Here is a 100,545-nt window from a genome sequence, read left to right as displayed (position 1 = left end):
GTGTGCGCACCGCGTGCAACTCGGCCACGCGGCCCTGCTGAGTATGGGCCTCCGGCGCGTCCAACGCAGCGGGCTCCGCCACCATCGACATGGCAGTCACCTTCCTGTTGGGAGGCGCGGGCCGACCGAGAAAGCCGCGCACACAACCCAACCGCATCTACGGTTTTTTTATGTGGGAGTCGGAAGCTGCTCGGTCATTGCTGTTCACCCGCCCCCGGAGCGTCATCTCCAGCTGTGCGGTGCCTGATACGACCTGGTCCGCTCCCGACGGCTCCAGCGGACGGTGCACTGCCCGCCGCTCTCCTCCCCGTCGGGCTCGCTCCGCGCTGCAGCGAGCGAAAGCAGCGTCACGGCGATGGCGGCCAGCTCTTCCTCAGTGGCGTGACCGCGCTCGATCCTCAGCAGGGCGTCCTTGCGTTTGAGGCCGTCCACGGGCTCTCCCTCCCTTGGCCTGCGGACCACGGTCAGCCTCGGCGCTCAATGCTCGCTCGGGCGCCCCTGGACTCCCAGGTGCCCGCCGGGGACACTGGCTCGCAAACGCGTCAGGTCAGCGGTGTGCAACATCGCATTCCCGAGGTTGCACACCCCGTTCCGTGAGCGCCCGCAGCGGTAAACCACCCTGCCGGGGCCGGGCTTTGACGAGTCGAACAGGTGACCCTTGTAAAGCAAACCGGTCCGTCTGTATCTTGCCGTTCACGCAACCAGTTGCTTCTTGGGGGAGAAGGATCATGAGCAGTGCGACGGCACCCCACACACACCGCGCACAGGCCAAGAGTGCTACGCAGAGATCCACACAGGAGGAGTCGACGGAACTGCCCCGGCTCACCACCACCGTGCCCAAAGAGTATGTGCACCGTGCATCACATGCCGAGGTATTCCTCACCAGCTGCAAGAAGATCGGAGAAAACACCTTCGCTCTCACCGGGCAATGGCCGCGCGCCCACACGTTTTTCAACAGCCCGGTCAGCCGGAACCACGATCACCTGCAGGCCGTCGAGACGGTCCGGCAGATCGGGATTTTCCTCGCCCACTCCGAGTTCGGGATCCCGCTCGGCCACCAATTCGTGATGCGGGACATCTCCGCAACCACTTATCCCGAGTACCTGGACATTGGGCGGACACCGAGCGAACTGGAGATCGAAACGGTCTTCAGCAAGGAACGGCGCGACACGATTCTCGGCGTCGATATCACCATCCGGCGCGACGAGCACGTCGTGGCCACTGGCGACGGACACTTCACGTGTGTCTCCCCCGCCGCCTACCGCCGGCTGCGCGGCTCCGCCCCAACGAAGGAGATCGACTACCGGCCCACGGACCAGACACCATCCGACTACGGTCGCATCCTGCCCATCGACGTGGTCCTGGCACCTACTGGACACCCCGGCGTGTGGCGGCTCAACCCGGATCCCAGCCACCCCGTGATGTTCGACCACGGCGGCGACCACATGCCCGGCATGGTCCTGCTCGAAGCGGCACGCCAGGCCGCCTGCGCCCTGCTCGGCCCTGGCGTCTCGGTGCTGCCCACCTCGACGGTCAATCGGTTCCAGCGGTACGCGGAGTTCGACGCCCCCTGCTGGATCGAGGCCGTGGAGCTGCCGGCCGAGCAACCCGGCCTGTTCAGCGTCCAGGTGACGGGGCATCAGAATGACGCCCCGGTGTTCAGCACTCAGCTCTCCGGCCACCGGGTCGCGGGCCCGAGCACCGCCCCGGTCTGCCTCGACGGCATGGCCGCACAGCTGCCGCACCAGCGCAACGGCACCGTGCCCTGGGCGGCGGCCGCGAGCTGAACGAGCCGACGCCTTGAGGTGTGTTCGCGCCGCCACACGAACACACCTCAGCCGGCCCGCAGATTACTCGGCGGCAGAAATCGGCACCCGCCGCTCTTTCGCCGCCCCGGTCGGCATCGCTCACCCCTGTTGCACTATTGGCAACGGGGCCGCCACGGTGATCGCGCCCGTGGTAGCAGCCGATCTCCTGCACGACGGGTTCGCGGCGGCTCTCCGCGGCGACGCCCCGGACGTGGACGCGTGGCTACACAACTCACCGCGTACGGACACGACTACATGAGCATGGGCGCTGCGGCCGCCCCAGAGGACAACCTGCAACACCCCCATACCGACCAGATAAATCCCCCACAAACCCAACACATCACCCATGGGGGGAGACAGCCCAACGCACAGCAACGTCTCCCCGGGTGAAAGGCCGCAGCCAGTTGAGTGACCGGGAACGTTTGCTCTGTCGTGTGGGGGTTCGAGCGACTAGACACCCTTTTGTGATCAAGGAACCGTCCACCCGGTCGCGTCGGCCCGTACGGCTGCTGGCTGCCGTGGTGGCTCTGGCCTGTGCGGGTCTGACGGGGTGTACGGAGCGTGCGCCGAAGGCCGCCGCCGATCCGGATGAGCTGATCAAGGCAGCTACGCAGCGTCTGACCGACGCTTGCCTGGCCCGCCAGGGGCTTGTCGCGCCCCGTAGCGGAAAGAGCCGGCTGTCGGGGGCCGAGGCTCGGCGGGTCGATGCGGCGATGTTCGGTACGGGGCCGACTGAGCTGTCCCTTGCCCTGCCCACCGGCTATGTCGTGCGCGCCCACACCGATGGCTGTCTTGCCGCCGCGCAGCAGCGGCTCTACGGGGACCAGTCGGGCTGGTTCCGTGCCTCCGTGGTCGTCAACAACCTGAGGCCGGAGGCCGCTCATACCCGCCGTGGCCTCGCCGAGGTCCGGGACCGGCACCGTACCGAGATCGCTCGCTGGGAGAAGCTGCGTGCCCACGCTCTCGCCGAAGCCACCACCGTACTCAACTCCCCCTCACCGAAAGGAAGTTCGCCCGCATGAAGCGCTTCACCACCCTCCTTGCCACTGCCGTGCTCTCTGCCGCCGGGATGCTCGCCACCTCGGCGGCCGCTGAGGCGGCGGACTGCAGGAGTGGCTTCTTCTGTGTCTGGACGGACACAGATTTCAACGGCATGAAGATCGAGCACAGCGGCGACGACCACTGGTGGGAGGGCGACATGTTCAAGGAGGACTCCTCCTGGGCCAACCACGGCGTCTCCGGTCCCGGTGTGGCCGACCACGTCAAGGTCTACGAGGGCCGGCAGCTCCTCGGCCGGGTCACGCTCTGTCTGGCCCCCGGGCAGGAGGTCGGCCACGACGCCGGCGCGAACGACCAGGGCGGCTCCCACACGTGGGCCAAGGGCTGCTGAGACCGCCCGCCCCGTCACTTCCGTAACTTCTGACGCCCGGCCGATGCCTCTCCTTCTCGCAGAGCAGGAGAGGCATCTTGTTGTCGCCGCGGAGGGGGGGATCTGTGGCTACGAGGCCATCTCTGTGCGTTCCCACCACTCATATACGGGGAGTCGGCCCTCGGGGGTGTCCGCCTGGCGTCGGGTGGGGCGGTAGTGCTCGTAGCCGTTGCGGAACTCGATCTTCAGGTCCGCTCCGGGGGTGGTGATCTTCACGATCCGGTCGGGCAGGTCCTGGGGGCCGCCTTCGAGGAGTGCCTTGTCTGTCTCGGTCATGACCTCACCGTTCCCGTCGGCGGAATGCGGTGTCGCGTACGGGTCGGAAGATCAGCCGTGTGGGCCACCCGTACGGAGACCACGTCCTGCGCCTGGATGCCCCCGGGTGGTCCCAACTTGCTGTATCAGCAACGGAACTTGAGATATCCGGCAAGAGAGAGCAGCCTGACTGGCGTATCGGTCGACGACATCGGGAGGCTGCACGATGACTGCTCGTGAAGAAGGCGGGAACCGTCCGGACGCGGTCGACGAAGCGCCGTCGAACAATCGCGTGCACCTGGTCCGGTCCGGGGAGCTGGATGGTTTCGCGGCGATCAGCGGCGGCACGGTCGGCTCGAAGCGGCTGTGGATGGGGAGGGTGGAGAATCCGCCGCTGAGCTCCACGGACAACCACCACCACGGTGACTCGGAGGCGGGGATCTTCGTGGTCAGCGGGCATCCCGTGTTCGTGTTCCACGACGGTACGCAGGAGGTGCGGCTGGCGGGCAACCCCGGTGACTTCTTCCTCGTACCGCCGTTCGTGCGGCACCGGGAGGAGAATCCCGATCCGGACGAGCCGGCAGTGGTCGTGATCGCGCGGACGACGCAGGAGCCGATCAAGGTGTCGGTTCCTGAGCTGCACCCGTAGTGAGGCCGGGGCGGATTCCGGCCGGGGCGCAGGCCGGAGGGGACGCCTGTTCAGCGCAACCCGAACCCCTCCGCCCAGGCGGTCACGTCGGCTGTTGTCGCGTTGCCGCCGCAGATGACCAGGCCGAGCTTGGCGTCGGAGCCGACGCGGTGCAGGACCTGGCGGGCCGCGGGGAGCACGCATCCCGCGGCGGGTTCGGTCCAGAGTTTGGCGTGCTCGGCGAGGTCGAGAACGCCTTGCACGGCCTCGGCGTCGGTGACGGTGAGGACTTCGGTGACGTGCGCCGAGACGTGTTCGTAGGTGAGGGGCGAGGCGCTGGGTGCGCTGAGCGTCGTCACGATCGAGGAGAGTTCGACGGGTACGGGGCCACCTGCGGCGAGCGCGGCGGTCATGGCCTGGGCGCCTTCCGTCTCGACTCCCCAGACGCGGATGCCGGGGCGGCGTGCCTGCAGGGCGGCGGCGACGCCGGAGATGAGCCCGCCGCCGCCGATGCTGACGACGACGTCGGTCAACTCGCCTGCGTCTTCGGCGAGTTCGAGGCCTACGGTGCCCTGTGCCGCGATCACGACGGGGTCGTCGAAGGGGTGGACCAGGGTCAGGCCTTTGCGGCGGAGTTCCTCCACGCGGGCGAAGGCGGCGTCCATGGTGTCGGCGAGGTCGACGTGCGCCCCGGCGGCCTCGGCGGTTTCCACGGCTCGGCGGGGTGCGGTGCGGGGCATGACGACGGTGGCGTCGATGCCAAGTGCGCCGGCCATGACGGCGGTGGCGATGCCGTGGTTGCCGCCGCTGACGGCCACGACTCCGGCGGCGCGTTCCGGCTCGGTGAGGCTGAGGAGTTTCGCTGTGGCGCCGCGCGACTTGAACGAGCCCGTGCGTTGGAGCAGTTCGAGTTTGGCGGTGACCGGGACGCCGAGGAGTTCGCTCAGTCCGGGGCTGGACACGGTCGGGGTGCGCAGGACGTGTCCGTCGATGTGCGCGGCCGCGGCTTCGACGTCCGCAACGGTGATGAGCACGGGGGGCCTCCGTCGCATGGTGCCGTACGGGTGACGGCTTGCGGCATTTCGATCATCGTACGCCAGGGGTCGCCGGCAGAGGGCGGGGAGGCGTACGGGACTCCTGCCCTGCCTGGCTCAACTCCCGGGTGGAATGGTGGAGTTCCGTCTCTTGCCGGATGTGGGCACACCTTGCCCATCGCCGCTGACCCGTGCCCCGCCGCTCCCCCACCCTCCCCGTCGCTCCCCGTTGCTCCCCGTCGCTCCCCGAATGCGACACCCTCACACACCCTTACGATTCCTCCGCCACTCCCCCGGACCCCCGCGAACCGTGCAAAATGGCCGCCAAAGAAGCCACGTAGGACGTAGAACGGTGCGGCCCATGACCCTGACGACCAAGGCGGCCGAGGCCGCGATCCCCCATCCGCACCGGCGTGTGACGCCCCCTCAAGTCGTAGGCGGAAGCCGCCTGTTGGCGATTCTGCTCATGGTCACAGGCGCGGCGGGCGTTCTCGCGGCGTGGGTGATCACGCTGGACAAGTTCAAGCTGCTCGAGGACCCGGACTACCAGCCGGGCTGCAGCCTCAACCCGGTGGTGTCCTGCGGTTCGATCATGGAGAGCGAGCAGGCGGCGGTGTTCGGCTTCCCGAACCCGATGCTCGGCCTGGTCACGTACGGGATGGTGCTGTGCGTGGGCGCGAGCCTCGTCGTGGGCGCACGGTTCCCGCGCTGGTTCTGGCTGACGTTGAACGCCGGGATGCTGTTCGGCGTGGGGTTCTGCACCTGGCTGATGTTCCAGTCGCTGTACGACATCAACGCCCTGTGCCTGTGGTGCTGTCTCGCCTGGACGGCGACCATCGTCATGTTCTGGTACGTCACCGCGCACAACCTGCGCCATGAACTGCTGCCGGCACCGCCCGCGCTGCGGTCGTTCGCCGACGAGTTCACCTGGGTCGTCCCGGTGCTGCACATCGGGGTCATCGGCATGCTGGTCCTGACCCGCTGGTGGGACTTCTGGACCAGCTGACCTCACCTCGGCAACGGAAGCGGCGCGGCCCCCGAACGCATCGGGGGCCGCGCCGCTTCGTACGAGGAAAGTCAGGACGTCAGCAGGTTGGTCACCGGGGCTGCCTGGTCGGTGAGCTGGCGCAGTTCGTTGAGCTTGCCGAGCTGGCCGGAGACCGACGGGACCTCGTCGCGGTGCTCGGGGCCGACCGCGCTGGTGGCGATGTCGTCGATGGTGCCGTTGACCGACAGCGGGGTGGGTCCTTCGGCGGCAGCGGCCATGGGGGCCGCGAGTCCGGTGGCTCCGGCGGCGAGGGCGACGGCGGCGAGGATGCGCTTGGCTTCGATCATGTGCTGTCCAACGAGTCGGGGCGCGGACAGGACACGAACGACGGGGCACGTCACCCGAAGAGGCCGGAGCGGCCGGAGCGGCGACCTGCGCGCACAGCAGTGAGTCCCGGCGCCGAAGCACCGGGACTCACCGAAGAGCTCAACTGGCCTGAGATCAGCCCATGTTGGCCGAGAGCACGTTCTGCAGGATGTTCGACAGCGGCTCGTCACCCTTGGCCTGCGTCGAGTTCTCGGTGCACTGCTGGTTCTGCGGGTTGGACAGGATCGGGATGTCCTGGACCGCAACCGGCACGACGCCCACGAGGGAGCCGACGTTGGCCTTGGCGGGCAGGCCGATGCACGGCTTGTTGAGCGAGCCCTGGACCAGGCCGAGCTGCGGGCTCATGTCGCCGTTCGTGGCGGAGTTGCCGTAGGTCTGCGTAGCGCCGTTGCCGCTCAGCGACGTGGTGTCGTCGTCGGCGAACGCGGAGGGGGCCATCCCAGCGCCCAGGCCCGCCACCGACAGGGTGACGGCCGCAGTGGCCATAACCTTCTTGAGCATGTTCCGTCCTTGTGTCGCATGAATGCCCGCGATCGGAGCGCTCTGCCCAACACGTGATCGTCGCGTTTGGTTCTCCCTGTTCACTCTGATGGCCCTACCGCCCCTTCCCTCGTACTGCTTCGTCGCACGTCACGGCCCGCGCCGTCGGCCGCTGCGCTCTCTACCCGAGCAGGGCCCCAAGTGCCGGGAGAATCACGGCCGTTGCTCCAAAGGGGGTCAACACGGCGACGGCCCGTGTCGTCGTAGCCACCGACACGTTTCGATCTACGTGGGCCCGAACTCGGGGCCCGTAAGTCGAATAGAAGGTGCACCCTCATGAAGACTGCCAAGAAGGCCGCCCTGGTCCTGGCCGCCGCCGGGATCGCCGCCGGTGCCTCCGCCGGAAGCGCGTTCGCCGACTCCGACGCCACGGGCGCGGCCACCGGCTCGCCCGGCGTCCTGTCCGGCAACCTGGCCCAGGTCCCGGTCCACGTGCCCGTGAACCTGACCGGCAACACCGTGAACGTGATCGGCCTGCTGAACCCGGCCTTCGGCAACACGTCGGCCAACAACTGACGTTCAGCGGTACGACAGCAGGGCGGCGACACCGGACCGGTGATCGCCGCCCTGCTTTGTGTGCGCGTACGGGGCTTCGCCGCCTGTACGAGGCGTTGTGCGCGCGTACGAGGCCATGCGCCCGTACGGAACGACAAAGGTGGCGGCCACCCGAGGTGACCGCCACCTTCCTCAACTCCCCTATGCAGGAGGCAGGTTACTGCCCCAGGGCCGTGGGGAGGCCACCCAGGAGGGGGGCCGCCTGGCGCACGGTGCCGAGGACCTGCTGCGGGGCGCCGCTCTGGCCCTGGCTCAGGCCGTCGGCGACGTCGGTGACGGGCTTGAGGGGGTCGCCGCCCTTGTGGATGCCCTGGGTGGCCTGCAGGTGCTGCGGGTCCAGGCCGCCGGCGAGGGTGTCCGCCACGGCGCCGTTCAGGCTCATCGGAGGCAGCTGCCCGGTGTGGTCGGCGGCGAGAGCCGGTGCGGCCGTGCCGAGCGCCATCACGGAACCGGCGACTGCCGCGGCGGCCTTCGAGTACTTCACGGGGTGTCCTTTCTCCGAGTGCGCTCTCCCGGTGACGCGAGCCTTCGCGTCCGGCAGGTGTCCCGTCGACACCAGGCGCCACCTCGTGTTGTCCAACGATTCCCTGGGCGGCGGGAAACCCCGATTCCGGGGGCTTTCTCGATGCCACCCGAATTCCCCAAGGGGCGTATGCGGAAAGGACTTTCGACTCGGCAAACGGGTGAAGGCCCATACGCCGACGGGGGCGGATGGTGTGTACTGGGTGAGCGGTCTTTGTTGTGCGGTGTGGGCTCCCAGCCGCCGGCGTTCGTACGCCGTCGAGCCCACCGTGCCCCTTCTTGTGCGGCACGGCGCACCGAAGACGGCAGAACCGTTGGGGGCCCTCCGGGGCCCCCAACTCGCGTTCACGGCCAGTCGGTTCGGACGGCCGCCGACATTCGCGGACACGGAACGGCCCCGGGCTCAAGGCTCCGGGGCCGTTCTCGGTACTGCTGAAGCTGCGCGAACGTCAGTTGTTGACGCAGGTGTTGCCGAAGGTGGGGTTCAGCAGACCGATGACGTCGACGGTGTTGCCGCAGGCGTTGACCGGAACGTGCACGGGGACCTGAACCACGTTGCCCGAACCCACGCCGGGGGAGTTGGCGGCAGCACCCTGGGCGCCCGCGTCGGCCATGGCCGGGGCGGCACCTCCGACGGCGAGCATGGCGCCGGCGACGACGGTCAGAACCTTCTTGTTCATTGTTCCCTTCCCGCAGTGCTGCGCTACGTATCGCGACGGTCGCGTACGGCCGCAGACGATCATCACTGCAGCAGGAACAACGATTCCGGCGAGGAGAAGAAACCGCGAATTCGGTGATCCCGCGATTCTCACCCGAATGCGTCAGGGGTTACGGCAACTCCCTTGCGAACACGTAACGTTCGGCCGCTCCGGTGCTCGCCGCGGCAGCGGTGCGGGGTCCGGACACACGACTGCCCGGACCTGTCCGTGGACGGGTCCGGGCAGCGGGGTGCTCGCCGCGATCAGTTGGCGGAGAGGACGTTCTGCAGCAGGTTCGACAGCGGCTCGTCGCCCTTCGACTGCGTCGAGTTCTCGACGCACTGCTGGTTCTGCGGGTTCGACAGGACGGGGATGTCCTGCACCGACACCGGCACGATGCCCACGAGGGAACCGGCGTTGAGCTTGGCCGGCAGGCCGACACAGGGCTTGTTCAGGGAGCCCTGGATGAGCGCCATCTGCGGGCTCATGTCGCCGTACGTGGCGGAGTTGCCGTAGGTCTGCGAAGCGTTGTTGCCGCTCAGCGACGAGGTGTCGTCGTCGGCGACAGCGGAGGGGGCCATGGCCGCACCCGTGCCGAGAACGGACGCCGTGACAGCGGCGGTCGCCAGAATCTTCTTGATCACTTGATTCCCTTTTCTGGGTGTATGCCCGTTGGTTCAGCAATCTGACCAACTCCCCGGTGGCGCCTTTGGTTCTCTTCGTTCACCCGAAAGCCGGACAAGGGCCGTCCACACAGAAGCGCCGTGCCGAACCCGTCGCACCAGCGGTACGGGGAACGGCACGGCGCGAGGTGCTCCGTGCGAAGCGGCCCAGCTAGTTGTTGACGCAGACGTTGCCGCCGGCCGGGTTGAGCGCGGAGATGAGGCCGAGGGAGTTGCCGCAGGCGTTGACACCCACGTTGATCGGCAGCTGGACGACGTTGCCGCTCAGCACGCCGGGCGAGTTCGCGGCCACGCCCGTGGCGTCGGAGTCGGCGACGGCGGCACCGGCGCCGCCGAGGAGCAGAGCCGCGCTGGCCACGGCCATTGCACCAAGCTTCACAATCTTCATTGCGTGCCTTTCTATTGGGGCGATGCGCGGCCGCACACGGGAACGGCTGCGCCCACAGACACGCATAATCACGTAGCCGCTGGTGATTTTCGTGCGACATTCCGACGAGCCTCCGGATGGCGGAACCCGGGCTGTTGTCCGGCCCGCGGGCGCAGCGAATTGTCATTCGTCACGGGGCGTGTCCGTTTCCCACGGAATCCAAGGTAATTTCCGGAGAGCGTCACTCTCGGTGTCCGTAAATGTGCACCGGGTTGTAGGTTGCGGAAACCAGGCAGATGCTCGAAGGGATGCACCCCGGACGTTCCGGCTGCGTTCCTTCACGAGGAGTCTCGATGCGCTTGATGTTCAGCGTGCTGGCCGTCGTGTTGTTCGCCTCGTTGTTTGCGGGTGTCTGCGCCTCGGCGCAGGCGAGGCCGCAGACACCCGTCGGCGACACACCTGGCTGCAGCACGGTCTTTCTGTCCATGACCGCGGCCGGCGGCAGTTGCGAGTGAGGTTGCCGCAGGCGCGGCGGGTCAGTCCTGCGGGAGCAGTTCGACCTGCTGGTCGGCGGCGGCGAGGAAGTCGGTCTTGAGGGGGATCAGGCCCGACTGCGGCTTGAGCTGCACGAGGTGGCCCTGCACCGTGGCCGCCCCGGGCTTGAGGTGGATGTCGCGGAAGCCGGTGGCCTTGAGCTGCCAGTCGTGGATTTCGCCGTCGCACACCGCTTCCTGCGAGTCGCCGGAGATGGACACGTTGTTCTGCCGCACGGACGCCGTGACGTACACCGGCGAAAGGTCGGTGGAACCCGTGCAGCGGTACGTTCCCGAAGTCGTGACCGTATGGTCGGCCGCGATGACGGCGCGGGTATTGACGGTCATCTCGTAACCGGGTGCGGAAGTGGCGGTGCCGGCTCCGAGGAGTACGGCCAGGGCGGCGATGCCCGTGGCGGTCTTTGCGTACATGGCGACCAACTCTCTTTCAGGGAGTGGGATTTCCGGTGCCGTTGTGCGTATCACGCGGATGTGGGCCGGAAACGCTTCTGGTCACCCGTCGGTACGGTCGTTCGTGGAGGATTCACTCTTCCCGTGGAGCGCGCGCAGCTCTTTCCCGCAATTCGCCGGGGCGGCCGCCGCGCGTGGGTGCGCGCCGTGTGTGCGCCGGTGGGCGGGCCTCGGCGTGCTCTCCCCTGAACGGGTGAAACGCGGGGCTCGTACCGGTATCACGCCGTTAGGGTGCCGAACCATGGTCGATACCCAAACCGCCCCCAGCGGCAACCAGTTCAGCCTCGGCACCCTGTCCATCCTGGCCTGGATCGGGGCGCCCGAGGAGGGGCACGCGACGCCCTATCTGCTGGCGTACACCCTCGGTGACGGGGCGAACGGCGCCGCCGAGAACGAGGCGGCCGTCGCCGCGCTCGCCCGGAGCCTCTCGCTGCCGCTCGACGGGAGCATGGCGGACGGGTCGCGCCCCGGGTTCCCCGTGCAGCTGCTCGTGGAGGGCGGCCAGGCGGTGCTCACCCTGCAGGGCATGAACGCGCAGTGCGTGGCGCCGCCGGAGTGGCTGGACGCGGTGGAGCAGGGCGCGGCGGTGCACTTCGTGCTCAGCACGCGGGCCTGGCCTGAGGCGGCTCCGGGGCGGCCGGTGTCGGTGGAGGCGTTCCGTGCGTACGTCGGTGACGAGGCGGTGCTGCAGTCCGCGGCGCACTGTCTGCTGCCGGTCGGCAAGCTGCGCTGACCCCGCCCCCTGTTGCTGCGCTCAGGGGACAAGCCGTGGGGTTCGCCGGGGCGGCTCGTTGTGCTGGTTCCGGGGGACGTATCCGTTGCTCTTTCGAAGGTGGACACCGTGAAGTTGACCAGCCGTGCGGGACTCGCCGTACTGATGACGTGCATGGCGTCGGCGGCCGCCGTGGCTCCGGCCGCGGCCTCGGACGCGGTGCCCGTGCCGGTTCCGCTGGAGGGCCTGGAGACCGCGCTGCCCGTGGAGGCACCGGAGTTGAAGGCCGGGGTGCCGCTGCTCAAGCCCGGCGCTCCGGTGACGGACGAGGGCGGCGAGGGTCTGGTGGGCCGGGACGTGCTGCCGCAGCTGCCGGTGCACAGCGCGCTGCCGGAGACCGTGCTCGACGTGCCGGTCACCGATCCGCTGAGCCAGGAGCGGATCGCCGGGGTCGGCGTGGAGTCGCTGGAGTCGCCGGTCGAGGCGCTGTCGCCGGGCATGGGCCTGGACGCGCCGCTGACGGAGCCGGGCGCGGGCCCGCTGGGGCTGCCCGGCCTGCACGCCCCGGAGCTGGCGGTGCTGACGCCGACGCTGCAGGCGGACCCCAGCGCGGGCACGCACCTCTCCTGAGGCGCACCGGTCCCCCGCCATGAACTCCAGCTCCGCGGACGGCACTTCGGCGGCCGCGCCCCGTAAGTCGACGGGGCGCTGGCACCGCGTGGGCAGGGTGGAGCGCGTGGAGCCCGCGCCGCCCCCTCCCCCGCTCCCGGTACCGCCGCCTCGCGGGCCGAGCGCGACGCCCGTGTACGACCAGCTGGTCGCCGAGTACCGGGCGCGCAATCTGACGGTGCCGCGGGCGGCCGAGCCCCGGCACGGGTACCCGGGGTAGCTCCGGCGGTCGGCACGGGCCGAGCAACTCCCTTCAGGCGGTCGCCAGTTCGGCGGCCGCCTGTCGTGCTTGTCGCAGCCAGGTCGCGCGCTGCCCGGCCGCGGAGCCCGTCACGGTGCGGAACACCTCCCGGCGGACCTCGGCCACGCCCACGTACGGCAGGACGCACGCCGCCCAGATCCGCTGCAGCGGGTCGCCGAACTCCTGCTCCTCGCGTACGGCGGGGGTGTCCGAGGTGTTCAGGACGAGGGCGCGGCGGGCCCTGAGGAGACCGGCCGGCTCGGCGTCGGCGCTGCCCAGCTTGTAGGCCACACCGGGGGCGAGGACCCGCTGGACCCAGCCGGTGAGGACGGCGGGCGGCATGCCCCACCAGTTCGGGTGCACGAAGACCAGGGCGTCGTGCCGGGTGACCTCGCGGCGGTGCCGGCGGACCAGCGGGTCCTGTTCGTCCTCGGCGGGCTCGACCGTGCCGGTGGCGTCGGCGGGCAGCAGCGGGTCGAAGCCCTCCGCGTACAGGTCGTACACCCGCACCAGGCAGCCGTGGGCGCGCAGTTCGGTCGCCGCCGCCTCCGCCAGGGCGTGGTTGAAGCTTCCCGGGCGCGGGTGCGCCAGGTAGATGCCGATCTGCGTGCCCGATGCCATGGGACACCCCTCCCCTGTCGTCGTTCGTCCCCGGCAGCCTGGGTCCCCCGGTCAGGACGGTGTGAGGCCGGCCGTTCCGTACTGGGAGCGGGGGGTTTTCTCGCCCACCTTGCCGGGGCTGATGGTGCGCGGGTCGACGGCCTCGCCGGGGGCGCCCTCGCGGTAGACGCCGTCGGGGGCGTAGTCGCGGTCGTGCGGCAGGAGGTAGAAGACGCGGCGCTGGTAGTAGCCGGAGTCGGCCTGTTCGGCGTCCGTGGTGAGCTCCGCGTAGCCGACGATGCGGCCCTCGCGGGCGTAGGCGGGCTTGCCGCGGCGGCGGGTGGTCTTGTCGCGGGACTGGCGCACGTAGTCGAGCCGGTCGGGGTCCTCCAGCCAGACCACGTTGTTCTCGTGACAGAGCTCTTCCTCCGTCAGCAGCGAGCTCATCGGTGCGGCCCTTCTGTCTCGTACGCGGGTGGCGTGGCGGAGCCCGGCTCGGGGAGCAGTCCGATGCGCGGGTAGTACTTGCGGCCGTTGGACTTCAGCATCTCGGCGGGTGAGGCGAGGCCGGTCTCCTGGCGGACCCGGCCGGCGAACGCGCGGGCGGTGGCGGGCCTGATGCCTTCGCCGGCCGCGCACCAGGCGACGTACGAGGTGTACAACGCGCCCTGTTCCGCGCGCAGTTCGCTCTCGCCGTCCGGGTCGCGGCAGCAGCACTCGGTGAGGAAGCGGCCGATGTGGTCCTCGGTCGCCGCGTACGCGCGGGTGGCGAGGCGGACGCGCTGGGGGCCGTCGAGGGTGTCGCGGGAGCTCAGATAGCGGCCTGCGCCCGTGATGAGCCACTGCAGGATGCCGGGGCCCTCGTCCCGTACGAGCTCGAAGGCCAGGTTGTCGATCTTGCGGGCGTCGGGCACGACCCGCTCGAAGGGGATCAGGCGGATGCGGCGCCAGAAGGCGTAGCCGCCGGTGGAGACCTCGGGGCGGTGGTTGCCGAGGAGCCAGAGGTGGTGGGTGGGCGTGAAGGAGAAGTAGTCCTGCCGCATGCGGCGGGCCTTGATCTTGTCGCCGCCGGTGAGGAGCTTGACCCGGGCCTCGTCGAAGCGGTCGTTGGGCTTGAGCTCGCTGCAGATGAGGATGCGGCGGCCGTGCAGTTCGGTGAGCTCGGTGGAGTGCTCGGAGAACGAGCCGCGGTCCATGAGGAAGCCGGGGGGCGCGGCGTCGGCGTAGTCCCCGAGCAGCTGGATCATCGTGTCGAGGAGTACCGACTTGCCGTTCTTGCCCTCGCCGTGGAGGAAGGGCAGGACCTGCGCGCCGACGTCGCCGGTGATCGAGTAGCCGAGCATCAGGTGCAGGAAGTCGATCATCTCGCGGCCCTCGTCGTCGTCGCCGAAGGTGTCGGCGAGGAAGCGGTGCCAGCGGGGCGTCGGGGTGTTCTCGGGGGCGACGGTGGTGGCCTTGGAGTGGAAGTCGCGGGTCGGGTCGGGCTTGCGCAGCGCGCCGGTGCGCAGGTCGACGACGCCGGTGGGGGTGCACAGGGCGTACGGGTCGCCGTCCAGGGCGTCCGGGTCGAGGGCCAGGCCGGGGGCGGCCTTGGCCTGGGCGAGGAGGGCCTTCATGCCGGTGGTGGAGAGCGTGCGGCGGCGGTGGACGCGCAGTTCGCGCTCGCTGTGGCGGCCGTCGGGGTCGCGCTCGGGCATGTCCTCGGCCATCTCGCCCGCGGCCCACAGGGCGGCCTTGTCGCCGCCGCTGCGCTTCCACCGGTGCCCGTTCCACTCGTGCCAGCCGAGTCCCTCGACGTGCCGGAAGCGGTCGTTGTAGAGGTGGGCGAAGAGTTTGGCGTTGCCGCGGTCGCTGAGGGTGGGGGGCAGGGTCGCCGTGTTGCCTGCGGTGGTGGTGTTCCCTCCGGTGGCCGGGGCCGCGCGGGCCTCGGGCGGTGCGGGCTGCAGCTGCTGTACGGGGACGGCCTGGGCGGGACCGCCCCGCAGGGCGGCCTGTTGCGCGAGGGCGAGCATCTGCTGCGCGACGGCAGCGGCGTCGAATCCGGGCGCGCTGGTCATGGGCGTCCTTGCGGGTGGTGGGGGTGGCTGGAGCGCGTGTGCCGGCCGTGGGGGCCGGCGTGGGAGGGGCCCGCGGGCAGGGTGAGCGGGGGCTGCGCGCTCGGTCGGCCGCCGCCCACTCGTCGGTCACCCGCAGGAAACACCCGTACCTCCCGTTCTGTCCTGATTCGTGAGGGCTCAAGGGACCGGACTCCCGCGCACGCCGCTGCCCGCCGGTCGGGTTCGGACCCTCGCACGCAGGTAACTGGAGTTGAGTCCCTTGGGTCACTGCCGGGCTCGGTGCGCTCACGGCCGGGCCCGCGAGGGACCAACGGGCAGGGGCTGGACTGTTGGGGCCCTGCTTTCGGACCCTCAGAGTCTTCGCAGGTCAGAGCCTTGCGGATGCCGAATTAGGGACTGGAGGGACTCGGAGTCCCCAGTTATGAGCTGTACTAGATATATGTCTTTACATATGTGCGTGCGCGTACGCGCGTACATGTACATCACGTAGTTACGCTCATAACTGGGAAGTTGAGTCACTTCGGTCCCTTCAAACCCTGCTCAGGACCGGGTGAAAACGCTGTGACCTGCGGCTTCTTCCAGGGACTGAAAGAAGAGGGACCGAAGGGTCCGTCGAGCCCTTCGGTCCCCCGTCGTGCGGCCGCGCGTCAGACGTCCAGTGCGGGCGCGGCCGGCTGCGGGAACAGGCGCGACAGCTCCTCGGCGACCGCCAGGACTGTCCGGTCCGCGAGGTAGGGACCGACGACCTGGACGGAGAGCGGGAGCCCCGTGGCGGTCCGCCCCACCGGGACCGTGGCCGCGGGCAGCCGGACGTGGCTGGTGAGGTTGGCCCAGGCGGTCTGGTCGAAGTACGGGCGCTCGACGCCGTCGACGGTGATGCGGCGCTGCGGGACCGGCACCGAGGTCAGGTCGGGCACGGCCGCGGTCGGGGCGGACGGCGTGACGAGGACGTCGTGGTCCTCGAAGTACCGGGCCCAGGTGCGGGCGAGCTTTTCCCGCTCCTCGTTCGCGCGCAGCCAGTCGCGGTGCCGCTGGGTGCGTGAGCGCAGGAAGAACGCGCCGGGGCTGTGGTCGTCGTCGGCGAGCTTCGCGGCCGCGTCGACCTCGGCCTGGAAGGCGGCGTCGCCGACCGCGGCGGTGCCCGTCGCGTACATCAGGGCCTGGAAGAGGCGGTCCGAGTCGGCCAGGTCCACCGGGCGGGTGTCGGTGTCCGTGCGGGCGCCCTCGGCCGCGGCCGACTCCGTGACGCGGGCGAGGAGTTCACGGGTCTCGGCGTCGACGCGGCAGTACGGGTCGTCCGCCCAGACGCCCACGCGCAGGCCCCCCAGCGTCCGGCTGCGGGGCGCGGGCAGGTCGAGCCGCCAGGCGGGGGCGTCGGTCGGCGAGGGGCCCGCGAGGACGTCCAGGAGCAGCGCCAGGTCGTCGGCGGTGCGGGCGAGGGGGCCCGGGGTGAGCATGTCGCCGCTCGTCAGCCAGCCGGGCGGGCGCGGGATGTGGCCGCGGGTCGCGACGATGCCGTGGCTGGGGCGCAGGGCGTGCACGCCGCAGTAGTGCGCGGGCAGCCGCAGCGAGCCCGCCAGGTCGCTGCCGACCTCCAGGGCGGTGAGTCCGGTCGCGACGGCCGCCGCGGGCCCGCCGGAGGAGCCGCCCGCGGTGCGCTCGGGGTCGTACGGGTTGCGGGTGGTGCCGAAGAGTTCGTTGGAGGTCTGGATGTCCTGGCAGTTGGCGGGGGTGTTGGTCTTGCCGAGGATGATGGCGCCGGCCGCGCGCAGTCGGGCCACGGCGTCGGCGTCGCGGTCCGGGACGTGCTCGGCGAGCTCGCGGCTGCCGCAGGTCGTACGGAGCCCTTCGGTCTCGAAGGCGTCCTTCACGGTCATCGGCAGGCCGTGCAGCGGGCCGAGGGGCTCGCCGGTGCGGGCGAGGTGGGCGTCGGCGGCGCGGGCGGCCTCGCGGGCGCGTGCGGCGTCGAGGGTGACGACCGCGTTCACGTCCGGGTTGACGCGCTCGTGGTGGGCGAGGAGCAGGTCGAGGAGTTCGCGGCTGGAGATCTTCTGCCGCCGCAGCGCGTCGAGTTGGTCGCGGGCGGGGGCGAGGTGCAGGGGGGTGCGCACGGGCTGGGTGACCTTCCGGCGTGGGTGCGGGCGAGTGTGCTGGGCGGTGGGGGCGGCGCTCGCGGCGGCCGGCGTGCTCAGGGACGCGGCGGCCAGGGTCGAGGTGAGGCCGGTGGTCAGGGCGAGGAAGGTGCGGCGGATCATGTGCGGGTTCCGGTGGGTGTGTCGGCGGGGTGCGCGGGGTGCTCGGGGGCTGCGGGTGGGCTGAAGTGGGCGGCGACGCGCAGCAGCAGCCGGGTCTCCTCGTCGGCGGTACGGCTGGGCAGGCGGGCGTCGGCCCACCCGGCGGGGTCGTCGACGCGGGCGTCCGTGCGCTGCCGTACGAGGGCGTCGCGCAGCTGGTCGGCGGTGACGGCCGCGGCGAGGTCGGGGTCGGTCAACCCCTGGGCGGTGCGCCGGAGTTCGGCGCGTTCGCGGGCGGCCGGGTCGAGGTAGGGGCGCAGTTCGATCTGGCCGTCACGGATCTCCACGGTGCGCCGGTAGACGTGGAAGCCGACCCCGCGCAGCCGCAGCACCTCGGCGAGCTGCCGGGGCGGCTCCAGGAGCGCGATCGACGGGGCGGCGCGGTGCAGTTCGGTCCAGAGCGGCCCGAGCTTCCGGTATGCGAGGTGCTCACGCACCCAGAGGCGGGCCTCGGCGGCGCGGGCGGCGACCGTCGGCAGGAAGTAGCCGACCTGCGTCACGGCGGCCCCGATGTCCCCGCAGATCCACGCGTACGGCTCCAACTCCCGTACGTCGAAGTCGAAGACCGCGCCGAGGACGGAGGCGATGCGGATCGCGGAGTAGCCGAGCGTGACGACCGCGCCGACGCTGATGGTGCGCAGGCCGCGGGCGATCCACGGGGACGCGGCATTGCGGGCCTGGCGGGCGCAGCCGACGGCGAGGCAGATCTCGGCGACGGTGTACGTGGTGATGTAGAGCGTCAAGTACGCCTGGTAGTACGGGTCGTGGGCGTAGTACAGGGTGAAGTCGGCGGGCCGCTGCTCGGCCGGGGTGAGCAGCGTGAACAGCACGCCGAGGGTCGCGACGACCGCGCCGCCCGCGAGGACGAGGAGCCGGGTGCGGCGGCGGGCCCGAGCGGCCTCCGTCTCGGGCAGCGCCCAGTGGACGAGGACGACGGCCTGCGCGACGAGGACGCCGATGACACAGGACTGCGCGAGCGGCACGGCGATGTTGGTGACCCCGAAGAACGCGTCGACGCGCACCCACACCGGGGTCAGCGAGATCGCGTAACTCAGCGCGGAGGCCAGGTAGGCGACGCTCAGGGCGACCAGGGCGCGGTCGCGGCGGTCGCGGCGCAGGTCGCGCAGGAGGAGCAGGAAGCCGGTGCCGGCGAGGGCCAGGCCGAGGGGGTGCAGCAGGTCCTTCACCGGGCGCGCCCCTCTCGGCCGGGGCCCGCGCCCCGGGGCCGCAGCAGGGTGCGGGCGACGCGGGCCGCGTCCTGGTCGGCGGGGGCGGACGGCGCGAACGGGCCCTCGTACGGGCTTGCGTACGGGCTCGTGTGGGCGCTCGCGTGGGCCTGCAGGTACGAGCCGATGAGTTCGGCTTCGCGTTCGTCGTGCTCGGCGTAGTCGGTGCGGCCGAGGACGGCGCGGACGACGGCCGGGTCGATGTGGGTGATCAGCGCGGCGGCGTCCTTGTCGCGCAGGGCGGGGCCGCCGCGGTGCTCTTTGAGTATGTGTCCGAACTCGTGGGCGATGATGTGGTCCTGGTGGGAGCGGCTGGTACGGGGGTCGTAGAACACGTAGTGGGTGTCGCGGGTGGCGAGCCACATGCCGCAGGGCACCGACTCGGACGCGGCGACCTCGGCGGGCTCCAGGCGCAGTGCGCGCCCGGTGCGCTGCTCGACGTACGGCACGAGGTCGCGGACCCCGGCGACGGCGGGCAGGCGGAGGTCGCGCACGAAGTCGCGGCAGCTGAGCCGGACCGCGTCCGGGCCCGGCTCGCCCCTGCGGGCGCGGAATCTCATGGCCCACCTCCTCGGCCGGGGTGAACTCCCCTGATCCGTACGGGAGTCGGCGAGGTCACTGGGCGGGCCCCGGTTCTGGTCCCGGTCCCGGTCCGGGCGGCAGGCCCTCCAGCTCGCGTACGCGGTCGATCATCGCGAGCACCGCGTCCATCGACTTCGGCGAGAGCCCGACCGCGCGCAGCGCCACGCTCTGCACGCCGGCCTCGCGCAGCCGCAGCAGCGTCTCCAGGTCGGAGCCGACGCGGCGGGCCACGTCCGCGTCGAAGAAGTACGCCACCGGTACGCCGAAGAAGTCGGCCAGCGCCTCGAGGTGACGTTTCGTCGGGTTGTCGCGGCGGCCGGTGCGCAGCTGCCACAGATAGGTCCCGGAGACCGTGGGGCCGCCCTGCTCCTGCAGGAGCGCGGCGACTTCGTCGTTGCTGTAGGGCCGGGTGCGGCCTGCGGGGCGGATCACCTCGAAGAGGTGGTCGAGCCGCGCGGCGAGGGTCGAATCGCCGCCCGCCCCCGGGTTCTTGTCGCTCACTGGCATCGGCTTACGTCTCCCCGTCCTGCTCCCCCACCGGCGCGATCAACGCCAGTTGACTATTTCACCGCCGAAACCATAGTTTTCCAGCACCACCGCAGCTGAGATGGATGCACGGGTGGCGGCCACTCCGTCGTACCCCGCGGAGCGGCACACATGCTCTCACTGTCCGTCGCAGCTGTTCGAAGCAGCATTCGCACACCGGCTGTTCGCTCACCGGATTTCCGACGGGACGGAGTACCACGTGTCGCTCGCCGACGCCACAGCTCAGCACCGGAATCCGCCGTCCCCGACCTTCGTACGCCAGTTGCGCTCCGCTGCTGCGCCGATGGCCGCGGACACCGCTGCGACCTGCGCCGGAGCGGTGTGAGCCCGGCCGCCGACGCGGCCCGAATGCGGGTCCTCGGCCATGTCGAAGAGCTGCGCGAGACCCTGCCCCAGCCCCAATTCGCCCTGCTTCTGCGGGTGTTGCGGAGTATCGCCGGGCAGGGCGGGTACGGGGCGCGGCTGCCGGCCCACGACCTGGATCGGGCGCATTTCACACCGTTGGTGCGCAACGAGATGCTGCGGACCTGGACCATGGTCGGGCCCACCGCCCTGGCGGACCCGGCGTGTTCGCGGCAGCTCGCCGCCGCCCTGGACGCCTTGCTCGCGGGCATAGACGAGGAGTCCGCGGCGCTCGACGGCATCGCGCAGGCGAGCGGCGTCTACGACGAGGGCGTGAGCGGTGGCTCCAGCGGCTCCGGTGGCACGGCGAGCGGTGGCTCGGCGACCGGCGGGGCCGGCGGAGCCTGAAGGACCCGTGGGTGCGGGGCGGCTGGGACGGGGGTCCGGCCGCCCCGCATCGACGGCCCCGGCCACGTGCGCGGTGCCGGGGTACGACGGGGGAGCGCACCCCGGCACCGCGCTGCGCACGAGCGTAGGGAATCCGGTGCGGCTCGGGCCATGTGTTGGGGCACAACTGGCTTGATTCGCTTGGTAGTTGAACGTTTCCGGTCCGCGGGGCTCCGCTCCCCCACCGGGCCTCCGATGATTTTCCGGGCCCCGTCCGGTCTGTATCCATGACGACATACTTCAAGGCCGTGCTCGTGTGAACGCGTTGCAGCGGCCGGTTGCGGATGGAGACGGACCGATGGCCGCTTACGCCCAGCTCGGAGACGTGAACACCTGGTACGACGAGCACGGCGAGGGCACTCCCCTGGTTCTCCTGCACGGCGGCCTGGTCGACGCCCGGTTCTTCGCCCCGAACATCGACGCCCTGGCCGAGAAGCTCCACGTCTACACACCCGAGCGCCGGGGGCACGGACACACACCCGACGTCCCCGGGCCGATCACGTACCAGCTGATGGCCGACGACACGATCGCGTTCCTGGAACGGGTGGTGTCCGAGCCGGCCGACCTGGTGGGGCACAGCGACGGGGCGTTCGTCGCGATGCTCGTCGCCATGCGGCGGCCCGAGTTGGTGAAGCGGCTCGTACTGATCAGCGGCGGCTTCAACAAGAGCGGCGAGGCCGCCCCGGACGCCGAGTGGGACGTGGACGCGATCTTCGAGTTCCTCGGCCCGACGTACGGCGAGGTCTCCCCCGACGGCATCGACCACTTCAAGGTCGTCGCCACGAAGATCGGCGAGATGGCCGCCGAGGAGCCCGACCTCAAGGCCTCCGACCTGGCCGCGGTCACCGCACGCACGCTCGTGATGTTCTCCGACGACGACCTGGTGACGATGCGGCACGTGGTCGAGATGTACGACGCGATCCCAGGCGCGGAACTCGCCGTCGTACCCGGCACTTCGCACTTCCTGACGCAGGAGAAGCCGCACCTGGTGAACGCGCTCATCCTGGATTTCCTCACCAACGAGCCGGTGCCGACGGTCGCCGGGATCAGGCGGGCGGCACCGGAAAACCATTGACACCACTGCAAGTGCACCGATACTTTCAAAGCACTTCAACTGCAGTGATCTGGAGTCAGACCCTCCGTTTTACCGCGGTAAAGTTCCGCCGCTCCCCCGGCAGCCGGCTCGCGCGCGTAGAAGGGCAGAGCTCCGCGGCAACCCTCTTCAGATGGGGCCGCACGACAGCCGTCTTCGTCCACCTTGGCTCGGTCGGCTTCCCCGACGGCTTCTCCGTTTTACCGCGGTAAAGTCCCCGCCCCCTCTCCCCCAGCCGCTGGACCGTTGCTCCCCCTCCCCCAAAGGACGTGCTGCCGACGCCAGGAAGCGGAGTTGGGGACGCTCGGCGGTAGCCGATCCCGAGCCGCCGGAGCAGCGTTCGTTTTACCGCGGTAAATCGACGCCGGACGCCGCGTGCGGTTTTACCGCGGTAAAACCGCCCCCGCTGGAACGGCCCCTGCTGGACTCGATGGGGGTGAGTCCTCAACACCCGACCCCACTCCCCCGCCCTCCCGAACCGCTCGCGTTTTACCGCGGTAAAGCGGAGTAGGTGATTCCAGGACTGCCGCCGCCAGCTGTTGGATCGGAGCCCACCGCTTGGCTCTCGGCTGCCGCATCGGCGAAGGTGCAGCGGTGCGTAGTGAAGAGAGTGCCGTCGAAGAAGAGGATCGGTGGATTCTGAGCCTTCGGGGGATGAGCATCGACAGGATCAGCGTGGACTTCCGGCTTGTGCTGGTGCTCGGCTCGGACTGGGAAGTCGTATGCGAAGCACCCGTCGGGCTCTCGCGCGGGACGGCTCACGGCACGACGTCCGTGCTTCTCGATCCGGAATCGCAGGATGTCGCTGCGGCCCTCGCGCTCTTCGGGGCGAAGGTTCTGTCGGCGGTCGCGTTCAAGTCCGGGGCCCTGCGGCTCGTCTTCGACACGGGCCACCACCTGACGTGCTCGGCCGATCCGTCCTTCGAGGCGTGGCAAGTCTCGGGCCCAGGGGCGTGGCACTTCGTATCGCTGCCGAGGTGGCCTCGCCGTCTGGGCCGGTTGAGGAACAACGGCCGAGCCCCGCCGCCTCTCCCCCACTCCGTCAGGTCGCCGTTCTCCGCTGTGTTTTACCGCGGTAAAGCGGAAGACTCCCGTCCGGGGCTGGTCGGCTCGGGCCGGTGTCGTCCTATCCGTACCCCCGTCAGAAACGCACCGCCCGCTGCGTTTTACCGCGGTAAATCGGTCCAAGGCCGGACCTGCAGCCGACCCACTCCACCCTCTTCAGGGCAAAACACCTGGTGTCCGGCCAGTGAAGGCTGTCTCGTCTGCGATGATGCTTCCGCCCGAAGTACCGGAACCCACGGGAAGCAAACGGAGCATCACATGCCAGCTTCTGTCTACGTCGTGTCCATCGACCCCCAGGCCTCCACCGTCTGGTGGGCGAACCGGATCAACGACCTGCCCTTCGACTTCTCCCAGGAGCACGAGACTCCGGAGAACCTCGCCGTCCTCAAGGACACCGGCGCCCAGGTCCATGTCGTCGCCAACCAGAAGGGCGGGGTCGGCAAGACGACCACGACCCTCAACCTCGGCGCGATCGTCTCGGACACCCTGAAGGGTCAGGACAAGGGACTGCAGCACGTCTTCATCGACACCCCGGGCAGCCTCCAGGACGAGAACCTGCTCCTCGAGGCGCTCAAGTACGCGCATGACGTGATCGTCCCCATGCCGCCGGAAGGCCTCGCCTTCGACCCGACCGCCCGCACGATCCAGAAGGTCATCGAGCCCACGGGTCTCCCCTTCAAGGTCACCGTCAACAACTGGGACCCGCGCGACGGCACAGCCGACCTCGAGGACACCAAGGCGTACATCGACGCACAGGGCTGGCCCCGCGCCGAAGCGGTGATCCGCCGCTACAAGGTCCACACCCGGGCCTCGGTGGAGGGGAAGGTCGTCACGCAGTACGCAAAGAACCGGGTCGCGATGGAAGCCCGCGAGGACTTCTTCCGCCTGGCGCTCGAACTCGGTTACGGAGGTCGCTCCTGATGGGACGAAGGACCAGTCTCGCCTCCCTCGCGGGGGCCAAGGTCGACGACGTTCCCGGCCGCACGGATCTGCTGCTGCTCTCCCTGCCGCTGGCGAAGCTGATCCCGACCCGCTTCAACCCGCGCCGTAACTTCGGTACGGAGGAGCAGCTGCGCGAGTTCGGCCTGAAGCTGAAGCAGAAGCAGCTCCAGCCGGCGGTGGTCGTCTCGCGCGCCGGATACCTGAAGCTGTGGCCCGAGGAGGCCGAGCGAATCGGTGACGTCCCGTACGTCATCGCCAACGGCGAGCGGCGCTTCCGGGCCTCCCAGCTCGTCGGACGGCCGACCCTCGACGTGGTGCACCACGAGGAAGTCGCCAACTCGCGTGCCGAGTTCCTGGACGCGGTCCTCGCGGAGAACAACGACCGTGAGGACCTGGACCCGATCGAGCGGGCCCTCGGCATCGAGACGATGGTCGTGGAGCTCGGCGGCGCCGACAAGGTCGCCAAGCACTACGGCAAGTCGGGCCCGTGGGTCAGCAACCAGCGCAAGCTGCTGCGCCTCACCCCGGAGCTGCAGCAGCTGGTGAGCTCGGGGGAGTTGTCCATCCGGATCGGCCGGGACATCGCCTCGCTCCCGCAGGAGAAGCAGGCGGCGGCCTGGCAGGACGAACTCGACCGCCGCGCCGCGGTGCTCGCCGCCCCGCGCCCGCGCCGCACCAAGGACGAGCCGGCCCCGGAGCCGGTGCAGCCTCCCGCGCCCGCGCCCGGACGGGACCCTGAGCCCGAGGTCGTACGGGAAGCCGCTCCGGCTCAACAGCCCGTCCAGGCACCGGTCCAGCCGCCGGAGCCGGAGGCCGCCCCGGTCGCCGTTGCGCCGGTCCCGGCACCCGCTCCGGTCCACGTGCCCGGCGGGTCTGCTCCCGCCACCGAGGTGGGGGAGAGGGCCCCGGCGGCGGAGTACGAGGAGTCGGAGCAGTACGAGCCTTCCGCACCCGCCCCCCGGACAGCGACCCAACGGCCCGAACCGCTGCCCGACATCGCGACGGTGGGGGCCATCCCCTGGCGGAACCCGGAGACGGTGTTCCGGACCATCAGGCACTGGATGACGCCTGAGGACCTTCAGTCGCTGCACAAGCTGATGCGGGAACACTTCCAGGACTCCTGAACCCCGTCCATCCCACGGGACCCACGGTCGGCCCGGCTTCCCCTGCGGAGGCCGGGCCGACCTGTTTGCCCGGCTCCGGGCCATCTTCCGCACCGCACAAGCGCGTTGAAAGCTCTGAGCGCCCGCTGAGGGGGCTGGCAGCGTCGCACTGGCGGTGAGGGGCACTGAAGTCCCACGAGCCCCTCAGAACGCCGCTGAGCGCTTTCATGGCGTACGACCTCAACTGCCGACCCAGCACGGGGCACCCGCGTGGGGGAGTGGGCAGCGACTGAAGCGACCGAAGCGACTCACTTTCGGAGTTGGCCCGCGGACGCGCGACGAGCGCGGAAGGTTGCCCGTGGGTGGGTCGCTTCGGTCGCTCGGGTCGCTTCAGTCGCTTCGGTAGCTGTTCTCGGTCGTTCTTCGGTCGCTCTTCAGTCGCTGAGCCAGGCCCAGAAAAGCGACTGAAGGGGGTCAGCGACTGAAGGAAAGCTACCGAGCGACTCTTCGGTCGCTCCCAGTCGCTCGGGTAAAACCGCAGGTCAGAGGGTATGTACTGAAGAGAACAGCGACTGAAGCGACTCAAGGTCCCTATATATGAAGAGCAACGCGGGTGTGCGCGCCTGCGCGTAGAGCTCATATATACAGTCGCTGAGTCGCTTCAGTCGCTGTTTTTCTGGCTGCAAGGCTGTGACCTGCGGTTTTGTAAGCGACCGAAGGCAGCGACCGAAAGGGCTTCAGTCGCTGCCCCCAACCTTCAGTCGCTGTTGGGTAGCTGAGGGCCCGCAAGGTAGACATTCAGGGACCGACATGGGGGAGCGGCACAGTGATCGACTCGGGGGTGAGACGGAGTGAACGGCGTCGTGGACGTGGTGATAGACACGCTGTTCGGGCTTTGTCCACAGCAGCCCCACCAGTCGACCGAACTTCGCTAATGTATGTCCGTCGTTGAGTCGCTTCGGTCGCTGATAGGGGAACTAAATGCCTGCTGAGCTGCGGTTTTCACGCAGCGACTCACGGCAGTCCAGCTCTGCGCGTTCGGTCGCTGCGCCTCTGGCCACGGCCCGGTGGTGTGCCGGCCGGGGCTGGCCCGTCTTCCCGTTGGCCGCCGGGCGCAAGGTGCCGGCCGCCAACTGCGAGTCCTGCCGCAGGCCCGGACACACCCACCGGGACTGCGCCTGCCGCGCCGAAGGCCGTTGGTGCCACGGGTTTCACTCGGCGACGCTCGACGCCTCCCGGATCGAGCGCTGGTGGGGGAGTGCCCCGTCGATGGGCGTGGGGGTCTCCTGCGGTCCCGCGGGCCTCGTCGTCATCGATGTCGACGCACATCAACAACCCGTGCCCAGCCGGGACCGTCTCCTGCCGGGCATTCACATCCCGGACGAGGTCGACCTGATGGGCCTCGCGAACGGCTATCACACGCTCGCCGTGCTCGCCGCGCTGCGCGGGGTCGTCTGCCCCTCCGAGGACGAGAGCACGCTGCGGGTGCGCACGCCGTCGGGCGGGATGCACGTCTGGTACCGGGTCGTCGACGGCCGCGCCTGGCAGTGCTCGACCGGAACCAGCACCCGCCGCGCCCTCGCCTGGCAGGTCGACGTCCGCGCCCACGGCGGGTACATCGTCACGCCCGGCACCACCACGCCCGACGGCGCGTACACGCCCGTGGGGTCCGTACGAGAACCCGCGCCGCTGCCGGCCTGGCTCGCCGAGGAGCTGGAGCGAACAGGGCATCTCCCGGCGGCTGTTCCCGCACCCCGGCCCGTGCCGCCGCGCGCCCGGCAGGCGGTCCTCGCGGCGGGCGGGCGCACCGGGAAGACGACCAGGACGCTGCTCACGGTCCTCACCGAGGTCGCCGAGTGCGCCAAGGTGCCCGAGGGAGCGGCGTTCACGGAGAAGCTGAACCGGGCCGCGTACACCCTCGGCGGGCTCGTCGCCGCGGGTCATCTCGACCAGGACGAGGCCGAGCACGTCCTGCTGCAGGCCGCTGAGCAGGCCAGGCCCGGACAGACCCGCCGGGCCGAACAGATCATCCGCAGTGGCATGAGCGCCGGGCTGCGTCGTCCCCTGGAACCCGGGAGCAGCTCGTGACGCCGTCTCCGCACCCGGATCAGAACAACGCCCTCTTCGACTTCGACGCGGAGGCCGTCGCTGCCCAGATCCTCGCCCGCTCCACCGCGGGCCCCGTGCCGTCCCAGGCCGGTGAGAGCCCCGCGCCGGAGAGCTCAGCCGGTTCCCTGACCACGGCCGGTGGGCTCGTCCCCGACACGCTCACCGACCGCGGCAACGCGAAGCTGTTCGTGAAGCTGTACGCGACCGACTACCGGCATGTGCCGGGGCTCGGCTGGTACCGCTGGGACAGCACCCGCTGGCAGATCGACGACGACGACACCGTGATGTGGGCGGCGGGGGACCTCGCCGAGTCCATCGCGGCCAGCGACCCGCGGGGCCTGCACACGGGCTCGGACCTGCAGAAGCACCGCAGGCGCGCGCTCAGCACCTCCGGCATGAACGCCATGCTCCTTCAGGCCAAGTCCGCGCCCGGCATGGTCCTCAACGCCTCCCGCCTGGACGCCGATCCGTACGTCCTGTGCACCCCGGCCGGCATCGTCGACCTGCGCACCGGCCTGCTGCGCACCCCCGACCCCAACAAGGACTTCCACTCGCGGTCCACCACCATCGGGCCCCGCCAGATGGCCACCCCGCGCTGGAACCGCTTCCTCCAGGACACCTTCGGCGGCGACGACGAAGGCACCGAGATGATCGGCTTCCTGCACCTGCTGCTCGGCTACTCCGTCACCGGGGACGTCGGCGGGCAGGTCATGCCGTTCCTCTTCGGCATCGGCAAGAACGGCAAGTCCGTTCTCCTCGACGTCCTGATGAAGCTCCTCGGGGACTACGCGGACGCCGCGCCGCCCGGCTTCCTGATGGCCCGCCCGTACGAGGGGCACCCCACCGATCTCGCCGAGCTGCACGGCCGCCGCGTCATCGTGTGCAGCGAGGTCAAGCCGGGGGACCGGTTCGACGAGGCGCGGGTGAAGCTGCTCACCGGCGGTGACCGGATCAAGGCCCGCCGGATGCGGCAGGACTTCTTCAGCTTCGAACCGACCCACAAGCTCTGGCTCCTGGGCAACCACCGGCCCGAGGTCGGCACGGGCGGCTTCGCGTTCTGGCGGCGTATGCGGCTCATCCCGTTCGAGCGGACCGTCTCGGACGACCGGAAGATCGACAACCTGGCCGATATCCTGGTCACCGAGGAAGGCCCCGGCATCCTCAACTGGCTGATCGAGGGCGCGCGCCGCTACCTCGGCGGCGACAAGGACCTCACCGGGCCTGAGCGGGTCCGCATCGCGACCACCGCGTACGCGGAGACGGAAGACCATACCGGCCGTTTTCTCAGCGAGGCATGCTCGATCCACCCGGACCAGCGGGCCGAGCAGGCGAGGTTGTACGCGGCCTACAAGCGCTGGTGCCAGAATGAGGGGGCGCCGGCCATGACATCCCGCTCCTTCGCAGCTCGCGTACGCGAGACGATCGGACTCGAGTCGCCCAAGCAGATGATCCTGTCGAATCAGCGCAAGTACTACCCGGGTATCGGACTGCTCGCCGATGGGGAGGATGCCTGATGGTCGGATCAAGCCAAACGCCGTGTCCGGCAGCGTGCTCGGGTGCCATGTCCGGACGCACCGATGGGTATCCGGCCCGTGGCTTCCCGCACGAGGCACCGGACCTGGCACGAGAAGGTAGGACAGCATGAGCGCCCTCATCACCGAGGACGAGATCCGTGAGGAGACGGAGATCGTCTGGCTCGAAGACGCCACGGCGCTGGACTACGTACGCCAAAGCCTCGACCGCCTGCCCACCCGCAAGGGCAAGCCGGCCTACCACCGCGACGGCCGCATGGTCGGGTACGCGCTGCTCGGGCCGGGCGCGAAGGCCTCGCGCTCGTCGGGCACGTTCCGGCGTCGGGTGTTCTGGCTGCTGCCGCACGACCGCGACACCGAGCCCAGCGGTCTGTACGCGACGGGCGCGCCCGCCGAGGCCGTGGACCCGGGCACGCTCGCGCCGGGCGTGAAGGGCTTCAAGACGGAGCGCTCCGAGGGCGGCCCGCCCTCGTCGGCCATGCAGGAGCTGGGTATAACGCTTCCGCTCTGACGGCCTGCCGTACAGCGACACCCCGCCTCGCGGGTAGTTGTGCGCGGTATGCCCCAATTGCCGTTGTGGGGCGGCGATTTACCGCGGTAAAGCGGGGGCGGCCGCCGACGGAGCCGCGGGGTCCGGCCGCGTGATTTACCGCGGTAAAACGGCGGAGATCATTCCGCTTCACCGGTCGTGTTGCCTCCCCGGGCCGCTATGCGGAATGCGCATCTCGGAGCGGTACGATGCGAAGGTCATGGACAGCTCGCACACCTCCGTACGCCTCCGCGCCAGCGTCGCCGCCCTGATGCGGGCCACCGGCCAGACGCAGTCCGACCTCGCGCTCGCCCTCGGCGTCGACCAGACGCAGGTGTCCCGCCGCCAGACCGGCCGCGCCGCCTGGACCCTCGACGACTGCGACCGGCTCGCCGCCCACTTCGGTATCGGTGTCCTCGACCTCCTCACCGGCCCCGAGCGCGCCTGTGCCCGACTCCCGCGCACCGGCCGACGCGGCCGCGGAAAGGGGGTCCCGGCATGACCGTCCCGCACTCCGACGATCCGAACTCGAACGATCTGCGTCCCAACGATCCACACCCGGACAGCCCGCGCATGAACAGCCCGCAGCAGAAGCCCGGTTACGAGGCCGTCGACGCCCTGCTCGCCTCGGCCGTCGAACCCGAGCCCCTGCCGCCCGCCGAACAGCGCCGCGCCCTGCGCGAGAGCCTCGGCCTCTCCCGCGCCCAGGTCGCCACCGCACTCGGCGTCGGCCCGTCCACGGTCGGCGGCTGGGAGAACGGCCGCGACCCGGCGGGGGAGGTGCGCGGCAAGTACGCGTACTTCCTGGACGCCGCCCGCAGCAGGCTTCAGGAGACGCAGGCCGCGCAGACCCGGCCGTGCGTCCTGTGCGGGGGACCGGCGACGGACGAGGTCGAGGGCTTTCCGCAGCACCTCGACCCGCAGGAGTGCGCACGGCACACGACCCCGCAGGACCCCGTACGGCCTGAGCCCGAGCCCCGGTCCGAACCCGAGCTTCAGCCGGAACCGGAAGCGGAAGCGGGCCCGGAACCTCAGCCGAAGCCGCAACCGAAGACGAAGCCCGCCCCGCAACCCCAGCGGCGGACGATCCAGCGCCCCACCCCCGTACGCAAGCAGCTCACCGGACAGGCCGCGCCCGAGGCCGAGTTGATCGGCCGGGCCGTGGAGAAGGCGCTCGCCGAGCACGGGGGAGACGTCGAGGCGGCGACCGCGCAGCTCGTACGGAAGGCCATCCCGGACGCGATGGCGCTGCTCGACGCCTGCCGGACCGGTGGGCGCTACGACGTGATCGCGCACCCCTGGGTGCCGGACATCCTGCGCAAGCAGAGCGCCCGCGGCAGCGACAGCATCTGGGAGGCCCGGCCCAAGTGGACCCGGCCCGAACTCCCGCCCGGCGCACACGAGGTGACCGCGCTCGACATCAACGGCGCGTATCTGTCGGCCCTCAAGACGCATCTGCCGATCGGCCAGCTGGAACACTCCAGCGGCTTCGAACACGACCGGCGGCGCGCGGGCGTCCACCTCATCACCCCGCCCGACTGGCACCACGACCCGTACCTGCCGAACCCGCTCGGCAACCGGGACGAGGCCGGGCCGCTCTGGGTCACCGAGCCGACGCTGCGGCTGCTGCTCCGCCTCTCCGGCCCCAAGTACGGGCTGTGCGCACCGCCCGAGATCCATGAGTCGTTCACGTCCGGCGCGACCGAGAACCTCCTGGAGAAGTTCCGTGCCGCCCTGCGCGACGCCCGCGAGAGGGCGATCGAGGCCGAGGACGAGACGACCGTCGAGTACGTGAAGGCCATGTACTCCAAGTTCGTCTCCACGATGGGGGAGTCCAACTACAACCGGGAGCTGTACCGCCCGGACTGGATGCACCTCATCCGCTCGCAGGCCTTCGCCAACCTCTGGATGAAGGCCCTGCGCGCCCACGAGCAGGGCCTCGCCGTCGTACGCGTCATGGGCACCGACGAGCTGCACGTCACCGGAGACTGGCGGCGGGTCTTCGACGAGGGGCGCGGCGTCCTCGAAGTGAAGGTCAAGGACGTCTACACGGTCGGGACCGATGCCGATGCCGCCGAGGCCGAGCTGAACGAGGAGCTGCCGGATGCCTGAACACACCCTGGAATTCGGCAAGTTCGGCGCACGCGGCGTCCGTGGCAGCGAAGCCGTCTTCCGCCGTCTCGACGACCTCGCCGGGTTCATCGTCTCGCCGGTCGACTCCCGCCGCGGCCTCCTCGCGCGGCTGCACTACCTGACCCGCACCGACCACGCCCGTGCCGCCGCCCGTGCCGCGGGCCTCACCGTCACCGACCGCACCCTGAAGGCCTGGCTCGACGGCAGGCGCCGGCCCACCGCGCAGAACCTGCGGCGCATCGAGGACGCGTACCGCACCGTGCGCCGCCACAACGTCGCCCAGCACCTGCTGCGCCGCCTCAACTCCCGCGGCGGCACCCGCGTCGAACTGCACCCGCTCAACCAGTCGCAGGTGCCGCGGCCGCGCCAGCGCGTCCTGGAGTACCGCAGCCTCAACATCCGCCGCTGGGACCGGATCGTCGAGGCCTGGAGCACCGGCGACACCGAGGGGCTCGACGACGCGTGGACCGATCAGATCGTCGACCTGGGCTCGCAGTGGGGGCAGTACGAGTACGTCACCAACGTGGGGTTCGCGGCCTGATCGGACGACGCCGCGAGCAGGGCCCCTGGTTTCCCGGTTTCCCGAACGGGCGTGCGGGGAGCGGTGGTTGGCGTAGTGACACCCTGTGGGGCTCCGTGAGTTCTCGACCGTGCTGCCCTACGCCTTCGGGCCGGTGTACTTCATCGAGGTGCCGAACTTCGGCCGGCTTCGTGGTGCTCCTGACGTTCGACGTCAACCGGGCCACGCGAGGCCCGCAGGACGACGACGGAGTCGCCCCGCAGGGCCCGCAGGTGTCAGCACTGCTGCAGGGTGACCCGCTCGCCGGTCGCCGCAGCCAGCTTGATCGCGTCGAGCAGCCGGTGCGTGCCCACCGCCGTGCCGAAGTCCGGCTCGGACCGCTCACCGGTGCGGATCGCGCGGGCCAGATCCGTGTAGACCTGGTGGACGTTGCTCGCGGGGGAGCCGGCGCCGGGCAGTGCCGGGCGGTACGTGTCCGGCAGCGGCACTTCGCGGGCCGGCTCGCCGCTCGCCGCCGCGTACGTGAGCACGAACTCCGGACCCACCAGCGAGTCGTCCGTGGAACGCAGCACGAGACGGCCCTGCCGCCCGTGCACCTCGATCCGGAAGCCGTCGCCGCGCGGGCCGCCCGTCATGAAGTGGACGGAGACCGCGGCGCCGGACCGGAGGAGGCCGGCCGCCACGATCTGGTCGGGTGACGTCACCTCGATGTGCTCGCCGGTCTCCTCCATCGTGACCCGGCCGATCCGCGTCGTCAGGGTCGCCGACAGCTCGGCGACGTCGCCGACCACCGAGCGGTACATGTCCAGCGAGTGCCCGCCGACGACCGCCAGGTGGTTGACGCCCTTGGTGTGGTCGAACAGCGCCGCGTACCGCTGCGACCACGTGTCGGGCGTCGACAGTGAGTAGGTCAGGGACGTCGAGAGCACCTCGCCGACCAGGTCGCCCTGGGCAAGCAGGTCCCGCAGGTGCCGGATCGCCGGGTGGTGCCTGCTCTGCAGCCCGACCGCGTGCCGCACGCCCGCGCTCTCCGCGGCCCCGCGGAACCGCTCCGCGGTCGCCGCGTCCAGCGCCAGCGGCCACTCGCTGTACACGTGCTTGCCCGCCGCGATCGCCGCGTCCACCAGCCCGTCCCGCTGCGGGAGTTGGACGGCGATGGTGACCAGGTCCACGTCGTCGTGCTCCATCAGGGCCTGCGCCGAGCCGAAGGCGTGCCGGGCGCCCCACACGCCGGCGGCGGCCCGCGCCGACTCCTCACTGGTGCCCGCGACCGCGGTGATCTCGTAGTCCTCGTGCGCCGCGAGGGCGGGCAGGTGCACACCGCGCCCCCAGCCCCGCTCCGCGTGCGCGCCGACGACGCCGACTCGGATTCTGTCCGCCATGTGAACTGCCTTTCCTCGGTGCTCCGTTGAGTGCGTACTGCGCGTACCCCCGCCGTGGACGGGGTCGTGCCGAAGCGCGGCCGGAAGCGAACTCCGGCCGCGCTCCGGCATGTTGGGACGATGTCAGGACGGGGAGACGACGGCCTCCGCCGCCTGGTCGCTCCGGCCCTGCTGCGCCGCGTCCTCCGAGGCGTTCTCGGCCGGCGCGTCCCGCAGGACGAAGAAGGTGACGAGCCAGGCCAGGAAGACGAACCCGGCCGCGTACAGGAACGCCAGGCTGTAGCCGTCCCGCAGGGCCTCGACCTGCTCCGTGCCCTTGCTGAGCAGCGTGTTGCTGTGCGAGGTGGCGACCGTCGCGAGCACCGCGAGGCCGACCGCGGCGCCCGCCTGCTGTGCCGTGTTGTTGAGGCCGGATGCCAGCCCCGCGTCCTCCGGGGCCGCACCCGACATGGCCCGCATGATGACCGACGGGACCGTGAGGCCCATGCCGAAGCCCTGGATGACGAGGGTCGGCGCGACGTCCACCCAGTAGTTCCCGTCGACCGGCGCGCGGCTCAGCAGGAGCAGGCCCGCGCCCAGGCAGAGCAGACCGGTCAGCAGGACCCGGCGGGTGCCGAAGCGGGCCGTGAGCTTCGCCGTGAAGAACAGCGACATCGTGCCGATGACCAGCGGCGCGGGCAGGAAGCCGAGGCCGGTCTGCATCGAGTCGAAGCCCAGGACCCGCTGCATGTACAGGGCGTTCAGGAACTGGAAGCCGAAGCCCGCGGAGAAGACCAGGACGACCGCGATGTTGGCACCGGAGATCTCCCGGTTGCGGAAGATCCGCAGCGCGAGCAGCGGCCGCGCCGCCTTTGCCTGCCGGACCAGGAACGCGGCGAGCAGCACCACGGCGACGGCGCCGTAGATCCTCAGCTGGGACGTGCTGAACCGGTCCTCCGAGACCTGCGAGATGGTGAACACGCCGAGCGAGAGGCCCGCCGTCACCAGGATCGCGCCGATCGCGTCGGCGCCCGCCCGGAGCCCGAGCCCGGACTGCGCGGCGAGGAGCCTGATGCCGGCGACCAACGCCACCGCGCCGATCGGCAGGTTGATCAGGAACACCCAGTGCCAGCCGAGCGTGTCGGTGATGACGCCGCCCGCGATCAGGCCGACGGAGGCGCCGCCCGCCGAGACGAAGCTGTAGATGCCCATCGCCCTGGCCTGCTCGGTCGGCTCCGGGTACAGGCCGACGATCATGCCGAGCACCACCGCGGACGCCAGGGCCGCGCCCACGCCCTGCAGGAACCGGCCGCCGATGAGCAGTTCGGGGCTGGTCGCGATGCCGCACAGCAGGGAGGCGACGGTGAAGGTCACCAGACCGCTCAGGAACACCTTCTTGGTGCCGATCAGGTCGCCGAGCCGCCCGGAGAGCAGCAGCAGTCCGGCGAACGCGATCAGGTAGGAGCTGACCACCCAGGACAGCCCGCCCTGGGTGAAGCCGAGGTCTTTCTGAATGGTGGGCAGCGCGACGGTGACGATCGTCCCGTCGAGGATGATCATCAACTGCATCGCGCAGAGAGTTGCGAGCGCCGGCCCGCGCGAGCTGGCTCTACCGGTCTGGCCGGTCTGAGAAGTCACGACAAGCTTCTTCCTCTTCTGTGGCTTGGTGTGCACGGACGGGACGCGGCGGCTGGTGCGGTCTGGCGCTGATCCAGACGACCAGTACGACACGCGCGAGGGAACTGCCCGCCCATCGCGCGGTAACCGCTCAGGTCAGGGCGGGTGCGCCGCCCTTCGTCCGGGGGCGGCACGGGCGGCGGCGGCGTGGTCCTGGACGGCAGGATCTGCCCCGGCACGGCGCGCGGCTCCTGCGAGGTGGGCCACCTGATCGTCGACCACCGCGCGGGGGAGTGGTGCGACTGTGGCCGGCGCGGCTGTGTGCAGTCGCTGGCGTCGGGCCGCGCGGTGCTGCGCAGGCCGGCCGGGCTGCTCGGCGCGGAGGTCGGCTTCGACCGGCTGCGGCAGGCCTGGGCGGCGGGGGAGTGGTGGGCGACCCAGACGGTGCACGACAGCGCTGACGCACTCGCGGCGGCGGTGGGCCTGGGCGAGCTGGTGCATCCCGAAGTCGTCGCGGTGGGCGGCGGATTCGCGGCGGGCCTGCCCGGATACGTGGACGCGGTCGCCCGGCGCGCCGCCGAGCCGGCTCGCCCCGGAAGGCCCGCCCGTCCAGATCAGGCCGGCCCGACTCGGTGGCACGTCCTCCCTGGACGGTGCGGTCCTGCTCGCACACGACATCCGTGCCTGACGGCGACCCCCACGGCCTGACGCGCGCCGCCCGTGCCTGAGGCCCGACCCCGCGGTCTGACGCCTGACGCCTGACGCCGACGCCCGCGGCCTGACGGTGGCGCGGCGGCACCGAGCTCCGGCCTGACGTCCCCTACCCGGCACCCGGCACCCGGCACCCGGAGCCCGCCACGCCGCACTCGGCACCCCGCACCCGCCACCCGGAGCCCCGCACCCCGCACCCCGCGCCCCCGCCCGCCGGGCCCCGGTGTCAGCCGTGGAGTCGGCGTCCGGTCGGTCGGGCGCCGCGGGCCGCGCTGAGCCTGCTGCAGCGCCGCACGACCGTGGGGGTGGGAATGGTGTGCAGGCGGTTCGGGCTGTGCGTGAGGTTCAGCGACGGGTCCTGGTTGAGGACGGCAAGCTCCAACTCCCGCAGCTCCCGCCCCGGGTCGAGCCCGAACTCGTCCCGCAGCACGGTCCGGGTGCGCTGGTACGCGGAGAGGGCGTCGCGCTGTCGCCCGCAGCGGTAGAGCGCCAGCATCAGCAGCCCGCAGATCCGCTCGCCCGTCGGTTCCGCGGCGGCCATCTCCTCCAGCTCTCCCAGGATTTCGTAGTGCTTGCCCTGGTCGAGCGATTCCTTCGCGCAGTCCTCGAAGACGGCGCGCCGGGTGCCGGCGATCGCGGTCAGCTCCGGCCAGGAGATGCCGGACTCGGTGAGGTCGACCAGGGCGGGGCCGCGCCACAGCGTGAGCGCCTCGCGCAGCCGGCTGAGTCCCGACTGCCGGTGTCCCGCGGCGAGTTCGGCGCGCCCTCGGTCGACGAGGCGGTGGAACCGTCCGAGGTCGGTGCCGTCCGGGGCGACCGTGAGCCGGTATCCCGGTGCGCAGGTCGTCAGGGCGACGGGTCCCTCGGGGCCCGCGTGCCGGTCGAGGATCCGGCGCAGCCCCGAGATGGAGTTCTGCACCATTTTCCGAGAGGTGACGGGGGAGTCGTAGCCCCAGAGCGCATGCATCAGTTTGCTGGTCGGGACGACTTCATTGGCGTGCAGCAGCAGAAAACCGGCAGTGGCCCGCTGATTGAATCCACCGAGTCCGACTGGGGTGTCGTTCGAGAATGCTTCCAATGGGCCGAGCAAATTGAATCGCACGCTGGCTCACTCCAGTCGAAGTCGAGATTCGTGCCGCTTCCGCAGTGTCACCCCCAGAGTAAACAAACCAATCGACCCGTTTGTCAATCGTGTAAGGGTCGATCCGCCGGACGGGTGGCCGGATCGCTGAAAACTGCAGGTCAAACGCGATTCACAGAGAGGGGCTCGTGGGGCGGTGAGGGGGGCGATCGCCACCAAGATCGCCCCGAACTGCCTCTGAGGCGATCTTGAAGCCCTCTGTCGGACGCGATGGACGGACAGTTCCCGGCCAGTGGGCGGAGAGAATAGGACCCGATCGGCACTCGGTAAGCCTGGTGCGCGATGACGAGGACCGCCTGGCGTATGGATTCGCTGAGCAGCATGGGGTCGTGCCGGCGGTCGGCGATCCGGCCGTAGTAGCTGTGGTTGCGCGGCTACTGGGCGCCGACGGGGAAGTGGTCCTCGGACACCTTCCGGATGCCGGTCACCAGAACCTCGGAGACGGCGGCGCGGTGGACGAGCGTGCGCGGCACGGTCTGAGAGAACAGTTCAGGTGTGTCGCACGTGGTGGGTTCCACCAGGTCGAGAACGGGGGCAACGCACATCAGGGCCACCTGAAGTCCAGTCGAGCAGGGCGACCGCCGAGCTTGTGCAGCTTGAGGCGCGGCCTGGCGCAACGATGAGGCGCAGTGGCGCTGAGGCAAAACAATACCAGTTAGTTGGTTTTTTACGAGGGCTCGGAGAGAATGCCTTCAGCGATCGGCCGCTCGGTGTTCACTTGGCGACACGGCGCCCATCGCACAGAAAAGAGAGGCGCAGGAAATGGGCAGGCAGGAGCGAGCGGAAGTCACGCGCAAGGCCATTCTCGACGGAGCGGCGCGCGCCTTCGATGCCGAAGGCTTCCACGGGACGAGTCTCAGCGACATCGTCAGAGAAGCCGGCGTCACGAAGGGGGCGTTGTACTTCCACTTCGCGTCCAAGGACGAGCTGGCGCAGGCGCTGGCCGACGAGCAGTTCTCCGTCTGGACGCCGATCACCGAGATCGACGACGCCGGCGTGCAGGCCCTCATCGACATCACGCACCTGCTGGCCAGAGAACTCGTCGACAACGTCCGGGTGCGCGCAGGTATCCGCCTGGTCATCGACCAGAGCGCCAAGTCCGGAATCGTCGCAGGGCCCTATGAACGGTGGATCGATGTCTTCCGCGAGTGCCTGGCCCAGGGGCAGGAGCGCGGGGATGTCCGGGCGGACCTCGATCCCGGCGGCGCCGCCAATGTGATCGTCGGCAGCTGGACCGGACTCCAGCTCAGCTCCCAGGTCCTCACCGGACGGCGGGACCTGGGGGAGCGGACGACCCTCATGTGGCGGATGCTGCTCCCCGGCATCGTCCCGCCGCGCAGGCTGCGCCGCTTCCACCCCGAGGGCGGCCGGCAGGTGCGGGAGCTGCAGGAGGCGTCGGCGTAGGACGTCCGCCCCGGGTCGGGTCCGGTACTGCGGCGACAGCTCCCTACGGCTCAGCGCCTCCGGCGCCCACCTGACGCTCTTCCCTCGCGTCCTGGAACTCCTGCGCGAGCGCGACGCGGCGGACATCGCCCTGTTCGGCGGCGGCATCATGCCCGCGGCGGACATCGACGTGCTCAAGGAACACGGCGTGGCGGAGCTCTTCACCCCCGGCACGACCACGGCCGAGGTCGTGCGCTGGACGCAGCAGACCCTGGGCGCCCCGGCGTCCACGTCCCGCGTCTGAAGCACGCCCGCTCCCGGGCCGCCGTCGAGGACGCGGCGGCCCGGGAGCCCGGCCCGGGTGGGAAGCTACGCCTCCCGGCCGCCGCCCAGCACCTCGAACAGGCTGGAGAACCCCTGGTCGCCGTGGCCGTCGGCGATCCGGCGGTCCATCAGCGCCTTGACCTCCCGCATCCGTACGGACTCCACGCCGAGGGACTCGCGGTGTGCGATCAGGTCGTCCATCAGCGCGGCCTGTACGTCGAGGGAGCCGAGGTCGGGCCCGTACGACCGGCTCTTGACGGCCTGCCCCATCGAGCCGAGCAGCGCCGGGAAAGCGGGCAGCGAGCCGGCGAAGCGCTCGGTGAACCCGACCACGTCGACGCCCTCGGCCCGCACCAGCTTCAGCACGTGCAGATAGCCGATCAGCAACTCGTAGGCCAGCGCGACCTGGGCCATGAACTCCACGGCGGCGAGACCCGCGTCCTCGCCGTGGTACGCGACGGAGCCCAGCTCCCGCAGCGTCCGCTCGTGCGCCTCGAACGCGCCGCGCGCACCGCTGAACGGGAACAGGACGCGCTCCGTGCCGACGTACGGCGGATCGCCCATGATCTTGCCGTCGAGATACTCCGCGCCGTGCGCCCGCGCCCAGCGCTCGTTCGCCCGCGCCTGCCCGGCCGAGCCGCTGGTGACGTTCACCAACACCTTGCCCTTGACGGCCGGTTCGACGGCGGCGAGCACCTCGTCGACCGCGGCGCTGTCGAGCAGGCAGATCACGACGAGGGGGCTCGCCGCCACGGCCTCGGCGGCGGTCGCGGTCGCGGTGGCCCCGGCCTCGACGAGGGATTCGGCCCTGCTCGCGGTGCGGTTCCAGACCGTGGTGCGGTAGCCGCGCTCCAGGTAGTTCCGCGCGATCGCCGAGCCCATGGCGCCGAGGCCGAGCACGGTCACGTCGCGGGAGGCGAGGTCAGCTGTGTCTTTCGGCATGAGGATGCCCTTCCGTTTTTGGGGTGTGTCAGACGAAGAAGCTGTCGTGGCGTACGAAGAACTCGGCCCGTTCCTGCTCGGACAGCCCGGCGAGTTCGGTGACGCCCTCGAAGTACTCCTCGCGGGGCGCGCCGGGCGCGAACAGCATGAGCATGGAGGCGGGTTCGCCGGACTCGTTGCGGAAGGCGTGCAGCCCGCCCACCGGCACGTAGAGGTAGTCGCCGGAGGTCGCGTCGATCCAGCGCTCCCCGTCGAAGAGCCGCATGGTGCCGGACAGGATGAAGAACGACTCCGACATCGCCTTGTGGAAGTGCGTGCTCGGGCCGACGGTCTCGGGGCCCATGTCCACCCGGTACAGCCCGTACTCCCCGCCCGTGGACAGCGTCGTCGAGAGGTAGTGGTAGGCGGAGCCGGTCGCGCCGGGCGTGCTGCCGGGCTTGGTCACGAAGTCGGGCTCGGCGCTCGCGGGCCGGAACGAGGCGCTGATCTCGCCGTGTTCGCCGAAGTATCGGGGGTCGGGGTAGGACATGGACGCTCCTTGTACGGCCGAACGGGTGCCAGGTAAAAAGGGAGTTGGGGTCGGTCCGTGGCGCGGACGCCGCGCGTCTCAGTGCTGTCGGTCGTCCAGGAACTCGCGGGTGAGCTCGACGACGCCGGACGGGTCGGCGAACCAGTCCATGTGCCCCTCGCCGGGGACCTCCACGAGGCGGCTGCCGGCGATGGCGGCGTGCAGCTGCCGAGAGCCCTCGACGGGGATCATGGCGTCCTCGCCGAAGCCGATGACCAGGGTGGGGGCGGTGATCGAGGGCAGCAGAGGCCTGATGTCGACCTGCCCGCAGAGCTCGATCTGGCGGCCGATGCCGGGCGGTGGCCAGGCGTCGGCGAGGGACTGGGCGAGCCCTTCGTGGCCGAAGCGGTCCAGGGCGCCCGCGCTGAACCCGGTCAGGGCGGAGAAGCGTTTGAGCGACTCCCGGTCGGTGGCGAGGAGCCGGCGCCAGGTCTCGAAGTAGTAGCGGTCGCGCGGCCCGCTGGAGTGCGCCCAGCCGGCGACGAGGACGAGTCGGCGTACGAGCTCGGGGTGGGCGGCCGCGACGGCGGCGGCGCCGACCGCGCCGAGGGAGAAGCCGAGCAGGTCGACCGGCCCGTCGAGCGCCGCGTCGCGGATCGCGGCGGTGATCTGCTCGGCGATGAGGTCGACGCTCAGCTCTTCGCTCTCGCCGTCACGCTCGCCGCCACCCTCCCCGCCACCCTCGCCGTCCTCCGTACGACCGCTGCCGCTGAACTCCGGGCGGATGACGGTGTGTTCGGCGGCGAAGTGCGGCACGACGTTCCCGAAGACCTTCTCGGAGTCGCCGCCGGCGCCGTGGACGAGGACCAGGCCGGGCCCTTCGCCGTCGATGTCGTAGTGGACGCGGGTGTTGCGGGCAGGGGCGAACGGCATGCCGCACTCCTTGGGCGAGGACTGGTTAAGTGAGTACTAAGCTAAATCGTAGTTGGGTGAGTGTCAATTAAATGAGCGCTCAGCTATTTTTGGGTCGAGGATCGTCGAGGATCGTCGAGGATCGTCGAGGATCGTCGAGGATCGAGGAGGGCACATGGCGAAGAGGGTGGCCGGGCAGGGCGCTGCCGGGAAGGAAGGGGCTGGGCAGGAAGAGGCCGGGCGGGACGCGGTGCAGGGGGTGATCGAGCAGTGGCGTCAGGAGTGCCCCGAGCTCGACTTCTCGCCCATCGGAGTCGTCGGCCGTGTCATGCGCTTGTCGCGCCTGTGGGACAAGGAGATCAAGAGCTTCCTCGCCGAACACGGCCTGGAACCGGGCGAGTTCGACGTGCTCTCCACGCTGCGGCGCTCGGGGGAGCCGTACGAGCTCACCGCGAAGACCTTCCTCAAGGCCTCCCTCGTCACCACCGGGGCGATCACGCTGCGCGTCGACCGCATGGCCGCCAAGGGCCTGGTCACCCGCGTCCCCGACGCCGTCGACCGGCGCTCCGTGAAGATCCGCCTCACCCCGGAGGGCCTGGAGACCATCGACCGGCTCCTGCCCCTCCATCTGGCCAACGAGGCCCGCCTCCTGGCCGCCCTCGACGCGGCCGACCGCACCCACCTGGCCGCCACGCTCGCCACGATGCTCAACTCCCAGGGAGACACGGCCCGTTGAGCCCGGCGGGAATCCGCCCGCACGCCACACCCGAGGAGGGGATCATGACCGCAACCGCACCGGACGCCGCGCTGCTCGTCTTCCGCAACACGATGCACATCACCGACGGCCACCTGGACGCCTTTCGCGAAGCCCTCGCCGACGCGGTGGACTTCGCGCACCGGCACGGGCCCCAGCTCATGGTGGAGACCTTCGTCGACGAGGACCGGATGCTCGCCCACAGCCTCCAGATCTACCGCGACTCCGACGCGGTCCGCCTGCACTGGAAGCTCGCGGACCCCTACATCCGCGCCGTCATGGAGCACTGCCGGGTCGACCGCTTCGAAGTCTTCGGCGAACCGGACGCCGACGTCCGGGAAGGCCTCCGCTCCGGCCTCGGCGACCAGGCCCCGCCGACGTACTCACGCCGCGTCGCGGGGTTCCTCCGCTTCGGTGGGTGACCGCCCGACGTCGACGCCCGGGAACCCTGCCTCGCCTGCGTGTGTCGCGAAGCCGGGCCTGCTCGCCTCAAGCCCCCAACTGCCGATACGCCGACCCGATGGCCGTCAGGCTCTTGGCCAGTCCCGCGCAGTTCACCGTCGCGTAGCTGATCACCAGAGCGGGCGGCCTCGACGTGTCGGTGAAGGTGTAGAAGCGGCCGCCCCGGACCAGCACGGAACGGCTGCGGGCGGCTCGCACCAGGGCCGCTTCGTCCAGGTGCGGAGGAAGCTGGACGAACGCCTGAAGACCGCCGTCGCCGCTGATGAGATGAGCGCCCGGGAGCCATGCCTCGGTCTGCTCATGGACGACCTGGCGGCGGCGGTGGAATTCCGCACGGAGTTTGCGCTGGTGGCGGTCGAGGGCGCCGGTGTCGATGAAGCGGGCGAAGGCCAGCTGCTCCAGGCCGGAGCAACCGATGTCCCAGCCCGCACGGACGTGTTCGATCGAGGCCATCAGCTCCGAGGGGGCCGCGAGCCAGCCGAGGCGCAGGGCGGGAGCCAGGGTCTTGCTCGCACTTCCGGCGTAGACCACCCGGTCCGGGGCGAGGCTCTGCAGCGCGGGGAGCTGGTCGCCGCGCTGCACGAACGCGCTGTCGAAGTCGTCCTCAAGGACATAGCCGTCGACCTCGCGCGCCCACGCGATGAGGCGCTCACGGCGGGCCTGGCTGAGCCGGACGCCGGTGGGGAACTGGTTGGCGGGCGTGATCAGCACAGCCCGTACGTCGCTCTCCTCCAGGAGGTCCACCCGCAGACCGTCCTCGTCCACGGGGATGCCGACCGGACGGAGGCCCGAGCTGGTGATGAACTCGCGCTCGCCCGGGTGGCCGGGGTCCTCCACGCCGAGCGTGGTGTGGCCCCGGTCGACCAGGACCTTGCAGATCAGGGCGAGGCCCTGGGCGAAGCCGGCCGTGACCATCAGGTCCTCGGGCCGGCTGCGCACGCCGCGCACCCGGCCCAGGTAGCCGACCAGCACGCGACGCGTCAGCGGCACTCCGGCCGGCGCGGAGTAGCTGAGCTCCTGGCGCCCCGCGTCGGTGACCACGGCGGAGACGCAGCGGATCCACTCCTGGCGCGGGAAGTCCACGACGTTCGACGTTCCGGTGCGAAGGTCCCACATCGCGTCCGGGGCGAGCTCCGGGTCGGGCGGCACGAGCATCGACACGGCGCCCCCGTCGGACTGGGCGCGGGCCGAGATCGTGGTGCCGGAACCACGCCTGGTCTCCACATATCCCTCGGCTGACAGCTGTTCGTAAGCCTCCACGACGACGCTGCGGGAAACCCCTAAATCAAGGGCCAGTTGACGGCTGGAGGGAATGCGTACACCCGGCCATAAAGTTCCGTTCTCAACCAATCCTCGCAGTGAATTGCGTACCTGAACGGCCAGCGGAATGCGCGATTCACGGTCCACGGTGAGAGCCAGTTGCCGAGACAAGTGGTCTCCTCCCAGACAGTCGAAGTGGTATGGCCAGCGCATTCTCACATTTGATGGAGTCATCTCGCACACACATTCGCCGCCGGGGGGAACACCGGCGACCGGTGGTGGCTCGGGGGAGCCGGATCGATGCGGTCCGGCATGCATGGGCGCGCGGCGACGGATATCCAGTTGCGCCGCCGATGTGGTTTCCCAACTTAGCGAGCCCCACGGTCCGTTCGGATCAGAGAGGCTTTCGCTGTGTCTTTGCTGTCAGAGTTGAACCTGCCCGAAACCGGGGTGACGGAGCCGGGGCAGGAGGTCGTCCGGGGGCCCGGCCGGCCCGGGGCCGTGCGGGTGCACGTGACCTCGGAAGCTCTTCCGCCCGTCGACGCGCTGAGCCTCTACGAAGCCCTGGCCGGTACCCGGGACCAGGGTGACGTCTACCTCTTCGAGAGCCTGGACGGGCCCGACCAGGACCGGCACTTCGCCGCCGTGGGCTGCGGGCGCCTCGCGGAACTGCGTGTCTTCGCCGACCGCGTGGAACTCGTCGCCGACGGGACGCTCGGCGACTCGCTCGCCGAGGCGCTCTCGGCCGCCGTCGGTGCGCCGCGCGGCGAGCAAGGAGGCGTACGGCAATGGGCCGTGCACGATTCCGATGCCGTGTGGCGGATCCTGCGCGCGGCCCAGGGCGCGTTCACCGTCGACACCGAGGTGCCCGCAGGGACCTTCGCTTTCGGCTTCCTCACCACGCTGTCGTACGAAGCGGCCTGGGCCATGGAGGAACTCCCCGCCCAGCACGACGGGCCGGACATGCCGCGCTGCACGCTCACTCTGTTCAAGGACACGGTCTGGTACGACCTGCGAGGCGGAGGAGCCCGTCATCTGGCCGCGGACGGCCCGCAGTTGCCGGCGGACCGGGCGCAGGAGCCGCTCCGGTCGGTCGTGGACAGGGTGAACGCCCAGCGCGTGGCGGGCGACGCCGTGCCGGACGCTCCGGCGCCGCTGTCCGTACGGGACACCGTGGACGAGGAGACCTTCATCGCTCGCGCCAAGCGGTGCCTGGGCCACATCGAGATCGGGGACAGCTACCAGATCCAGATCGGCCACCGCATCGACGTGGTCACCGAGTTGACGCCGCTTCAGGTGTACCGAAGGCTGCGGCACCGCAATCCGTCCCCCTACATGTACCTGGTCCCCTGGTCGGGCCGGACGGTGATCGGGGCCAGCCCCGAACTGTTCGTGCGGATCCAGGACGACGTCATCTCGATGCGCCCGATCGCCGGAACCGCGCCCCGGTCCGCCGATCCGGACGAGGACGGCCGCCGCGTGGCGGAACTGCGGGACAGCACCAAGGAACAGGCCGAGCACGTGATGCTGGTCGATCTGTGCCGCAACGACGTCGGACGGGTCAGCGTGCCCGGCACGCTGTCCGTCGACACGATGATGGAGGTCGAACCCTTCGCGTACGTCCATCACTTGGTCTCGACCGTGTCCGGCCAGGTCAGGGATGGCACCGACGTCTGGGCCGCGATCTGCGCGACCTTCCCGGCAGGCACCATGACCGGCGCGCCGAAACTGCGCGCCATGGAGATCATCCACGACATCGAGGACCACCCGCGCGGCATCTACGCCGGGGCGCTCGGCCTCGTCGACGTCCGCGGCTTCGCCGTGCTCGCCCTGTGCATCCGGACCGCCGTGCACGACGGAGTCCGTTACAGCACCCAGGCGTCGGCGGGCGTGGTCGCCGATTCCGTGCCCGTCGACGAATGGCGGGAGACGCTGGCCAAGATGAGCGCCACCTACTGGGCGCTGACCGGCGAGGAGCTGCTGAAGTGAAGGTCCTGCTCGTCGACGCGTACGACAGTTTCAGCCACATCATCGACCAGTACCTGCGCACGCTCGGCGCCGAGACCGAAGTGGTGCGCTCGGGCACCCGCACGGTGCGGCAGCTGAGGGAGTCCGCTCCCGACGCAGTGGTCCTGGGGCCGGGCCCCGGGCACCCCGCGGACTCCGGGCATGTCGAGCTCGTGCACGCCTTCGCGGGGAAGGTGCCGCTGCTCGGTGTCTGCCTGGGCCATCAGGCGATCGGTCTCGCGTACGGGGCGCGGATCGCCGTCGCCAAGCACCTGATGCACGGCAAGACGAGCCCTGTCGAACACGACGCACAAGGCGTGTTCGCGGGCGCCGCACGGCCGCTGACGGTCACCCGCTACCACTCGCTGATCGTCACCGATCCGCCCCCGGAGCTGGAGGTGACCGCGACGTCCCTGGACGACGGCTATGTGATGGGCGTACGCCACCGGACGCTCGCCGTCGAAGGGGTGCAGTTCCATCCGGAGAGCGTGATGACCCAGGGCGGCATGCGGCTGTTCGGGAACTTCCTGGAAGGAGCGGGCGCGGTGCGGGCGCTGGGGGGCGCCGGCCGCTGAACGGGCACGCAGGGGACTGCGAGGAACACGCAGGACATGACGGGGGAAAAGATGAACGAACAAAGGACCACGGACGCCGGGACTTTGGCAGTGGTGACGGGCGGCGCGGGAGGGATCGGGCGCGCGGTGACGGCCACGCTCGCCGAGGCCGGGTACCGGGTGCTCGCCGTGGACGTCGAGGACGACGCCGATCCCGCGGCGCACGCCGCGCTCGTCGCCGACCTGGGCGCTCCGGAGGCGGTCGGGAAGCTCTTCCAGGAGATCGAGGACACGTACGGAGTGCCCGGGGTCCTGGTCAACAACGCCGGGATCTACGAGGCCAGGGATTTCCTGGACTACGACGCGGAAAGCTACCGCCGGGTCTTCGACATCAACACGGGTGCGGCCTTCTTCTGCACCCAGGAACTCGCCCGTCGGCTGATCGCCGCGGGACGCCCCGGCAGCGTGGTCAACATCGCCTCCATCAGCGGCCGGAGCGGCAGCCCCGACGCCGCGTACGGAGCCTCCAAAGGCGCGGTGATCACCCTGACCCGGAGTCTGGGGCAGGCGCTGGCGCCGCACCGTATCCGGGTCAACGCCGTCGCGCCGGGGGTGATCGACACCCCCATGGCGTCCCGGATCCCCACGGACAGGGCGGCCGGCTACCGGGAGCGGATCCCGATGGGCCGGTTCGGCGAGGCCACCGAGGTCGCCTCGGCGGTGCGCTACCTGGCCGGGCCGGACGCGAGCTACGTCAATGCGAGCGTCGTGGACGTCAACGGCGGTCTGCGCTAGCAGCTTCCGGCCGCCGGCCGCCGTACCCGCCGGTGCACTCCCACACCTGTGCCGTCTTCGCGACTCCGCGGCGCCGCCACGTCACCGATTCGCCCATCTCATGACTTCCTGCGCGCGGGCCCCGGCACGACGCCGTCCCGACAGGCCGTCGCGCGCGCTTTCCACCACGAGAGGACCCAACGCCCATGTGGCTGCCCACCCACGGCCCCGCGGCCGACTTCGCCGCGCGGTATCTCGAACTCCACCGGGCCTTCTACGACCGGTCGCTGAGCGACCCGACCCTGGCCGCCTGGCGTGCGGACCAACTGCGTACCGTGCTCGACCAGGTCAGTACCGGATCGCCGTTCTACGCGCGGCACTTGAAGGACGTCGACCTGGCCGCGGTCACCCCGGACGACCTCACGGCACTGCCCTTCACCACCAAGGCCGACCTGCGGGAGGAGATGCTCGACGTCCTCAGCAGGCCGCTCGCCGACGCCCTCTTCTTCTACGAGACGACCGGCACCACCGGCCGGGCGACGCCGTGCCCGCGAGACGGGCGCGAGATCGTGGCGAGCAACGCGCACATCACCGAGTCCTGGGCGTCGATCTTCCGCCACCACTTCGGCGAACACGCCCCGCGCATCGGCCTGATGGGCCCGACCGAGGTGCACTCGTTCGGGGACACCCTCGGTGACATCGCCCGCAACGTCGGCTCGCTCAACGCCAAGATCTGGCCGTACTCACCGGTCATCGGCTTCGAGAAGGCCCTGCAACTGATGCAGGACCTCGAACTCGAAGTGATCTGCTGCACGCCCGGAGTCGCACTGACCCTTGCCAAGGCAGCCCAGCACTTCGGCTACGACCTCCGACGTGACTTCTCCGTCAAGCTGCTGCTCGTCACCGGCGAGATGTGCACGCCGGCGCTCGCGCACAACCTGGAGAGCGTCTGGGGCGCGGACGTCTACAACATCCTCTACGGGTCGCAGGAGGCTTTCGTCATCGCGACGGCCTGCCGCAACAAGCGGATGCACCTCTCCCAGACGAATTACCTCGTCGAGGTCGTGGACCCGGAGACCGACGAGACCCACGGGCCCCGCGGCAGCGGCGAACTGACCGTCACCATGCTGGTGGACGGCGTGAAGCCACTCGTCCGCTACCGCACGGGCGACGCGGTCGTCGTCGAGGAGTCCGACTGCGACTGCGAGATGCCGGGCGATCTCGTACGCATCGTCGGGCGCACCCTGGACCGGCTCGACCTCGGCGGGCGGCAGTTCACCGCCGGGCAGATCGAGACGGCCGTGATGACCGAGGTCACCGGATCCGCCGGCTACCAGGTGGTGATCGAGCGGGACGCCGAAGGCCAGGACCGTCTGACCGTGCACCTCGAACTGCTCAACGGCCTGGTCGAGGACGCCGCAGCACTCACCGACACGGTACGGAGGCGCGCCGTGGACGCCCTCGGCGTGCCCGTCACCGTCGAACTCAGCGACGGGCTCGACCCGATCGTGAGCACAGGGGCCTTCGTCAGCTGGAAGGCCGCACGCATCGTGGACCGGCGCAGCGCGCCCGACCACGAGACCGAGGTGGCCCAGAGGATGGCGGCGAACCGTGGCTATGAGAACTGACGCCGCGGCCCCGCCGTCGCTCGGGGCGTTCGCCGAGGAGTACACCGCGCGATGGAGCAGACTGACCGGGCGGTGGGCGGCGCGGCCGGGAACCAGCCTGGGCACGCTCGGCCCGGCCGGGACCTCAAGTGATCTGGCCGCCCGCTTCCTCGCGGCGGAGCACGGACTCTCCGTCGAACTGTTCACCACCTTCGACGACGTCCTCGACCAACTCCTCGGCGGGCACGTCGAGTTCGCGCTCGTACCCAGTGCCTACCAGGGAATCACCCGCTTCCACTGGCACCGGTCCCTGCGGCTCCAGGCGTTCTTCGCGCAGGCGACGCCCGAGTACGGGGTCGCCGCCGCGTCCGACGAGGCGCCCGCACGCGGCGACGGTCCCGTGACCGTCGCGGCCATGTGGGAGGTCCGCCGGGTCTACGCCGAGGTGGTGCCGCAGGAGCTGCGCGACCGCGAGGTCACCTGGGTGGACGCCGCCTCCACCCAGCACGCCGCCGAGATCGTCGCCGCGGGCGGCGCCGAACTCGCGGTCACCAACGCACCCGGTGTGCGGGTGCAGGGTCTGCGCTGGCTGGCCAGACGGCCCGGCGCGGAGATCGTCTGGACGCTCTTCGGCCGTGCGGAGGAGGCCGAAGCACCCAGCGCCGTCGCCTAGTCGGCGCCATCGCACCGCCGGCTGGTCGGCGCCATCGCACCGCCGGCTGGTCGGCGCCATCGCACCGCCGGCTGGTCGGCGCCGTCGCACCGTCGGCGTACGACCGTCGGCGAGCGACAGCCGTACGCCATCGATCGAGCACAGGAGAGACTCGACGTGTCACGCAAAACCCTGCTTCACCGCGCCACCGTCCAGGAGGGCCTGGGACGGGCCTCCCTGCCGCGCCGCAGTGTGCTGTTGGAGGACGACCGGATCGAGGCGGTCCTGCCCGAGGACCTCGCTCCGCTGCACTCACCCGAGGTCGACGTGCTCGACCTCGACGGGCGCACCGTGATGCCCGGCATGACCCTCGGACACACGCACATCGCGTATCTGAACGTCCTCGACGGGCGGGAGATGCTCTTCAAGCACTCCGTCCCCGAGGTCACCCTGGCCGCCGCGGAGAACACGACCAACCTCCTCGGCCTCGGCTACACGGCCTTCGTCGGCGCGGGTTCGGTCTCCGGCATCGACATGGCGCTGCGCAGGGCCGTCGACTCCGGGCGCCTCCTCGGCCCCAGGATCACCCCGTGCAGCCGGGACCTGATGGTGTCCGGGCCGCCAGAGCGCCGCAACCCCGAAGTCAAGAAGCGCATCCCGTCCGACCTGATGCGCCTCGCGGACACCCCCGAGGAGATGGCGGAGTACGTCGCCGGGGAGATCGAGCAGGGCGCGGAGATCGTCAAGGTCTTCTCGTCGGGCGACGACACCTTCCCCAACGGCCGCTCCCACGAACTCCTCTTCACAGCGGAGGAGTTGGTCGTCGCGGCGCGCACGGCACACGAGCACGGAGCCAAGGTGCGGGCCCACTCGCGCGGCCTGCAGGGCATCCGCAACGCGATCGCCGCCGGTGTCGACGTCATCGACCACGCCACGTACGCCGACGACGCGGCCCTCGAAGCGATCGCCGAACGCGGCATCTTCGTGGTGCCGAGCCTCTACCAGCCGCACATGCTGCTGTCCACGGGGACCGAGCACGGCAAGACCACGGAGTATCTGGAAACCCTGGAGTTCGAGGCCGAGGTGGCCAACACGCTGCGCATCCTGCCGCTCATGGTGGACCTCGGCATCCCGGTCGTGGCAGGTGACGACTTCGGCTTCGCCTGGACCCCGCACGGCACGTACGCCAAGGAGCTGGAGCTGTACGTGACCATGGCGGGCATCCCCGCCCCGACCGTGCTGACCTGGGCCACCGCCAACGGGGCGCGGCTCGCGGGGCGTGGGGACACCGCGGGAACGGTTCAGGCGGGCCGGCTCGCCGACCTGGTCGTGACGGACGGCGATCCGGCGCAGGACATCAGCGTCCTGAGCCGGCCCGGAGCCATCGAACTGGTGCTGCTCGGCGGCGCCGCCGTCGCGGGCGACGCCGACGCGTTCCGCACCCGCGTCCAGGCAGGGGCCGCGTGATGGCCCGTACCCGATCGATCCTGCCCGTGCTTCCGGTGCTCGCTGTCGGCGCCTTCGCCATCGGGACCGACACCTTCGTGGTGGCCGGGGTGCTGCCGGAGGTGGCGCGGGACCTGACGTCGAGCCTCGCCGAAGTGGGGTGGGTGAGCACGGTGTTCGCGCTCACCTACGCCGTCCTCGCGCCGGTGCTCGGCGCCCTCACCGGGCGCCTGCGGCGGCGCACCGTTCTGGTGATCTCCCTCGTGGTCTTCGCCCTCGGCAACGCGGCCTCCGCGGTCGCGCCGGGCCTCGCCCCGCTGCTCGCCGCCCGGGTCGTGACCGCCGCGGGAGCCGCCCTCTACATCCCCGCGGCGTCCGCGTCCGCCGCCGCCCTGTCCGCCCCCGAGCGGCGCGGGCGGGCCATGGCCGTGGTACTCGGCGGGCTCTCCGCCGCGACCGTCGCGGGCGTGCCGTTCGGGACATGGCTGGCCGCCGACACGGGCTGGCGGTCGACGTTCTGGCTGCTCGCCGGGCTCGGCGCGCTGTGTGCCGGGGCCGTGGCCGTGGGGCTGCCCGAGGTGCGGCTGCCCGCCGCCCCGGGGCTCGCGGCCCGGCTCGCTCCGGTACGTGATGCGCGGGTGCTGTTCACCGTGCTCACCACGCTGTCGTTCATGACCGGCGGGTACCTCACGCTGACGTACATCGGCGCGGTCCTCACACCCGCGACCGACGGCGACGGTACGACCCTCGCGCTGCTGCTCCTCGTCTTCGGGGTGCTCGCGGTGGGCGGCACGATGCTGGGCGGGCGCGCCACCGACCGGTGGGGCCCGACTCCCGTGCTGCTCGGCTCGGTCGCGGGGCTCGCCGCGGTCCTGGCGACGCTGCCGCTGACCCGGGACAGGCTGCTGACGGCGGTGATCGCCATGGCGGCGTGGGGGTTCACCGCGATGGCCACCCAACCGCCGCAGCAGCACCGGCTGTTCACGATCGCACCCGCCTCGGGGCCGCTGCTGCTGTCCCTGAACTCGTCCGCCACCTTCGCGGGCATCTCGCTGGGCGGGTTCATCGGCGGGCTGGTGACAGCCCATGGCGGACCCGACGGCCTCGACCGACTCGGCCCGTACGGGGCGGGTCTTGCGGCCCTCGCGGTGGCGACGGCCCTCATCGGTGTACGGGCGAAGGGGCCGGCCGGGCAGGCCGAACCGGCCGCGAAGGCTCCCGAACGGTCCGAACCGGCGGAGAGAACCAGCTGAAGAACCAGCTGAAGAACCAGTTGAAGAACCAGTTGAAGAACCAGTTGAAGAACCAGCTGAAGAACCAGCTGAAGAACCAGCTGAAGAACCAGCTGAACGAGGCTTCGACCAGCGAGGCGGCCGCACCAAGTGGCCTCCCGGAATTCCCGGAGATTGGCCACAACCGGCATCCCCGACCGTCCCTACTGTCGATCAAGTCGACCGCGGATCAGCGACTCGGCCATCGACGCCGCCGACCGCCACGACACCGACAACGACACCGACACGGAAATGAAGGATCAAGCCTCCATGGACAGCCCCTCCACCGGCACCCGCACCCTGACCGTCACCATCGACGCGCGGCTGTCGGAGCGCGTTCCCGGCTATGTGCTCGGCCTGATCGCCCTGCCGGACGTCGACGTGGTCAAGGACGCCCCGGCGGTGGCCCGGCAGCTCACCGCCGCCGAGGACGCTCTGCACGCCGCGCAGCTCACCAAGGCGGACGTCTCGGCGCTGCCCGCGATCGCCGCCTGGCGGGAGGCCTACCGGGCGGTCGACGTCAACCCCAACCGCTTCCCCTGCGCCGCCGAGTCGATCCTGCGCAGAGTGGCCAAGGGCGACCGGCTGCCGCGGATCAACTCCCTGGTGGACCTGTGCAACGCCGTGTCCCTCGACAGTCAACTCCCGGTGGCGTCCTGCGACGTCGGCGACATCGAGGGCGAGCTGGACGTCCGCCTCGCCCACGGCGCTGAGACGTACCTTCCGCTCGGTGCGCCCGAGCAGCCCGAGCAGCCCGAACCGGGCGAGGTCGTCTACGCCGACCGGCACGGGCGCGCGCATTCACGCCGCTGGAACTGGCGGCAGGGCGACCTCGTCAAGACCGACCTCGGACGGCGCCGGATCCTGCTCACCGTGGAGTCGGTGCACGAGGCCGGCCGTGACGACGTCGAGCGGGTACTCGGCCAGATCACGGAAACCCTCGCCGACCTCGGAGTCGAGTCGGGACGGCCGCTGGTGCTCGACCGGTCCACGCCGGCCGGGGAGCTGTTCGGCGCCCCGTCGGCCGTGACGGCCCGCTGAGCGGCACGCCACCCGCGCAGGACCCACACCACTCGCACGAGGAGCCCCGCATGAACCGATCGATCCTGGTGGTCTACCGGCCCGCCGCAGGACGCTACGCCGCCCAGCTGCGCAGCGTCGTCGAAGCCGCCACCGACCTCGGCGTCGAAACGGTGGTACTGCTGCCCACCGGCGAAGAAGCCCCCGAAGCCCACGGGTTGCGCCAGTACCACGCCGATCTGGAGGACACGGCGTCCGTACGCGCCGCGGTCGACCAGATCGTCGCCGAGCACCGCATCGAACGGATCTTTCCGCTCTTCGAAGGCGATGTGCTCCCGGCGAGCCGCAGCCGCAGGGACCACGGGATCCCCGGCCTCACCCCGGACCAGGCGCTCAACTTCCGCGACAAGAACGTGATGCACCGCAGGGCCGAGGAACTCGGCGTGCCGGTCGCACGCTCCTGCCGCCCCGACACCGTCGGCGCCGTGGCGGAGTTCGCCGACGAGGTCGGCTATCCCGTCGTCATCAAGCCGTACGCGGGCTGGGCCTGCGGCGACACCTATCGGGTGGACAGCCGCGAGGAACTGGACCGCGTCTGGGAGGAGATGGGCGACGACCGCCACGAGTACCGGGTCGAGGAGTTCATCCGCGGAACCGAGTTCCACGTGGACTCGCTGTTCCAGGCGGGGGAGGTCGTCTTCGAGCAGCTCTCCCAGTACACGTACTCCATCCTGGAGTACCGCGACGAGCCGGGCGGCACCATCTCCCGCAAGCACGACCTGTCCCCGCACGAGCAGCGGATCCTGGAGCTGAACGCGGTGGTGCTGCGCGGCTTCGGTCTGAGCACCGGAGTCGTGCACGCCGAGTTCTTCCTGCTCGACGACGGCGAGGTCGTCTTCGGCGAGGCGGGCGCACGCGCGGGCGGCGGCTCGATCGTGCCGGCCATCGAGGCGGGACGCGGCATCAACCTCGCGGGCGAGTGGTGCAGGCTCGAACTCGACCCGCAGCACCGGCCCGCGGCGCGCCTCGGACCGGAGATCGGCACCGAGTACCTGGCCTCGGGCGAGTTCGGCCGGATCACCGCCATCACCACGCCCGCCGAGCTGACGGCACTCGAAGCGGTCCTCGACGCCGACGTGTGGAAGAACGTCGGCGACGTCCTCGCCCCGCCGACCCGCTCCAACGACGTTCTCGGCTGGTACGTGTGCGAGGGCACCGACTTCGAGGATGTGCGGGCCCGCTTCAAGACCGTACGGGACGCGTTCCGCGTCGCGACCGAGCAGGCGTAGCCATGTGGTGGACGCGATTCAAGGAACTGCCGTTCGCGCTGCGCGTGCTCTTCCTCGCCTCGTTCGTGAACCGCGCGGGAATGTTCGTCTTCCCGCTGCTCGCCGTCTACCTGGTGCGCGGCAAGGACCTCAGCCCCGGCGAGGCGGGGCTGCTCATCTCGGTCGGCAGCACCGGCCTCCTCGTCGGCAGTCTGCTCAGCGGGCCCCTCTGCGATCTGCGCGGTCGCCGCACGGCGCTGCTCACCGCGCTGCTCCTCAACGCGGCCGGCTACCTCGGTCTCGCCGTCCTCGACGGCCCTCCGTGGACCTACGCGGGGCTGCTCTTCGTGGCCCTGGTCGGTATGGGCATGTTCAGCCCGGCGTCTAACACTCTCGTCGCCGATCTGACCACGCCCGAACAGCGCCCGTTCGCCTACACGATCAGCTACGTCGGCAACAACCTGGGGATGGGCATCGGTCCGCTCCTCGGCGGAGTCGCCGCGGCGTACTCGTATCACGTCATGTTCGCGGGGAACATCGTCGCGGGCCTGGCCTGCGCGGCGATGATCGCGGTCTGGGTGCCGAAGGACCGGAGGCGCGGCGCCGACAGCCGGAAGACGAAGGGGAGTTCGGGAGCCCTCGGACACAGCCACGTGCTGCTGCTCGTCCTGGCCTCCTTCTTCTACGTCGTACCGCTGATCGGCCTCGAATACGCGCTGCCGCTCGCCGTGACGACCGTGCTGCACGCCTCGGCGGGCATGGTCGGCATCGTCTACACGATCAACAGCGTCATCGTGGTGACCTTCGGCCTCGTCCTGGAGAAACACATCCGGGAGTGCGGCACGAAGCCTCTGCTGCTCGTCGCGGGACTGCTGTGGTCGCTGGGTCTCGCCGTGATCGTCTTCGCGTTCTCGCTGCCGGCGATCCTGCTCGCCACAGCGGTGTGGACACTCGGCGAGATCATCGTGTCCGTCGTCGTGCCCACGTATGTCGCCGACCATGTCGACGAGCGCCGCGTCGGCAGCTTCATGGCGCTCAACGGCTTCGTGCTCGGCCTCGTCCGGCTCGTCGTCCCGGTCGGCCTCGGCGTCATCTGGACGTCGCACGGCCACCAGCCCGTCTTCTTCACGCTCTTCGCGGCGCCACTGGCCGGCATGGCGGTGTACGCGCTGATGCGGATCAGGCCGTCGGCCCCCGCGAAGGGCACCGAACCCGCCACTGCATCCACCGCCGACCGGGCGGCGGACGCAGTGAGCCCTCACAACTAGGGCCTGCCGTTTGGATCTTGCCGGGGTCGCGGGGTCTGGCACGCACATCTGCGGTGTTGTCGTCGGTTGCCAACGCTCCGCGTTGACGCCCTCCTCCGCCTTGCAGCTGCACGCACCAGACCCCGCTCAACTCGACCGAACGGCACCGCCGACCAGATCCGGCCTGATCCAAACGACAGGCCCTAGCCTCGTCCGACAACCTGTTGCGGTCGTCCCTTCGACCGCACCTGATCCGCTCCACTCACAGGAAAGTGCTCATGTCCCAGACGAAGTTTCTGCTGTCCGAAGACCGCATCCCCACCACTTGGTACAACGTGGCCGCGGACCTGCCCAAGCCGCTGGAGCCGATGCTGCACCCCGCGACCCGGGAACCCCTCACCGAGGCCGACCTGGAGCCGCTGTTCCCCGCAGAGCTGATAGCCCAGGAGTTCTCCACCGACGCCGAGGTGGACATCCCCGGCGCAGTCCTCGACGTGTACAAGCAGTGGCGGCCCAGCCCCCTGGTGCGAGCCCGCCGCCTGGAGAAGGCGCTTGATACCCCAGCCCGTATCTACTTCAAGAACGAGGGCGTCAGCCCGGCCGGCAGCCACAAGCCCAACACCGCCATCCCGCAGGCGTACTACAACAAGCAGGCGGGTGTGCAGCGGCTCACCACCGAGACCGGCGCGGGACAGTGGGGCAGCTCCCTCTCCCTCGCCTGCCAGTACTTCGGCCTCGTCTGCGAGGTCTACATGGTCAAGGTGAGCTACCAGCAGAAGCCTTACCGGCGTGGGCTGATGGAGACCTTCGGCGCCAGCGTCACCGCGAGCCCCAGCGAACTCACCGAGGCCGGCCGCGCGGCGCTCGCCGCCGACCCGAACTCCCCCGGAAGTCTCGGCCTCGCCATCTCCGAGGCGGTGGAGGCGGCGGTCACCAGCGGCGGCACCGCCAAGTACGCGCTCGGCTCCGTGCTCAACCACGTGCTGATGCACCAAACGATCATCGGCCAGGAGGCCCAGCTCCAGATGGAGTTGGCCGAGGACTACCCGGACATCGTGATCGGCGCGGCGGGCGGCGGCTCCAACTTCGGCGGACTCGCCCTCCCCTTCCTCGGCGAACAGCTGCGCGGCGGGCGGTCCGTGCGCGCCATCGCCGTCGAGCCGTCGTCCTGCCCGACGCTGACCGAAGGGAAGTACGACTACGACTTCGGTGACACCGCGGGCATGACTCCGCTCACCAAGATGCACACCCTCGGACATGACTTCGTGCCGCCGAGCATCCACGCGGGTGGTCTGCGCTACCACGGCATGTCCCCGATCATCAGCGCACTCAAGGACCTCGACCACCTGGAGGCCCGCGCCGTCCCGCAGACCGCCTGCTTCGAGGCGGGGGTCACCTTCGCCCGGCACGAGGGCATAGTGCCGGCGCCGGAGTCCACGCACGCCGTCCGGGCAGCCATCGACGAGGCACTCGCCTGCAAGGAGTCCGGCGAGGAGAAGAGCATCCTGTTCTCCCTCTCCGGGCACGGCCACTTCGACATGCAGGCCTACATCGACTACTTCGCCGGGAAGCTCAAGGACTGACCGGTACGGGGGAGGGGCGGGCCCGGTGGGCCCGCCCCGGCGAAAGACTTACTGGGGGGAAAGTCATGCAAGGAATTCGCAAGGAACAGCCTGTCATTCTCGGGATATCGGGGTCCGAGCGGGCCGGCGGAAACACGGATCTGGCGCTTGAACACGCGGGTGAACTGGTGCGGGCGCGAGGCGCCGTATTCCGCACGGTGCACCTGCGCGACTACCGCATCTCGCCGTGCAGCCCGTGCGGTGACTGCAACAACCGGACGATCCCGTGCGCCCTTCCCGACGATATGCCTGCCATCGTCGAGGAGATGAAAAAGGCCGACGGGATCATCTATGCCGTGCCGGTGCACGGCTTCGGTCTCGCCCATCTCATGCAGATATTCATCGAGCGGGCGGGCGTCGGATATCTGCGTTTCGAACGGCCCCTTGCGAACAAAGTCGGCGGCATCATCGTCACGTGCCGCCGCTACAGCGACGCCGCGGTGCACCACCAACTCGTCGACAATCTGCTGCTCAACCGGATGATCCTGGCGGGCAGCGGCTTTCCCGCGATGCTGCGCAACACGTCGCGGGAGCCGGGCCTGAACGACAGCGAGGGTCTGGACGCACTGGCCCGCATGACCCACAGGATGATCGACATGGCTCTGCTGCTGCGCAAGGCGCAGGCGGCCACCGGGGGCCCGGTGCTTCCCCTGCACGACCGCAACGAGCGGATGACACAGGTGCGTTCGGCGTCCTGACGCGGATGACGCACCCGGCTTTCACGCATCACACAACAACGTCTTGAGGAGAGCTCTGCCCATGACCACCACCCCCGCGCTCGTCGGCATCGACTTCGACGACATCCCCTGGGAGAAGTGGCACAAGCCCGGCGCCGACGGCCGGGTGAAGATCGCGTACACCGGAGGTCTGCGGGTGCGCCTGATGGAGCTCCCCGCCGGCTTCGACGAGAAGGAGTGGTGCGAGCGCGGCCACCAGGGATATGTCCTGCAGGGCGAGTTCACCATCCACTTCGACGACCGTTCCGTGCCGTGCCGCCCCGGCATGGGCTTCGTCATCCCGGGGGACGAGCGCCATCGCTCGCAGGGCTCCGACGCGGAGCCCACCGTCGTGTACGTCATCGACGAGGTGCCCGCGTCATGACCGGGGCGGAACGGATCGACGAACTGCGCGGCTCCATCGACGGGCTCGACCGGCAGATCGTCGCGATGCTCGCGGAACGCACCCGCGTCGTACGGGAGTTGACCGTGCACAAGCGCGACGAGGAGACGGTGCGCTCGCCCGGCCGGGTGGAGCAGGTCATCGCCAAGGTGCGTCGGCTCGCGGACGAGTCGGGCATGCCGCCCGGCATCGCCGAGGCCACCTACCGCACGCTCATCGCCGAGTTGACCGAGCTTCAGCTCGATCTGCTCGCCGAGCGGCGGGCGGCCGCCGCAGAGGGCGCCCTCCGGCCGGCTGCCACGGTTCCGGAGGGCGCGGCATGACTCGCCGCCGCCCCGCGGATCTCCGCACCGCGCTCGCCGGGCTCGATTCCCTGCCCGGTGAGCTGGTGCGCGAGCGGGAGGAGGTCCCGGCCAGGTTCGGGGTCTCCTCCCGGTACGCGAAGTGGGCCGGGACGCCCGCCCCGCCACCGACGGGTCCGGGCCCCGCGGTCCTCTTCGAGCGGGTCACCCCCGACGCCGCGGGCAGCGAAGCGCGGGCCGTGCTCATCGGCCTGTACGGCACTCGCCGCCGGGCGGCCGCGCTGCTCGGGACGGTTCCGTCGGAACTGCCGTACCGGCTGCTCGACGCGGTCGCCTCGCCCCTGCCGCCGGTGAAGGTCCGCGACGCAAAGCTCCCCGGCCGCACGGAACTTGCGCCCGATCTCACGGCGCTTCCGGTCCCGGTTCTCACCGACGCGGACGCGGGCCCGTATCTGACGCTCGGCGCGGTTCTGGCGACCGATCCGGAGACAGGGGTACGCAACCTCTCGGTCCACCGGTTGTGCGTACAGGGCCCGGACCTGCTGTCCATCTGGATGGTGCCGGGCCGGGACCTGGAGGCCGCCCACCGCGCGGCCCAGCGCCTCGGCCGGCCACTGCCCGTCGCGATCCACCTGGGCCTGGCCCCCGCCGTGCTGCTCTCCTCCTGCTGCCCGACCTCCCTGGTTCCGCGGGAAGTCGACGAACTGGCCGTGGGGGGCGCGCTGGGCGGCGCCCCGGTCGAGCTGACGTCCTGCCGGACGGTCGACGCGGAGTGCATCGCGCACGCCGAGTACGTCCTGGAGGGCGAGCTGCTGCCCGGCACGGTCCCGGAGAACCCGCAAGGCCCCGCCGCCACACCGGAGTTCCTCGGCTACCAGGGCCGGGCGCACCCCGCGCTGCCCACCGTCCGGATCACCGGGATCACGGCACGGGAGGGAGCGATCCTGCAGACGGTCTCGGGGCCGGGGCACGAGCAGTCCGTACTGCTCGGCTTCGGCATGGAGGCGGCAGTACTCGGCCGGCTGCGGAGCCAGGGCGCGCCGGCCAAGGCGGTGCACTGCCACACCGCGGGCGGCGGTCAGCTCATGGTGGTGATCCAGTGGCGGGCCAAGCGGTCGGCCGCCGACGACGAGGCGGTGCGCAAGGCCGCCGAAACGGTCCTGGAGGAGTTCCGGATGGCCAAACTGGTCGTCTCCGTGGACGAGGACGTCGACCTGGAGTCGGACGCGGACCTGTGGTGGGCGATGACCACACGGCTGCAGGCGGACCGGGACGTCTCGGTGCTGCCGGACAGGGAGGGCTTCCCGCTGGACCCGACGCAGTCCACCGCGTACTCGGACGCCCTGTCCGGTGACGGTCGCACGGCGAAGGCCCACTTCGACTGCACCGTGCCCCACGCTCACCTGGCCCGCTTCCACCGCCCGCGCTTCACGGAGCCCTAGGGGGTGTCTCTTCCGGATCAGGCCGGATCCGAACCAGGTCCTAACGCCGACCGGTCGCCTCGCGCACCGCGGCGGCCAGCAGGGCGACCCCCTCGGTGATACGGGGGACGGGCAGGGCGGCGTATCCCATCAGGAACGTGGGCTCGGTCGGCGGGTCCTGGACGAAATAGCCGGACGCGGGGTAGATCCGGACCCCGCGTGCGGCGGCCAGGCGCGCGATCTCGTCCTCCGGGACGCCGCGCGCACCGATGAGGGTGACCAGGACGTGCAGGCCCGCCGCCTCCCCGGAGATACGCACCTCGGCGCCGAAGTGCTCGTACAAGGCCTCCAGGAGGCGGCGTCGGCGCTGCCGGTAGAGGCGAGTCATACGGCCGATGTGGCGGGCGTACGCGCCGGTGGAGATGAAGTCCGCGAGTGCCTCCTGGGCGACTGTGGGCGTCAGCCTGTCGGTGATCCACTTGACGCCGAGGAAGGGCCGCACGAGATGCGGTGGCAGTACCGCATAGCCGATCCGCAGGGCGGGGAAGAGCGTCTTGCTGAAGCTGCCCACGTAGACGACCGTGTCCCGGTGCCGCTCGGCGGCCAGCGCGGGCAGCCGCGCCTCGGAGAACGTGAACTCGTTGTGGTAGTCGTCCTCAAGGACCGTGGCCTCATGCGCGTACGCCCACTCCAGGAGTCGGCGCCGCCGCCCCTCGGACATGATGAACCCGGTCGGGAACTGGTGCGACGGCGTCACATACACCAGCTTCACCCGCCCCGGATCGTGTCCCTGGGCCTGCACACAGGCGTCGATGTCCGCCACCCGCAGCCCCTCCTCGTCCACGGGGACGGGCACCACGACAGCCTCGGAGCAGCCGAAGACCTGGCGCAGCACCGTGTGGCTGGGGTCCTCGATCACCACCACGTCACCCGGCTCGACCAGCATCCGGACGAGGATGTCCAGGGCCTGGGTGGCGCCGCCGGTGACCATGATGTGGTCGGGGGAGGCGCTGAGAGCCCGGCTCTGCCGGACGAGAGCGGCGATCTCCCTCCGCAGCGTGAGCGATCCCTCGGCCGGGCCGTAGCCGAGCGCGGCGACATCGGCGCGCCCGTACGCGTCGTGCAGGGACTGCCGCCAGCGGGCGACGGGGAAGTCCGCGAGCGCCGGGGTGCCGTGCCGGAAGTCGAGTGCGGTGCCGGGGTGATGCGTGGGCGGCGGCTCCCAGGGCTGCCAGAGCGCGTCCCCGCCGTCCGTGGCCCTCGGCGGCTGCGGGGCGAGCGCCGGGGGTGCTGTGCCGGGAGCCCGCACCCCGGCCCGGGGTGGGGCGGCGCTGCCCGCGAGGCCTGCGATTCTGGTGCCGGAGCCGCGCCGGGCGGTGAGGATGCCGTGGGCACGCAGGAGTTCGTAGGCGCGGGTGATGACGGTCCTGGACACAGCGAGCTGCTGGGCGAGTTCGCGCGACGCGGGCAGCGGGTCGCCCGCCCGCAGCTGACCCGACCGCACCAGGGCGGTGACCTGGTCGCACACCTGCTGCTGCAGCGGCGTACCGCCGTCCCGGTCCAGGACGATGAGCAACTCCGACGACCCCACGTCCCCCTCCTTTCCCCCGCTCGGGCCGAGTCTGCCACGGCGGCGGGCCAGGAGCGGTCTCAGCCCGCGGCCGACGACGCCCCGCGAGGGACGCTCTGCCCGCGCCGCACCCCCGTCAACTCCGCCTGATCCACGCCCAGTTCACGCGCCAGCGCCTCATCCGTCCAGCGCAGCATCGTCGTACGGGGCAACGAGCCCGCGTACGCCGTCATCTGGACGGCGAGGCCGTCGAGGAGGGCCGTCAGGCGCCAGGCCGTGGCCTGCGGATCGTCGCAGTGGAACTCGCCGGCCGCCACGCCCTCCGCGATGACCTCGGCGAGGGCCGCCTTCCACTCCTGGTCGAGTTCGCGCGCCACATCGCGCAGCGCCGGGTCGCGCAGCGAGGCCGCCCAGCCCTCGATCCACACCCTCCAGCCCTTGGCCTGCCCCGTCGGCGCGTACCACCGGACCGCCGCGCGCAGGCGGCGCAGCGCCGTCGTGCGGCGGCCGAGGAGTTTCCGCAGATGGGCCAGGTCGCCCTCGGCGGCGAAAGCGTACGCGGCGGCGACGAGCTTCTCCTTCGTCGCGAAGTGGTAGAGGACCAGGGCGTTGCTGACGGAGAGCGCCGAGGCCACGTCGGCGATGCGCACCGCGCTCACGCCGCGCGTATCGATCTGCTCCACGGCCGCGCGCAGGATCTCCTCGCGCCGCTGCTCCACGCTCAACCGGACTCGTGCCACGCCGCAACCCTACACACGGGCCGCCCGGCTCCGGGCGGCCGGTGCCGGGGCGGCCGGTACCGGCGCGGGGGGAGGCCGTACCAGGGCGTGCGTGATCTCTTGACAGCGTGCCGCGCCGGGTCCACAGTCCCCTTTACTGACTGGCCGTTCAGTCAGCAGTCAGCAGTCAGCAAGGTGAGTCGCCCCCGCACGCATACGAACTCCCCCTACCGCCGCCGTAGGAGTCAATCCGTGACCCAAGCACCTTCCACCCCTGTGACAGGGGCAGCCGACGCAGCCGCCGCCGAGGCGCCCGACCTCTCCGAGGGTTGGGGCGAGCAACGCGGCCGGCTCCGCAAGGACCTGCGCCGCCTCGACGTCCTGTTCTTCCTCATCTGCACGCTCGTCGGCCTCGACACCATCGGCTCGGTCGCCGCCCAGGGCCCGCAGGGCCTGACGTGGATGGCGATCCTCGCCGTCGCGTTCTTCCTGCCGTACGGGCTGCTCGTCGCCGAACTCGGCTCCGCCTTCCCCGTGCAGGGCGGCCCCTACGTGTGGACCCGGCTCGCCTTCGGGCGGCTCACCGCGGGCGTCAACCAGATCCTGTACTGGATATCCAACCCCGTGTGGGTGGGCGGCAGTCTGTGCATCATCGCCATCTCCACCTGGGAGGAGTTCTTCACGCCGCTGCCCGGCCTGTGGAAGTACGTCGCGGGCCTCGTCTTCATCTGGGGCGGCGCGCTGACCGTCGTACAGTCCGTGCGCGTCGGCAAGTGGGTGCCGATCGCCGGGGCACTCGCGCGGATCGTGCTGCTCGGCTTCTTCCTCGTCTCCGTCGTCGTCTTCGCCTTCCAGAACGGCGTACACCCCCTGCCCGCAGGCGAGTTCACACCCACCTACGTCGGTTTCGTCGCCCTCGTCCCCGTCCTCATCTTCAACTTCGTCGGCTTCGAACTGCCCTCCTCCGCCTCCGAGGAGATGAAGAACCCGCGCCGCGACATCCCCCTCGCCATCCTCCGCTCCGGCGTCGCCTCGCTGTTCCTGTACGGAATGCCCATCCTCGGCATCCTCTTCGTGCTGCCCAGCGACGACATCGGTAGCCTCGGCGGCTTCATCGACGCCTGCAAGTCCGTGTTCACGGTCTACGGGGGCTCCATCGCCGCCGACGGCACCGTCACCCTCACCGGGGCAGGCGCGGTGTTCGGCGGGATCGCCGCCGCGGGCCTCATCATCGGCCTGCTCACCAGCGGCGTCGCCTGGGCGATGGGCGCCCACCGCGCGCAGGCCGTCGCGTGCGCGGACGGTGCGGGGCCGGCCTGGCTCGGCGTGATCTCCGAGAAGCGCGGCACGCCGGTACGGGTCAACATGCTCTCCGCGGTGCTCGCGTCGCTGCTGTTCGTCATCGCGCTCAACCTCACCGAGGGCGACGGGGAGAAGTACTTCGCCGCGGGCCTCGGCCTGACGATCAGCACCACGTTCATCTCGTACGTCATCACGTTCCCGAGCCTGCTGGTGCTGCGCCGCAAGTACCCGGACGTGAACCGGCCGTACAGCGTGCCCGGCGGCCGCTTCGGCGTGTGGCTGGTGACGCTGCTGTCGACCGGGTTCGTCGCGTTCACCGTCGTGGTGCTGATCTGGCCGGGCTTCGGCGTGGGCTGGTTCGGCACGGACGGTTCCCCGGCGGATTCGTTGCCGGAGTCCTTCGCGGGCGAGCGTCTTGCGTACACGTTGACGCAGGTGGTGCCGCTGGCGCTGTTCCTGGTGGTGGGTCTTGTCTTCCACGCGCTGGGCTCGAAGGCGCGGAGGGACAGGGAGGGCTAGCTCTGCCGGGCGGCCCCGTCGTACCCCAACTCGGGGGTGCGGCGGGGCCGTTGTGGTGCTGGGACGTTCAGAGGTTGCCCAGCTGGCCGTCCTTGACGCCCGCGACGAAGGTCGAGAACGCGTCGGGGTGGACGTGCAGGTTGGGGCCGGTGGGGTTCTTGGAGTCACGTAAGGGGACTGTGCCGCGGGTGGTGGCGAGGTTGGTGGCGACCTCTACGCAGTCGCCGCCGTTGCTGCTGTGCGAGGACTTGAACCAGTTCGGGGCTTCGGTCGTCATCTGTACGTCCTCCTCGTAGCCGTCGGCCCCGCCGTTCCCCAACTCTGGGGTTCGGCGGGGCCGTTGTGGTGCTGGGACGTTCAGAGGTTGCCCAGCTGGCCGTCCTTGACGCCTGCGACGAAGGTCGAGAACGCGTCAACGTGGACGTTCAGGGCGGGGCCAGCGGGGTTCTTGGAGTCGCGGACTGGGACCACGCCGTGCGTGGCGACGAGGTTTGCGGCGATCTCGACGCAGACTCCGCCATTCTCGCTGTACGAGGACTTGAACCAGCGGGGGGATTCGGTCGTCACGGGGTGCCCTTTCTCAACTGGTTAATCATGGCCACGGACTCCGCTTGAGAGAGCGCTTCGGCCTGGAGTTGATGGTATGCCGTCAACAGAGGCACCACGGAAGCAGTTTCCCGTTCGAGCTGGCCCCTGTGGGCAGACTCCGCATAGGAGAGCAGGGAACGGCTCGGTGTCGTCAGTACGTACAGCGGCAGGCTGAGTGGTCGACGGTCACCCATGTCGAACGGGGCGACCTGCAACACGGTGTTCGGCAGTGCGGCGAAATCGACCAACCGTGCCAGCTGGTCGCCCATGACCGCAGGTCCCCCAACGGGTCGCCTAAGACAACTCTCGTCGAGCACCACGAAGACCAGCGGCGGCGGTGTCCGGCGGAGAGACGCCTGCCGCGTCGTGACGAGCGAGAGTCGTTCCTCTCCTTGCTCGGACGTGATCGAGCCCCTCTCAACGGCCCGTGCGGTGAGCGTTGATGCGTACTCCGGTGTCTGGAGTATTCCGGGGATCACGCCGACCTCGTAGAGCCTGACCTCTGCCGCACGTGATTCATGCGCGATGTACTCCGAGGACCCTTCCAGCAGGGCTGTATACCTCACGGCGCGACTCTGGCGAACGAGCTTGTCCCCAGATCCCAACGCCTTATCAGCACTTGCCGCGAACTGGGTAGTTGGAGGACGCCGACCAGTTTCGACGGCAGAAATATGTGTTCCGGAGCATCCAATGCGCTCCGCCAGTTCGTCCTGGGTCCAGCCCTTCTCGTCTCGTAACCTGCGAAGAAGCAGGCCGAACGCCGCACTTGGCGATTTCTCGGGGTCCAGCTCGTTGCGGTTCGCCATCAAGTCGCCCCACTCTCCGACCAGTTTGCGCAAGTTGAAGGTGAGTCGAGGCTAGGTCACTCTGAGGGCTCCCGGTAGTCGTTTGACTACAGAGAGGAGTAATTGTGTGCCCAGCCCACATGCCAAGCCCCGTTCCCCGCGTCGGAACCCTCCTCCTGGACGTGATCCGCGACCAACTCGGTGAGTTCCGAGGAGAGTTGGGGACGCGCTGGTTTCTGCGGCCCGCGCTCGGCGGGCGGGAGTGGGAGGTCGCTCCCGAGCACACCCGGGCCGCCACCTCCGAACAGCGCCTACGCGTAGAGACCGCTCGGGCGAACGCCCGATCCCGAGGAGAGCTGCTGTGAGTCACGACAAGAACGAACTGCTGAAGCAGGCGGAGGCCGCGCGTGAGGAGTTGGACGCGGCGCTCACGGCGGCCGGCGTCGTCCTGCCGTCCCTGGGCGTGGACCTGATCGCGTACACGGCTCAACGCCCGTTCGCCCTGGTCGAGTTGGGGCGCTGCAATGTCAGTACGGCCAAGGCCCTCGCCGCCGCCCTGCGGGCCGGAGCGGGAGCCGGAGTCACCTGACCATGTACGAGCTCTTGGCCCGCGTACTGTCCTGGCCGGCCGCCCGCTTCAGTGTGGGGCGGCGGCCCGGCCGGCACAGTGCGCAGTACCTCGCCGCCCAGCGGGCCGACGTACCCGATCCCGAACCGGAACCCGTGTCCCCGTGGGCTCGGCCCTGGACCTCGCCCTCGGCGGCGGAAGTGCGGGCGATCTTCCGGGACGAGCGGATTCTCGCCCTGCCGCCGCTGCAGCGCGAACGCGCATGGGCCGCCGCGTTCGCCGAGGTGGGCGTGGACTACGACCACCCCGCCGAACCCCTCGCCAGCCTCGTCACCCCCACCCGCACCGCCGCCTGACCCCCCCTCGAATTTTCATGTCACACCGAGACATAAAAAAATCCCCCGGGGTGGCGGGGTGGTCGACGGCCCATGGAGGAACGCCCGGCCCGGCGATGAAGCCCCGAGGGAGGCCGACAGCAAGGACGGGGACGAGCGCAGCCGGGGGGCTACGGGCTCGTGACGGTGCTCAGGCGTTCTCCCCTTGGTCCTGCTCGGCGGCCTCGACCTCGAACAGGGGTGAGCTGTTGGCCAGTTGGCCGGTCACGTACGCGACGATGTCGTCCACGTTCACGGACTTGTCCAGCTGGGACATCTGCACGTTCTGCGCGCCCTCCAAATCGCTGTGGGCGACATCGCCCGGACCACTCTCGGTGATCACGGTCAGGTCGTCGTCGGCCACTGCTGCCGGAACTGCGACAAATCCCAGTGCGATCGCCAGGACGGCCGTGACTGCCGCGCGTGCAACATTCCGCATATGTCCAACCTCCGCTTGATCGATTCCCGGAGCCGGCCTGTCAAGGCCCCGTCGCCCCATGGTTCGACGGTCGGTCGAGACGCAGGACGACATTGCGCTCTTTCCACGCTTTTAGGCCTCGTACTGTCTGCTGAATCGGCGGATCGACTCATGCACCCGAGTGGCAACCCGCCGCTAGCCCCGCCCGTACACCTGCTTCCCCAACCACTGCCCCCCGTCCACCGTCAAACAGTCGCCCGTCAGATACGAGGAGCGTTCGCTCAGCAGGAACAGTGAGGCGTCGGCGATCTCCTCGGGGGCGGCGAAGCGGCCCGTGGGGACCGTGGCGAGGACCCCGGAGCGGGCCTCGTCCGTGGCCCACAGCGCCGCGCCCGCGCCCTCCGTCTCGGTGGGGCCGGGGGCGATGCAGTTGAGGCGGATGCCGAGCGGGGCCAGCTCGACGGCGAGAGTGCGGGTCATGGCGAGGACCCCGGCCTTCGCGGCGGCCGAGTGCACCGTGCCGGGGTGGCCGTGCCAGGCGTACGTCGCGATCACCGAGAGCACCGAGCCGCCCGTGCCCTGCTCGCGCAACTGCCGGGCCACGGCCCGCGTGCAGTAGTACGAGCCGTTGAGGACGATGTCGACGACCGCACGCCAGCCGTTCGGGCTGAGGTCGATGCCGGGCGCCACGAAGTTGCCGGCCGCGTTGTTGACCAGACCGTCGAGCCGGCCGAACCGCTCCACGGCCGCCGCCACCAGAGCGTCCACGGCGGCCGGGTCGCGTACGTCCGTCGGCACGGCGAGGGCCTGGCCGCTGCCGCTCTTCTCGATCAGGGCGACCGTCTCGTCCAGCTTCTCCGGGGTGCGGCCCGCGACCACGACCTGCGCCCCGGCCCCCGCGAGGGCGAGGGCGATCGCCCGGCCGATGCCGCTGCCGCCTCCGGTCACGATGTACGTACGGCCGGTGAAGCCCCAACCCCCGGCGCTGTAGGCCGAGTTCGCCGTCAGATCGTTCATGCGAGGACTCCGTGTGCGTCGAGGGCGATCGCGCCGCCCGGGTGGACCAGCAGGGGGTTGACTTCCAGTTCGGACAGTTCGGGGTGGTCCGCGCCCGCCCGTGCCACCGCGCACAGCGCCGCGGCGGCCGCGTCCAGGTGCACCGGCGGCGCACCCCGCCAGCCGGTGAGCAGCGGCGCGTGCCGCAGAGACAGGAGCAGCGCGCGGGCCCGCTCGGGCGTGAGCGGCGCGAGCGCGACCGCCGTGTCCGCGAGGAGCTCCGCGGTGACCCCGCCGATGCCGACCATCGCGACCGGGCCGAACGCCGGGTCCCGCCGTACGCCGACGATCAGCTCCACCGCGTACGGCGGGGACACCATGGCCTCCACCGCGTACCGTTCCGCGCCCGTCCGCGCGCGCATCCGGGCGAACGCGGCGCGCAGCCCGTCCTCGTCGGCGAGACCGAGCGCCACCCCGCCCGCCTCCGTCTTGTGCGCCAGGCCCATCGCCTTCAAGGCCAGCGGGTAGCCGGTGCGGTGCGCGGCGGCCGCCGCCCCGTCGGCGTCCCTCACGAACTCCGCGGCGGGGAAACCGAGTCCGTACGAGGCGAGCAGGTCCCGTACGGACTCGTAGCCGCCGTCCCCGACGGCGAACGGCGCGCCCGCGGGTTCGGGTTCCGGGGGTGCGGCGGGCGGGGTGTGCAGCCGGGCCGCCCCGGCGAGCGCGACCGCCGCCTCCTCGATCCGCTCGTACACCGGCACCGCGTGCGCCCGAAGGACCGCCAGGGCCGGTGTGTCGCGCGCCATGGTGTGCACGATCAGGCGACGCCCGAACTCCCTTGCCACAGCCGCGAGTTCACGGGCGATCTCGCACTCCCGGTCGGCCTGCGCGGGGTTGGCCGTCGCGTAGTCCCCGAAGTAGCCGGTCAGTACGACGGCGTCGGCGTCGCCCGTGGCGAGGAGCGCGCGGACCACGCGGGCGTAGCTGCCCAGGTCGGCCTCGCCCGCCCCGGCCAGGTCGACCGGGTTGCCGCAGGCCGCGCCCGGCGGGAGTTCGGCGGCCACGGCCCGGACCGCGTCCGCGGAGAGGCCGGGCACGGCGAGCCCGCGCGCCGCCAACGCGTCCGCGGCGAGGGCCCCTTGCCCCCCACTGTCGCCGACGACGGCCACCAGGAGGGGGCGGGGCGACACGGCGGGGGAGGGGGCGCTCACCCCAGGGGTGCCCACGCCCAGGGCGCTCACCCCAGGGGCGCCCACCTCCAGGGCCTCACCCAACTGCGCCCCACCCAGCAGGCACATCGCCGTGTCCACCAGCTCCCCCGCCGTGTCGAGGAGCAGCGCCCCCGCGTCCCGGCACACCGCCTCCACCGTCGCCCGGGTGCTGACCAGCGCCCCGGTGTGGGAGGCGGCGGCCCGGCCGGAGGCCTCGCTGCGGCCGACGGTGAGCAGCAGCACCGGCTTGCCCGCCGCGTGCGCGGCCGCGAGGGTGCGGGCGAGCCGCCGGCCGTCCCGGAAGTCCTCCACGTACGCGGCGACGATCCGGGTCGGCGGGTGGGCGATCAGCGCGTCCAGGGCGTCGGCCGCGTCGATGTCCCGCTGGTTGCCGAGCGACACGAAGCGGGAGAAGCCCTGTCCCGCGCGGGCGAGGAGCCGGCCGATCTCCAGGGCCAGGTTGCCGCTCTGCGAGACCAGGCCGACCGCCCCCGCCGGGAAGTCGCCCCAGCTCAGGCGCAGCCCCGAGGTGGTGTCGACGACGCCCATGCAGTTGGGGCCGAGCAGCCGCGCCCCGCCCGCCGTGACGAGCGAGGCCAGCTCCCGCTCCTCCGCCGCGCCCGTGCCGCCCGAGGTGATGACGGTGAAGCAGCGCGCCCCGGCCGCGAGGCCCTGCTCGACCAGCGGCCTGACCTGCGGCGGCGGTACGGCCACCACGACATGCTCGGGCGCGGTGGGCAGCGCGTCCAGGCCGGGCAGGAACGGCACGCCCCGCAGTGCGCCGCCGCGCCGGTTGACCAGGTGCACGGCCCGGTGCTGCTGTCCGTCGAGGGCGCCGGAGGCCAGCCAGTAGCCCCACTTCTCCGGGTTCGCGGACGCCCCGACGACGGCGACGGAGCGTGGGTCGAACAGCACGTCGAGCCCGGCCCGCCCCGCGGATTCCGCGCCCGCGGCCTTCTCGCAGGACTGGTCGGCCGTCACCTGTACCACCCGAACCTCTCCGCGATCAGCGGCAGCCGGTCGGCGACGATCGCGTGCGCCGCGGCGCGCGGAGTCGTGCCGTCCGACGCGGCCCGCGCCAGCATCTGGTCGATAAGGGCGCGCATCGAGCGGCGGGTGTACGCGAACGCCTCGTCCGCGTCGGCCCCGATGTCGCCGAAGAGCGTCCACCACCACCAGGCGTTCGTACCGGAGTTGACCACCACGTCCGGTAGCACCTGCACGCCACGCCCGGCGAGCAGTGCCTCCGCCTCGGGCCGCACCGGCATGTTGGCCGCCTCGACGACCCAGCGCGCGGCCGGGCCGATCTGCCGCTGGTTGGCCGCGTCCACGGCGTACGACACGGCGGCGGGCACGAGCACCTCCGCCTCGACCGACAGCCAGGCCTCACCGGGCAACTCCTCGTCCCCGGCGCGCAGTTGCGCGCGGTCCACCGCCCCGTACGCGTCCCGGGACGCGAGCAGCGCCTCCACGTCGAGGCCGTCCGGGTTGGCGACGGTGCCCTTCACGTCGGCGACGGCCACGACCTTCAGGCCGGCGCGGGACAGGAACCGGGCCGTGGCCCCGCCCATCGTGCCGAAGCCCTGCACGGACACCCGCGTTCCCGCGTACGGGACTTCGGCCCGGTCGAGCGCCACGAGCACCGACTCGGCGACGCCGCAGCCGCCGACCAGCTCGTCGAGGCCGATGCCGTCGACCTCCACGGCGAACGCGTCGGCGAGCCGCCCGCGCGCCGCGCCCTCGTCGTCGAGCAGCGGGTACACGGCCTGGATGGACGAGACGAGTCCGGCCTCGGCGGCCGCCTTGTCGACGATGTCCTGGGTCAGGCCCAGGTCCTCGCCGGTGGTCCAGAAGCTCTCGATGTGCGGCCGCATCGCCTGCAGATAGCGCACGAGCACCCCGTACGCCTCCGGGTCCTGCGGGTCGCAGTCGATGCCGCCCTTCGCGCCGCCGAGGGGTATGTAGCGGCCCTCGGGGTTGTAGTGCAGGGCTTCCTTCATCGTCATGCCCCGGGCCAGGCCCGCGACCTCGTCGAGCGTGCAGCCCGCACGCATCCGCAGGCCGCCGCTGGACACGCCGCGCACGAGCCGGTCCACGACGAGGAAACCCTGCCGGCCGGTGACGTGGTCGGTCCAGGTCATGGAGATGAGGGGAGCGGGATCGGTCATACGGTGTTCGGTCGTGCGGTGCTCGGTCATACGGTGCTCGGTCGTGTGGTCGTCGGTCATACGGAGGCCTCCTCGGGGACGGTGATGACGGTGGGGCCGGGGGTGCGCAGCGCCGTAGCCAGCGCCTCGGCGAGCGCCTCGGGCGTCGACGCGTGCGCGCCCGCACCGCCGTACGCGCGGCACAGCGCGGCCAGGTCCACCGGCGGGTGGTCGACGGCGAGGGGGGTGTTGCCGCGGGCTTTCATCTCGTCGCGGATCTCGCCGTACCCGCCGTTGTCGAACACCACCACCGGCAGCGGCAGGCCCAGCTGCACGGCGCTCGCCAACTCCTGTACGGAGAACTGGAATCCGCCGTCCCCGCTCAGCGCGACCACCTGCCGCTCGGGCTGTGCCGCCTTCACGCCGACGGCCGCGGGCAGCGCGTAGCCGAGCGTCCCGAACCCCGTCGGATGCAGGAAGCGGCCGCGCGGGCCGACCGGCAGATGCGGCAGCGCGCCGTAGTAGCAGCACTGGGCGCTGTCCGAGGTGAACACCGCGTCCGCGTCGGCCACGTCACGGATCGCCCGCAGATACGGCGTCCAGCGCGCGTCCCGCCCGGCCGTCGCCGTGTCCCGCGCGGCCCGCAACTCGGTGACGGCCGTGTGCGCGTCCGGCCGGGGCGCGCTCTGCGCTCGCGCGTCGCGTACGGCGGCGACGCTGCGGGCCAGCGCCCGCAGGCAGTCCCGCGCGTCCCCGACGAGCGCCACGTCCGCGCGCAGCCCCGCGTACATCTGCGCCGGGTCCACGTCCACGCGGATCAGCAACTCGCCCAGGGCGTCCGGGGGTTGGATCCACAAGTCGGACTCGGCGAGCTCCGTGCCCACGGCCAGGACGACGTCGCAGTCGGCGAGCGCCTTCTGCACCGACGGGTCGTGCAGGGACACCCCGAGCGACAGCGGATGCCCCTCGTCGACGACGCCCTTGCCGTTGGCCGAGGTGACGACGAGCGCCCCCAACTCCTCGGCGAGCGCCCGGCATTCGGCCCCCGCGCCCCGCGCGCCCCCGCCGAGGACGAGCGCCGGCCTGCGGGCCGAGCCCAGTGCCTCGGCGGCCTCCCGCACCGCCGTGTCGGACGGCCGGGGTGCGCCGGAAGGCGGTGCGAGCCGCACCTCGCCGACCGGTTCCACGGCCCCGAGCAGATCCAACGGCACCTCGATGTGTACGGGGCGTGGCCGTCCCGTACGGAACAGGGTGAAGGCGCGCGCCACGGCCGCGCCGATCTCCGCGACGCTCGACACCCGGTGGCTGAACGCGGTGACGGCGCGCAGCGCCTCCGTCTGGCTGCGCATCTCGTGCAGCAGGCCCGTCGACTGCCGCGGGTGCCTGAGCGGCATACCCGGCGACACGACGATCAGCGGCACGCTGTCGGAGTACGCCTGCCCGGCCGCCGCGGCGACGTTCAGGAGCGCGGGCCCGGTCGTCGTGACCACCACGCCGGGCCGCCCGGTCACGCGCGCGTACGCGTCCGCCGCGTACCCCGCCCCCTGTTCGTGACGGGGCGTCACATGCCGGATGCCGTACGGCTCCAGATGCCGGTAGATCTCCAGGTTGTGCGTGCCGGGGATGCCGAAGGCGAGATCGGTCCCGTGCGCGGCGAGCGCCCGCACGAGCGCCTCGCCGCCGGTCAGGGCGGCCCCGTGGCGCTGCTCCGCAGCGGATCCCGTCGTCACGTCACACGCTCCGCGCGATGACGAGCCGCATGATGTCCGAGGTGCCCTCTTCGATCTCCTCCAGCTTGGCGTCCCGCATCCACTGCTCGACCGGGTACTCCCGCGAGTAGCCCCAGCCGCCAAGGGTCTGCACGGCGGCCCAGGTGCAGTACGCGGCCGTCTCGGACGCGGTGAGCTTCGCCATCGCCGCCTCGGCCGTGGCGTCCAGGCCCGCGTCGAGCCGCTTCGCCGCCCGCCAGGTCATCAGGCGGGCCTGCTCGATGCGGGTGCGCATGTCCGCGAGCCGGAAGGCGACCGCCTGATGCTCGATGATCGGCTTGCCGAACTGCCGCCGCGTCTTGGCGTAGTCGGCCGCGTACTCGTACGCCGCCCTCGCCACTCCGGTCGCGGCCGCGCCGAGCACGGTCCGGGAGATGTCGAACGTACGCATCAGGCCGCTGAAGCCCTGGCCCTCCTCGCCGAGGCGGTCGGCCTCGGGCACGAAGGCGTCGGAGAAGAAGATCTCCCGGCAGACGATCGCGCGCTGCCCCATCTTGCGCATCGGCTCCCCGAACGACACCCCGGGCGTGCCCTTGCGCAGCAGGAACGCGGTCACGCCGCGGGCGCGCTGTGTCGGGTCGGTCTTGGTGAAGACGACGTACTGCTCGGCCTCCCCGGCGTTGGAGATCCACGCCTTCTGGCCGTTCAGGACGTACCCGCCGGAGCTGCGCTGCGCGCTGGTGGTGATGGACGCGGCGTCGGATCCGGAGCCGGGCTCGGTGGTCGCGAGCGAGGTCATCGGCGAGTCCACCCCGGCCAGCGGCGTCAGCCACTCCCGCTGCTGCTCGACACTGCCCAACTCCAGTACGGGATCGGCGAAGAAGCCGTTGGAGCAGAGCAGGTTGCCGATGCCGAGGTCCCCGACGCACAGCTCCTCCTGGGCGAGGACCTGCGTGAACACATCGGTGAAACCGCCGCCGCCGAACTTCTCCGGGAGCATGAACCCGGTGATGCCGACCTCCGCGGCCCGGCGCCACAGATCCCAGGGCGTCTCGACGTCCGCCTCGTCCACGGCTCGGGCCCGTGGCCTGATCTCCTCACGGGCGAAGGTGCGGGTGAGCTCCACGATGTCGCGCTGCTCGGATGTCAGCGGAACGAGCTCGGTGGGCAGGTCGGTCATGGGTGCCTCCAGGCACGACGACAATCCCTCAACTACTGAATGTCGGGTCAGTATCTGGAGCCTGGAGCGTCCGCGTCAACAGGTTGGTTACTGAATCGTGGATCAGTTTCGGGGGAGGGTTCCCCGGGGGCCGTGCGAGGGTTTGCCCGGCGGCTGCGTCGCGGAGGGCGGGTGGGCTGGGCGCCCGTGGAAAAAGCATGTCTCACTGAGACATGACTGAAGTGAGGTCACCGGTCGGCAGGCCCCGGAGGCCGGCACGGAGAGAGCCCCGCCCGGACGCCGGGCGGGGCTCTCTCCTCTCAGGAGGCGGGCTCAGTGGGGGAGGAAGACTACCGAGCGCAGTTCCAGCTGGTCGGTGGCCGGGTTGCCGTGCGGGCGCAGGGTCCACGAGTCGCCCGTGCAGTCGGGCTCGGTGAAGACGACCGCGACGGAGTCGGTGTCGTTGTGCGGCGCGACCGCGGGCAGCGACGAGTAGGGGTCGGCCGCCTCGGGGATCTGCACGCACGTCCCGCTCGGGGGGTTGTAGAGCGTGTGCGACTGCGGGCCGGTGAGCCCGAGGTGCACATAGTTGAATTCACCGGTGGCGGCGTGGGCGGGGGCGGCCAGGACGGCCGTGAGGGCGAGGGCGCCGCCGGAGGCGGCGAGGGTGTGACGCAGACGCACGAGGGTTCCCGTTCCGTCGAGATGGATCATGGCGCCCTCACGGATACCGGCCTCGCGCCCCCGTCATGCAGAGCCCGGCGGACGGAAGGTTTCACCTTCACCCGCACGGCGCAGGCACGACACCGCACGGCCCCGTCCGCGGAGCCGCCGAACGCCGAACGCTGCGCGGCTTGTTGTCTCCCCGCACGATGATCGCTACGGTCCGGCCAGCACGCGTCTACGCGCGTCGCACACACATTCCCGGCACGTGCCGACCCGGCTCGCCCGCATCTGAGAGGCCCTCATGCAGCCGCACCGCAAGCCCCTGCTCCTGGCCGCCGTGGCCACCCTCGCGCTGGCCGCCGCGCCCGCACCGGCCCCCGCACCGGCCGCCCCGGAGCCCGCCGTCGCCTGGCGGCAGGTCGGCGACGACGCGCGCACCGGCATCAGCGGCCTCGCCCTCACCGCGAACACCGCCGAACGCATCGAGGCACTCGTCGTACGCGACAACAAGAAGCCCGGCGACAGCAGGATCGCCCAACTCACCTACGAGAAGGGCGAGTCGGGGACGGCGTCCGTCACGCCCGTCGTCTGGGACGGGCCGGAGCCGGTCGACCTGGAGGCCGTGGAGGCGGTGCCGGGCGCACCCGGCGAGTACGTCGCGCTCGCCAGCCGCGGCCTGATCTACCACCTGCGCGCCACGGGCGGCGCGGTGGAGGTGCTCGACGTGTCCCCGCTGCCCGCGATCAACGAGGGCGCCGACTTCGAGAGCTTCGCGCTCGCCCCGCAGCCGGGCGGAACGGTCGCGGTCTGGGCCGACCGGGGCGCGGGCACGAGCCGCCCCGCGACGGTCTTCGCCGCCCCGTTCTCCTTCGACGCGTACGGCAACGCCACGTTCGGAGCCGTACGGCAGCAGCACTTCCGGGCCTCCGCACCCGAGGGCGACATCCGACACGTCTCCGACATCGCCGTCACCGACTCCGGCCGCATCCTGGTGAGTTCGGCCTCGGACGCGGGCGACGACGGCCCGTTCGCGTCGGCGGTGAACGAGGCGGGCCGAGTCGCCCTGGACGCGCCGGGCCAGCGGGTCCGCCTGCGGATCGACTACGCGCCGACCGTCCTCGGCACCTTCCCTGAGCGCAAGATCGAAGCCCTGGAGTGCCTCCCGAACAGCCCCGACGCCGCCCTCGGCACAGACGACGAGAACCAGGGCGGGCACGTCACGGTGGCTTCCCTCTGCGGGAGTTGAGCCCCACCGGCGCACGCCGAACGTACGAAAGCGCCTCTGCTCCGGCACGCAGCCGCGAACGGGGGCGCTTTCGGCGTTGCTCAGCTGGCCGCCGCTTCGATCGCCTCGAAGACGTCCGCGTCGGTCTCCTGCTGCCACTTGGGCAGTTCGGGCCAGTCCGCGACATAGCCCGGCTTCGGCTCCTCGAAGTGACGGTACATCTGTGCCGTCCAACACGTCGCGACGAAGCGGCTCTTCTGTTCCCTCGTGAGGCGCGAGGCATGTCCGCCGCTCACGTTCAGGAACTGCCGCACCTGCTCGTACACCGCGCCGGCGGCTTGCCGCTCCCACTCGGGGGTGCCGTCCCACGGAGTCACGTACCCGGCCTTCGGCTCGCCGGGGAAGTGCTCGCGTACACCGGTGATCCACGCCTCACGGAAGAGCCGGGCCCCTTCTGACTGGGACATGGTTACCCCTTTCATCACGTCGTGCTCAAAGCGGCGATCTCTGCCCCGAGCTCGGCGACACGGGCGTCCTGGTTCAGTGAGCCAAGCTCGCGGCGTAGCCCTTGGAGTCTACGGGCGACGTATCCCGAAGCAGATTCCCGGGCAAGCCGCACCGCTTCTCTGCCGTACGCGAGTACTTGGTCGGGGTCTCGGCGCTTGGCCCCGATGGATGCGAGGTCACTGAGCACGACTCCGCGTCGGCGAAGGCTCTGCCCCTGTGCAAGGGCACCGTGCTCCAAGACGGAGACCAGCGCCGTCTCGGCCAGGTCGAGTCGGCCGAGTTGGACGTATCGGGCACCGCGCTCCTCCGCCAAGCGCGAGCCGTCGAACCGCAGCCATCCGCCGTTGTGTCCGGGGTCGGTGAGGTGGTGCACCTGCTCGGCCTGGTCGAGTGCGCGCTCGCACGACGCCAGATCCCCGAGTCCCGCGTACGCCTCGGCCATCACGGAAGCCACCCAGTATCGCGTCGAGAGTGTGCCGTCACCTCGCCGTGCGACGTCCTGAGCAGCACTCAACGTGCGTGCCGCTTCCGCATATTGACGTTCGTAGAGGTCGACATATGCATGCCGCACGAGCGCACAGGCCCACAGATCGAAGGCTCGCGCGTCGCGGCTCGCCGAGGCGGCCAACGTGTAGGACGCCGCGGCGTCCATGTATCGGTTTCCGTCGAAGGAGAGTTCCCCGGCGAGCTGGAACAGATCCGCCGCAGCACCGCACAATGCACGTGATTCCGCACCTGAGCGGCCGCCCAGAGTTCTTGTGAGAGAACCGATCTGTTCCCGCACGATGGGATACACGGATCGTTTGGAGCGGGCCAGCTGATACACCTGCCAGAGGTGGCCGTTCATCCGGGTGTAGTCCGCGGAGCTGCCTCGCTCCGCTCTGTCCGCGAGCGCCTCGGCCTCGTCGGCCGGTAACGCCATGACCGCTCCCGAGACGGTGAGCGCCCGGAGAAACTCACGTCGAATCATGTCGTCGTCCCCACTGTGATCGCTGGGCGGCGACCCTGCGGACGTCTGCTCGACTCCAGGTGTACGGAACATGTCGTCGAGTTCGACAAGGTCGACTTTCAGAAGCTCAGCCAGCTTCGGCCGTAAGGGCGGTTGAGGGGTGGTCTTGCCCTTTTCCCAGCGACCGACCGTGGTGCGGTCGACGCCGAGTTCACCGGCGAGTTGTTCCTGACTGTAGCCGAAGACCTTTCGCCGCTCCGCAAGACCCATGACGGCCTCCCTTCCCACGTACGTTCCCGCCGCACGCACAGGTGCAGCGCCCCCGTGCACATGGCTGCGTCAAGACTGCCGCATCGATGCCGTGGAGTCCTCCAACTCCGGGTGGTTCCCTGGACGTTGACCGGCATCAACCACCGATGAGGGGTGCGATGTGAACGTGCATCATCGGATGCTGCGTGAATGTGCCTACTGCCCGAATCCCACCCCGACGCTCGCCGTGCCTGGGAGCAGAGCCCTGCGGTTGACGACCACCACCCTCACCACGCCATCGCTCTCGCCCCCGACGCCGACTGTGCACGTTGAGTGAACCTTCAGCCGCACCCGCAGGGCAGTCCCGCGAGCACGCCGCTTCGTACGTGAGGCGATCACCGGCCACGTAACGGACCACCGCGCCGCCGACATCCTCGTCTGCGCGTCCGAGCTGGCGACCAACGCGCTCCAACACACCCCGCCGGGACGCATGTTCCGCGTCGCCGTCACCATCACGGACGGCGTCGCCCTGCGCCTCGACGTGCACGACGCGGGCGACGACCTGCCGCAGGTACACGAGGCCGCCGAGGACGACGAGCGGGGCCGCGGCCTGCTGCTCGTCGCGACCCTCGCCGACGACTGGGGCACCGCACGGCGCGACGGTCCCGGAAAGATCGTCTGGGCCGTCTTCCGAGCGCTCGCCGCCGACGCCACCTTCTGAATCGGGAACCGAGGTCCTGGACCCGTTCCGCCCCTGAACCCACGCCCTCTGCCGGTGACGACCCTGACCTGGTCACACGGCACAACTATGAGGAGGAGAGCACGACATGACCGCTGTACTCGAACCCCCGACCAACACCGTTCTCGTCGTCCCCCCGTTCCTTGAGCTGGAAATCACCGGGCGCTGCCAACTCTCCTGCACGCACTGCTATGCCGAGTCCGGGCCGACCAAGGGGCACGGCAACATGACCGGCGACGACTGGCGTCGGGTCCTCGACGAGGCCGCCGCCATCGGCGTGGAGCGGGTGCAGTTCATCGGCGGCGAGCCGACCACGCACCCCGAGTTCACCGCCCTGGTGAGGCACGCCCTCGCCGCCGGGCTCACGGTTCAGGTCTACAGCAACCTCTACCGGGTCCGGCCCGAACACTGGGACCTGTACGAGGACAAGCGCGTGAGCCTGGCCACCTCGTACTACAGCGACCTGCCCGCCGACCACGACCGGGTGACCGGCCGCAAGGGCTCCCATGCGGCGACCCGCGCGAACATCATCGAGGCCGTGCGCCGGGGCATCCCACTGAAGGTCGGCGTCATCAATACGCGTGCGGGCCAGCGCGCCGAACAGGCCCGCACGGAGCTGGATTCCCTGGGCGTCGGCCAAGCGAGCATCGACCACGCGCGCGGGGTCGGCAACGCGGCCAGGACCTCCGCGCTCCCGTCCACGTCGGAACTGTGCGGCAGGTGCGCCAAGGGTATCGCCGCCGTCCTCCCCGACGGCACCGTGGCCCCTTGTGTGATGGGCCGGTTCCTCCCCGCGGGACAGGTCCGCACTGCCACCCTGGAGGACGTGTTCACCTCCGCCCGGTGGCAGGAGGTCGCCGCGAGCATCCCACAACGTGGGCCGACGGCCTGTGCCCCGGACTGCAAGCCCGCCGACTCCGACTCGTGCCGGCCCGCCTCCGGGTCGCCCTGCAACCCGATGGGCTACGCCCCCACCTCGGCGGGGTGTTCGCCGGACGACTCGGCGTGCCAGCCGGGACAGCCCGCCTGCCTGCCCAAGTTCCCCTGAGAGGAGTCCCGTTCGTGGACCGGACACAACTGGACTGGGAGTTCCACGCCCGCCGGATGGCCGAAGAGACCGTACGGCCCGAATCCCGCTGGCATCAGCCTCTCGCCCACACGCCCCGCCACCTGTTCGTCCCTCGCTGGTGGACACCCACGGACCACGAGGGCACACGCGTCTACGAGGTGAGCGACGGGCCCGCCGATCCCGAGGGGTGGATGCGCGCCGCCTACAACGGCACCCGCTCCCTGATCACCCGGGTCGGCCCGCACCACGCCGACCACGCCGCACTCGACGCGCGGGTGTCGGAGACGTGGCCGACCTCGTCGTCCACGCTGCCGAGCCTGGTCGTGCTGATGTACCGGCACGCCGTCATGGCCGACACCTCCCGCGCCTTGGTGACCTGCGGCAGCGGCTACGGCACCGCCCTGGCCTGCCGACGCCTCGGCGATGCCCGGGTCACGAGCGTGGACGTGGACCCGTACCTGGTGCGGGCCGCCGAGGAACGGCTTGCGGCAGCCGGCCACCGCCCCACCCTGGAGGTCTGCGACGTGACCGGCGACCTGCCCGGCACGTACGACCGCATCGTCTCCACCGTCTCCGTGAAGACCTTCCCGGCCTCCTGGCTCAAGGCCCTCGCCCCCGGCGGACGCCTCGTGACCACCCTGTCCGGCACCGGCCTCCTCATCACCGCGGACAAGACCGACGACGGCGGCGCCATCGGCCAAGTCGCACCCGAATCCGCCGGGTTCATGCGCGCACGCCACGGCGACGACTACGACCCCGCCCCCGACGACACCGCCCTGTGGGACAGGGCCCAGCACGCCGACGGCGAGCACATCGCCCCCGGCCTGTATCCGGTCATGCGCGTGAACGACACGTGGGACGTACGCTCCACACTCGAACTCATCGCACCCGGCATCGACCACCGCATGCACGTGGACCAGGACGGCACCCGCACCGCCTACATGCTCCACCCCGACGGCTCCTGGGCCCGCGCCACAGCCACCGGCCCGCGCGAACTCCCGGTGGTCCACCAAGGCGGTCCCCGCCGCCTGTGGGACGAACTCGACCGCATCCGCACCTGGCTCGTCATCGACGGAGACCTCCCCGTCAACGGCGCCGCCGTACGCATCACCCCGGACGGCACCCTCACCCTGGCCCGAAACGGCTGGACCGCAACCTTGTGCCCTGACAGCCGGTGAGCCTGATCCTCCGCCCGCACATCCAAGCCGCGCGGCGGACGTTGCCAAAGGGCGCGAACTCCTCGTCGCCTCCGGCGCAAAGACGCCCGAAGTGACTGACTGGATCGAGGAGTCTCGCCAATGGACCTGAGGCAGTACGGCCACGCTGACGCGCAAGCTGTGCGTTCGATGCTCCTGGACATTCATGACGAGGTGTACGCGGACAACCCCGACCCGTTCCACTCCCGCGAACGGTTCTCGTACTTTCTGGATCTGTGGTCTTCCCGAAAGAACTGGAGGTGCGTATCCGGCTGGGAGAACGGCGGTCCGGTCGGCTACGCGTACGGCTCGGTACTCGCCCCCGGCGGCTGGTGGAGGGGGAGCACCAGACCGAGCGGTCCGCGAGGCCCCGTGTTCGCGCTGTCCGAACTCATGGTGCTGGCCAAGTGGCGAGGGACGGGTCGCGCCCAGAGGATCCATGACGCGCTGATCGCGCCTGTGCCGGCGAATGCGGTGTCGCTTCAGGTGGAGAGCGCACACGACAAGGTCCTACGGCTCTACGAGAGTTGGGGTTACCGGCAGGTGGACGAGTCGAAGGCGCACGACGACTCACCCCAGTACGCGGTGATGTTGAAGTGTCTTCCCTAGGCCGACGCGTTCCGCCGCGACGCCGTCGCAGCCCTCGACGCCCGCTCCGGCTCAACTCACCACGTCTCGATGAGCGGCGCCTCCGGCTCAGGGCGTCGCCGCTGCCGCCGCTGCCACGCCTCGTCCAGGCGCGCGAGCCTGGGTGTCGCGGCGATGCCGTGCAGGGTGTTGATCCTGCCGTCGGTGACGGCGAACGCCACCGCGCCCGCCACCCGGCCGTCGACCACGGCCAGTACCGCCGGAGCGCCGTTGACCAGCGCCGGGTACATCGAGACCGGGCCGCCGGCCAAGCGCCGCTTCGCGGCAGTGGGTTTGAAGCCGGCCCGTACGAACGAGGCGACCCGCTCGCGGGAGTCGAACCGCAGCAGCCGCCTGGCCAGTCCGGCGCCGTCCGAGACCGCGACCACGTCGGCCGTGAGCAGCTCCACCAGGCGCTCGGTACGGCCCGACGTGGCGGCGGAGAGGAACTCCTCGACGATCCGGCGGGCGGACGCCGGGTCCACCTCGTCGCCGGCGCGCCGCTCGGCGGCGATGCGGCGGCGGGCCCGATGCACATGCTGCTGACTCGCGGACTCGCTGATGCCGAGGATCCCCGCGATCTCCGCGTGCCGGTACGAGAAGGCCTCCCGCAGGACGTACGCGGCCCGCTCCACCGGCGCGAGACGCTCCAACAGGGTCAGCACGGCCAGGGACACCGACTCGCGCTGCTGGTACGTGTCGGCGGGGCCGAGCATCGGGTCGCCGTCCAGGAGCGGCTCGGGCAGCCAGGCCCCGGCCGCCCGCTCGTGCCGCGCCTGCGCAGAGCGGAGCCGGTCGAGGCAGAGGTTCGTGGCGACCTTCGTCAGCCAGGCCTCCGGCACCTCGATGCGCTCCCGGTCCGCCGCCTGCCAGCGCAGAAACGTGTCCTGCACGGCGTCCTCGGCGTCCGCGGCCGAGCCGAGCAGACGGTACGCGAGGGAGGCCAGCCGGCCCCGGCCGGCCTCGAAACGGTCGACGGCCGCACTGTCCATGCGGGCAGCCTAGGCCGCGACCCGCACGGCGGACGGGGCGGGCGCGGTGGTCGTACGGCGGCGGCGCTTCGGCAGGCCGAAGGTCGGGTGGGAGATGCCCCACGCGGCGCCCTTCAGCACGCCCGCCTTGAAACGGACCGCGGTGCGCCCGCCCACGTACCAGGGCTTCACCCGGGCCTCGTCGTCCACCATCTGGAAGATCGCGTCCCGCCTGCCGAGGCTGATGTGGTTGCCGTAGTACTTCAGTCCCGTGGTCGGGACCTTGCCGCCGGTCAGGCGGGCGATGATCGCGCCGGTCGCCTGCATGTTGGTGAAGCCCGCCGAGGCGCAGGACATCGGCAGCGGCCGGCCGTTCTCGCCGATGGCGTAGGCGCAGTCGCCGGCGGCGTAGACGTCCGGGTGCGAGACCGAGCGCATGGTGCGGTCGACGACGATCTGGCCGGTCTCGGCGACCTGGAGGCCGCCGGCTGCCGCGAGGGGGTGCACGGCGAACCCCGCCGACCAGACGGTCACATCGGCCGGGAGCGAGCTGCCGTCGGCGGCGAGCGCCCGGTTCGGCTCGACCGCCTCGATCGCGGTGTGCTCGTGCACGGCGACGCCGAGCCGGTCGAAGGCCCGGTGCAGATGGCCGCGCGCCTTCGGGGAGAGCCAGGCGCCCAGCTCACCGCGGGCGGCGAGCGCGACCGACAGGTCGGGCCGGGACTCGGCGAGTTCGGCGGCGGTCTCGATCCCGGTCAGGCCCTCGCCGACGACGAGGGCGGCCGCGCCCGCGCCGAGCGCGGCGAGCCGTTCGCGCAGCCGCAGCGCCGAGGACAGACCGGTCACGTCGAAGGCGTGCTCGGCCACACCGGGGACGCCGTGCCGGGCCACGGAACTCCCGAGCGTGTAGAGGAGGGTGTCGTACGGGATCTCGCCGGAGCCGGAGCCGTTCACGTGGTCGTCGGCGGCGGTCACCGTGACGGATCCGCGGTCGGGGTCGATGCCGGTGACGCGCGCCAGGCGCAGCCGCACCCCGGTGCCCGCGAACACGTCGGCGAGCTTGCGGACGCCGAGGTCCTGGCCGGCCGCGAGCTGGTGGAGCCGCATCCGCTCGACGAAGTCGGGCTCGGCGTTGACGACGGTGATCTCGGTGTCGGCGGGAGAGAGCCGACGGGCCAGGTTCCCGGCGGCGAAGGCCCCGGCGTATCCGGCGCCGAGGACGACTATGCGGTGCTTCATGGCGTGCTCCTGTCTCGTACGCGCCTCTCGTACGCGTCCGTTCGCGTGTCCCTTGAACGGGGCGGCGTCCCGATTGCTGACAGGCGCTGCTATGACCTGCGTCACAGTGACATCAGGGTGATCACGCCGGGGGAGCCGCTGACGGTGCCGGGGCGACGGGTAGGCCACTCTCTATGCGCGCGAACTCTTCCGGCTCCGGCTCCGACTCCGGCTCCGGCGCGGGCGGCCCGTCGATGTGGTGGCGGATGTACGACGCGGCGGCCCGGTCCGCCGCGGTCCGCATCTGGCGGCGCGGCAAGGACCTGGAGCTGATGCACCGGTCGATGGGGCTCGCGGCGCTCGGGTTCCTCACGCTCGTGCCGCTGCTCATCGTGGTGGCGGCGGTCGACCCGGCCCAGGGCCAGGGCTTCGCCGAGTGGCTCGGCAGGGGACTGGGCGTGTCGATGGGCGCGCAGCGGGAAGTCGCGGAGCTGTTCGCGTCGCCGCGCAAGGCGCTGGAGTCCACCACCGCGTTCGGTCTCGCGGCGCTCGCCGTCTTCGGCCTCACCTTCGGCGCGGCCCTGCAGACCGGCTACGAGAAGGCGTGGGAGGTGCCCGCCGCCCGCTGGCACACCATGTGGCGGCACGCGGTGTGGCTGGCCGCGCTGATCGGCTACCTCTTCGCCTCCGCCCAGATCACCCAGGACCGCGGGGCGGGCGAGATGGCCTTCGTGACGTCGCTCTGGCACTTCGCCACCGCGATCCTGAGCGCCGTGCTGTTCTTCTGGTGGTCGCAGCGGCTGCTGCTCGGCGGCCGGGTCCAGTGGCGGGCCCTGCTGCCGGGCGCGGTGCTGACGGCGCTCGGTCTGGTCGGCCTGCGGGTCTTCTCGCAGCTGGTGTTCTCGCCGCTGATCGCGTCCAACGCGGTCGCGTACGGGGCGTACGGCACCGTGCTCGTCGTCCAGTCCTGGCTGGTCGGCGTCTCGGTGGTGGTCTTCGGCGGCGCGGTGGTCGGCCGGCTGGTGCACGAGGAGTACCCGCGCCTCGCCCGCCTGCTCCGGGGGCGTCGCCGTACTTGAAGGGGCGGGCCGGGGCCCGCCCCGTCACTTCTTCAGCGCCTTCGCCACCTCCTCCGCCACCACCTCGTACCCCGCGTCGTTCGGGTGCTTGTGGTCGCCGCTGTCGTAGGCCGGGTTCAGGCGCTCCGGGTCGTCGGGCGCGGCCAGGGCGCGGTTGAGGTCGACCACGGCGTCGAACGCGCCGGAGGTGCGGATCCAGTGGTTGAGCTCGCGGATCTTCGCGGCCGAGGTGGCGTTGTAGTACTCGGCGCCCTTCATCGGCAGCAGGGTGGCCCCGACGACCTCGACGCACCTGCGGTGGGCCTGCCGTATGAGGGCGCGCTGCGCCGCGATCAACTCGGCCACGGACACGGCCGGGTTGGGCTTGTACGTGGTCAGGTCGGACTCGCTGAACCCGATGTCGTTGAGCCCTTCGAGGAGCACCACCGTGCCGACGCCCGGCTTGTCGAGGACGTCCCGCTCGAACCGGGACCAGGCGCTGTCCCCGAACCAGGACGAGTCGTGAAGCAGCAGGTTGCCGCCGATGCCGGAGTTGAGCACCGGGCGCGGTGTGCCCTGCGCGGCGAGGCGGTCCGCCAGGGCGTCGGGCCAGCGCCGGTCGGCGTCGGTGGTGGAGCCGAAGCCGTCGGTGAGGGAGTCGCCGAAGGCGACGACGCCGTCCGCACGCCCGCCCAGGCGCCGCCCCGCCTCGTTGCCGCGGACCTCGACGTCGGTCAGGTAGTAGAGCGACTCGGTGGTCTCGGTGAACGGCGTCCCGTCGTCGTTCGCGCGCCGGTCGCCGCGGGCCCGGTAGCTGGTGGCGTACGCCTGGTCGTGGAAGGTGGCCGCGCCGGTCCGCTCCCGCAGATAGAGGGTGACGGTCAGCCGGCGCAGCCGGTCCGTCCTCAGCCCGGCCGGGTCGCTGGCGAGCCGCCCGCCGACCGGTACGACCGCCGACTCCTTGCCCGCGAAGGTCAACTCCCTTGTGCTGCCCGGCACTTGACCGGCCCCGCGGTCGGCGGCCAGGCCCACCGTCGCGCCGGTCAGCTGCAGCGGCGAGGTGCCGTACCGGTTGGAGAGGCGGATGCGCAGCTCGTCGCCCGGTGCGGTGACGCGTACGACCTGGCGGAGCGTGTGGTCGTGGAAGCCCTCCTCGCTCCAGTTCGTCTGAAAGCTGCTGCTGGGCCGCTGCGGCGGCGCGGTCCAGGCGGCGGTCCAGGCCGCGGTCCCGGCCCGGTCACGGTGGTCGGGGCGGCTGGTGCGTATGCGTGCGGGCATGAGGTGCTCACTCTCGGCGGGAGCCCCGTAAAGGGACTGCAGTTCCGTTACGAGCGGTCAAGCTAGCACGGCGAGGGAGGCTAAGGGAACTGCAGTTCCTTTTATGGCGGGTGCGCCTCACCACCGAACCGGCAGCCGCCCCAGCCCCCGCAGCAGGCTCGGGCGCCAGTCCGGGGTCGGGTCGCCGTCGACGGCGAGGTCGGGGAAGCGGTCCAGGAGGGCGCGCAGGGCGAGGTTCGCCTCCAGGCGGGCGAGCGGTGCGCCGAGGCAGTGGTGGATGCCGTGCCCGAAGGCGAGGTGGGAGCGGGTCAGGGCCGGGTCCCGGTGGATGTCGAACCGCTCCGGGTCGGGGAAGCGCGCGGGGTCGCGGTTGGCGGAGGCGAGGGAGATCACCACGCGCGCGCCCTTGGGGAGCCGGGTGTCGGCGACGGTGACGGGCTCGGCGGTGTAGCGGTACGTACCGGCCGGGGTGGGCGGCTCGAAGCGCAGCGCCTCCTCCACCGCGTTCTCCAGGAGGTCCCCGTCGGCGCGCAGCGCGGCGAGCTGCTCGGGGTGGGTGAGCAGCAGGTGGACGGCGTTGGCGATCAGGTTGACCGTCGTCTCGTGCCCGGCGACCAGCAACAGGAAGGCCATGCCGAGGAGTTCCTCGTCGGTCAGGTGGTCCCCGTCCTCGTCGTGGGCGCGTACGAGGGCGTGCAGCAGGTCGCCCTCCGCCGCCGTCTCGACCTCGCGCTTCTCCTGGATGAGCCCGGCCAGGTAGACCGTCATCTCCTGGGCGGCCAGGCCCGAGGCCTCCGGTTCGCCGATGGCGAGGATCTTCGCGGTCCAGGCGCGGAAGCGCCGGTGGTCGACGCCGGGCACACCGAGCAGCTCGCAGATGACGGTCAGCGGCAGCGGGAAGGCGAACGCGTCGATGAGGTCGGCGCGGCCCGACGGGCCCATGGCGTCGAGGAGTTCGTCCGCCGCCTCCTGCACGCGTGCCCGCAGCGCCCTGATGCGGCGCGCGGTGAACTCGCGGGCGACGAGGGACCGCAGTCGGGTGTGGTCGGGAGGGTCGGTCTGCAGCATGTTGCGGCCGATGGAGTAGAGGCCGTCGCTGTCGTACTCGGCGGAGTGCCGGACGTCGTGCCGCATCCGCGGGTCCGCGAGGGCGGCGCGGGCCTCCTCGTGGCCGAGGATCATCCACGCGGTGTCCCCGGTGGGGAAGCGGACGTGGTGCACGGGCCCCCGCTCGCGCAGGGCGCGGAAGGCGGAGTACGGGTCGACGGCGAAGTCCCGGGTCCAGGCGGCCAGTTCCTCGGTGTGCTGTTCGGGCATGACGGGCATGACGGACTCCCAGTGAAGTGGGGAATGCTCCCCGTTTCCTGTTCCCGGTGACCCTAACAGGAACCGGGGAGTGCTCCACAGATCGGGTACTGTGCCGTACGTGAGCAAGGACGCACAGCAGGACGTACGCCAGGACGTACGGCAGGACGTGCAGCGGAGCGGCAGCCCCCTGCGGAAAGACGCGCAGCGCAACCGGGAGCTGGTGCTCGCCGCCGCCCGCGAGGTGTACGCGGAGCAGGGCGTCGAGGCCCCGCTCGACGTGATCGCCCGCCGGGCCGGGGTCGGCAACGCCACCCTCTACCGCCGGTTCCCCGACCGTGCGGCCCTGATCGAGGCCGTCTTCCACGCGACGCTCGCCTCCGTGATCGAGGCGGGGGAGGAGGCGCGGCGGGCCGAGGACCCGTGGGCGGGCCTGAACGGCTACCTGGACCGGGTCTTCACGGTGCTCGCCGCCGACCGGGGCGCGAACGACCTGATGACGACGGGCATCGAGGGCGTGCCGACCCTGGAGAGGCTGCACGTCCACAACGCCGAGACCTTCGCGGGCCTCCTCGACCGCTGCCGCGACCGGGGCCTCGTACGCGCCGACGTCGTCACCGAGGACCTGCTGCTCAGCCTCGCCGCGGTCGGCCGCGCCGCACCCGCCCTGGAGGCGGCCGTCCCCGGCTCGTGGCGCCGCCCGCTCGCCCTCCTGATCGACGGCCTCCGCGCGGAGGGCGCCCACCCCCTGCCCACGGAACCCCTCACCTCGGACCAACTCACCGCTGTCCTCGGCGAGTTGAACCATCCTCGGGGCTGAGGGCGCGCGCCTCGGTCCGCCGCCGAACGCCCGTACCGCATCTGATACCACCCTGCTACCTTGGGTGGTATGAGCAGCAGCAGGAAGCAGACGCAGCTTCGGCTCGAGCCCGATGTGCTCGCCGCGGGCAAGGACGCGGCGGCCGCTCGCGGGCTTGACTTCAACAAGTACGTGGAGCGGCTCATCAGCGAGGACACCACCGGGGCCCGAGCGGCGGGCATGGCCGCGGCCCAGCGGCTCCTAGATCAGGACGGCGGCTTCCTCGACCAGCTGGAGGCCGAGCTCGACGCGCAGCACACGCCGACGCCGGCCGCTCCGCCCCGGGGCGCCGCTGCGTGAGCATGGCCCTGCATGTCGACCTGTCCTGGATCCTCGAAGTCGCTCAGCGCGCCGGCTGCAAGGACCCCGCCCCGGACGACCTCGGCGTTCCGCTGGCCGCGGTCGCCCGGCACCGGGCCGAGCTGCTCGACCAGCCCGTCTACGGCGGCCCGTACGCGCGTGCCGCGGCCCTCGTGCACACCCTCGGCCGGTGCCGGTGGCTGGAGCACTCCAACCTCACCGTCGCCTGCGCGGTCGCCGTGATGTACCTCAACGCCTGCAATATCCCCGTCGACCCCACCCGCGACCAACTCGCCGCGCTGGCCCGCGAGTTGTACGACCCGAGGTGCACGGCCGCACGCGTCGCCCAGGAGCTGCGGGGCTGGCGCTCCTGAGGCCCGGTGCGCGCGCCGCGCCCAGAGCCGTGCGGCCCAACTCGCCGCCTCCGCCGGTTAGTTGAGGCCGAAAAGCTGGTACCTGACAGCACGTACGGAGCTACTCGACCGATGACCGACGGAAGAAGAAGCCATGCGTACTCGAAAACTCAGCCTCGCCGCCCTCGCCCTCGCCGCGGGCCTCGCGCTCACCGCCTGCGAGGGCGGCAAGAACGCCGCCGGGCCCGGGGAAGAGGTCAACTCCTCGGCGTCGGAGGGGAGTTCGACCGAGACCGAGCCCACGGAGGGCACGGCGACGGAACCGGCCCAGGAGCCGAGCAGCGAACCGACCCAGGACCAGGAGCCGAGCAGCGAACCGGCCGACGGCGACGGCCCCGACGCCGCCGGCCTCTGCAAGACCGCGAACCTCGACTTCCGCACCTCGCCCGGCATGGGCGAGGGCAACCTCATGGTGATCCTCAGGAACACCGGCGACACCTGCACGTTCAAGGGGTTCCCCGGCGTCGACCTCAAGACCGAGGCAGGCACCGTCAGCGCCGAGCGCAGCGACCTTCCGGCGCCGACCGTCGTCGTGAAGACCGGCGAGGAGAGCCGCTTCACCCTGCACCTCCCGCGCGACGACTCCGGCGGCTCGGGCGTCGACGTCACCGCCATCGTCGTCACGCCGCCCGACGAGACCCACTCCAAGACCCTGCCGGTCTCCCTGAACATCCCCGTCACCGACGGCGGCGGCCGGCCCGTCACCGTCGACCCGGTCGGCACCGGCAAGCAGTAGTCCGGAGCCCGAAGGCCGAAGCCCGGAGTCCGGAGTCCGGAGTTCGACGGTCGTCAACGCAGGGTCCGTCGGCTGGATTTGTCACCGTTTCGCGACAGAGGTGAACCATGCCGCCGGTCGTTCCGTAGTGCCCGGTGCGGTGCGTGTGCGTCCGAAGGGCGCCCGTACTGCGGACACGGACGAGACGACGAGAGGTAAGAGGCACGGACATGGCCGACGGCAACATCAAGATCAGCCCCGACGAGATGCGCGAGGCCTCCGCCTGGCTGAAGACGCAGAAGGAACTGATGCAGCAGAGCCTGCACGAGGCCAACACCAAGATGGAGGAGATGGTCGAGGCCGCCTACGCCACGCCGGGCTCCGAGACGAAGTTCCGCCCGTTCTGGGAGGAGTACAAGAACGGCACGCAGGAGGCGATCGAGGGCCTGCAGGGTGTCAGCGAGTTCATCCAGCAGGTCGCCGACGCGTTCGTCGACACGGACTCCCAGACGTCCGGCGCCATCGGCTGAACTCTCGCTTCACGGCCGGGTCCCGCGACGCCCCGGCGCCGCGGGACCCGGCCGGCGCGAGGAAGGAGAGGGAGGTCATGTCGCGCATTCACATCCCGGTCGGCGAACTCACCGACACGATGGACGCGTTGAAGGACATCCGCGAACGGATCGACAGGACCGCGAAGCTGGGCAACGTCGGCTCGGAGGACGACGTCGGCGACTCCGGCCTGGCCTCGGCCGTCAACGGCTTCGACAGCGCCTGGTCGGCCGGCCACGAACGCGTCCAGGAGAACGTGGACACGTTCAAGGAGGCCGCGCAGGGCATCGTCGACAACTTCACCGGCACGGACGAAGAGGCGGGGAAGGCCCTGGATGAATCCAAGTGAGACCAGTGGGATCAGTGAGAGGGCGGACGGCGACGGGCGGCTGCGGCTGCTGCCCTCCGCCGAGCGCCCGCAGGGCGCGCCCGCGCGCTACACCCTGAAGTACCCGTCCACCTGGACGCTCCTCGACCTCGACCCGAGCACCAGGGACGTCGCGATCCGGCGGCACATCGAGGAGCAGGCGAAGGGCACGGACGCGAAGCCCGAGGTCGTCGACCGGATCGTCCGGGAGACCCGCAAGAGCGCCCGAGAGGCGTACGCGCAGGGCGCCCTGCAGGTCGGCTCGCTGCTCGCGTTCCTCCCGGATGTCAGCACGCTGATGGCGACGGGCCTGGTGCTGCGGACCCGTATCCCCGAGGGCGAGCCGACCGACCTGGGGGAGCTGATGCTGGCCGGCGGGATCCACGTCAACAGGACGTCGGCCGGGCGGGGTTCGGAGCTGAACCGCGTCGAGATCATGGAGCTGCCCGAGGTGGGCAGCGTGGGCCGGATGACCTCCCTCGAGGACTTCGACTACTACGGGAAGGCCCTGGTCCGCACCGCCGTGCACCAGGTCGTGATCCCGGTGCCGTCGAGCAGGGACCTGATGGTGCTCGCCGGTACGACCCCGAACATCAGCATGGCGGAGCAGTTCTTCGACGTGTTCGACGCCATCGCCGCGACCTTCCGGTTCCACGAGCCCGAGGACGACCCCGGGGAGTCGGCGACGCCGGGCGCGGGAAGCGAGGTCGGGACATGACACGGCCGCCGTTGGCCGACTGGGAGTCGGTGTTCGGCTTCTCGGAGGACCCGACACCCGGCGACCCCGAGATTCTGGAACAGCTCGCCACGGAGTACCGGAACATCTCCGAGGACGCCCGGTCCGCGGGATCCGTCGTCTCCAGGCTGAACTCGAACGAGCTCGGCGAGGGCGAGTCCATGGAGAAGCTGCGGAGCAAACTCGGTGAACTGCCCACACAGGTAGGCAAGTTGCAGTCCTCGTACGAGACGGCCGCCGAGGCGATCCTGAAGTACGCGGACCGCCTCAGGGAGAGTCAGCAGCAGGCGGACCGGGCGCTCGACCAGGGCCGCGAGGCGAAACAGCAGCTGGACGCCGCCATCCTGGTGGCCGCCGCGGCGAGCGCGCAGGTGACGAGCCTCGACAACGCGGAGGCCCCGCCGCCCGACGACGAGGAAGGGCGCAGCAGCGCCCGGCGCGCCCTGGCCGACGCGCGGCAGGCGTCGAACGAGGCCGCCCAGTCCGTCGAGTCGGCGGAGGCGGAGCTCGAAGCGGCCCGGCTCCTCGCCGTCGACGCGCAGGAGCTCCGCACCTCCGACGCGTCCCTGGCCAAGCGCGAGTTGGAGGAGGCCGAGGACGACGCGGTCGAGGGGAAGAACTTCTGGGAGTGGCTCGGGGACAAGCTGAACCTGGCGTTCTCCATCATCGGGGCCGTGGTCGGCGTCATCGGGATGTTCCTCACCGCGTGGGTGGGCATCGCGTTCGTCGCGGTCAGCATGCTCTTCGGGCTCGCTTCGCTCGGCCTCTCCATCGCGAAGGGCTTCGACACCGGGGAGTGGGACGTCCTGGGCATCGTCCTCGGGGTGGTGGGACTCGCCGCGGGCGGGATCGCCCTCGGGGCCGCCATCAAGAACGCCGGCAACCTCGCGAAGGTCGGCCTGGGGCAGTGGCTGAAGAACCTCGGGAAGGACTGGGACCGCTGGGTGCGGAACGTCTACGACGCGCCGCCGCAGATCCCGCTGCCCGACTTCGTCAACGGGGGAGTCCCGCCGGGCGGTTGGCCCCTCCCGGTCGGTGTGATCTCGGGCGGCGGCCCGCCGCGCTTGTCGGTGCTGGACGCCGTCCTGAACGGCATCGGACTCATCACCGGAGTCGGCGGCTTCATCTACTCGATCATCGAGTACCTCGGCGGGGCGGAAGGCGCCAAGGTGAAGCCGGCCTGAGGCCGCCCACCGCACCCCGTGCCTGAGCGGCGAGCAGCCGTCCGGTAGACCATCGAGGGCCCCCGCCAAGGCCGGCGGGGGCCCTCGACTCGACGGTACGCAGGGTCAGTTGCCGACCGCCGGAAGCACCGTCTCCGGCACCTGCACCGTCCGCAGCACTCCGTCCCCCAGATGCAGGATCGCCCGGCCGGGGCGGGTCGCGCCCAGGCGGCTGCGGGGGACCTTCACGCCGATCAGCTCGCCGTCGCTCATGTTCTGCGGTTTGAGGAGCAGGCCGCAGCGGTTGCGGCGGGCCTCCGCGTGCCAGCCGGAGAAACCGGACGAGAGCCGGTCGGTCTGGCCGGCGACGACCAGGCCGCGGCCGGTCTCCGCGCCCGTCTTGGCGATCTGGGTGAGGACCGGCTCCGCCTTCGTCTTCAGGAGCAGATCCGCGTCGTCGAGCAGCACCACCGCCCCGTCCGGCGCCGCGGCGAGTGCCGTCTCCAACGCGTCCGGCGCGATGTCCGCCTCGTCGAACACCGCAAGCACACCGGGCCGCCCGGCGAGGTCCCGCAGCGGCGAGCGGGCGGGCGCCCCGACGACGACGGACGTACCGGCCGAGAGCAGGGACCGCGCGAGGGTCGCGAGGACCGTGCTGCGCCCCGACCGGGCCGGGCCCGCGACGAGGAACGTCGGCGTCAGCGCGAAGTCCGGCCCGTGGGCGGTGAGTTCGTCGCCCCCGACACCGGCGAGCGCGAGGCGCGGCCGCGGCTCCCGCACGTACGCCAGGGCCTCGTCGTAGCCGATCCGGTCCGGCAGCACGTCCACGCGGAACGGGCGGACGCGGTCGGGCAGGCCCGCGTACCGCTCCCGGCAGTCGGCCGCGATCCGCTGCAGGGCCGCGGCCTGCGCCTGGCCGCCCGGGTCCGCGGTGAGCAGCGCGATCTGCACCTCCGCCTTGTCGGCGGCGCGCAGCGCACGGCCCGGCGGGATCTCGTCGGGCACCTTGCGCTGGGTGACGCCGATCAGGCCGTACTCGGACTTGTCGTTGAGCTTGAGGACCAGCTTGTCCTCGGTGGAGTTGCCGACGCGGCTGGAGAACAGCGCCCGGTCGCCGCTCATGATCAGGTGGATGCCCGCGCTGGCGCCGTCCCGGAGCAGGGCGAGCATCCCGTTCAGGAGGTTGCCCGCGTCGTACTCGCCGAGGGTCTTGTCGAAGACCTCCCAGCGGTCGAGGAACACCACGATGTGCGGCGGCCGTTCGTCCTCCGGCAGGGCCCGCCGCAGCTCGGGCAGGTCGGCGCTGCCGCGCGCGGCGAGCAGCTCCTGGCGGCGGGCGAGCTCCGCGGTGAGCCGGGCGAGGAGGCGGGCCACCCGGTCGGGCTGGGTGCGCTGGGCGACGGCCCCGCAGTGCGGCAGGCCTTCCACGGCGAGCAGCGCGCCGTTGCCGCAGTCGATGCCGTACAGGTGCAGTCGGGCCGGGGAGTGGGCGCGGGCCAGGGCCCCGGCGATGGTGCGCAGCGTCTGCGACCTGCCCTGCCGCGGCGAGCCCACGACATGCAGATGGCCCAGGGTGGCCGGGTCGATCACCAGCGGGCGGCGGGCCTGTTCGGCGGGCAGGTCCACCACGCCGTACGCGACGGGCGGGAGGTCGTAGCCGTCCGCGGCCGGGGCGGGCGGCAGGTCCTCGGCGACCAGGCGCAGCGGCAGCGGCGGCAGCCACGGGCTGTGCTGGGCGGGGATGCCGAGTGCGCGGTCGGCGCCGCGGACGGCCTCGACCAGGTACGTGAGGTCGGTCTCGGCCTCGCCCGTGGCGCGCACCGCACGCCGGGGCCGCGGCGGCAGGGGTTCGCCGAGCTGGTCCCAGCCGACCACGACCGCCCGGGGCTCGGGGAGGGCGGCCGCGGACGCGCCGGGCCTGCGGCCGCCGACCCGTCCGGCCTGGAACGGCACGAGGGAGGTCTGGCCGAGGCGTACGTAGGCGCGTCCCGGGGTGCTCTGTGAAATCCCGGCCGCGTCAGGGGAGTTGATGACGTCCTGGCTCTCGCCGGAGTCCGTGACGCGCAGCGCGATCCGCAGGTTGGTGTTGGCGCGGATCTCCGACGAGACGACGCCGCTCGGCCGCTGCGTGGCGAGGATCAGGTGGATGCCGAGGCTGCGGCCCCGCTGCGCGATGTTGACCAGGCCCTTCACGAAGTCGGGCAGGTCCCGCACCATCGACGCGAACTCGTCGATGACGATGAGGAGTCGAGGCAGCGGCGGGCGGCCCGCGCCGGGCTCCCGCTCCAGGAGGTCCACGTAGTCCTCGATGTCCTTCGCGCCCGCCTCGGCGAGGATGTGCTCGCGCCGGGTGAGCTCCGCGGTGAGGGACACCAGGGCGCGCTCGACGAGGTGGGCGTCCAGGTCGGTGACCATGCCGACGGTGTGCGGGAGGCGCACGCAGTCCTTGAACGCGGAGCCGCCCTTGTAGTCGACGAGGACGAACGTCATCGCGTCCGGCCGGTTCGCCACGGCGAGCGACGCCACCAGGGTCTGCAGGAGCTCGGACTTGCCGGAGCCGGTGGTGCCCGCGACCAGGCCGTGCGGACCGTCCCTGCGCAGGTCCAGGTAGAACGGCCCGTCGAGGGAGACCCCGACCGCGGCGCGGGTGGAGCGCCCGCCGGCCTGCCAGCGGGCCCGGATGTCAGAGGCCTGCGGCGGGTCCAGGGCGAGGACGTCCAACAGCCGTGCGGCGCCCGGGAGTACGGCGGCCTCCTCGTCCGCGCCGCCCGGATCGCGCAGCGGGCCGAGGGCGCGGGCCAGGGAGCGGCACCAGTCGGGCGAGACCAGGTCGGGCCGGATGCCGGTGGCCGTGCCCGCGCCGGAGCGGCCGACGCGGAGCGTGCCGCCGGGCTCCTCGGCGACGACGGCCTGGCACTCCTCGGGCAGCAGCCGCTCCTCGGCGTCCAGGCAGATCGCACGCACGCCCACGGCGGGCCCGTCCCGCAGGATCTGCACGATGCCGGGCAGCGAACGCAGCCTGCGCGCCCCGTCGAGCACCACGAGCACATCCGGGCCCGGGACCGGGTTCCGCTTGTCGTGCTGCGCGCGGCGCTCCGCGATCAGCGCCGTGAGCTCCGCGATCCGCCGGGCGGACGTCTCGGTGCCCGAGCCGATGCTGGCCAGGATGTCGCCGGACTTCTTCCGCACGTGCGGCAGCCACCGCAGCCACGCCCAGCGCTGCTCCGAGCCGCCCGCCGTGAGCAGGTGGATCTGCAGGTCGCGGGGGCTGTGCAGGACGGCGGCCTGGGCGACGGCCCACCGCGCCACGGCCTGCGCGGCCTCGCCCGCCCCGGCGATGCCGAGCACGTCGTGCTCGCGCAGCGGCACGGTGACGGGCACGTCGAGCGCCGTCCACGGGTCCTGGCGGCGGTGCTCGTCCTTGGTGGGGTCACGCAGGACGACGTCGGAGGGCTGGTCGGCGGTGCCGACGCGCAGTTCGAGGAAGTCCGCGTCCGAGGTGCGGCGCTCCCACAGGCGACGGCGCGGCCCGACGGCGGTGAGGATCACCTCGGCCGGATCGGGAAACCCCCGACGCCGCGCGGTGCGTTCGGCCTCGAGAGCGGCCCTGGCATCCCCCTCGATCCGCGCCTTCTTCTCCTCGTACGCGGCCACGGCCTCGGCGTGCGACTGGCGTCCGCCGCGCTTGTTCATCAGGTAGTTGCCGAGCACGGCCACCGGCGAGAGCAGCCCGAACAGCAGCATCGAGGGCCGCTGGAAGATCAGCCACCCCGCCACGGCCATCACCAGGGGAACGGTCGCGGCGATCCACGGAAGGCTCCGGTGGGCGGGCGGCGTCGGCGGCGTCGGAAGCGTGAACCGCGTACTGGTCTCGGCGGGACGCAGCCGCGGCGGCCGGTTGTAGTCACGCCCCGTGCCGTCCTCGGAGGGTTCGAGGGCGGCGTCCGGGCTCTGCGGCAGCGACAGTTCGAGCAGAGCACCGCCTACGAGCAGCTGAGCGCCGACCGCCCACGCGACTTCTTCGGTCACGTCCTCCCGGTCCAACTGCGGTGGTTTGACGCTTGGTTGGGTGCCGCCCGGGGCGTCCGGGGCGACGGTGCACCGCCCGCGCGGCCCGACCTGGAGGGTGGCGTACGCCTGGTAGGGGGCCTGGCGCTGCACCCGCGGCGTGCCGTCCTGTGCGAGGCCCACGCGGTACTCGCCGATGTCCAGACGGTGCACGGCCCCCGCACCGGGCCCGCCGACCGCGCGCACCTCGACGAGCCCCGCCGGCTCCGCCGACCGCTCCCCGGCCGGCCGGCCGAGCCCGACGACGGCGGCGTGGTGCAGCGGCGCGTCCCGCAACAGCAGGTCCGACGGCAACAGCCGCCCCTCCGCGTACAACCCCGCCCCGTCCGGCGGCAACGGCACCCCACCCGCCTCGGCGAGCGCCAGGGCGACGGCGCCCACGGGGGTGTCGGGGTCGGCGTCGAGGTGGACGTCGAACGCGTCACCACCCCCCTCGACCACGGTCAACATCAACGACACAGGACGTCCTCCAGCCGATTCGACGCGACCCGCGTGCTACGGGGCCACGGCTGTGAGTACGGGGGCGGGGCGCGGACGGTTCATCTGGGGTGGGGGCGGGGGGAGTTGCTGTGGGTCGCGGCACCCCGCTCGCTGACGTGACGCCGCTGACGCCCGCGACCCTGGCAAGATCCGACGGGCCCTAGGTCGTGTCCGTAAAGTCCTGTCGTCCGCCCGCAGGGCAGGCAGGACTTTACGGACACGACCTAGGGGGTGTCTGGTAATTGATCTCGTGGCTGGTCGCGGTGAGCTGACGGATGCAGTGTGGGCGCAGATTCCTAGCGCGCCGCCCGCACCAGCCCGCGGAATGGCCGGAACCATGGGCCGTCACCGCCGGGCTCGTGCTGGAATCCGGCAAGCACGAGGAGCTGCCGTCCGGCCTCGCCGATGTAGAAATACTCCGCCACTGCGACCGAGGACGCCGGGGCTGCGGGGACGCGCTTGGTCAACTCGTCGGCGAGCAATCGGGCCATCCCGTCGTCCTTGGTGTCGTGCCACGTTGCGGTGAAGTAGCGGGCGGCTCCCTCGTGCCGCCGCGCGAAGTGGTACGGCACGTAACGGCCTGGCGGATCGGCCGAGTACAGCGCCTGGATGGCACTGCCAAGAGACTGCTGGTTGCGCGGGTCGGCAGCGAAGGCCCGGTGCGCTTCGGGACTCGTCCATTGGGCGAAGTTGAGGATGGTCCGGCCGTCGGACCCTGCCAGACAGTGCCGCGCAAGATACGCCGCTGGCAGCCGGGCCTTCTCCCAGGCGTCCATGACGCCGGACATGACCTTCTGCTGTTGTTCGGGCCCCTCGGTGTGCCATAGGGACGCAAGGATGAGGCCCGCGTCCGGACGGGCAGGGTCGGGCAGTGCGACCGGCCGGAGGCCGGCAACGATGGCGGTCATGGCACCAACCTCCAACTTCAACCATGGTTGAGGTCAAGTTCCGTGATCGACCAAGGTCGACGACCCGGACATGAAGAAGCGCCCTGAGGTCCTTGGTTGGGTTCGCGGAGCCAGACGATGAGTGCGGCGAGGTGAATTCCTGCCGCGTAGCGGGCGGCGAGTTTGTCGAAGCGGGTGGCGATCGCGCGGAACTGAAGGACCGCGTCTTTGTCGTCCTGCGCCGTGACGTGAAGGTGGACCTCAGCTCCGACGCGTACTTCAACAGCGACCAGATCGCCGTACGCGGCACGATGCGCATCGGCTACGGCCACCCGCACCCGGCAGCGATCACGAAGGTGGCGCTCACCGCGTAACCCCTCCTGGGGGCGCACCCCCTCAACCCGTCACGCCGGACCGCAAGCGTATAGCGGGCCGGATTCTGTACGGGTTCCAGGGGCGTCAGGCTATACGTTCATACTGGCCAAGTGTCCGGCGCTCGCGATTCTTTCTTTGAACGCCTTAGTGAATTGTTCATACTCCTGCTCTTCTGAGGTTGGAATTGACGCGTCAGGGTATTCTCTCGTCCATTTCTCAAGGCTTGTGGTCAGAAGCCTTGCGGCACCTGTCACTAGCGTTGCTTCATGGTTGAGTTCCCCAGGCCCTTCGAGCGATAGGGCCGCGAGATGGCGCTCTTGGGACTTCAAGAGGTCGCGTATTTCTCCGAGCCTTTCGTTGATTTCGCCAGACCGTCTATCCTGGGGCGGGGCGTTGAACATTGGCCGCAGCTCATCAAGGCGAAACATGGTTGAGGCGACGTCTTGAAGCCAAGCCGCGTAAGCCTGGCGGCGTGCTTGCCTCCTTTGCACTCGCTCCGACGAAGCCGTGGTCAGGAGCGCTCCGCCCCCGGTGGCAATCGCGCCTACTGCTGCACCGAGAACCGCAGCCCATCCCTGATCCATCGTGCGCCTTTCAGTCGCTCGTTGAACGCCCGGTATTCTAGGGGGAGTTGCTGCGCCAGACCGGCGCCAAGAACGAAGTGACCTGGCCTCTGGCGCGTCAGGAGTCACAGCCTGGTCCGGGCAGACACATCAATCACGGGGGTAAACCTGGAAGAACCTCCGGGAACTGCCGCTTGAAAGGCGGATGTGTCCACCATGCCGTGCTCGGCATCGCCCGGCTCCACAACCTCGCCGGATAGGCCCACAGCCCACTGTGGCCGACCTCTCTCAGGGATCACCCATGCGCGTCAGGCACTCAACAGGTGCCCGTGGTCGTGCAGCAACTCCCGTACCTCCGGGACGTCTTCGAACTCCTGGAGGCGGCGGAGCACAAGCCGGGCTCGTCCGGTGGTCCGGTCGCTGGTCAGGTCGGCAGCCACGGACACGACGCGTCGTGCCTCCTCCGCCGCCTGCTCGGGTTCGTTGGCGTCGGCCAACGCGACGGCGAGCCATGACCGGTAAAGGGCCACCTCCCGCGCGTGTGTGGCGTCGTAGCGCGTGAGGACGTCCGTCAGCAGGGGCACCGCGCGCAGTGGGCGGCGCAGCTCAGTGAACACCCGGGCGTCCATCACTTCAAGCTCCGCACGGCTCACCCAGTACGCCCACTGTGGTGCCACCTCCGGCTCCTCCTCAGTCAGAGCGTCATGCGCCCGGCCGAGTGCCTGCATGGCGGACTGTGCTTCTCCCACACGCGTGTGCGCCCACGCCACCCGGTCGTGAAACAGGGCACGGGTCTTGGGCGGCGCGTCAGGGCCTGCCTCTTCCAGGGCGGCATTGGCGAGGTGCAGGCCCGCCTTCTCCTGGCCCGTGTTGCTCAACTGATAGGCCAGGCTCCCCGCGAGGTTCGCGACCAAGGGAGCGTCCCCCGCCTGCCGTGCAGCCTCAATACCGATGCGGTACGCGCGCTCCGCTTGCTCGTGCTGCCCGGCGTCGCTCGCGATCCATCCAGCGATCTGCGCCAGCTCGCCCACTTGCACCAGCAGGGCCCGCCCCACGTTCTCCGTGTGCGTGCTCTCCCGGTACAGGCGCATCGCGGAGTTCAACTCCCGGAAAACCGGGGCCATCAGATCGCCTCCGGCCATCACGTCATCGGCAAGTCGGAAGCCGTGCACCCGTGCGGCCAGGCCCGCCACGTCCTCGCCTCCGATCCGCCGATCTATACGCGTGTCCAGCGGCACCAGCGGGTCGCCGGGTGGGATCAACTCAGCAAGCACCACGCCACCACCGAAGGGAGCCCGGTCCACCTCTCCTCGGGCGTACGCGGCAGCGCGCTCCAACTCATTGGCCGGGACTCCAAGAACGTCCGCGATTTTCGGAACCCAGGAGTCTGGTACGCGCTCGCCACGCTCCCACCGAGATACCTCGTGGCGTGTCACCGAATGCGTGCCCGAAGCGGCACACAACATTTCGGCAAGCCTGCGCTGGCTTCTGCCCGCGTCCTTCCTCAGGCGCGCAAGGTATTCGCCGAACTGATGCCGTCGTTCATCGCTGCTCACCCTCTGGCCCCCTCTCGCCTCCAGTGTGGCCACTCCCTGGCCCCCTGTCCGGCGCCTCCGCCATCCGGGACCCGAACGGTTCGATGGAGCTTCTGCCACAGGCAGACCCCCGCGACCGCGCTGCGAGCGGCCCGGGGGCATGGCCAACCTGAAAGAGCAGGTCAGCATGAGCCACGGTATCGCCCGTCTCCTCGACGCATTCACCAAACGCGTGTTACCCAGCCGGCGCCACCACCGGCCCTCCGTACCGTCGCCCACCGTGCAGTGCCTGGACGCGCCGACCCTCCATCTGCCGCGCGTGCCCGTGTCGCGGGGTGAGGACACCGCACTTGTCCGCCCGTACCTCGTCGCCTTCGAACGGCACCAGGAGGCCCAGCGGCAGAAGTCACGGCGTCGCGCGCTCTGGCTCGCCGTGCACGGTGTCGATGTCGGCCCGCGCCACATCCACGGAGTGGAGGTGCCCGCATGACGACTACACCCGGCCACCCTCCGCGCCTCCTCCCCTGGCAACACGACGGGAAGCCCTGCTACCTCAGCACCGACGGTGGTCCGGACAGCTATGTGTCCCGGCTCGCCGACGAGATGGAAGCCGTCCAGCTCGACATGGGCACGGAGGTGTTCGAGGGCGCCCGCGCAGTGCTCGACGACCCCGCCTCCACACCCTCCCAACTCCGCTACGCAGGACTGCGCTTGGCCGAGTGCCTCGTGGATGCGAAGCGAGTTGCCGAAAGCCGTGGCGCACGCATCACAGCGCCCCAGGAGTGCGCCGGAACCCGCCGTGACGACCGGGGCCCGTCTCTTCCGGCGGAGGCGTTCGGATGATCACCAAGGCCGACATCGGCGCGCGCGTACGAGACCGGGACGGAAGGGTCGGCATCCTCACCCACCTGATGTCCGACTACGTGGACCCGGAAGCGCCGCCGCGTGACCGCCACCCGCGTCAGGTGGCGTTCCTGCGCCCCGTGCGTGGCGGTGGACGCGAGTGGCTGGCCTCCCCGGAGGAGGCCAGCCGCGTATGAGACGCCCGCCCCGACCGGATCGGAACCCTGGACAGGACGAGCGGTCGG

The 100,545-nt window shown here is 70.9% G+C and carries 107 protein-coding genes and 5 pseudogenes; 64 read left to right on the top strand and 48 right to left on the bottom strand.

The window, feature by feature from the left end; translation table 11 throughout:
* Positions 1–222: 222 nt before the first annotated feature.
* Positions 223–432 carry an acyl-CoA carboxylase subunit epsilon gene (locus tag QIS96_RS18755; RefSeq protein WP_282543779.1) on the bottom strand — a complete coding sequence of 70 codons (210 nt, stop codon included), beginning with the start codon at positions 430–432 and terminating at the stop codon, positions 223–225.
* Between the two features lie 296 nt (positions 433–728).
* On the opposite strand from QIS96_RS18755, the gene QIS96_RS18750 reads away from it, so the two are divergent.
* The 3 genes from QIS96_RS18750 (at position 729) to QIS96_RS18740 (ending at position 3,198) form a co-directional block, all read left to right on the top strand.
* A complete protein-coding gene (locus QIS96_RS18750) occupies positions 729–1,787 on the top strand; it encodes a ScbA/BarX family gamma-butyrolactone biosynthesis protein (protein ID WP_282543778.1) in 1,059 nt (352 codons plus the stop codon).
* A 485-nt stretch (positions 1,788–2,272) separates the two neighbouring features.
* Entirely contained in the window at positions 2,273–2,830 is a 558-nt protein-coding gene (locus QIS96_RS18745) for a hypothetical protein (RefSeq protein ID WP_349017395.1), read from the top strand.
* A complete protein-coding gene (locus QIS96_RS18740) occupies positions 2,827–3,198 on the top strand; it encodes a peptidase inhibitor family I36 protein (protein WP_282543777.1) in 372 nt (123 codons plus the stop codon). Before QIS96_RS18745 ends, QIS96_RS18740 begins: the two co-directional genes overlap by 4 nt.
* A gap of 108 nt (positions 3,199–3,306) precedes the next feature.
* Here the strand turns inward: QIS96_RS18740 and QIS96_RS18735 are convergent, their stop codons facing one another.
* Positions 3,307–3,513, bottom strand: coding sequence for a DUF5988 family protein (locus QIS96_RS18735; protein ID WP_282543776.1), 207 nt, complete (start codon positions 3,511–3,513; stop codon positions 3,307–3,309).
* Positions 3,514–3,718: 205 nt separating this feature from the next.
* Here QIS96_RS18735 and QIS96_RS18730 point away from each other — a divergent pair, with 205 nt between their 5' ends.
* Entirely contained in the window at positions 3,719–4,141 is a 423-nt protein-coding gene (locus QIS96_RS18730) for a cupin domain-containing protein (RefSeq protein WP_282543775.1), read from the top strand.
* Between the two features lie 50 nt (positions 4,142–4,191).
* On the opposite strand, the gene QIS96_RS18725 is transcribed toward QIS96_RS18730, so the two are convergent.
* On the bottom strand, positions 4,192–5,172 hold the full coding sequence (locus QIS96_RS18725; protein ID WP_282543774.1) for a pyridoxal-phosphate dependent enzyme: 981 nt from the start codon (positions 5,170–5,172) through the stop codon (positions 4,192–4,194).
* A 343-nt stretch (positions 5,173–5,515) separates the two neighbouring features.
* Here QIS96_RS18725 and QIS96_RS18720 point away from each other — a divergent pair, with 343 nt between their 5' ends.
* The gene (locus QIS96_RS18720) at positions 5,516–6,160 is read left to right on the top strand and encodes a vitamin K epoxide reductase family protein (RefSeq protein ID WP_282543773.1); all 645 of its coding nucleotides are present in this window, start codon (positions 5,516–5,518) and stop codon (positions 6,158–6,160) included.
* 71 nt (positions 6,161–6,231) lie between these two features.
* Here the strand turns inward: QIS96_RS18720 and QIS96_RS18715 are convergent, their stop codons facing one another.
* Positions 6,232–6,489, bottom strand: coding sequence for a hypothetical protein (locus QIS96_RS18715; protein ID WP_282543772.1), 258 nt, complete (start codon positions 6,487–6,489; stop codon positions 6,232–6,234).
* 154 nt (positions 6,490–6,643) lie between these two features.
* Positions 6,644–7,030 carry a rodlin gene (locus QIS96_RS18710; RefSeq protein WP_282543771.1) on the bottom strand — a complete coding sequence of 129 codons (387 nt, stop codon included), beginning with the start codon at positions 7,028–7,030 and terminating at the stop codon, positions 6,644–6,646.
* Between the two features lie 315 nt (positions 7,031–7,345).
* On the opposite strand from QIS96_RS18710, the gene QIS96_RS18705 reads away from it, so the two are divergent.
* The gene (locus QIS96_RS18705) at positions 7,346–7,585 is read left to right on the top strand and encodes a chaplin (RefSeq protein ID WP_282543770.1); all 240 of its coding nucleotides are present in this window, start codon (positions 7,346–7,348) and stop codon (positions 7,583–7,585) included.
* Positions 7,586–7,781: 196 nt separating this feature from the next.
* Here QIS96_RS18705 and QIS96_RS18700 read toward each other — a convergent pair whose 3' ends face one another.
* The 6 genes from QIS96_RS18700 to QIS96_RS18675 form a co-directional block, all read right to left on the bottom strand.
* Positions 7,782–8,108, bottom strand: coding sequence for a hypothetical protein (locus tag QIS96_RS18700; protein ID WP_282543769.1), 327 nt, complete (start codon positions 8,106–8,108; stop codon positions 7,782–7,784).
* A 487-nt stretch (positions 8,109–8,595) separates the two neighbouring features.
* A complete protein-coding gene (locus QIS96_RS18695) occupies positions 8,596–8,826 on the bottom strand; it encodes a chaplin (RefSeq protein ID WP_282543768.1) in 231 nt (76 codons plus the stop codon).
* Positions 8,827–9,107: 281 nt separating this feature from the next.
* Positions 9,108–9,488: a rodlin gene (locus QIS96_RS18690; RefSeq protein ID WP_282543767.1), complete on the bottom strand. Its 381-nt coding sequence runs from the start codon at positions 9,486–9,488 to the stop codon at positions 9,108–9,110.
* Between the two features lie 190 nt (positions 9,489–9,678).
* Positions 9,679–9,891: a chaplin gene (locus QIS96_RS18685; protein ID WP_282543766.1), complete on the bottom strand. Its 213-nt coding sequence runs from the start codon at positions 9,889–9,891 to the stop codon at positions 9,679–9,681.
* 244 nt (positions 9,892–10,135) lie between these two features.
* On the bottom strand, positions 10,136–10,381 hold the full coding sequence (locus tag QIS96_RS18680; protein WP_282543765.1) for a hypothetical protein: 246 nt from the start codon (positions 10,379–10,381) through the stop codon (positions 10,136–10,138).
* A gap of 49 nt (positions 10,382–10,430) precedes the next feature.
* On the bottom strand, positions 10,431–10,859 hold the full coding sequence (locus QIS96_RS18675; protein WP_282543764.1) for a DUF6299 family protein: 429 nt from the start codon (positions 10,857–10,859) through the stop codon (positions 10,431–10,433).
* 280 nt (positions 10,860–11,139) lie between these two features.
* On the opposite strand from QIS96_RS18675, the gene QIS96_RS18670 reads away from it, so the two are divergent.
* The 3 genes from QIS96_RS18670 (at position 11,140) to QIS96_RS18660 (ending at position 12,499) form a co-directional block, all read left to right on the top strand.
* Complete coding sequence (locus QIS96_RS18670; RefSeq protein ID WP_282543763.1) at positions 11,140–11,631, top strand: DUF5949 family protein; 492 nt, start codon at positions 11,140–11,142, stop codon at positions 11,629–11,631.
* Positions 11,632–11,739: 108 nt separating this feature from the next.
* Positions 11,740–12,240 carry a hypothetical protein gene (locus QIS96_RS18665; RefSeq protein WP_282543762.1) on the top strand — a complete coding sequence of 167 codons (501 nt, stop codon included), beginning with the start codon at positions 11,740–11,742 and terminating at the stop codon, positions 12,238–12,240.
* A gap of 19 nt (positions 12,241–12,259) precedes the next feature.
* Entirely contained in the window at positions 12,260–12,499 is a 240-nt protein-coding gene (locus QIS96_RS18660; protein WP_282543761.1) for a hypothetical protein, read from the top strand.
* Between the two features lie 33 nt (positions 12,500–12,532).
* On the opposite strand, the gene QIS96_RS18655 is transcribed toward QIS96_RS18660, so the two are convergent.
* The 7 genes from QIS96_RS18655 to QIS96_RS18625 form a co-directional block, all read right to left on the bottom strand.
* Positions 12,533–13,141, bottom strand: a complete 609-nt coding sequence (locus QIS96_RS18655) for an NAD(P)H-dependent oxidoreductase (RefSeq protein ID WP_282543760.1) — start codon at positions 13,139–13,141, stop codon at positions 12,533–12,535.
* A 51-nt stretch (positions 13,142–13,192) separates the two neighbouring features.
* Positions 13,193–13,567 carry a DUF6009 family protein gene (locus QIS96_RS18650; protein ID WP_282543759.1) on the bottom strand — a complete coding sequence of 125 codons (375 nt, stop codon included), beginning with the start codon at positions 13,565–13,567 and terminating at the stop codon, positions 13,193–13,195.
* Complete coding sequence (locus tag QIS96_RS18645; RefSeq protein WP_282543758.1) at positions 13,564–15,177, bottom strand: DNA primase family protein; 1,614 nt, start codon at positions 15,175–15,177, stop codon at positions 13,564–13,566. The genes QIS96_RS18650 and QIS96_RS18645 overlap by 4 nt, the downstream gene beginning before the upstream one ends.
* Positions 15,178–15,824: 647 nt before the next feature.
* The gene (locus QIS96_RS18640; RefSeq protein WP_282543757.1) at positions 15,825–17,432 is read right to left on the bottom strand and encodes an amidase; all 1,608 of its coding nucleotides are present in this window, start codon (positions 17,430–17,432) and stop codon (positions 15,825–15,827) included.
* Entirely contained in the window at positions 17,429–18,658 is a 1,230-nt protein-coding gene (locus tag QIS96_RS18635) for an MAB_1171c family putative transporter (RefSeq protein ID WP_282543756.1), read from the bottom strand. Before QIS96_RS18635 ends, QIS96_RS18640 begins: the two co-directional genes overlap by 4 nt.
* Positions 18,655–19,257 carry a toxin gene (locus QIS96_RS18630; RefSeq protein WP_282543755.1) on the bottom strand — a complete coding sequence of 201 codons (603 nt, stop codon included), beginning with the start codon at positions 19,255–19,257 and terminating at the stop codon, positions 18,655–18,657. The genes QIS96_RS18635 and QIS96_RS18630 overlap by 4 nt, the downstream gene beginning before the upstream one ends.
* A 55-nt stretch (positions 19,258–19,312) precedes the next feature.
* Positions 19,313–19,786: an XRE family transcriptional regulator gene (locus QIS96_RS18625; RefSeq protein WP_408907209.1), complete on the bottom strand. Its 474-nt coding sequence runs from the start codon at positions 19,784–19,786 to the stop codon at positions 19,313–19,315.
* A 238-nt stretch (positions 19,787–20,024) separates the two neighbouring features.
* On the opposite strand from QIS96_RS18625, the gene QIS96_RS18620 reads away from it, so the two are divergent.
* From QIS96_RS18620 to QIS96_RS18570, 12 genes and pseudogenes are all read left to right on the top strand, one after another.
* Positions 20,025–20,150, top strand: coding sequence for a hypothetical protein (locus QIS96_RS18620; protein WP_282543753.1), 126 nt, complete (start codon positions 20,025–20,027; stop codon positions 20,148–20,150).
* Entirely contained in the window at positions 20,147–20,575 is a 429-nt protein-coding gene (locus QIS96_RS18615; protein WP_282543752.1) for a hypothetical protein, read from the top strand. Before QIS96_RS18620 ends, QIS96_RS18615 begins: the two co-directional genes overlap by 4 nt.
* Positions 20,576–20,912: 337 nt before the next feature.
* A complete protein-coding gene (locus QIS96_RS18610; RefSeq protein WP_282543751.1) occupies positions 20,913–21,689 on the top strand; it encodes an alpha/beta fold hydrolase in 777 nt (258 codons plus the stop codon).
* Positions 21,690–22,301: 612 nt separating this feature from the next.
* Positions 22,302–22,673 (top strand): annotated as a pseudogene (locus QIS96_RS37875) (DUF6188 family protein); the annotation flags it as partial.
* A 357-nt stretch (positions 22,674–23,030) separates the two neighbouring features.
* A complete protein-coding gene (locus QIS96_RS18605) occupies positions 23,031–23,693 on the top strand; it encodes a ParA family protein (protein ID WP_282543750.1) in 663 nt (220 codons plus the stop codon).
* Positions 23,693–24,838, top strand: coding sequence for a ParB/RepB/Spo0J family partition protein (locus QIS96_RS18600; protein WP_282543749.1), 1,146 nt, complete (start codon positions 23,693–23,695; stop codon positions 24,836–24,838). Before QIS96_RS18605 ends, QIS96_RS18600 begins: the two co-directional genes overlap by 1 nt.
* A 960-nt stretch (positions 24,839–25,798) precedes the next feature.
* Entirely contained in the window at positions 25,799–26,905 is a 1,107-nt protein-coding gene (locus QIS96_RS18595; protein WP_282543748.1) for a bifunctional DNA primase/polymerase, read from the top strand.
* Entirely contained in the window at positions 26,902–28,440 is a 1,539-nt protein-coding gene (locus tag QIS96_RS18590) for a DNA primase family protein (protein WP_282543747.1), read from the top strand. Before QIS96_RS18595 ends, QIS96_RS18590 begins: the two co-directional genes overlap by 4 nt.
* 127 nt (positions 28,441–28,567) lie before the next feature.
* Positions 28,568–28,969 (top strand): DUF6009 family protein, encoded by a 402-nt coding sequence (locus QIS96_RS18585; RefSeq protein ID WP_282543746.1) that lies wholly within the window; start codon positions 28,568–28,570, stop codon positions 28,967–28,969.
* Between the two features lie 238 nt (positions 28,970–29,207).
* Positions 29,208–29,489, top strand: coding sequence for a helix-turn-helix domain-containing protein (locus QIS96_RS18580; protein WP_282543745.1), 282 nt, complete (start codon positions 29,208–29,210; stop codon positions 29,487–29,489).
* A 71-nt stretch (positions 29,490–29,560) separates the two neighbouring features.
* Entirely contained in the window at positions 29,561–31,099 is a 1,539-nt protein-coding gene (locus QIS96_RS18575; protein ID WP_282543790.1) for a helix-turn-helix domain-containing protein, read from the top strand.
* A complete protein-coding gene (locus tag QIS96_RS18570; protein WP_282543744.1) occupies positions 31,092–31,661 on the top strand; it encodes a transcriptional regulator in 570 nt (189 codons plus the stop codon). Before QIS96_RS18575 ends, QIS96_RS18570 begins: the two co-directional genes overlap by 8 nt.
* A gap of 254 nt (positions 31,662–31,915) precedes the next feature.
* Here the strand turns inward: QIS96_RS18570 and QIS96_RS18565 are convergent, their stop codons facing one another.
* Both QIS96_RS18565 and QIS96_RS18560 read right to left on the bottom strand, forming a co-directional pair.
* The gene (locus tag QIS96_RS18565; protein WP_282543743.1) at positions 31,916–33,022 is read right to left on the bottom strand and encodes a Gfo/Idh/MocA family protein; all 1,107 of its coding nucleotides are present in this window, start codon (positions 33,020–33,022) and stop codon (positions 31,916–31,918) included.
* A gap of 123 nt (positions 33,023–33,145) precedes the next feature.
* A complete protein-coding gene (locus QIS96_RS18560; RefSeq protein ID WP_282543742.1) occupies positions 33,146–34,570 on the bottom strand; it encodes an MFS transporter in 1,425 nt (474 codons plus the stop codon).
* A gap of 213 nt (positions 34,571–34,783) precedes the next feature.
* On the opposite strand from QIS96_RS18560, the gene QIS96_RS18555 reads away from it, so the two are divergent.
* Complete coding sequence (locus QIS96_RS18555) at positions 34,784–35,326, top strand: ROK family protein (protein WP_282543741.1); 543 nt, start codon at positions 34,784–34,786, stop codon at positions 35,324–35,326.
* Between the two features lie 229 nt (positions 35,327–35,555).
* Here the strand turns inward: QIS96_RS18555 and QIS96_RS18550 are convergent, their stop codons facing one another.
* The 3 genes and pseudogenes from QIS96_RS18550 to QIS96_RS18540 form a co-directional block, all read right to left on the bottom strand.
* Entirely contained in the window at positions 35,556–36,431 is an 876-nt protein-coding gene (locus QIS96_RS18550; protein WP_282543740.1) for an AfsR/SARP family transcriptional regulator, read from the bottom strand.
* A gap of 140 nt (positions 36,432–36,571) precedes the next feature.
* Positions 36,572–36,832: pseudogene (locus QIS96_RS18545) on the bottom strand (AfsA-related hotdog domain-containing protein); the annotation flags it as partial.
* A gap of 12 nt (positions 36,833–36,844) precedes the next feature.
* Entirely contained in the window at positions 36,845–37,015 is a 171-nt protein-coding gene (locus tag QIS96_RS18540; RefSeq protein WP_282543739.1) for a hypothetical protein, read from the bottom strand.
* 217 nt (positions 37,016–37,232) lie between these two features.
* On the opposite strand from QIS96_RS18540, the gene QIS96_RS18535 reads away from it, so the two are divergent.
* Positions 37,233–37,874: a ScbR family autoregulator-binding transcription factor gene (locus tag QIS96_RS18535; protein ID WP_282543738.1), complete on the top strand. Its 642-nt coding sequence runs from the start codon at positions 37,233–37,235 to the stop codon at positions 37,872–37,874.
* Positions 37,875–37,932: 58 nt separating this feature from the next.
* Positions 37,933–38,157, top strand: a pseudogene (locus tag QIS96_RS18530) (methylmalonyl-CoA mutase); the annotation flags it as partial.
* A 65-nt stretch (positions 38,158–38,222) separates the two neighbouring features.
* On the opposite strand, the gene QIS96_RS18525 reads toward QIS96_RS18530, so the two are convergent.
* From QIS96_RS18525 to QIS96_RS18515, 3 genes are all read right to left on the bottom strand, one after another.
* On the bottom strand, positions 38,223–39,119 hold the full coding sequence (locus tag QIS96_RS18525; RefSeq protein ID WP_282543737.1) for an NAD(P)-dependent oxidoreductase: 897 nt from the start codon (positions 39,117–39,119) through the stop codon (positions 38,223–38,225).
* 28 nt (positions 39,120–39,147) lie between these two features.
* Positions 39,148–39,648, bottom strand: coding sequence for a cupin domain-containing protein (locus tag QIS96_RS18520; RefSeq protein ID WP_282543736.1), 501 nt, complete (start codon positions 39,646–39,648; stop codon positions 39,148–39,150).
* 78 nt (positions 39,649–39,726) lie between these two features.
* Complete coding sequence (locus QIS96_RS18515; protein ID WP_282543735.1) at positions 39,727–40,560, bottom strand: alpha/beta fold hydrolase; 834 nt, start codon at positions 40,558–40,560, stop codon at positions 39,727–39,729.
* A 154-nt stretch (positions 40,561–40,714) separates the two neighbouring features.
* Here QIS96_RS18515 and QIS96_RS18510 point away from each other — a divergent pair, with 154 nt between their 5' ends.
* Both QIS96_RS18510 and QIS96_RS18505 read left to right on the top strand, forming a co-directional pair.
* Positions 40,715–41,275 carry a MarR family winged helix-turn-helix transcriptional regulator gene (locus tag QIS96_RS18510; RefSeq protein WP_282543734.1) on the top strand — a complete coding sequence of 187 codons (561 nt, stop codon included), beginning with the start codon at positions 40,715–40,717 and terminating at the stop codon, positions 41,273–41,275.
* Positions 41,276–41,319: 44 nt separating this feature from the next.
* On the top strand, positions 41,320–41,715 hold the full coding sequence (locus QIS96_RS18505; protein ID WP_282543733.1) for a hypothetical protein: 396 nt from the start codon (positions 41,320–41,322) through the stop codon (positions 41,713–41,715).
* 67 nt (positions 41,716–41,782) lie between these two features.
* On the opposite strand, the gene pdxR (QIS96_RS18500) is transcribed toward QIS96_RS18505, so the two are convergent.
* Positions 41,783–43,228, bottom strand: a complete 1,446-nt coding sequence (gene pdxR, locus QIS96_RS18500; RefSeq protein WP_282543732.1) for a MocR-like pyridoxine biosynthesis transcription factor PdxR — start codon at positions 43,226–43,228, stop codon at positions 41,783–41,785.
* A gap of 198 nt (positions 43,229–43,426) precedes the next feature.
* Between pdxR (QIS96_RS18500) and QIS96_RS18495 the strand changes: the two genes are divergently transcribed.
* The 15 genes from QIS96_RS18495 to QIS96_RS18425 all read left to right on the top strand — a co-directional run bounded on the left by QIS96_RS18495 (position 43,427) and on the right by QIS96_RS18425 (position 59,346).
* The gene (locus QIS96_RS18495; protein WP_282543731.1) at positions 43,427–45,004 is read left to right on the top strand and encodes an anthranilate synthase component I family protein; all 1,578 of its coding nucleotides are present in this window, start codon (positions 43,427–43,429) and stop codon (positions 45,002–45,004) included.
* Entirely contained in the window at positions 45,001–45,597 is a 597-nt protein-coding gene (locus QIS96_RS18490; RefSeq protein WP_282543730.1) for an anthranilate synthase component II, read from the top strand. The genes QIS96_RS18495 and QIS96_RS18490 overlap by 4 nt, the downstream gene beginning before the upstream one ends.
* 51 nt (positions 45,598–45,648) lie before the next feature.
* Complete coding sequence (locus tag QIS96_RS18485) at positions 45,649–46,371, top strand: SDR family NAD(P)-dependent oxidoreductase (RefSeq protein WP_282543729.1); 723 nt, start codon at positions 45,649–45,651, stop codon at positions 46,369–46,371.
* Between the two features lie 185 nt (positions 46,372–46,556).
* Positions 46,557–47,978: a phenylacetate--CoA ligase family protein gene (locus QIS96_RS18480; RefSeq protein WP_282543728.1), complete on the top strand. Its 1,422-nt coding sequence runs from the start codon at positions 46,557–46,559 to the stop codon at positions 47,976–47,978.
* Positions 47,962–48,630, top strand: a complete 669-nt coding sequence (locus tag QIS96_RS18475; protein WP_282543727.1) for a hypothetical protein — start codon at positions 47,962–47,964, stop codon at positions 48,628–48,630. Before QIS96_RS18480 ends, QIS96_RS18475 begins: the two co-directional genes overlap by 17 nt.
* Before the next feature lie 156 nt (positions 48,631–48,786).
* Positions 48,787–50,076: an amidohydrolase family protein gene (locus QIS96_RS18470; protein WP_282543726.1), complete on the top strand. Its 1,290-nt coding sequence runs from the start codon at positions 48,787–48,789 to the stop codon at positions 50,074–50,076.
* The gene (locus tag QIS96_RS18465) at positions 50,076–51,308 is read left to right on the top strand and encodes an MFS transporter (protein WP_282543725.1); all 1,233 of its coding nucleotides are present in this window, start codon (positions 50,076–50,078) and stop codon (positions 51,306–51,308) included. Before QIS96_RS18470 ends, QIS96_RS18465 begins: the two co-directional genes overlap by 1 nt.
* Positions 51,309–51,596: 288 nt before the next feature.
* On the top strand, positions 51,597–52,367 hold the full coding sequence (locus tag QIS96_RS18460; protein WP_282543724.1) for a B3/B4 domain-containing protein: 771 nt from the start codon (positions 51,597–51,599) through the stop codon (positions 52,365–52,367).
* A 50-nt stretch (positions 52,368–52,417) separates the two neighbouring features.
* Entirely contained in the window at positions 52,418–53,635 is a 1,218-nt protein-coding gene (locus QIS96_RS18455; protein ID WP_282543723.1) for an ATP-grasp domain-containing protein, read from the top strand.
* 2 nt (positions 53,636–53,637) lie between these two features.
* Positions 53,638–54,882, top strand: coding sequence for an MFS transporter (locus QIS96_RS18450; protein ID WP_282543722.1), 1,245 nt, complete (start codon positions 53,638–53,640; stop codon positions 54,880–54,882).
* Between the two features lie 257 nt (positions 54,883–55,139).
* A complete protein-coding gene (locus QIS96_RS18445; RefSeq protein ID WP_282543721.1) occupies positions 55,140–56,444 on the top strand; it encodes a TrpB-like pyridoxal phosphate-dependent enzyme in 1,305 nt (434 codons plus the stop codon).
* Between the two features lie 65 nt (positions 56,445–56,509).
* A complete protein-coding gene (locus QIS96_RS18440) occupies positions 56,510–57,181 on the top strand; it encodes a flavodoxin family protein (RefSeq protein ID WP_282543720.1) in 672 nt (223 codons plus the stop codon).
* Positions 57,182–57,242: 61 nt separating this feature from the next.
* Positions 57,243–57,584, top strand: a complete 342-nt coding sequence (locus tag QIS96_RS18435; protein WP_282543719.1) for a cupin domain-containing protein — start codon at positions 57,243–57,245, stop codon at positions 57,582–57,584.
* Positions 57,581–57,925: a chorismate mutase gene (locus QIS96_RS18430; RefSeq protein ID WP_282543718.1), complete on the top strand. Its 345-nt coding sequence runs from the start codon at positions 57,581–57,583 to the stop codon at positions 57,923–57,925. The genes QIS96_RS18435 and QIS96_RS18430 overlap by 4 nt, the downstream gene beginning before the upstream one ends.
* Complete coding sequence (locus tag QIS96_RS18425; RefSeq protein WP_282543717.1) at positions 57,922–59,346, top strand: UbiD family decarboxylase; 1,425 nt, start codon at positions 57,922–57,924, stop codon at positions 59,344–59,346. Before QIS96_RS18430 ends, QIS96_RS18425 begins: the two co-directional genes overlap by 4 nt.
* A 40-nt stretch (positions 59,347–59,386) precedes the next feature.
* Here the strand turns inward: QIS96_RS18425 and pdxR (QIS96_RS18420) are convergent, their stop codons facing one another.
* Positions 59,387–60,916, bottom strand: a complete 1,530-nt coding sequence (gene pdxR / locus QIS96_RS18420) for a MocR-like pyridoxine biosynthesis transcription factor PdxR (RefSeq protein WP_282543716.1) — start codon at positions 60,914–60,916, stop codon at positions 59,387–59,389.
* 59 nt (positions 60,917–60,975) lie between these two features.
* Positions 60,976–61,635, bottom strand: coding sequence for a TetR/AcrR family transcriptional regulator (locus QIS96_RS18415; RefSeq protein WP_282543715.1), 660 nt, complete (start codon positions 61,633–61,635; stop codon positions 60,976–60,978).
* Between the two features lie 231 nt (positions 61,636–61,866).
* On the opposite strand from QIS96_RS18415, the gene QIS96_RS18410 reads away from it, so the two are divergent.
* Positions 61,867–63,435 (top strand): APC family permease, encoded by a 1,569-nt coding sequence (locus tag QIS96_RS18410; protein ID WP_282543714.1) that lies wholly within the window; start codon positions 61,867–61,869, stop codon positions 63,433–63,435.
* A gap of 67 nt (positions 63,436–63,502) precedes the next feature.
* Here the strand turns inward: QIS96_RS18410 and QIS96_RS18405 are convergent, their stop codons facing one another.
* From QIS96_RS18405 to QIS96_RS18395, 3 genes are all read right to left on the bottom strand, one after another.
* Positions 63,503–63,712 carry a DUF397 domain-containing protein gene (locus QIS96_RS18405; RefSeq protein ID WP_282543713.1) on the bottom strand — a complete coding sequence of 70 codons (210 nt, stop codon included), beginning with the start codon at positions 63,710–63,712 and terminating at the stop codon, positions 63,503–63,505.
* Between the two features lie 80 nt (positions 63,713–63,792).
* Positions 63,793–64,002 (bottom strand): DUF397 domain-containing protein, encoded by a 210-nt coding sequence (locus QIS96_RS18400; RefSeq protein ID WP_282543712.1) that lies wholly within the window; start codon positions 64,000–64,002, stop codon positions 63,793–63,795.
* The gene (locus QIS96_RS18395; protein WP_282543711.1) at positions 63,999–64,829 is read right to left on the bottom strand and encodes a helix-turn-helix domain-containing protein; all 831 of its coding nucleotides are present in this window, start codon (positions 64,827–64,829) and stop codon (positions 63,999–64,001) included. The genes QIS96_RS18400 and QIS96_RS18395 overlap by 4 nt, the downstream gene beginning before the upstream one ends.
* 119 nt (positions 64,830–64,948) lie before the next feature.
* Here QIS96_RS18395 and QIS96_RS18390 point away from each other — a divergent pair, with 119 nt between their 5' ends.
* Genes QIS96_RS18390 through QIS96_RS18380 form a run of 3 tightly spaced genes read left to right on the top strand, consistent with a single transcriptional unit; the run spans position 64,949 to position 65,732 of the window.
* Complete coding sequence (locus QIS96_RS18390) at positions 64,949–65,173, top strand: hypothetical protein (protein ID WP_282543710.1); 225 nt, start codon at positions 64,949–64,951, stop codon at positions 65,171–65,173.
* Positions 65,170–65,397: a hypothetical protein gene (locus tag QIS96_RS18385; RefSeq protein WP_282543709.1), complete on the top strand. Its 228-nt coding sequence runs from the start codon at positions 65,170–65,172 to the stop codon at positions 65,395–65,397. Before QIS96_RS18390 ends, QIS96_RS18385 begins: the two co-directional genes overlap by 4 nt.
* A gap of 2 nt (positions 65,398–65,399) precedes the next feature.
* Positions 65,400–65,732, top strand: coding sequence for a hypothetical protein (locus QIS96_RS18380; RefSeq protein WP_282543708.1), 333 nt, complete (start codon positions 65,400–65,402; stop codon positions 65,730–65,732).
* Positions 65,733–65,901: 169 nt separating this feature from the next.
* Here the strand turns inward: QIS96_RS18380 and QIS96_RS18375 are convergent, their stop codons facing one another.
* The 7 genes from QIS96_RS18375 to QIS96_RS18345 form a co-directional block, all read right to left on the bottom strand.
* A complete protein-coding gene (locus QIS96_RS18375; RefSeq protein ID WP_282543707.1) occupies positions 65,902–66,189 on the bottom strand; it encodes a hypothetical protein in 288 nt (95 codons plus the stop codon).
* 174 nt (positions 66,190–66,363) lie between these two features.
* Complete coding sequence (locus tag QIS96_RS18370) at positions 66,364–67,185, bottom strand: SDR family oxidoreductase (protein WP_282543706.1); 822 nt, start codon at positions 67,183–67,185, stop codon at positions 66,364–66,366.
* A complete protein-coding gene (locus QIS96_RS18365) occupies positions 67,182–69,365 on the bottom strand; it encodes an acetate--CoA ligase (protein ID WP_282543705.1) in 2,184 nt (727 codons plus the stop codon). Before QIS96_RS18365 ends, QIS96_RS18370 begins: the two co-directional genes overlap by 4 nt.
* Entirely contained in the window at positions 69,353–70,543 is a 1,191-nt protein-coding gene (locus tag QIS96_RS18360; protein ID WP_282543789.1) for a Glu/Leu/Phe/Val dehydrogenase dimerization domain-containing protein, read from the bottom strand. Before QIS96_RS18360 ends, QIS96_RS18365 begins: the two co-directional genes overlap by 13 nt.
* Positions 70,544–70,599: 56 nt before the next feature.
* On the bottom strand, positions 70,600–72,252 hold the full coding sequence (locus QIS96_RS18355; protein ID WP_282543704.1) for a thiamine pyrophosphate-binding protein: 1,653 nt from the start codon (positions 72,250–72,252) through the stop codon (positions 70,600–70,602).
* A 1-nt stretch (position 72,253) separates the two neighbouring features.
* Positions 72,254–73,411: an acyl-CoA dehydrogenase family protein gene (locus tag QIS96_RS18350; protein ID WP_282543703.1), complete on the bottom strand. Its 1,158-nt coding sequence runs from the start codon at positions 73,409–73,411 to the stop codon at positions 72,254–72,256.
* Between the two features lie 312 nt (positions 73,412–73,723).
* The gene (locus QIS96_RS18345; protein ID WP_282543702.1) at positions 73,724–74,104 is read right to left on the bottom strand and encodes a hypothetical protein; all 381 of its coding nucleotides are present in this window, start codon (positions 74,102–74,104) and stop codon (positions 73,724–73,726) included.
* Between the two features lie 253 nt (positions 74,105–74,357).
* Between QIS96_RS18345 and QIS96_RS18340 the strand changes: the two genes are divergently transcribed.
* On the top strand, positions 74,358–75,302 hold the full coding sequence (locus QIS96_RS18340) for a hypothetical protein (protein WP_282543701.1): 945 nt from the start codon (positions 74,358–74,360) through the stop codon (positions 75,300–75,302).
* 80 nt (positions 75,303–75,382) lie between these two features.
* Here QIS96_RS18340 and QIS96_RS18335 read toward each other — a convergent pair whose 3' ends face one another.
* Positions 75,383–75,748, bottom strand: coding sequence for a hypothetical protein (locus QIS96_RS18335; protein ID WP_282543700.1), 366 nt, complete (start codon positions 75,746–75,748; stop codon positions 75,383–75,385).
* Positions 75,749–75,762: 14 nt separating this feature from the next.
* Complete coding sequence (locus tag QIS96_RS18330) at positions 75,763–77,007, bottom strand: helix-turn-helix transcriptional regulator (RefSeq protein ID WP_282543699.1); 1,245 nt, start codon at positions 77,005–77,007, stop codon at positions 75,763–75,765.
* Positions 77,008–77,341: 334 nt separating this feature from the next.
* Here QIS96_RS18330 and QIS96_RS18325 point away from each other — a divergent pair.
* The 4 genes and pseudogenes from QIS96_RS18325 to QIS96_RS18310 all read left to right on the top strand — a co-directional run.
* Positions 77,342–77,707 (top strand): annotated as a pseudogene (locus QIS96_RS18325) (ATP-binding protein); the annotation flags it as partial.
* A 106-nt stretch (positions 77,708–77,813) separates the two neighbouring features.
* Complete coding sequence (locus QIS96_RS18320) at positions 77,814–78,773, top strand: radical SAM/SPASM domain-containing protein (RefSeq protein WP_282543698.1); 960 nt, start codon at positions 77,814–77,816, stop codon at positions 78,771–78,773.
* A 14-nt stretch (positions 78,774–78,787) separates the two neighbouring features.
* Positions 78,788–79,972: a methyltransferase domain-containing protein gene (locus tag QIS96_RS18315; RefSeq protein ID WP_282543697.1), complete on the top strand. Its 1,185-nt coding sequence runs from the start codon at positions 78,788–78,790 to the stop codon at positions 79,970–79,972.
* Between the two features lie 120 nt (positions 79,973–80,092).
* On the top strand, positions 80,093–80,599 hold the full coding sequence (locus QIS96_RS18310) for a GNAT family N-acetyltransferase (protein ID WP_282543696.1): 507 nt from the start codon (positions 80,093–80,095) through the stop codon (positions 80,597–80,599).
* A 56-nt stretch (positions 80,600–80,655) separates the two neighbouring features.
* On the opposite strand, the gene QIS96_RS18305 is transcribed toward QIS96_RS18310, so the two are convergent.
* Positions 80,656–81,609: a sigma-70 family RNA polymerase sigma factor gene (locus QIS96_RS18305; RefSeq protein ID WP_282543695.1), complete on the bottom strand. Its 954-nt coding sequence runs from the start codon at positions 81,607–81,609 to the stop codon at positions 80,656–80,658.
* A gap of 9 nt (positions 81,610–81,618) precedes the next feature.
* The gene (locus tag QIS96_RS18300; RefSeq protein ID WP_282543694.1) at positions 81,619–82,827 is read right to left on the bottom strand and encodes an NAD(P)/FAD-dependent oxidoreductase; all 1,209 of its coding nucleotides are present in this window, start codon (positions 82,825–82,827) and stop codon (positions 81,619–81,621) included.
* 245 nt (positions 82,828–83,072) lie between these two features.
* Between QIS96_RS18300 and QIS96_RS18295 the strand changes: the two genes are divergently transcribed.
* On the top strand, positions 83,073–83,885 hold the full coding sequence (locus QIS96_RS18295; protein WP_282543788.1) for a YhjD/YihY/BrkB family envelope integrity protein: 813 nt from the start codon (positions 83,073–83,075) through the stop codon (positions 83,883–83,885).
* 24 nt (positions 83,886–83,909) lie between these two features.
* Here QIS96_RS18295 and QIS96_RS18290 read toward each other — a convergent pair whose 3' ends face one another.
* Together QIS96_RS18290 and QIS96_RS18285 are read right to left on the bottom strand one after the other, a co-directional pair.
* A complete protein-coding gene (locus QIS96_RS18290; RefSeq protein ID WP_282543693.1) occupies positions 83,910–85,142 on the bottom strand; it encodes an SGNH/GDSL hydrolase family protein in 1,233 nt (410 codons plus the stop codon).
* 117 nt (positions 85,143–85,259) lie between these two features.
* Positions 85,260–86,468: a cytochrome P450 family protein gene (locus tag QIS96_RS18285; RefSeq protein ID WP_349017393.1), complete on the bottom strand. Its 1,209-nt coding sequence runs from the start codon at positions 86,466–86,468 to the stop codon at positions 85,260–85,262.
* A 148-nt stretch (positions 86,469–86,616) separates the two neighbouring features.
* Between QIS96_RS18285 and QIS96_RS18280 the strand changes: the two genes are divergently transcribed.
* The 8 genes from QIS96_RS18280 to QIS96_RS18245 all read left to right on the top strand — a co-directional run bounded on the left by QIS96_RS18280 (position 86,617) and on the right by QIS96_RS18245 (position 91,570).
* Positions 86,617–87,267, top strand: coding sequence for a TetR/AcrR family transcriptional regulator (locus QIS96_RS18280; RefSeq protein ID WP_282543786.1), 651 nt, complete (start codon positions 86,617–86,619; stop codon positions 87,265–87,267).
* 69 nt (positions 87,268–87,336) lie between these two features.
* Positions 87,337–87,606, top strand: coding sequence for a hypothetical protein (locus QIS96_RS18275; protein WP_282543692.1), 270 nt, complete (start codon positions 87,337–87,339; stop codon positions 87,604–87,606).
* Between the two features lie 2 nt (positions 87,607–87,608).
* Complete coding sequence (locus tag QIS96_RS18270) at positions 87,609–87,980, top strand: fic family toxin-antitoxin system, toxin component (protein WP_282543785.1); 372 nt, start codon at positions 87,609–87,611, stop codon at positions 87,978–87,980.
* A 133-nt stretch (positions 87,981–88,113) separates the two neighbouring features.
* The gene (locus tag QIS96_RS18265) at positions 88,114–88,755 is read left to right on the top strand and encodes a DUF4232 domain-containing protein (protein WP_282543691.1); all 642 of its coding nucleotides are present in this window, start codon (positions 88,114–88,116) and stop codon (positions 88,753–88,755) included.
* A gap of 209 nt (positions 88,756–88,964) precedes the next feature.
* The gene (locus QIS96_RS18260; RefSeq protein ID WP_282538188.1) at positions 88,965–89,264 is read left to right on the top strand and encodes a WXG100 family type VII secretion target; all 300 of its coding nucleotides are present in this window, start codon (positions 88,965–88,967) and stop codon (positions 89,262–89,264) included.
* Between the two features lie 77 nt (positions 89,265–89,341).
* On the top strand, positions 89,342–89,632 hold the full coding sequence (locus QIS96_RS18255; RefSeq protein WP_282543690.1) for a hypothetical protein: 291 nt from the start codon (positions 89,342–89,344) through the stop codon (positions 89,630–89,632).
* Positions 89,619–90,368, top strand: a complete 750-nt coding sequence (locus tag QIS96_RS18250; RefSeq protein WP_282543689.1) for a hypothetical protein — start codon at positions 89,619–89,621, stop codon at positions 90,366–90,368. The genes QIS96_RS18255 and QIS96_RS18250 overlap by 14 nt, the downstream gene beginning before the upstream one ends.
* Positions 90,365–91,570 (top strand): putative T7SS-secreted protein, encoded by a 1,206-nt coding sequence (locus tag QIS96_RS18245; RefSeq protein ID WP_282543688.1) that lies wholly within the window; start codon positions 90,365–90,367, stop codon positions 91,568–91,570. Before QIS96_RS18250 ends, QIS96_RS18245 begins: the two co-directional genes overlap by 4 nt.
* Positions 91,571–91,675: 105 nt before the next feature.
* Here the strand turns inward: QIS96_RS18245 and QIS96_RS18240 are convergent, their stop codons facing one another.
* Together QIS96_RS18240 and QIS96_RS18235 are read right to left on the bottom strand one after the other, a co-directional pair.
* Entirely contained in the window at positions 91,676–96,067 is a 4,392-nt protein-coding gene (locus tag QIS96_RS18240) for an FtsK/SpoIIIE domain-containing protein (protein WP_282543784.1), read from the bottom strand.
* Positions 96,068–96,393: 326 nt separating this feature from the next.
* Positions 96,394–97,005, bottom strand: a complete 612-nt coding sequence (locus tag QIS96_RS18235; RefSeq protein ID WP_282543687.1) for a hypothetical protein — start codon at positions 97,003–97,005, stop codon at positions 96,394–96,396.
* A gap of 131 nt (positions 97,006–97,136) precedes the next feature.
* On the opposite strand from QIS96_RS18235, the gene QIS96_RS18225 reads away from it, so the two are divergent.
* Positions 97,137–97,358: a hypothetical protein gene (locus QIS96_RS18225; RefSeq protein WP_282543792.1), complete on the top strand. Its 222-nt coding sequence runs from the start codon at positions 97,137–97,139 to the stop codon at positions 97,356–97,358.
* 730 nt (positions 97,359–98,088) lie between these two features.
* Positions 98,089–98,182: pseudogene (locus tag QIS96_RS18220) on the top strand (IS5/IS1182 family transposase); the annotation flags it as partial.
* Positions 98,183–98,230: 48 nt separating this feature from the next.
* Here the strand turns inward: QIS96_RS18220 and QIS96_RS18215 are convergent.
* Positions 98,231–99,478 (bottom strand): helix-turn-helix domain-containing protein, encoded by a 1,248-nt coding sequence (locus QIS96_RS18215; RefSeq protein WP_282543686.1) that lies wholly within the window; start codon positions 99,476–99,478, stop codon positions 98,231–98,233.
* A 166-nt stretch (positions 99,479–99,644) separates the two neighbouring features.
* Here QIS96_RS18215 and QIS96_RS18210 point away from each other — a divergent pair, with 166 nt between their 5' ends.
* The 3 genes from QIS96_RS18210 to QIS96_RS18200 are packed head-to-tail and all read left to right on the top strand — an operon-like array spanning position 99,645 to position 100,497.
* Positions 99,645–99,947: a hypothetical protein gene (locus QIS96_RS18210; protein WP_282543685.1), complete on the top strand. Its 303-nt coding sequence runs from the start codon at positions 99,645–99,647 to the stop codon at positions 99,945–99,947.
* The gene (locus tag QIS96_RS18205; protein WP_282543684.1) at positions 99,944–100,300 is read left to right on the top strand and encodes a hypothetical protein; all 357 of its coding nucleotides are present in this window, start codon (positions 99,944–99,946) and stop codon (positions 100,298–100,300) included. Before QIS96_RS18210 ends, QIS96_RS18205 begins: the two co-directional genes overlap by 4 nt.
* Positions 100,297–100,497 carry a hypothetical protein gene (locus QIS96_RS18200; protein WP_282543683.1) on the top strand — a complete coding sequence of 67 codons (201 nt, stop codon included), beginning with the start codon at positions 100,297–100,299 and terminating at the stop codon, positions 100,495–100,497. The genes QIS96_RS18205 and QIS96_RS18200 overlap by 4 nt, the downstream gene beginning before the upstream one ends.
* Positions 100,498–100,545 lie beyond the last annotated feature (48 nt).

This window comes from Streptomyces cavernicola, assembly GCF_029968035.1.
Lineage (GTDB): Bacteria > Actinomycetota > Actinomycetes > Streptomycetales > Streptomycetaceae > Streptomyces > Streptomyces cavernicola.
The sequence above is the reverse complement of the archived record's forward strand: the minus strand, read 5'-3'. Positions and strand labels throughout refer to the sequence as shown.

What these genes read in the sequence shown, in the direction of transcription:
- QIS96_RS18310 (WP_282543696.1), top strand. Translation starts at nt 80,093, where the DNA reads ATGGACCTGAGGCAGTACGGCCACGCTGACGCGCAAGCTGTGCGTTCG.
- pdxR (WP_282543732.1), bottom strand. Translation starts at nt 43,228, where the DNA reads ATGCGCTGGCCATACCACTTCGACTGTCTGGGAGGAGACCACTTGTCT.
- QIS96_RS18660 (WP_282543761.1), top strand. Translation starts at nt 12,260, where the DNA reads ATGAACTCCAGCTCCGCGGACGGCACTTCGGCGGCCGCGCCCCGTAAG.
- QIS96_RS18405 (WP_282543713.1), bottom strand. Translation starts at nt 63,712, where the DNA reads ATGACGACCGAAGCCCCGAACTGGTTCAAGTCCTCGCACAGCAGCAAC.
- QIS96_RS18255 (WP_282543690.1), top strand. Translation starts at nt 89,342, where the DNA reads ATGTCGCGCATTCACATCCCGGTCGGCGAACTCACCGACACGATGGAC.
- QIS96_RS18740 (WP_282543777.1), top strand. Translation starts at nt 2,827, where the DNA reads ATGAAGCGCTTCACCACCCTCCTTGCCACTGCCGTGCTCTCTGCCGCC.
- QIS96_RS18245 (WP_282543688.1), top strand. Translation starts at nt 90,365, where the DNA reads ATGACACGGCCGCCGTTGGCCGACTGGGAGTCGGTGTTCGGCTTCTCG.
- QIS96_RS18395 (WP_282543711.1), bottom strand. Translation starts at nt 64,829, where the DNA reads ATGGCGAACCGCAACGAGCTGGACCCCGAGAAATCGCCAAGTGCGGCG.
- QIS96_RS18390 (WP_282543710.1), top strand. Translation starts at nt 64,949, where the DNA reads ATGCCAAGCCCCGTTCCCCGCGTCGGAACCCTCCTCCTGGACGTGATC.
- QIS96_RS18600 (WP_282543749.1), top strand. Translation starts at nt 23,693, where the DNA reads ATGGGACGAAGGACCAGTCTCGCCTCCCTCGCGGGGGCCAAGGTCGAC.
- QIS96_RS18345 (WP_282543702.1), bottom strand. Translation starts at nt 74,104, where the DNA reads ATGATCCATCTCGACGGAACGGGAACCCTCGTGCGTCTGCGTCACACC.
- QIS96_RS18440 (WP_282543720.1), top strand. Translation starts at nt 56,510, where the DNA reads ATGCAAGGAATTCGCAAGGAACAGCCTGTCATTCTCGGGATATCGGGG.
- QIS96_RS18520 (WP_282543736.1), bottom strand. Translation starts at nt 39,648, where the DNA reads ATGTCCTACCCCGACCCCCGATACTTCGGCGAACACGGCGAGATCAGC.
- QIS96_RS18270 (WP_282543785.1), top strand. Translation starts at nt 87,609, where the DNA reads ATGGCCCTGCATGTCGACCTGTCCTGGATCCTCGAAGTCGCTCAGCGC.
- QIS96_RS18645 (WP_282543758.1), bottom strand. Translation starts at nt 15,177, where the DNA reads ATGACCAGCGCGCCCGGATTCGACGCCGCTGCCGTCGCGCAGCAGATG.
- QIS96_RS18560 (WP_282543742.1), bottom strand. Translation starts at nt 34,570, where the DNA reads ATGCAGTTGATGATCATCCTCGACGGGACGATCGTCACCGTCGCGCTG.
- QIS96_RS18670 (WP_282543763.1), top strand. Translation starts at nt 11,140, where the DNA reads ATGGTCGATACCCAAACCGCCCCCAGCGGCAACCAGTTCAGCCTCGGC.
- QIS96_RS18675 (WP_282543764.1), bottom strand. Translation starts at nt 10,859, where the DNA reads ATGTACGCAAAGACCGCCACGGGCATCGCCGCCCTGGCCGTACTCCTC.
- QIS96_RS18430 (WP_282543718.1), top strand. Translation starts at nt 57,581, where the DNA reads ATGACCGGGGCGGAACGGATCGACGAACTGCGCGGCTCCATCGACGGG.
- QIS96_RS18285 (WP_349017393.1), bottom strand. Translation starts at nt 86,468, where the DNA reads ATGCCCGTCATGCCCGAACAGCACACCGAGGAACTGGCCGCCTGGACC.
- QIS96_RS18205 (WP_282543684.1), top strand. Translation starts at nt 99,944, where the DNA reads ATGACGACTACACCCGGCCACCCTCCGCGCCTCCTCCCCTGGCAACAC.
- QIS96_RS18715 (WP_282543772.1), bottom strand. Translation starts at nt 6,489, where the DNA reads ATGATCGAAGCCAAGCGCATCCTCGCCGCCGTCGCCCTCGCCGCCGGA.
- QIS96_RS18640 (WP_282543757.1), bottom strand. Translation starts at nt 17,432, where the DNA reads ATGATCCGCCGCACCTTCCTCGCCCTGACCACCGGCCTCACCTCGACC.
- QIS96_RS18210 (WP_282543685.1), top strand. Translation starts at nt 99,645, where the DNA reads ATGAGCCACGGTATCGCCCGTCTCCTCGACGCATTCACCAAACGCGTG.
- QIS96_RS18260 (WP_282538188.1), top strand. Translation starts at nt 88,965, where the DNA reads ATGGCCGACGGCAACATCAAGATCAGCCCCGACGAGATGCGCGAGGCC.
- QIS96_RS18540 (WP_282543739.1), bottom strand. Translation starts at nt 37,015, where the DNA reads ATGTGCGTTGCCCCCGTTCTCGACCTGGTGGAACCCACCACGTGCGAC.
- QIS96_RS18535 (WP_282543738.1), top strand. Translation starts at nt 37,233, where the DNA reads ATGGGCAGGCAGGAGCGAGCGGAAGTCACGCGCAAGGCCATTCTCGAC.
- QIS96_RS18360 (WP_282543789.1), bottom strand. Translation starts at nt 70,543, where the DNA reads ATGACCGATCCCGCTCCCCTCATCTCCATGACCTGGACCGACCACGTC.
- QIS96_RS18240 (WP_282543784.1), bottom strand. Translation starts at nt 96,067, where the DNA reads ATGTTGACCGTGGTCGAGGGGGGTGGTGACGCGTTCGACGTCCACCTC.
- QIS96_RS18730 (WP_282543775.1), top strand. Translation starts at nt 3,719, where the DNA reads ATGACTGCTCGTGAAGAAGGCGGGAACCGTCCGGACGCGGTCGACGAA.
- QIS96_RS18295 (WP_282543788.1), top strand. Translation starts at nt 83,073, where the DNA reads ATGTACGACGCGGCGGCCCGGTCCGCCGCGGTCCGCATCTGGCGGCGC.
- QIS96_RS18680 (WP_282543765.1), bottom strand. Translation starts at nt 10,381, where the DNA reads ATGGACAGAAAGACCGTGCTGCAGCCAGGTGTGTCGCCGACGGGTGTC.
- QIS96_RS18610 (WP_282543751.1), top strand. Translation starts at nt 20,913, where the DNA reads ATGGCCGCTTACGCCCAGCTCGGAGACGTGAACACCTGGTACGACGAG.
- QIS96_RS18705 (WP_282543770.1), top strand. Translation starts at nt 7,346, where the DNA reads ATGAAGACTGCCAAGAAGGCCGCCCTGGTCCTGGCCGCCGCCGGGATC.
- QIS96_RS18605 (WP_282543750.1), top strand. Translation starts at nt 23,031, where the DNA reads ATGCCAGCTTCTGTCTACGTCGTGTCCATCGACCCCCAGGCCTCCACC.
- QIS96_RS18305 (WP_282543695.1), bottom strand. Translation starts at nt 81,609, where the DNA reads ATGGACAGTGCGGCCGTCGACCGTTTCGAGGCCGGCCGGGGCCGGCTG.
- QIS96_RS18585 (WP_282543746.1), top strand. Translation starts at nt 28,568, where the DNA reads ATGAGCGCCCTCATCACCGAGGACGAGATCCGTGAGGAGACGGAGATC.
- QIS96_RS18720 (WP_282543773.1), top strand. Translation starts at nt 5,516, where the DNA reads ATGACCCTGACGACCAAGGCGGCCGAGGCCGCGATCCCCCATCCGCAC.
- QIS96_RS18650 (WP_282543759.1), bottom strand. Translation starts at nt 13,567, where the DNA reads ATGAGCTCGCTGCTGACGGAGGAAGAGCTCTGTCACGAGAACAACGTG.
- QIS96_RS18275 (WP_282543692.1), top strand. Translation starts at nt 87,337, where the DNA reads ATGAGCAGCAGCAGGAAGCAGACGCAGCTTCGGCTCGAGCCCGATGTG.
- QIS96_RS18710 (WP_282543771.1), bottom strand. Translation starts at nt 7,030, where the DNA reads ATGCTCAAGAAGGTTATGGCCACTGCGGCCGTCACCCTGTCGGTGGCG.
- QIS96_RS18595 (WP_282543748.1), top strand. Translation starts at nt 25,799, where the DNA reads ATGCCTGCTGAGCTGCGGTTTTCACGCAGCGACTCACGGCAGTCCAGC.
- QIS96_RS18685 (WP_282543766.1), bottom strand. Translation starts at nt 9,891, where the DNA reads ATGGCCGTGGCCAGCGCGGCTCTGCTCCTCGGCGGCGCCGGTGCCGCC.
- QIS96_RS18425 (WP_282543717.1), top strand. Translation starts at nt 57,922, where the DNA reads ATGACTCGCCGCCGCCCCGCGGATCTCCGCACCGCGCTCGCCGGGCTC.
- QIS96_RS18445 (WP_282543721.1), top strand. Translation starts at nt 55,140, where the DNA reads ATGTCCCAGACGAAGTTTCTGCTGTCCGAAGACCGCATCCCCACCACT.
- QIS96_RS18340 (WP_282543701.1), top strand. Translation starts at nt 74,358, where the DNA reads ATGCAGCCGCACCGCAAGCCCCTGCTCCTGGCCGCCGTGGCCACCCTC.
- QIS96_RS18575 (WP_282543790.1), top strand. Translation starts at nt 29,561, where the DNA reads ATGAACAGCCCGCAGCAGAAGCCCGGTTACGAGGCCGTCGACGCCCTG.
- QIS96_RS18290 (WP_282543693.1), bottom strand. Translation starts at nt 85,142, where the DNA reads ATGCCCGCACGCATACGCACCAGCCGCCCCGACCACCGTGACCGGGCC.
- QIS96_RS18320 (WP_282543698.1), top strand. Translation starts at nt 77,814, where the DNA reads ATGACCGCTGTACTCGAACCCCCGACCAACACCGTTCTCGTCGTCCCC.
- QIS96_RS18250 (WP_282543689.1), top strand. Translation starts at nt 89,619, where the DNA reads ATGAATCCAAGTGAGACCAGTGGGATCAGTGAGAGGGCGGACGGCGAC.
- QIS96_RS18570 (WP_282543744.1), top strand. Translation starts at nt 31,092, where the DNA reads ATGCCTGAACACACCCTGGAATTCGGCAAGTTCGGCGCACGCGGCGTC.
- QIS96_RS18460 (WP_282543724.1), top strand. Translation starts at nt 51,597, where the DNA reads ATGGACAGCCCCTCCACCGGCACCCGCACCCTGACCGTCACCATCGAC.
- QIS96_RS18630 (WP_282543755.1), bottom strand. Translation starts at nt 19,257, where the DNA reads ATGAGATTCCGCGCCCGCAGGGGCGAGCCGGGCCCGGACGCGGTCCGG.
- QIS96_RS18455 (WP_282543723.1), top strand. Translation starts at nt 52,418, where the DNA reads ATGAACCGATCGATCCTGGTGGTCTACCGGCCCGCCGCAGGACGCTAC.
- QIS96_RS18510 (WP_282543734.1), top strand. Translation starts at nt 40,715, where the DNA reads ATGGCGAAGAGGGTGGCCGGGCAGGGCGCTGCCGGGAAGGAAGGGGCT.
- QIS96_RS18485 (WP_282543729.1), top strand. Translation starts at nt 45,649, where the DNA reads ATGAACGAACAAAGGACCACGGACGCCGGGACTTTGGCAGTGGTGACG.
- QIS96_RS18480 (WP_282543728.1), top strand. Translation starts at nt 46,557, where the DNA reads ATGTGGCTGCCCACCCACGGCCCCGCGGCCGACTTCGCCGCGCGGTAT.
- QIS96_RS18435 (WP_282543719.1), top strand. Translation starts at nt 57,243, where the DNA reads ATGACCACCACCCCCGCGCTCGTCGGCATCGACTTCGACGACATCCCC.
- QIS96_RS18725 (WP_282543774.1), bottom strand. Translation starts at nt 5,172, where the DNA reads ATGCGACGGAGGCCCCCCGTGCTCATCACCGTTGCGGACGTCGAAGCC.
- QIS96_RS18750 (WP_282543778.1), top strand. Translation starts at nt 729, where the DNA reads ATGAGCAGTGCGACGGCACCCCACACACACCGCGCACAGGCCAAGAGT.
- QIS96_RS18465 (WP_282543725.1), top strand. Translation starts at nt 50,076, where the DNA reads ATGGCCCGTACCCGATCGATCCTGCCCGTGCTTCCGGTGCTCGCTGTC.
- QIS96_RS18515 (WP_282543735.1), bottom strand. Translation starts at nt 40,560, where the DNA reads ATGCCGTTCGCCCCTGCCCGCAACACCCGCGTCCACTACGACATCGAC.
- QIS96_RS18735 (WP_282543776.1), bottom strand. Translation starts at nt 3,513, where the DNA reads ATGACCGAGACAGACAAGGCACTCCTCGAAGGCGGCCCCCAGGACCTG.
- QIS96_RS18565 (WP_282543743.1), bottom strand. Translation starts at nt 33,022, where the DNA reads ATGGCGGACAGAATCCGAGTCGGCGTCGTCGGCGCGCACGCGGAGCGG.
- QIS96_RS18330 (WP_282543699.1), bottom strand. Translation starts at nt 77,007, where the DNA reads ATGGGTCTTGCGGAGCGGCGAAAGGTCTTCGGCTACAGTCAGGAACAA.
- QIS96_RS18525 (WP_282543737.1), bottom strand. Translation starts at nt 39,119, where the DNA reads ATGCCGAAAGACACAGCTGACCTCGCCTCCCGCGACGTGACCGTGCTC.
- QIS96_RS18505 (WP_282543733.1), top strand. Translation starts at nt 41,320, where the DNA reads ATGACCGCAACCGCACCGGACGCCGCGCTGCTCGTCTTCCGCAACACG.
- QIS96_RS18370 (WP_282543706.1), bottom strand. Translation starts at nt 67,185, where the DNA reads ATGAACGATCTGACGGCGAACTCGGCCTACAGCGCCGGGGGTTGGGGC.
- QIS96_RS18450 (WP_282543722.1), top strand. Translation starts at nt 53,638, where the DNA reads ATGTGGTGGACGCGATTCAAGGAACTGCCGTTCGCGCTGCGCGTGCTC.
- QIS96_RS18335 (WP_282543700.1), bottom strand. Translation starts at nt 75,748, where the DNA reads ATGTCCCAGTCAGAAGGGGCCCGGCTCTTCCGTGAGGCGTGGATCACC.
- QIS96_RS18625 (WP_408907209.1), bottom strand. Translation starts at nt 19,786, where the DNA reads ATGCCAGTGAGCGACAAGAACCCGGGGGCGGGCGGCGATTCGACCCTC.
- QIS96_RS18655 (WP_282543760.1), bottom strand. Translation starts at nt 13,141, where the DNA reads ATGGCATCGGGCACGCAGATCGGCATCTACCTGGCGCACCCGCGCCCG.
- QIS96_RS18580 (WP_282543745.1), top strand. Translation starts at nt 29,208, where the DNA reads ATGGACAGCTCGCACACCTCCGTACGCCTCCGCGCCAGCGTCGCCGCC.
- QIS96_RS18265 (WP_282543691.1), top strand. Translation starts at nt 88,114, where the DNA reads ATGCGTACTCGAAAACTCAGCCTCGCCGCCCTCGCCCTCGCCGCGGGC.
- QIS96_RS18375 (WP_282543707.1), bottom strand. Translation starts at nt 66,189, where the DNA reads ATGCGGAATGTTGCACGCGCGGCAGTCACGGCCGTCCTGGCGATCGCA.
- QIS96_RS18235 (WP_282543687.1), bottom strand. Translation starts at nt 97,005, where the DNA reads ATGACCGCCATCGTTGCCGGCCTCCGGCCGGTCGCACTGCCCGACCCT.
- QIS96_RS18200 (WP_282543683.1), top strand. Translation starts at nt 100,297, where the DNA reads ATGATCACCAAGGCCGACATCGGCGCGCGCGTACGAGACCGGGACGGA.
- QIS96_RS18695 (WP_282543768.1), bottom strand. Translation starts at nt 8,826, where the DNA reads ATGAACAAGAAGGTTCTGACCGTCGTCGCCGGCGCCATGCTCGCCGTC.
- QIS96_RS18350 (WP_282543703.1), bottom strand. Translation starts at nt 73,411, where the DNA reads ATGACCGACCTGCCCACCGAGCTCGTTCCGCTGACATCCGAGCAGCGC.
- QIS96_RS18300 (WP_282543694.1), bottom strand. Translation starts at nt 82,827, where the DNA reads ATGAAGCACCGCATAGTCGTCCTCGGCGCCGGATACGCCGGGGCCTTC.
- QIS96_RS18380 (WP_282543708.1), top strand. Translation starts at nt 65,400, where the DNA reads ATGTACGAGCTCTTGGCCCGCGTACTGTCCTGGCCGGCCGCCCGCTTC.